The sequence below is a fragment of the Croceitalea sp. MTPC5 genome (assembly GCF_036985505.1).
GTDB lineage: Bacteria > Bacteroidota > Bacteroidia > Flavobacteriales > Flavobacteriaceae > Croceitalea.
In genome coordinates this window covers 114,319-229,661 of record NZ_BTGQ01000003.1, presented here as the reverse complement: position 1 = coordinate 229,661, position 115,343 = coordinate 114,319, and the positions used below count along the sequence as shown (strand labels likewise).

Annotated in this window: 106 protein-coding genes and 1 pseudogene (2 of these 107 only partly in view); 68 read left to right on the top strand and 39 right to left on the bottom strand. The window is 40.0% G+C overall.

Translation table 11 applies throughout. The features are described 5' to 3' along the window. Together AACM45_RS11000 and AACM45_RS10995 are read left to right on the top strand one after the other, a co-directional pair. Nucleotides 1–107, top strand: partial view of a glycosyltransferase gene (locus AACM45_RS11000; RefSeq protein ID WP_339142668.1) — the 3' end only. The gene continues 628 nt to the left of window position 1, outside the view; only the last 107 of its 735 coding nucleotides appear in the window; the start codon falls outside the window, past its left edge; its stop codon occupies nucleotides 105–107. Then, nucleotides 100–1,581 carry an ArnT family glycosyltransferase gene (locus AACM45_RS10995; RefSeq protein WP_339142667.1) on the top strand — a complete coding sequence of 494 codons (1,482 nt, stop codon included), beginning with the start codon at nucleotides 100–102 and terminating at the stop codon, nucleotides 1,579–1,581. The genes AACM45_RS11000 and AACM45_RS10995 overlap by 8 nt, the downstream gene beginning before the upstream one ends. Here AACM45_RS10995 and bioD read toward each other — a convergent pair. The 9 genes from bioD to AACM45_RS10950 form a co-directional block, all read right to left on the bottom strand. Further along, nucleotides 1,567–2,181 (bottom strand): dethiobiotin synthase, encoded by a 615-nt coding sequence (bioD, locus tag AACM45_RS10990; RefSeq protein ID WP_339142665.1) that lies wholly within the window; start codon nucleotides 2,179–2,181, stop codon nucleotides 1,567–1,569. The two genes, AACM45_RS10995 and bioD, sit on opposite strands and share 15 nt — an antisense overlap. Then, the gene (locus AACM45_RS10985; protein WP_339142663.1) at nucleotides 2,181–2,564 is read right to left on the bottom strand and encodes a DUF2007 domain-containing protein; all 384 of its coding nucleotides are present in this window, start codon (nucleotides 2,562–2,564) and stop codon (nucleotides 2,181–2,183) included. The genes bioD and AACM45_RS10985 overlap by 1 nt, the downstream gene beginning before the upstream one ends. Continuing rightward, nucleotides 2,557–3,705: an aminotransferase class I/II-fold pyridoxal phosphate-dependent enzyme gene (locus tag AACM45_RS10980; protein ID WP_339142661.1), complete on the bottom strand. Its 1,149-nt coding sequence runs from the start codon at nucleotides 3,703–3,705 to the stop codon at nucleotides 2,557–2,559. Before AACM45_RS10980 ends, AACM45_RS10985 begins: the two co-directional genes overlap by 8 nt. A gap of 191 nt (nucleotides 3,706–3,896) precedes the next feature. Beyond that, a complete protein-coding gene (locus AACM45_RS10975) occupies nucleotides 3,897–4,175 on the bottom strand; it encodes a F0F1 ATP synthase subunit epsilon (RefSeq protein WP_339142659.1) in 279 nt (92 codons plus the stop codon). Nucleotides 4,176–4,263: 88 nt separating this feature from the next. Further along, the gene (gene atpD / locus AACM45_RS10970; protein ID WP_339142657.1) at nucleotides 4,264–5,772 is read right to left on the bottom strand and encodes a F0F1 ATP synthase subunit beta; all 1,509 of its coding nucleotides are present in this window, start codon (nucleotides 5,770–5,772) and stop codon (nucleotides 4,264–4,266) included. 168 nt (nucleotides 5,773–5,940) lie between these two features. Then, entirely contained in the window at nucleotides 5,941–8,691 is a 2,751-nt protein-coding gene (locus tag AACM45_RS10965; protein ID WP_339142655.1) for a TonB-dependent receptor, read from the bottom strand. A 208-nt stretch (nucleotides 8,692–8,899) separates the two neighbouring features. Next, entirely contained in the window at nucleotides 8,900–10,747 is a 1,848-nt protein-coding gene (gene glmS / locus AACM45_RS10960; RefSeq protein ID WP_339142654.1) for a glutamine--fructose-6-phosphate transaminase (isomerizing), read from the bottom strand. A 128-nt stretch (nucleotides 10,748–10,875) separates the two neighbouring features. Continuing rightward, a complete protein-coding gene (locus AACM45_RS10955; protein ID WP_339142653.1) occupies nucleotides 10,876–12,744 on the bottom strand; it encodes a DUF4270 domain-containing protein in 1,869 nt (622 codons plus the stop codon). A gap of 5 nt (nucleotides 12,745–12,749) precedes the next feature. Beyond that, a complete protein-coding gene (locus tag AACM45_RS10950) occupies nucleotides 12,750–13,559 on the bottom strand; it encodes a glycogen/starch synthase (RefSeq protein ID WP_339142652.1) in 810 nt (269 codons plus the stop codon). Between the two features lie 102 nt (nucleotides 13,560–13,661). Between AACM45_RS10950 and panC the strand changes: the two genes are divergently transcribed. From panC to AACM45_RS10920, 6 genes are all read left to right on the top strand, one after another. Next, complete coding sequence (gene panC, locus AACM45_RS10945) at nucleotides 13,662–14,510, top strand: pantoate--beta-alanine ligase (protein ID WP_339142651.1); 849 nt, start codon at nucleotides 13,662–13,664, stop codon at nucleotides 14,508–14,510. Nucleotides 14,511–14,523: 13 nt separating this feature from the next. Continuing rightward, nucleotides 14,524–14,874, top strand: a complete 351-nt coding sequence (gene panD / locus AACM45_RS10940; RefSeq protein ID WP_339142650.1) for an aspartate 1-decarboxylase — start codon at nucleotides 14,524–14,526, stop codon at nucleotides 14,872–14,874. A gap of 2 nt (nucleotides 14,875–14,876) precedes the next feature. After that, nucleotides 14,877–15,842, top strand: a complete 966-nt coding sequence (locus tag AACM45_RS10935; RefSeq protein WP_339142649.1) for a lysylphosphatidylglycerol synthase transmembrane domain-containing protein — start codon at nucleotides 14,877–14,879, stop codon at nucleotides 15,840–15,842. 25 nt (nucleotides 15,843–15,867) lie between these two features. Next, the gene (locus tag AACM45_RS10930; RefSeq protein WP_339142648.1) at nucleotides 15,868–17,010 is read left to right on the top strand and encodes an alpha/beta hydrolase; all 1,143 of its coding nucleotides are present in this window, start codon (nucleotides 15,868–15,870) and stop codon (nucleotides 17,008–17,010) included. Between the two features lie 89 nt (nucleotides 17,011–17,099). Then, nucleotides 17,100–18,461 carry a DNA repair protein RadA gene (gene radA / locus AACM45_RS10925; protein ID WP_339142647.1) on the top strand — a complete coding sequence of 454 codons (1,362 nt, stop codon included), beginning with the start codon at nucleotides 17,100–17,102 and terminating at the stop codon, nucleotides 18,459–18,461. A gap of 35 nt (nucleotides 18,462–18,496) precedes the next feature. Further along, nucleotides 18,497–20,671: an outer membrane protein assembly factor BamB family protein gene (locus AACM45_RS10920; protein WP_339142646.1), complete on the top strand. Its 2,175-nt coding sequence runs from the start codon at nucleotides 18,497–18,499 to the stop codon at nucleotides 20,669–20,671. Here the strand turns inward: AACM45_RS10920 and AACM45_RS10915 are convergent. Both AACM45_RS10915 and AACM45_RS10910 read right to left on the bottom strand, forming a co-directional pair. Then, nucleotides 20,668–21,708 carry an NADP(H)-dependent aldo-keto reductase gene (locus tag AACM45_RS10915; RefSeq protein WP_339142645.1) on the bottom strand — a complete coding sequence of 347 codons (1,041 nt, stop codon included), beginning with the start codon at nucleotides 21,706–21,708 and terminating at the stop codon, nucleotides 20,668–20,670. The two genes, AACM45_RS10920 and AACM45_RS10915, sit on opposite strands and share 4 nt — an antisense overlap. 66 nt (nucleotides 21,709–21,774) lie before the next feature. Then, nucleotides 21,775–22,536 carry an exodeoxyribonuclease III gene (locus AACM45_RS10910; RefSeq protein WP_339142644.1) on the bottom strand — a complete coding sequence of 254 codons (762 nt, stop codon included), beginning with the start codon at nucleotides 22,534–22,536 and terminating at the stop codon, nucleotides 21,775–21,777. 106 nt (nucleotides 22,537–22,642) lie between these two features. Here AACM45_RS10910 and AACM45_RS10905 point away from each other — a divergent pair, with 106 nt between their 5' ends. The 7 genes from AACM45_RS10905 to AACM45_RS10875 all read left to right on the top strand — a co-directional run bounded on the left by AACM45_RS10905 (nucleotide 22,643) and on the right by AACM45_RS10875 (nucleotide 28,718). Then, a complete protein-coding gene (locus AACM45_RS10905) occupies nucleotides 22,643–23,227 on the top strand; it encodes a DUF3575 domain-containing protein (protein ID WP_339142642.1) in 585 nt (194 codons plus the stop codon). Nucleotides 23,228–23,485: 258 nt separating this feature from the next. Next, the gene (locus AACM45_RS10900; protein ID WP_339142640.1) at nucleotides 23,486–24,034 is read left to right on the top strand and encodes a DUF3575 domain-containing protein; all 549 of its coding nucleotides are present in this window, start codon (nucleotides 23,486–23,488) and stop codon (nucleotides 24,032–24,034) included. 30 nt (nucleotides 24,035–24,064) lie between these two features. Then, the gene (locus AACM45_RS10895) at nucleotides 24,065–26,128 is read left to right on the top strand and encodes a TonB-dependent receptor family protein (protein ID WP_339142638.1); all 2,064 of its coding nucleotides are present in this window, start codon (nucleotides 24,065–24,067) and stop codon (nucleotides 26,126–26,128) included. A gap of 56 nt (nucleotides 26,129–26,184) precedes the next feature. Beyond that, nucleotides 26,185–26,769: a sugar O-acetyltransferase gene (locus tag AACM45_RS10890; RefSeq protein ID WP_339142637.1), complete on the top strand. Its 585-nt coding sequence runs from the start codon at nucleotides 26,185–26,187 to the stop codon at nucleotides 26,767–26,769. A 3-nt stretch (nucleotides 26,770–26,772) separates the two neighbouring features. Continuing rightward, nucleotides 26,773–27,120: a VOC family protein gene (locus AACM45_RS10885; RefSeq protein WP_339142636.1), complete on the top strand. Its 348-nt coding sequence runs from the start codon at nucleotides 26,773–26,775 to the stop codon at nucleotides 27,118–27,120. A 76-nt stretch (nucleotides 27,121–27,196) separates the two neighbouring features. Continuing rightward, nucleotides 27,197–27,775 (top strand): Crp/Fnr family transcriptional regulator, encoded by a 579-nt coding sequence (locus AACM45_RS10880; protein WP_339142634.1) that lies wholly within the window; start codon nucleotides 27,197–27,199, stop codon nucleotides 27,773–27,775. A gap of 148 nt (nucleotides 27,776–27,923) precedes the next feature. After that, a complete protein-coding gene (locus AACM45_RS10875) occupies nucleotides 27,924–28,718 on the top strand; it encodes an SMP-30/gluconolactonase/LRE family protein (RefSeq protein ID WP_339142632.1) in 795 nt (264 codons plus the stop codon). Nucleotides 28,719–28,797: 79 nt separating this feature from the next. Here the strand turns inward: AACM45_RS10875 and AACM45_RS10870 are convergent, their stop codons facing one another. Further along, entirely contained in the window at nucleotides 28,798–29,805 is a 1,008-nt protein-coding gene (locus tag AACM45_RS10870) for a multidrug DMT transporter permease (RefSeq protein WP_339142630.1), read from the bottom strand. 2 nt (nucleotides 29,806–29,807) lie between these two features. Continuing rightward, nucleotides 29,808–30,731 carry a ribokinase gene (gene rbsK, locus AACM45_RS10865; protein WP_339142628.1) on the bottom strand — a complete coding sequence of 308 codons (924 nt, stop codon included), beginning with the start codon at nucleotides 30,729–30,731 and terminating at the stop codon, nucleotides 29,808–29,810. A gap of 111 nt (nucleotides 30,732–30,842) precedes the next feature. On the opposite strand from rbsK, the gene AACM45_RS10860 reads away from it, so the two are divergent. From AACM45_RS10860 to AACM45_RS10845, 4 genes are all read left to right on the top strand, one after another. Next, nucleotides 30,843–31,844, top strand: coding sequence for a LacI family DNA-binding transcriptional regulator (locus tag AACM45_RS10860; protein ID WP_339142626.1), 1,002 nt, complete (start codon nucleotides 30,843–30,845; stop codon nucleotides 31,842–31,844). Continuing rightward, on the top strand, nucleotides 31,841–33,847 hold the full coding sequence (locus AACM45_RS10855) for an FG-GAP repeat domain-containing protein (protein ID WP_339142624.1): 2,007 nt from the start codon (nucleotides 31,841–31,843) through the stop codon (nucleotides 33,845–33,847). Before AACM45_RS10860 ends, AACM45_RS10855 begins: the two co-directional genes overlap by 4 nt. Nucleotides 33,848–33,849: 2 nt before the next feature. Next, nucleotides 33,850–35,070: an FG-GAP repeat domain-containing protein gene (locus AACM45_RS10850; RefSeq protein WP_339142623.1), complete on the top strand. Its 1,221-nt coding sequence runs from the start codon at nucleotides 33,850–33,852 to the stop codon at nucleotides 35,068–35,070. 379 nt (nucleotides 35,071–35,449) lie between these two features. Continuing rightward, the gene (locus AACM45_RS10845) at nucleotides 35,450–36,628 is read left to right on the top strand and encodes a glycoside hydrolase family 26 protein (protein WP_339142622.1); all 1,179 of its coding nucleotides are present in this window, start codon (nucleotides 35,450–35,452) and stop codon (nucleotides 36,626–36,628) included. 142 nt (nucleotides 36,629–36,770) lie between these two features. Here the strand turns inward: AACM45_RS10845 and katG are convergent, their stop codons facing one another. Continuing rightward, nucleotides 36,771–38,966 carry a catalase/peroxidase HPI gene (katG, locus tag AACM45_RS10840; RefSeq protein WP_339142620.1) on the bottom strand — a complete coding sequence of 732 codons (2,196 nt, stop codon included), beginning with the start codon at nucleotides 38,964–38,966 and terminating at the stop codon, nucleotides 36,771–36,773. A 197-nt stretch (nucleotides 38,967–39,163) separates the two neighbouring features. On the opposite strand from katG, the pseudogene AACM45_RS10835 reads away from it, so the two are divergent. From AACM45_RS10835 to AACM45_RS10775, 13 genes and pseudogenes are all read left to right on the top strand, one after another. Then, nucleotides 39,164–39,328, top strand: a pseudogene (locus AACM45_RS10835) (tyrosine-type recombinase/integrase); the annotation flags it as partial. A 90-nt stretch (nucleotides 39,329–39,418) separates the two neighbouring features. Next, nucleotides 39,419–39,961, top strand: coding sequence for a hypothetical protein (locus AACM45_RS10830; protein ID WP_339142619.1), 543 nt, complete (start codon nucleotides 39,419–39,421; stop codon nucleotides 39,959–39,961). 151 nt (nucleotides 39,962–40,112) lie between these two features. Further along, complete coding sequence (locus AACM45_RS10825) at nucleotides 40,113–41,423, top strand: hypothetical protein (RefSeq protein ID WP_339142618.1); 1,311 nt, start codon at nucleotides 40,113–40,115, stop codon at nucleotides 41,421–41,423. 269 nt (nucleotides 41,424–41,692) lie between these two features. Further along, complete coding sequence (locus AACM45_RS10820; protein WP_339142617.1) at nucleotides 41,693–42,823, top strand: alpha/beta hydrolase; 1,131 nt, start codon at nucleotides 41,693–41,695, stop codon at nucleotides 42,821–42,823. Between the two features lie 235 nt (nucleotides 42,824–43,058). Next, entirely contained in the window at nucleotides 43,059–43,508 is a 450-nt protein-coding gene (locus AACM45_RS10815; RefSeq protein ID WP_339142615.1) for a DUF1569 domain-containing protein, read from the top strand. Nucleotides 43,509–43,511: 3 nt separating this feature from the next. Next, a complete protein-coding gene (locus AACM45_RS10810; protein ID WP_339142614.1) occupies nucleotides 43,512–43,907 on the top strand; it encodes a DUF4345 domain-containing protein in 396 nt (131 codons plus the stop codon). Nucleotides 43,908–44,248: 341 nt separating this feature from the next. Further along, nucleotides 44,249–44,638 carry a carboxypeptidase-like regulatory domain-containing protein gene (locus AACM45_RS10805; protein ID WP_339142613.1) on the top strand — a complete coding sequence of 130 codons (390 nt, stop codon included), beginning with the start codon at nucleotides 44,249–44,251 and terminating at the stop codon, nucleotides 44,636–44,638. A 13-nt stretch (nucleotides 44,639–44,651) separates the two neighbouring features. Next, complete coding sequence (locus AACM45_RS10800) at nucleotides 44,652–46,331, top strand: serine hydrolase domain-containing protein (protein ID WP_339142612.1); 1,680 nt, start codon at nucleotides 44,652–44,654, stop codon at nucleotides 46,329–46,331. Nucleotides 46,332–46,485: 154 nt separating this feature from the next. Next, on the top strand, nucleotides 46,486–47,583 hold the full coding sequence (locus tag AACM45_RS10795; RefSeq protein WP_339142611.1) for a serine hydrolase domain-containing protein: 1,098 nt from the start codon (nucleotides 46,486–46,488) through the stop codon (nucleotides 47,581–47,583). A gap of 158 nt (nucleotides 47,584–47,741) precedes the next feature. Further along, on the top strand, nucleotides 47,742–48,614 hold the full coding sequence (locus AACM45_RS10790) for a LytR/AlgR family response regulator transcription factor (RefSeq protein WP_339142610.1): 873 nt from the start codon (nucleotides 47,742–47,744) through the stop codon (nucleotides 48,612–48,614). Between the two features lie 92 nt (nucleotides 48,615–48,706). Then, entirely contained in the window at nucleotides 48,707–49,819 is a 1,113-nt protein-coding gene (locus tag AACM45_RS10785; RefSeq protein ID WP_339142609.1) for an acyltransferase family protein, read from the top strand. 167 nt (nucleotides 49,820–49,986) lie between these two features. After that, on the top strand, nucleotides 49,987–50,607 hold the full coding sequence (locus tag AACM45_RS10780) for a porin family protein (RefSeq protein ID WP_339142608.1): 621 nt from the start codon (nucleotides 49,987–49,989) through the stop codon (nucleotides 50,605–50,607). Nucleotides 50,608–50,725: 118 nt separating this feature from the next. After that, entirely contained in the window at nucleotides 50,726–51,250 is a 525-nt protein-coding gene (locus AACM45_RS10775; RefSeq protein WP_339142607.1) for a DinB family protein, read from the top strand. Between the two features lie 624 nt (nucleotides 51,251–51,874). Here AACM45_RS10775 and AACM45_RS10770 read toward each other — a convergent pair. Then, nucleotides 51,875–53,416 (bottom strand): glycine--tRNA ligase, encoded by a 1,542-nt coding sequence (locus AACM45_RS10770; protein WP_339142606.1) that lies wholly within the window; start codon nucleotides 53,414–53,416, stop codon nucleotides 51,875–51,877. A gap of 37 nt (nucleotides 53,417–53,453) precedes the next feature. Beyond that, nucleotides 53,454–54,350 (bottom strand): hypothetical protein, encoded by an 897-nt coding sequence (locus AACM45_RS10765; protein WP_339142605.1) that lies wholly within the window; start codon nucleotides 54,348–54,350, stop codon nucleotides 53,454–53,456. Between the two features lie 25 nt (nucleotides 54,351–54,375). On the opposite strand from AACM45_RS10765, the gene AACM45_RS10760 reads away from it, so the two are divergent. After that, nucleotides 54,376–55,092: a ComF family protein gene (locus tag AACM45_RS10760; protein WP_339142604.1), complete on the top strand. Its 717-nt coding sequence runs from the start codon at nucleotides 54,376–54,378 to the stop codon at nucleotides 55,090–55,092. 53 nt (nucleotides 55,093–55,145) lie between these two features. Beyond that, nucleotides 55,146–56,765 (top strand): Ig-like domain-containing protein, encoded by a 1,620-nt coding sequence (locus AACM45_RS10755; protein ID WP_339142603.1) that lies wholly within the window; start codon nucleotides 55,146–55,148, stop codon nucleotides 56,763–56,765. On the opposite strand, the gene AACM45_RS10750 is transcribed toward AACM45_RS10755, so the two are convergent. From AACM45_RS10750 to AACM45_RS10740, 3 genes are all read right to left on the bottom strand, one after another. After that, the gene (locus AACM45_RS10750; RefSeq protein ID WP_339142602.1) at nucleotides 56,752–57,525 is read right to left on the bottom strand and encodes an amidohydrolase; all 774 of its coding nucleotides are present in this window, start codon (nucleotides 57,523–57,525) and stop codon (nucleotides 56,752–56,754) included. The genes AACM45_RS10755 and AACM45_RS10750 overlap by 14 nt on opposite strands. A gap of 223 nt (nucleotides 57,526–57,748) precedes the next feature. Further along, entirely contained in the window at nucleotides 57,749–58,372 is a 624-nt protein-coding gene (locus tag AACM45_RS10745; protein WP_339142601.1) for an NUDIX hydrolase, read from the bottom strand. 7 nt (nucleotides 58,373–58,379) lie between these two features. After that, nucleotides 58,380–58,859 carry an ankyrin repeat domain-containing protein gene (locus AACM45_RS10740; protein WP_339142600.1) on the bottom strand — a complete coding sequence of 160 codons (480 nt, stop codon included), beginning with the start codon at nucleotides 58,857–58,859 and terminating at the stop codon, nucleotides 58,380–58,382. Nucleotides 58,860–59,125: 266 nt separating this feature from the next. Here AACM45_RS10740 and AACM45_RS10735 point away from each other — a divergent pair, with 266 nt between their 5' ends. Continuing rightward, entirely contained in the window at nucleotides 59,126–59,503 is a 378-nt protein-coding gene (locus tag AACM45_RS10735) for a SnoaL-like domain-containing protein (RefSeq protein WP_339142599.1), read from the top strand. Nucleotides 59,504–59,556: 53 nt separating this feature from the next. Here AACM45_RS10735 and AACM45_RS10730 read toward each other — a convergent pair whose 3' ends face one another. Genes AACM45_RS10730 through AACM45_RS10720 form a run of 3 tightly spaced genes read right to left on the bottom strand, consistent with a single transcriptional unit; the run spans nucleotide 59,557 to nucleotide 62,909 of the window. Continuing rightward, nucleotides 59,557–60,918 carry a DUF5689 domain-containing protein gene (locus tag AACM45_RS10730; protein WP_339142598.1) on the bottom strand — a complete coding sequence of 454 codons (1,362 nt, stop codon included), beginning with the start codon at nucleotides 60,916–60,918 and terminating at the stop codon, nucleotides 59,557–59,559. Nucleotides 60,919–60,959: 41 nt separating this feature from the next. Beyond that, nucleotides 60,960–61,922 (bottom strand): YheT family hydrolase, encoded by a 963-nt coding sequence (locus tag AACM45_RS10725; protein WP_339142597.1) that lies wholly within the window; start codon nucleotides 61,920–61,922, stop codon nucleotides 60,960–60,962. Between the two features lie 9 nt (nucleotides 61,923–61,931). Further along, nucleotides 61,932–62,909: an NAD(P)H-dependent flavin oxidoreductase gene (locus tag AACM45_RS10720; protein ID WP_339142596.1), complete on the bottom strand. Its 978-nt coding sequence runs from the start codon at nucleotides 62,907–62,909 to the stop codon at nucleotides 61,932–61,934. 195 nt (nucleotides 62,910–63,104) lie between these two features. Here AACM45_RS10720 and AACM45_RS10715 point away from each other — a divergent pair, with 195 nt between their 5' ends. Further along, nucleotides 63,105–63,581: an acyl-CoA thioesterase gene (locus AACM45_RS10715; RefSeq protein WP_339142595.1), complete on the top strand. Its 477-nt coding sequence runs from the start codon at nucleotides 63,105–63,107 to the stop codon at nucleotides 63,579–63,581. 26 nt (nucleotides 63,582–63,607) lie between these two features. On the opposite strand, the gene AACM45_RS10710 is transcribed toward AACM45_RS10715, so the two are convergent. The 6 genes from AACM45_RS10710 to AACM45_RS10685 form a co-directional block, all read right to left on the bottom strand. Then, entirely contained in the window at nucleotides 63,608–64,315 is a 708-nt protein-coding gene (locus AACM45_RS10710; RefSeq protein ID WP_339142593.1) for a DUF6090 family protein, read from the bottom strand. Nucleotides 64,316–64,422: 107 nt separating this feature from the next. Then, nucleotides 64,423–65,316 (bottom strand): DMT family transporter, encoded by an 894-nt coding sequence (locus tag AACM45_RS10705; protein WP_339142592.1) that lies wholly within the window; start codon nucleotides 65,314–65,316, stop codon nucleotides 64,423–64,425. Further along, nucleotides 65,316–65,666, bottom strand: coding sequence for an arsenate reductase family protein (locus AACM45_RS10700; protein ID WP_339142590.1), 351 nt, complete (start codon nucleotides 65,664–65,666; stop codon nucleotides 65,316–65,318). Before AACM45_RS10700 ends, AACM45_RS10705 begins: the two co-directional genes overlap by 1 nt. A gap of 25 nt (nucleotides 65,667–65,691) precedes the next feature. Then, complete coding sequence (locus tag AACM45_RS10695) at nucleotides 65,692–66,294, bottom strand: short chain dehydrogenase (RefSeq protein WP_339142589.1); 603 nt, start codon at nucleotides 66,292–66,294, stop codon at nucleotides 65,692–65,694. Between the two features lie 12 nt (nucleotides 66,295–66,306). After that, nucleotides 66,307–66,999: an aspartate/glutamate racemase family protein gene (locus AACM45_RS10690; protein ID WP_339142587.1), complete on the bottom strand. Its 693-nt coding sequence runs from the start codon at nucleotides 66,997–66,999 to the stop codon at nucleotides 66,307–66,309. 174 nt (nucleotides 67,000–67,173) lie between these two features. Beyond that, nucleotides 67,174–67,476 (bottom strand): ArsR/SmtB family transcription factor, encoded by a 303-nt coding sequence (locus AACM45_RS10685; RefSeq protein WP_339142586.1) that lies wholly within the window; start codon nucleotides 67,474–67,476, stop codon nucleotides 67,174–67,176. A 67-nt stretch (nucleotides 67,477–67,543) separates the two neighbouring features. Between AACM45_RS10685 and AACM45_RS10680 the strand changes: the two genes are divergently transcribed. Next, nucleotides 67,544–68,005, top strand: coding sequence for a DinB family protein (locus AACM45_RS10680; RefSeq protein WP_339142584.1), 462 nt, complete (start codon nucleotides 67,544–67,546; stop codon nucleotides 68,003–68,005). Here AACM45_RS10680 and AACM45_RS10675 read toward each other — a convergent pair. Beyond that, nucleotides 67,995–68,744, bottom strand: a complete 750-nt coding sequence (locus AACM45_RS10675) for a DUF3298 and DUF4163 domain-containing protein (protein WP_339142582.1) — start codon at nucleotides 68,742–68,744, stop codon at nucleotides 67,995–67,997. The genes AACM45_RS10680 and AACM45_RS10675 overlap by 11 nt on opposite strands. Before the next feature lie 83 nt (nucleotides 68,745–68,827). On the opposite strand from AACM45_RS10675, the gene AACM45_RS10670 reads away from it, so the two are divergent. From AACM45_RS10670 to AACM45_RS10655, 4 genes are all read left to right on the top strand, one after another. Then, on the top strand, nucleotides 68,828–69,982 hold the full coding sequence (locus AACM45_RS10670) for a cystathionine gamma-synthase (RefSeq protein ID WP_339142580.1): 1,155 nt from the start codon (nucleotides 68,828–68,830) through the stop codon (nucleotides 69,980–69,982). Between the two features lie 131 nt (nucleotides 69,983–70,113). Further along, entirely contained in the window at nucleotides 70,114–71,457 is a 1,344-nt protein-coding gene (gene gdhA, locus AACM45_RS10665; protein WP_339142578.1) for an NADP-specific glutamate dehydrogenase, read from the top strand. Nucleotides 71,458–71,558: 101 nt separating this feature from the next. Next, a complete protein-coding gene (recO, locus tag AACM45_RS10660) occupies nucleotides 71,559–72,278 on the top strand; it encodes a DNA repair protein RecO (protein ID WP_339142577.1) in 720 nt (239 codons plus the stop codon). Further along, on the top strand, nucleotides 72,262–74,694 hold the full coding sequence (locus AACM45_RS10655; RefSeq protein WP_445227727.1) for a TonB-dependent receptor: 2,433 nt from the start codon (nucleotides 72,262–72,264) through the stop codon (nucleotides 74,692–74,694). The genes recO and AACM45_RS10655 overlap by 17 nt, the downstream gene beginning before the upstream one ends. 55 nt (nucleotides 74,695–74,749) lie before the next feature. Here the strand turns inward: AACM45_RS10655 and AACM45_RS10650 are convergent, their stop codons facing one another. Then, nucleotides 74,750–75,139 carry a hypothetical protein gene (locus AACM45_RS10650; RefSeq protein WP_339142575.1) on the bottom strand — a complete coding sequence of 130 codons (390 nt, stop codon included), beginning with the start codon at nucleotides 75,137–75,139 and terminating at the stop codon, nucleotides 74,750–74,752. Between the two features lie 168 nt (nucleotides 75,140–75,307). Here AACM45_RS10650 and ileS point away from each other — a divergent pair, with 168 nt between their 5' ends. The 4 genes from ileS to AACM45_RS10630 all read left to right on the top strand — a co-directional run bounded on the left by ileS (nucleotide 75,308) and on the right by AACM45_RS10630 (nucleotide 80,406). After that, complete coding sequence (ileS, locus tag AACM45_RS10645; RefSeq protein ID WP_339142574.1) at nucleotides 75,308–78,709, top strand: isoleucine--tRNA ligase; 3,402 nt, start codon at nucleotides 75,308–75,310, stop codon at nucleotides 78,707–78,709. A 3-nt stretch (nucleotides 78,710–78,712) separates the two neighbouring features. Next, nucleotides 78,713–79,096 carry a TraR/DksA family transcriptional regulator gene (locus tag AACM45_RS10640; RefSeq protein ID WP_339142573.1) on the top strand — a complete coding sequence of 128 codons (384 nt, stop codon included), beginning with the start codon at nucleotides 78,713–78,715 and terminating at the stop codon, nucleotides 79,094–79,096. A 92-nt stretch (nucleotides 79,097–79,188) separates the two neighbouring features. Continuing rightward, nucleotides 79,189–79,749, top strand: coding sequence for a DUF4097 family beta strand repeat-containing protein (locus AACM45_RS10635; protein ID WP_339142571.1), 561 nt, complete (start codon nucleotides 79,189–79,191; stop codon nucleotides 79,747–79,749). 33 nt (nucleotides 79,750–79,782) lie between these two features. Next, entirely contained in the window at nucleotides 79,783–80,406 is a 624-nt protein-coding gene (locus AACM45_RS10630; protein ID WP_339142570.1) for a lipoprotein signal peptidase, read from the top strand. Here the strand turns inward: AACM45_RS10630 and AACM45_RS10625 are convergent. Continuing rightward, nucleotides 80,403–80,963, bottom strand: coding sequence for a 5-formyltetrahydrofolate cyclo-ligase (locus tag AACM45_RS10625; RefSeq protein ID WP_339142569.1), 561 nt, complete (start codon nucleotides 80,961–80,963; stop codon nucleotides 80,403–80,405). The genes AACM45_RS10630 and AACM45_RS10625 overlap by 4 nt on opposite strands. A 390-nt stretch (nucleotides 80,964–81,353) precedes the next feature. On the opposite strand from AACM45_RS10625, the gene uvrC reads away from it, so the two are divergent. The 8 genes from uvrC to AACM45_RS10585 all read left to right on the top strand — a co-directional run bounded on the left by uvrC (nucleotide 81,354) and on the right by AACM45_RS10585 (nucleotide 94,356). Next, the gene (uvrC, locus tag AACM45_RS10620; protein WP_339142568.1) at nucleotides 81,354–83,138 is read left to right on the top strand and encodes an excinuclease ABC subunit UvrC; all 1,785 of its coding nucleotides are present in this window, start codon (nucleotides 81,354–81,356) and stop codon (nucleotides 83,136–83,138) included. A 9-nt stretch (nucleotides 83,139–83,147) separates the two neighbouring features. Further along, a complete protein-coding gene (locus AACM45_RS10615) occupies nucleotides 83,148–85,400 on the top strand; it encodes a patatin-like phospholipase family protein (protein ID WP_339142567.1) in 2,253 nt (750 codons plus the stop codon). A 335-nt stretch (nucleotides 85,401–85,735) separates the two neighbouring features. Then, nucleotides 85,736–86,512 carry a DUF3108 domain-containing protein gene (locus AACM45_RS10610; RefSeq protein WP_339142565.1) on the top strand — a complete coding sequence of 259 codons (777 nt, stop codon included), beginning with the start codon at nucleotides 85,736–85,738 and terminating at the stop codon, nucleotides 86,510–86,512. A gap of 7 nt (nucleotides 86,513–86,519) precedes the next feature. Next, the gene (locus tag AACM45_RS10605) at nucleotides 86,520–87,482 is read left to right on the top strand and encodes a tryptophan 2,3-dioxygenase family protein (RefSeq protein ID WP_339142563.1); all 963 of its coding nucleotides are present in this window, start codon (nucleotides 86,520–86,522) and stop codon (nucleotides 87,480–87,482) included. Nucleotides 87,483–87,492: 10 nt separating this feature from the next. Beyond that, nucleotides 87,493–88,770, top strand: coding sequence for a M23 family metallopeptidase (locus AACM45_RS10600; RefSeq protein WP_339142562.1), 1,278 nt, complete (start codon nucleotides 87,493–87,495; stop codon nucleotides 88,768–88,770). Nucleotide 88,771: 1 nt separating this feature from the next. Further along, entirely contained in the window at nucleotides 88,772–90,409 is a 1,638-nt protein-coding gene (gene pgi, locus AACM45_RS10595; protein ID WP_339142561.1) for a glucose-6-phosphate isomerase, read from the top strand. 157 nt (nucleotides 90,410–90,566) lie between these two features. Next, nucleotides 90,567–93,833, top strand: a complete 3,267-nt coding sequence (locus AACM45_RS10590) for a TonB-dependent receptor (RefSeq protein WP_339142560.1) — start codon at nucleotides 90,567–90,569, stop codon at nucleotides 93,831–93,833. An 88-nt stretch (nucleotides 93,834–93,921) separates the two neighbouring features. Continuing rightward, nucleotides 93,922–94,356: a hypothetical protein gene (locus tag AACM45_RS10585; protein WP_339142558.1), complete on the top strand. Its 435-nt coding sequence runs from the start codon at nucleotides 93,922–93,924 to the stop codon at nucleotides 94,354–94,356. A gap of 161 nt (nucleotides 94,357–94,517) precedes the next feature. Here AACM45_RS10585 and AACM45_RS10580 read toward each other — a convergent pair whose 3' ends face one another. Further along, on the bottom strand, nucleotides 94,518–95,582 hold the full coding sequence (locus AACM45_RS10580) for an endonuclease/exonuclease/phosphatase family protein (RefSeq protein WP_445227726.1): 1,065 nt from the start codon (nucleotides 95,580–95,582) through the stop codon (nucleotides 94,518–94,520). Nucleotides 95,583–95,687: 105 nt separating this feature from the next. On the opposite strand from AACM45_RS10580, the gene AACM45_RS10575 reads away from it, so the two are divergent. The 8 genes from AACM45_RS10575 (at nucleotide 95,688) to AACM45_RS10540 (ending at nucleotide 101,431) form a co-directional block, all read left to right on the top strand. Further along, nucleotides 95,688–96,689, top strand: a complete 1,002-nt coding sequence (locus AACM45_RS10575) for a carboxypeptidase-like regulatory domain-containing protein (RefSeq protein ID WP_339142556.1) — start codon at nucleotides 95,688–95,690, stop codon at nucleotides 96,687–96,689. 51 nt (nucleotides 96,690–96,740) lie between these two features. Next, nucleotides 96,741–98,435 (top strand): hypothetical protein, encoded by a 1,695-nt coding sequence (locus AACM45_RS10570; RefSeq protein ID WP_339142554.1) that lies wholly within the window; start codon nucleotides 96,741–96,743, stop codon nucleotides 98,433–98,435. Nucleotides 98,436–98,600: 165 nt separating this feature from the next. Further along, nucleotides 98,601–99,080, top strand: a complete 480-nt coding sequence (locus tag AACM45_RS10565) for a c-type cytochrome (RefSeq protein ID WP_339142553.1) — start codon at nucleotides 98,601–98,603, stop codon at nucleotides 99,078–99,080. A gap of 72 nt (nucleotides 99,081–99,152) precedes the next feature. Next, nucleotides 99,153–99,530, top strand: coding sequence for a nuclear transport factor 2 family protein (locus tag AACM45_RS10560; protein WP_339142552.1), 378 nt, complete (start codon nucleotides 99,153–99,155; stop codon nucleotides 99,528–99,530). Further along, nucleotides 99,531–99,767: a DUF1059 domain-containing protein gene (locus AACM45_RS10555; RefSeq protein WP_339142551.1), complete on the top strand. Its 237-nt coding sequence runs from the start codon at nucleotides 99,531–99,533 to the stop codon at nucleotides 99,765–99,767. 60 nt (nucleotides 99,768–99,827) lie between these two features. Beyond that, nucleotides 99,828–100,487 carry a membrane or secreted protein gene (locus AACM45_RS10550; protein WP_339142550.1) on the top strand — a complete coding sequence of 220 codons (660 nt, stop codon included), beginning with the start codon at nucleotides 99,828–99,830 and terminating at the stop codon, nucleotides 100,485–100,487. A gap of 17 nt (nucleotides 100,488–100,504) precedes the next feature. Continuing rightward, entirely contained in the window at nucleotides 100,505–101,095 is a 591-nt protein-coding gene (locus AACM45_RS10545) for a DinB family protein (RefSeq protein WP_339142548.1), read from the top strand. A 27-nt stretch (nucleotides 101,096–101,122) separates the two neighbouring features. Beyond that, nucleotides 101,123–101,431: a hypothetical protein gene (locus AACM45_RS10540; protein ID WP_339142547.1), complete on the top strand. Its 309-nt coding sequence runs from the start codon at nucleotides 101,123–101,125 to the stop codon at nucleotides 101,429–101,431. A 20-nt stretch (nucleotides 101,432–101,451) separates the two neighbouring features. Here the strand turns inward: AACM45_RS10540 and AACM45_RS10535 are convergent, their stop codons facing one another. Beyond that, on the bottom strand, nucleotides 101,452–103,077 hold the full coding sequence (locus AACM45_RS10535; RefSeq protein ID WP_339142546.1) for a SulP family inorganic anion transporter: 1,626 nt from the start codon (nucleotides 103,075–103,077) through the stop codon (nucleotides 101,452–101,454). Between the two features lie 190 nt (nucleotides 103,078–103,267). Here AACM45_RS10535 and pafA point away from each other — a divergent pair, with 190 nt between their 5' ends. Beyond that, entirely contained in the window at nucleotides 103,268–104,953 is a 1,686-nt protein-coding gene (gene pafA, locus AACM45_RS10530; protein ID WP_339142545.1) for an alkaline phosphatase PafA, read from the top strand. Nucleotide 104,954: 1 nt separating this feature from the next. Here pafA and AACM45_RS10525 read toward each other — a convergent pair whose 3' ends face one another. Continuing rightward, nucleotides 104,955–106,022, bottom strand: a complete 1,068-nt coding sequence (locus AACM45_RS10525; protein WP_339142544.1) for a hypothetical protein — start codon at nucleotides 106,020–106,022, stop codon at nucleotides 104,955–104,957. Nucleotides 106,023–106,201: 179 nt separating this feature from the next. Next, nucleotides 106,202–107,173, bottom strand: a complete 972-nt coding sequence (locus tag AACM45_RS10520) for a phytanoyl-CoA dioxygenase family protein (RefSeq protein WP_339142543.1) — start codon at nucleotides 107,171–107,173, stop codon at nucleotides 106,202–106,204. A gap of 139 nt (nucleotides 107,174–107,312) precedes the next feature. On the opposite strand from AACM45_RS10520, the gene AACM45_RS10515 reads away from it, so the two are divergent. Then, on the top strand, nucleotides 107,313–108,164 hold the full coding sequence (locus tag AACM45_RS10515; RefSeq protein WP_339142542.1) for a helix-turn-helix transcriptional regulator: 852 nt from the start codon (nucleotides 107,313–107,315) through the stop codon (nucleotides 108,162–108,164). A gap of 309 nt (nucleotides 108,165–108,473) precedes the next feature. Here the strand turns inward: AACM45_RS10515 and AACM45_RS10510 are convergent, their stop codons facing one another. Beyond that, nucleotides 108,474–109,388 carry a nicotinic acid mononucleotide adenyltransferase gene (locus AACM45_RS10510; protein ID WP_339142541.1) on the bottom strand — a complete coding sequence of 305 codons (915 nt, stop codon included), beginning with the start codon at nucleotides 109,386–109,388 and terminating at the stop codon, nucleotides 108,474–108,476. Nucleotides 109,389–109,517: 129 nt separating this feature from the next. On the opposite strand from AACM45_RS10510, the gene AACM45_RS10505 reads away from it, so the two are divergent. Beyond that, nucleotides 109,518–110,507, top strand: coding sequence for an NAD(P)H-dependent glycerol-3-phosphate dehydrogenase (locus AACM45_RS10505; RefSeq protein ID WP_339142540.1), 990 nt, complete (start codon nucleotides 109,518–109,520; stop codon nucleotides 110,505–110,507). Here the strand turns inward: AACM45_RS10505 and AACM45_RS10500 are convergent. From AACM45_RS10500 to AACM45_RS10490, 3 genes are all read right to left on the bottom strand, one after another. Continuing rightward, nucleotides 110,504–112,174: a glycerol-3-phosphate dehydrogenase/oxidase gene (locus AACM45_RS10500; protein WP_339142539.1), complete on the bottom strand. Its 1,671-nt coding sequence runs from the start codon at nucleotides 112,172–112,174 to the stop codon at nucleotides 110,504–110,506. The genes AACM45_RS10505 and AACM45_RS10500 overlap by 4 nt on opposite strands. A gap of 71 nt (nucleotides 112,175–112,245) precedes the next feature. After that, entirely contained in the window at nucleotides 112,246–112,548 is a 303-nt protein-coding gene (locus tag AACM45_RS10495) for an antibiotic biosynthesis monooxygenase family protein (protein ID WP_339142538.1), read from the bottom strand. Nucleotides 112,549–112,556: 8 nt separating this feature from the next. Further along, nucleotides 112,557–112,913, bottom strand: coding sequence for a hypothetical protein (locus tag AACM45_RS10490; RefSeq protein WP_339142537.1), 357 nt, complete (start codon nucleotides 112,911–112,913; stop codon nucleotides 112,557–112,559). 125 nt (nucleotides 112,914–113,038) lie between these two features. On the opposite strand from AACM45_RS10490, the gene AACM45_RS10485 reads away from it, so the two are divergent. The 4 genes from AACM45_RS10485 to AACM45_RS10470 form a co-directional block, all read left to right on the top strand. Continuing rightward, nucleotides 113,039–113,542, top strand: coding sequence for a CvpA family protein (locus AACM45_RS10485; protein WP_339142535.1), 504 nt, complete (start codon nucleotides 113,039–113,041; stop codon nucleotides 113,540–113,542). A gap of 291 nt (nucleotides 113,543–113,833) precedes the next feature. Further along, complete coding sequence (locus AACM45_RS10480) at nucleotides 113,834–114,337, top strand: CAP domain-containing protein (RefSeq protein ID WP_339142534.1); 504 nt, start codon at nucleotides 113,834–113,836, stop codon at nucleotides 114,335–114,337. Between the two features lie 131 nt (nucleotides 114,338–114,468). Beyond that, on the top strand, nucleotides 114,469–115,011 hold the full coding sequence (locus tag AACM45_RS10475) for a 3-hydroxyanthranilate 3,4-dioxygenase (RefSeq protein ID WP_339142533.1): 543 nt from the start codon (nucleotides 114,469–114,471) through the stop codon (nucleotides 115,009–115,011). Further along, on the top strand, nucleotides 115,012–115,343 hold the 5' portion of the coding sequence (locus tag AACM45_RS10470; RefSeq protein WP_339142532.1) for a DUF1304 domain-containing protein. Its footprint extends 43 nt past the window's final position; 332 of the gene's 375 nt are visible here — the first part of the coding sequence; its start codon is at nucleotides 115,012–115,014; the stop codon falls past the right edge of the window.

Here is a 115,343-nt window from a genome sequence, read left to right as displayed (position 1 = left end):
AGTGGATCGACCAAGGGGAATCTAAAGTGAAACTAACGTACTTTTTCAAGTTATGGATAGATCTGTATAAAATTTGGAAATCACATAAAAGCACGCTGAATGGGTAAATTGTTCAGAAAAGTTCAAAATCTATCTGACAGTAGTATTTTCGTTCTCGTATTCTTGTACGGACTATTCATTAGGTTGCCTTTTTTCTTTAGGGACTACATTGATCGTGATGAGAGCAGCTTTATCATCATGGGGCAATCGTGGGTAGATGGTCATTTACCTTTTACTACCCTTTGGGATGTAAAGCCCACCCTGAATTTCTTTTTCTTCGCTGTAATCATCAAAATTTTCGGAAAGAGTTTTATTGCCATTCGCGTTGCTGGCGTTTTGCTGGTCAGTATTACCGCATTTTACACCTATAAACTGACCGCTTCACAGACTACAAAACGTATTGGGGCTATTACCGCATTTAGTTGTGTTATTTTGCAAAGTCTTTTTGGAAGCCTTCAAGGCGTAATGTCAGAACACATTGCCATGGCATTTTTGACCCCGGCAATTTGGTTGCTATCACGAAACCATTCTTCCAATCTGTATTGGTTGGTTATAGGGGGGCTTGTTGGTTGTAGTCTAATGGTCAAATTAAATTTGGCCTATGTCGCGTTATTCTTAGGTCTTGCTATTACGTATTTGGCTTACTTTAGGACTAAAAAATTGTTTTCTGTAAGCAAGCCGATGCTATATGGCATTGGTATTTTGAGTATCATCGGGTTGACCTTATTACCATATTATTTAGAAGGACTATTACCGTTATGGTGGAGATCGGTTATAGAGGCGCCCTTGGCTTACGCCGGCGCAAGACAATATTCAACACTTAAACTATTCTTTTACCTATTACCGTTCTTGGCGATTCTTGTCATTGGTGTGAGAAAAGGAGTATTCAAAACAAACAATGCAACAACGATTTATTTAATGGTTGCCACGCTTGGCACCTTAGTGGCTTTTTTAAAGAGTGGCAGGGTAAACGGACACTACCTTATCTTAATTTATCCGCTAATCTTACCCTTAGTTGCACTTTTGGTTTCAAAAAGTCTTAAAGGTTCCATTAAAAGTATCGGTATTATTGTGGCCGCACTATTAGTACTTATTCCCATAGAGTCTTATTTAGAATACTACGCTATTGCCAAACATAAGATTCAAAGGGGCAGTTTTTTCAACGGTGAAGGTATTGCTGTACCAGAATATTTGTCTCAAAAGGGCCTTGAAACGGGTGATGCCTTTTTCGCTGAATTCCATATCGGATATTGGGTATTGGGCATTAATCCCATCACGAAGGCGGCGACCCAACCTAGTAATATTTTAAAAGACGAAATGTTTTTTGCGTATGAGAACCCTAGAAAAACCGGCGAAGAAGAACTTCAACATATTATCGAGGAAATTTCGCCTCGTTATATTATTACGCGCAAAAACCGGCGTGTTTTTGACAAGAAAAAGTACAATGCCAACTTCTACATCAACCTACAGCTCTTAAAAGGGTATCAGCCATTAGATACTATTGATACTGCCGTAATTCACCAAAAACTAGAATTGGAGTAATTTTTCCCTAAAGACTTCCGCATATTTTTTGACTATAGCCGGGGTAAAACATTGTTCTTCATTTATCCTACCCAAAAGGGCGGCCCCCGTTTTTTTTAAAATAATCTGTTCCGTGGTCGGATGTTCGTCGCCACTGAAGATGATTCCGACATTCAAACCTTCTGCCTGTAAGGCATTAATGGTCAAAAGGGAATGGTTGATACTGCCCAGATAGTGTCTTGAAACCACAACGACCTTATATTCCGGTTTGATTAAATCAAATATGGTGTCATTATCGTTAAGTGGTACTAAAAGTCCGCCCGCACCTTCAATCACCAAATGGTTTTCTGTTCTGGGTTCTTGAATTTTATCCAGCTCGATTTTCACCCCATCAATATCAGCTGCTGCATGAGGGCTCATAGGTGTATTGAGGGCATAACTGTTTTCATGGATGACCGATTTTGAATTGGATATTAATTCTTTGACCTTATGACTGTCTGTGTAATCTAAATCCCCAGCTTGTACCGGTTTCCAATAGTCAGCGTTAAGTGCTTCAGTCACAATAGCCGAGGCCATTGTTTTACCGACCTCCGTAGATATTCCCGTAATGAATAGTTTCATTAGTTTGCTTTTGTTATAAACTCACAGTTGGTACAACGGTATTTTTTAGGTTCAAAAAAAGGGAAGAGTTTGTACCAAAGTGTATTTCGCAGGTAAATTACCTCTGATTTTTGAGCTTTACAATTAGGGCATTGCACCAAATTGCCATCATCGTCCAGGGCATAATTCCTTACTTGATCAAATATGAGTCTAGCGCGCTCTTCATCAGAGCGATGTACTTGTAATTTAATACCGCCTAGGGCGTTACTGGCGAAAGGATCAATACCTACTGTATTTTCATCCTTTAAAGTAACCGAAATGCCTTCTGATTCCAACTTGCCCTTGATGATTTGAACGTCGGCCAAAAACTCGAAAGTCCCTATCGTGATAAGATCTTTACCCATTATGATGTTGTTTTAACAATGAAAGCACTTTCTTTATTTCTTCTTTTGTATTATACGCATGTACACAAAATCGCAACCGTTCTTTGCCCTTTGGAACAGTAGGGGATAAAATAGGTCTTACATCAAACCCATTATCCCTTAAAACATTGGAAACATGCCTCACTTTATCATTTTCGGGAATCATTGCAATTTGAATCGCCGATTCATTGGATAAAAATACGTTCCACAGTTCAAATTCATCAAGCTTAGCTTTAAAATACCCAATATTTTCTTGAAGCCTCCTGATTTGCATTTTTCCCTTTTCGGATTGCAAATGATGGAAAGCGGATAAAATAACAGCGATATCATGTGGTGGCAGTGCTGTGGTATAGATAAAACTACGGGCATAATTGATAAGATAGTCCTTTAGATCTGAACTACCCAAAATGGCCGCGCCGTGACAGCCCAAGGCTTTACTAAAGGTAACGATATGGGCAAACACCCTATCTTGCAATTTAAGCTGATGTAAGAGCCCTTTTCCGAAAACCCCGGTCGCATGTGCTTCATCAACAATCAAGAAAAGGCCATTCTGCGAACAATAGGTTGCCAATTCTTCTAAGTCGGGAATATCACCGTCCATAGAGAAAATGGATTCCGTAACTACATAAGACGCTCCTTCAAAACCTTGATTTCTTGAACGGTCAATATGTTGTTTTAAACTGCTTAAATCATTATGCTTGAATTTATAGGCTTTGGCATCACTCATTTTAATACCATCACGAATGCTGGCATGAACAAGCTCATCATAAAAAATGATATCCCCACGTTGGGGAATACTGGAAAAGAAACCGATATTGGCATCATAACCTGAGTTGAAAAGCAAGCCGCTCTCTACCTCAAAAAACGTAACTAAAAGAGCTTCCAGTTCTTCATGCAATGGATGATTTCCTGATAATAACCGGGAACCCGTAGCCCCATTGGCATTTAGTTGACCTACCATTTGATTTTGAGCTGATTTTTCAATCTGCCCTTCTTTTGAAAACCCCAAATAATCGTTGGATGAAAAATCAACCAAATTATTGATCAGACTAAGATTTCGCAAGGTACTGTCCAACCTTCTGGCTTTGAGTTTTTCGGTTAGTTTTTTTGGAAAATACGGCATAACCCAAAAGTACGATCTTTATTGAAATGCCAAGTAGTGATCAGCCACAAACAAACTAGACCTAATCATGTAACGTAAAGATTTATTGAAGCAAGGAATTTAAAAGAATATCCGATTGATATCCTTGTGGCTTTCAAACAAAAAAGCCACTCTAAGAAAGAGTGGCTTTTAATTCTAGAGTACGAACTAATTTAATCAGCAAGTACAATTACTTTATTATCTTTCATTTCAATGGTTCCACTGGTGATGGAAAGCACAGTTTCTCCGTCAGCCCCTTTTGAAAATTTGCCCTGAAAATCTTCGTCGATCTTCATATCACCTTTAATCTTGACATTACCTTCTTGCAGCAATGATAAAATCGGTGCGTGATTCTGAAGCATCTGAAATTCTCCATTGATACCGGGTACGGTAACTGAAGTTACTTCTCCTGCAAATAACGTTGCTTCTGGGGATACGATCTCTAAATACATAGTTTTCAGTTATGAGTTACGTGTTAAGAGTGATAGAGTTTGATTTCATGGAAGACCCTGAACCCCAAATTCTTAACTCTTAACTATTTTACGCTTCCGCTAACATTTTCTCTCCGGCTTCGATAGCCTCTTCTATGGTTCCTTTCAAGTTAAAGGCAGATTCTGGCAAGTGATCTAACTCACCGTCCATAATCATATTAAAACCTTTAATGGTTTCCTTGATATCGACCAATACTCCCGGAATACCCGTAAACTGCTCTGCCACGTGGAAAGGTTGTGACAAGAAGCGTTGTACACGTCTTGCACGACCAACGGCCAGTTTGTCTTCTTCAGAAAGCTCTTCCATACCAAGAATCGCGATAATATCCTGTAACTCTTTGTATCGCTGAAGTAGTTCTTTTACTCGTTGTGCGCAACCATAGTGATCGTTACCCAATATCTCTGGTGTCAAAATCCTTGAGGTAGAATCCAAGGGGTCAACCGCAGGATAGATACCTAACTCCGCAATCTTTCTTGAAAGTACTGTCGTAGCGTCAAGGTGGGCAAACGTTGTCGCCGGTGCTGGATCCGTTAAATCATCCGCAGGTACATAAACCGCTTGAACCGATGTAATGGAACCTCTTTTAGTCGAGGTAATACGCTCTTGCATTGCACCCATCTCGGTTGCCAATGTAGGTTGGTAACCTACAGCTGAAGGCATACGGCCCAATAGTGCCGATACTTCAGAACCTGCTTGTGTAAACCTAAAAATATTATCTACGAAGAAAAGTACGTCTTTACCTTGACCGTCACCTGCACCGTCACGGAAGTACTCGGCAATCGTCAAGCCTGATAGGGCCACACGCGCACGTGCACCTGGGGGTTCGTTCATCTGACCAAAAACGAAAGTCGCTTTCGATTCTTTCATTGCGGTTTTATCAACCTTTGATAAATCCCATCCACCTTCTTCCATGGAGTGTAAAAAGTCATCACCATATTTGATAATACCAGACTCCAACATCTCACGTAGTAAGTCGTTACCCTCCCTGGTACGTTCACCAACACCTGCAAAAACAGATAGACCACCGTGTCCTTTCGCAATGTTGTTGATCAATTCTTGAATCAATACCGTTTTACCAACTCCCGCACCACCGAACAATCCAATTTTACCCCCTTTAGCGTAAGGTTCAATCAAATCAATTACTTTAATACCTGTAAAAAGCACTTCGGTAGAAGTGGATAAATCTTCAAATTTTGGTGCCTCACGGTGAATTGGTAAGCCGTCGTCACCAGATTTCGGCAAGTTTTCCATTCCATCAATCGCATCACCGATTACATTAAAAAGTCGACCGTATACCTCTTCCCCGATTGGCATTTGAATGGCACTACCTGTGGCAGTTGCCTCAACACCCCTACTTAATCCATCGGTAGAATCCATAGAAATGGTTCTAACCGTATTTTCCCCAACATGGGACTGTACTTCTAAAACCAGTTTAGAGCCGTCGGCCTTTGCGATTTCCAATGAATCATAAATCTTTGGTATATCAGCACCTGATTCAAATTCAACATCAATAACCGGTCCGATGATTTGGGCAACTTTACCTGTAACTTTAGCCATTACTTGCTTATTTCGTTTTGTTCGATTTTTATGTTGGAAAACGCTAATTTTTCCGGCTGCAAAGATATGTTTTTCGATTCGTAAATAGAAACTTCTGAAATCTTTTTTTGACAACAAAAAAAGGCGCCCGAATGGGGCGCCCTTATCAAAATATTTGAGCTGGCTTTTTTAAGGGTTAATCGTCCAAGAAACGTAGTATATAGCCCCTATAAGACCTGAACCGACCGCTTGAAAATATTCTTCGTTCAAGATATTCGAACCACCTGCTTTAAAGATAGATTTGATACTGGGTACCGAATAGTTGATTTGGGCATCCAGAACAGTATAGGCAGGTACATCGCCATCGGCAAAAGAAGCTTCCCAAAAGAAACTATCACTCCAACGGTAGTTCACTCCAAATCCGAAATTTTTGAAAAGATCGGTCTTTCCAAAAGAGGCTTTTACCTTATGCTCGGGAGAGTTGAAATTAGTTCTTATACCCTGGGCCCTCAATTCTTCTTCATCCTCAAGTTTAGTATAGGTATAGTTTACACCCAAGTCAAAGCCTACGATTTTTGTATCAACACCTACCGTACCTCCATAAGAAGTAATTTCTTGCGGGGAATTGGTATATACTTGATATACTTCAAAATCACCATTCTGAAGGGCCAATAAAGATAAACCGCCATCACCAGCTTCTCCGTACAAGGGCACAAAGGTCTGTGTTTGCGATATGAAATTATCATAACTGTTATAGTACCCACTTAAATCAATGGTAAATTTGCCTATTTGGCCCCTATACCCTAACTCATAAGCCGTTATCTCTTCTGGTTGCACCAATGGTGTATTGACGGCAGTAGGGTTTCCAGCAACCACCGACGTCAATGAAAAAGCATTTTCATAGGCAGCCCTACCCAATACCTGAACCGAGCTTTGACCCGTAAGGGCTTGGCCGCTGGCACTCAAATCAAAGTTTCTTACATCCCTATCCAAGTTATCAGGAGCCGATCCCACCAAAATCGCATTACCAACATTCAAACCAATAAACAAATCTTGTGTTGTCGGGTTTCTAAAACCCTGTTGTACCGAAACGCGAAGGTTATGGTTTCGTCTTTCGCCCAAGGTTGCGGATAAACCTGCCCTTGGGGAGAAAAAGCCATCAAAAAATTCATTCTTGTCATATCTTCCTGAAGCGGTAAACTTCAATCGATCGTCCATAAATTTTTTCTGAAGCTGTGCATAACCACCATACTCATCATAGGTGATAGGCCCGTCGATATCGGTAAAAATAGTTCCTTGCGAATTCAGTTCATATTCCCTGTACGAACCGCCCACTTGAACATCGGCCCAGTCATTGATCAAGTGCGCCAAATTATAGTTTCCGTTTGCGTGACGAAATTTTGTGTTATCTATAAATTTGGCCCCTGTGGTCAAATCGCCGTCATTGATGACCTGATTGAATGCGCTCTCGAATTGTGATGTTCCCGGAAGAAAACGTCCTGTATCCGCTGCGGCACGCGCGGCTGCATGCGCTTGTTCTTCAGTAGCCAATACGCCCGAACCAACGCCCAATCTAGCCCCAATGAATGTCTGGGCATACTCGGTAAACCAATCTTGATCCGATTTCCATCTTCTGTTTACATTGATACCGGCAAATCGCGTATCGTAAGCGTTACCTGAATTTTCAGAAACAATATAACCTCGAATAAAGAAATTATCGTTCTTTAGTTCCAATTTATGTTGCTGCATGGTAAAGCCATCAACGGAGTATCTGTTAGCACCTTGATAAATAGTGGTACCACGACCAATACGTCCGTTATAAATTAATTCAAGGTCATCACCAAAAGGCCTGTAGTGTACCGCAAAGTCCGTTTTCAAACTTTCTGCTTGGTAGTTTGCCAAATCCCCTTCTTCATAACCGGTTCTCGAAACCACCGCCGTACCCAACGTACCGGATGGAAGCCCAGCTAGGGCATCAAAATTAAGGGGCGTGGAAACCTCATCACCATAAACATTCAATCCATCAAAGGCCGGATTCGTTCTATCTTCACCAGGGCGATTGATATCGGTGAAGTTCGCTGCATGCCAATCTTCACCTCTTAAAAGTGAAATGTTGGCTTTAACGGCAAATTTATCGCTAAAGGCGTGGGCAGCACGTATCCCTACATCATAATAGGTATTGTCCCCTGCAACTTCTTGAGAGGTAATACCTGTTTTGCCGTAAGCACTTAGGCCTTGAAAATCAAATGGACTTTTACTTCGCATAAACAAAATACCGTTAAACGCACCAGCTCCATACAGTGCCGAAGAGGCTCCTGGCAAAATCTCAACACTAAGCACATCAAGCTCAGACATCCCTACCAAGTTTCCTAGCACAAAATTCAAACCGGGAGCGGTATTGTCCATCCCATCGACCAACTGCAAAAATCGTGTATTGGCAAATGTGGCGAAACCCCTGGTGTTTATGGATTGAAAAGTTAAACTATTGGTATTGATATCAACACCCTTCAAGTTTTGTAACCCGCCATAAAATGATTCAGCGGTGGTGTTCTTTATTTCACGCAATCCGAAGCGCTCTACCGAAACAGGGGACTCAAAAATACGTTCTGGGGTGCGCGAAGCGGAAATAACGATTTCATCAAGCAAGGTAGAAGCCTCATTTAGGGTAACCGATAGGTTTTGATTGTTGGAGGTAACCTCGACTACAACCTCAGAAAAACCAATGCTGGTCACTTTTACCTTGAAAGGGGGTACTTCTTGTGTCGTTAAGGTGAAATTACCGTCAAAATCGGCTATTGCCCCCTCAGCCTTACCAATTACCACAACATTTGCCCCGGGTATAGGCTCGCCATTGTCATCAACCACTTTTCCTGTAATCGTTGTTTGGGCCATTGAGGAAACTCCCAACAAAAGGAAAAATGTCAAAATTAAATTTTTCATTAGACTTGAATTTGAGTTAAGTTAGTTTTAAATCAGCGTAAAAATATCGAGCGGAATATACATTTTTTTGAGTTCAAATCAATAAAAATAAAAAGGAATTATGCATGCATAGTACTTTTTGTTTAAAAAAATGAAGTTATAAATAGGGATTTAACAAAAAAGTCGTCTATTTAAGACGACTTTTCTAAAATTCTATAAAATCTAAAGGTTACTCTACAGTAACTGACTTTGCCAAGTTTCTGGGTTGATCCACATTGCAATTTCGCATTAAGGCTATGTGGTATGAGAGCAATTGCAAAGGTATGGTCGTTAATAAAGGTGTCAATGGTTCAGAAGTCTCAGGTACTTCAACGACATGATCCGCCAATTCCTTTACGGTTTCATCACCTTCGGTAACGATGGCAATGATCTTACCACTTCTAGACTTGATCTCTTGAATATTACTCACCACTTTCTCGTAGTGTCCTTTTCGGGTTGCGATGACGACTACCGGCATTTCTTCATCAATCAACGCGATAGGCCCATGTTTCATTTCTGCGGCGGGATAGCCTTCGGCATGTATATAGCTGATTTCCTTCAGTTTCAAAGCACCCTCTAAAGCTACCGGAAAATTATAGCCCCTACCTAAGTACAGACAATTTGACGAGTCTTTATATTCGGCAGCGATTTGTTCTATCAATACATTGGATTCCAATGCTTTTTCAACTTTTTCAGGAATACCTTCCAATTCCGTTAAAAACTCATGGAACTTTGATTCAGAAAAAACGCCCTTTTCTTTGGCAAGCTTCAATGCTATCAACGTAAGCACCGTAATTTGGGTCGTAAATGCTTTCGTGGATGCAACCCCAATTTCAGGACCGGCATGCGTATATGCCCCTGCATGGGTCTCCCTAGCTATTGAAGAACCGACCACATTACATACCCCAAAGACAAAAGCACCTTTTTCTTTGGCCATTTTTATGGCTGCTAAGGTATCGGCAGTTTCACCTGACTGTGAAATGGCAATCAATACATCTTTATCGGTAATAACCGGGTTTCTATACCTAAACTCTGACGCATATTCGACTTCGACGGGAATCCTAGCCAAATCCTCAAAGATATATTCAGCAACCAGACCCGCATGCCATGAAGTACCGCACGCCACTATGATAATTCGGTTTGCATTTAAAAATTTTCCTAAATGCTGGTCGATCCCCGCCATTCTAATTATACCCTTATCGGCCAATAATCGTCCACGATAGGTATCTAATATCGCCCTTGGTTGCTCATAAATCTCTTTAAGCATGAAATGGTCATATCCCCCCTTTTCAATCTCCTCAAGATTTAACTGAAGTTCTAAAATATCAGGATAGGCAATCGCATCGTCTTTGATTTTACGAAGTTTGATTTCTTTTCCAACACGGATTATGGCCATTTCCTCATCTTCTAGATATACCGCATTATTGGTAAATTCAATAAAAGGAGAAGCATCAGAAGCGATAAAATATTCATTCTCACCAATACCTATCGCCAAAGGACTACCCAATTTGGCAACCACGATCTCATCAGGTTTGTTCTTGTCAAAAACAGCGATTGCATACGCTCCTACAACTTGGTTCAGGGCTATTTGAACTGCCTGACCCAATTTTACACCCTCCTTTTTCTTTACTTCTTCGATTAAATTTACAAGCACCTCGGTATCTGTATCAGATCTGAATTCATAACCCCGTTTTAAAAGGGCTTTTTTAATGGACTCATAATTTTCAATGATTCCATTATGGATGATAACCAAATCACCCGAATTTGAATAATGGGGATGCGAATTGACATCATTAGGCACCCCATGCGTGGCCCACCTAGTATGACCTAGGCCCAATTTTCCATTGGTAGAAATGCCTTTTTCTACCTTATTCTTAAGATCTTCTACTTTACCCTTCGTTTTTGCGAGATGGGTTTCCTCCCCATCGAAGAGCACGATCCCCGCACTATCATACCCGCGGTATTCAAGTCTTTGAAGACCTTTTATTATTACGGGATAAGCGTCTCTATGACCAATATATCCGACTATTCCACACATAAATTAACGTATTAGATTGAAGCACAACTTGATAATATTTCGCAAAAATATACTATCACAGTACGAATCGAATCAAATTAATGGATAAACGTAAAAAAAACCTGAATTGTATGTTTATGGCCCAGATATTAATCAATCTCGGTAAAGAAAATCTCCAGTTTCAACTTTTTATCTTCATTTTCTGGAGCCACATTGTTACCGAACAACACCGTACCGGATGGAATAACATTGGAAAGCACGGGTAATTCTTCAACATTTCCCGAATCACCCATGGCATCCAGAACCGCAAAGATTCCGATGTTCGCGGTTAAAGTCAACGCCAGTTTTTCATTCGGTGCATCCCTTAGAATCAAATCATTGATATGCTCTGTAATACGAATGGAGTATTTGATTCCATCCCCATCTTCATCAGTTTGGATAATACCGTCATAATTCAGAAATTGTCCGAGCGGCAATTGGGAAACCGAATTCTCCGTGCCTGTAGAGATAAGGGGTAAATTTGTTTCAGTGTCGTACAAGTATAGTCTTGGTGGTTCTACAAAACCTTCAGGTCCATTTAATTTTTCGGCATCGATATAAAAGGACAGGATCGCCTCATTGATGATCCAGTTATTCGCCCTTATCCCATCGATAATGTCAGCTGCCACATCTTCATCTTCATCAAAAAGGAACAGTTCGGCATATACCCCAGAACCGCCTTTGAGGTAGATTCGTGAGGCGTTCACACCAGTATCCAATTCATCACTTACCTCAGCGGAAAAAGGATCGTCTATAAATGTATTCACGGCGTTCCCGAACGTTGTATTGTTCTGATTTCGCAACAGGTTTAAGACAAATTCCCGTTCTATGGTCTCAACGGAACCCAATTCATCATCAGATATATTCGTATCGATATAGTCTTGAAATTCGTAGTTTAAGGTTATTGTGGCTTGCGAGAGATCTAAGAGCAACATGACATCACCGTTTGCAGGTTGCAATGAAAAGTGAAGTCCTCTCAGAAAATTGGCAAAGTTGGCCTGACTAAGTAATTCCAATGAACCTTCCATATCCAAGAGGTTTTCTTGAAAAAATTGTGGGTCCAACCGCACTCTAATGCCTGGTGGCAACCTTTCGTCTACAACTTCAGATTCATCCGTTTCCGTTTCTGGATCATCTTCCTCAAAAATTACAAATTGTTCATTGCTAATGGTAACCTCACCCTCAAAAAGTGGGGCTCCCTCCACAAAACTTGGAATATTGGTATTGCTAAAGTACTCTTGAGCCTCCTCAAAATTAGCTTCTGGATCTAAATCCCGTAGAAAGAAAGAGGAGCGCTCCACCTTAAAGTTAAAAGGTTGTGATAATGCATTTTCTGAACCGTATATGGAATCAAGCTCAAAAGCAATCGGAAAGGTATTCGGGACAAAATCTTCTTCTGAACCATCTTCATCAGCATTCAAGGGGTCAGAACCTTGATTTCGTTCTTCACTATCCGTAACACCATCACCATCTGAATCACTGTTTGGATCATTGGGGTCCAAATCTTCACTATCAATCACACTATCACCGTCACTATCATTGTTCGTGCTAGGTATCAATTGGTAAGGCATATATAAAATGACCTCTGTAATCGTTTCTTCCTCATCAATGGTGTCTGGATTTTCGTCATTTTCGGCACCATCCTCTTGCGCTTGGGAAAGATTTCCAAAGGTGTTTATAATCGAACCGGTATTCGTATTGACAGGTAATCGTAATTGGCTGGTAATATGTGCTTCCCTTCGACCGTAGACAGGGTCGTTGTAAGTTCCTACTTGATATACTGGAAGCCTATTGGTTTGAACGGCTACCACATTCTTATTGAACGCAAAAACATCAAATTCGGCACGATTGGTCTCGAAAGGTTCCCCGCCAATCACACCATCACCTAAAGTATCGAGTTCTTCTTCGCAACTACCAAGAAATAAAACCAGACCGAACATTCCGGCTATCGCCGGAACCAAACTTTTCTTCAAACCCATTTGGCTTACTTTAAAACTTCCGTATTGTAGAAATCCGAATAAGCTTCCTCTGCTTCTTGAAATGAAACATAAGGTAAAACTGGCTTATCCTGTTTGGAAATGTATTCTGTTAAATCATCAGAAATCGCTTCCGAGGCTAAAATAATCGCATCGGAATAATCTACTGCAACCTTTAACAAATTATTATATTCGGGTGTTTTCAGTGAACTGACTTTAGCATGGTCTATGCCATCAAAGGCTATTTTCTCTTGCATCTTTATATCCAATGCCCCTTCATAGCCTTTTTCATAGACCGAGGTCACGATCTTACTATCGGCGAAAATCGGTTCGTCAGCATAGTACTCCCTTAGATACAAGGGCAAAAGGGAAGCCATCCAACCATGGACGTGGATAATGTCTGGAGACCAATTTAATTTTTTGACCGTTTCGACCACACCCTTGGCAAAAAATATGGCCCGCTCATCATTATCGGCAAAAAGGTTTCCATCTTTATCAAAGAACGTTCCCTTTCTTTTGAAATATTCCTCATTATCAATAAAATAAACTTGTATACGTTCCCTCGGAATCGAAGCGACTTTTATGATCAAGGGCATATCCATATCATTGATGACCAAGTTCATTCCAGATAAACGGATAACTTCATGAAGTTGATGCCTTCGCTCATTGATGTTGCCGTAACGCGGCATAAAAATACGAATCTGACCGCCTTTGCTATTGACCATTCTTGGGGCCTCGTATGACATTAAGGAAACTTGATTCTCTGGAAGGTAGGGTACTAATTCTGAAGATACAAACAATATCTTTTTGCCAGTCATAAACGAAATTTTTGTCTATTCGAAAAAACGTAGCTGCAAAAGTACAAAATTTATGTAGATTACCAGTATTTATGGTATTTTTGCACGCCTTTATCAAAACACATGCATGTATTTACTAGAAAAAACGATTTAAATGCGCTTCTTAAGGGCGAAAAGGTCAAAAGCCTGGCCCTAGGTTTCGTACCCACAATGGGTGCCTTGCATGATGGGCATTTGTCTTTGGTCAAAAAAGCCGTTTCTGAAAATGACCTTGTTGTAGTGAGCATATTTGTAAACCCTACGCAATTTGATAATGAAGAGGACTTTGAGAAGTATCCTGAAAACTTACAGCAAGATATACGCTTTTTAGAGACCGTTTCTGAAGACCTTATGGTGTTTGCCCCTTCAAAGACTGATATTTATGATGACCGTATTGTTTCAAGGTCTTTTGATTTCAATGGTCTTGAAAAGGCCATGGAAGGAGCGTTCAGAACAGGTCACTTCGATGGGGTAGCTACCATAGTATCATTGTTATTGCATATCGTAAATCCGCAAAGGGCGTATTTTGGCGAAAAGGACTTTCAACAATTACAGATCATCAAAAAGCTGGTGGAGCTTGAAGGTATTCCCTGTGAAATTATTGGCTGCCCCATAGTGCGAGAGCAAAATGGATTGGCCAAAAGTTCTCGAAATGAAAGACTCTCTAAATTAGCCCAAGAACGGGCGGGTTTTATCTACCAAACCCTACAAACTGTCAAATCTGAATTTGGCATGAAAAGTGCTAGTACTATAAAGAATTGGGTAATCAACGCGTTCAATGCGAATGAGCTGCTCGAATTGGAATATTTTGAGATAGCTGACATCGAGACCTTGACACCCATGACAAACAAACAGGAAAACATAAAATACAGGGCGTTTATCGCTGCATACGTCGAGGGAATTCGACTAATTGACAATATCGCCCTTAATTAAGTAATTTTGCCCTATGCAAATTGAAGTTGTCAAGTCAAAAATACATCGTGTAAAAGTAACGGGCGCCGATTTAAATTATATTGGCAGTATTACCATTGATGAAGATTTGATGGATGCCGCAAATATCATACGTGGCGAAAAAGTTCAAATCGTGAACAACAACAATGGTGAGCGATTGGAAACATATGCCATACCCGGACCCCGGGGATCGGGCGAGTTGACCTTAAATGGTGCCGCAGCCCGAAAAGTCGCCGTTGGTGACGTTCTGATATTGATCACTTATGCGCAAATGCATATCGAAGAGGCTAAAAAATTCAATCCTGCTTTGGTCTTCCCTGATGAAACAACCAACTTATTGAGGTAGTTTTGGGTGTTTCAATGAAGAAATTTCTTAAAACGATTATTCCAATTGCAATTGGTCTTTTCTTGGTCTGGTATTCGTACAACGCCACTACTGCAGAAGATCGCACGCAAATCATTACGAATATTTCGAATGCTAGCCCTTTTTGGGTTCTGCTATCCGTAGGTATTGGGATTTTGAGCCACATCTCAAGGGCAGTTCGTTGGAATTTTATGCTCAATCCTTTAGGGTACAGGCCCAAATTGAGCAATAATATTTTTATAATACTAATGGCTTACTTTGCGAACTTGGGCATACCAAGATCCGGTGAATTTTTGCGGGCTACCGCCTTGACTACATATGAAGGGGTACCCTTCGAAAAAGGTTTTGGCACGATAGTCACCGAAAGGGTCATTGATCTGATAATGCTATTATTGGTTATTGCCTTGGCCCTTTTTCTCCAAACGGATATTATTTTGGATTTTTTAAGTGAAAAAGGGGTTAGCCTTTTAGGTTCAGCCGTAATTTTAGGAATCGGAATCGTTGGCCTTATCACTTTTGTATTTTTAATCAGAAGATCAAATAGTGGTTTTGGGTTAAAATTGAAGAACTTCTTAAACGGGATGCTAGACGGGGTATCAAGCATCTTAAAAATGAAAAAGAAATGGCATTTTATTTTCCATACCTTTTTTATCTGGGGCTGTTATATTGCCATGTTCTGGGTCATTAAATATACGGTTGCTGCAACAATCGACCTGTCATTCTCGCAGCTTTTGGTCGCTTTTATAGCCGGAGCATTCGCAATGTCAACGACCAATGGTGGTATCGGGGCCTATCCTATTGCGGTTACCGCGGCCTTGTCTTTATTTGCTGTTCCTGAGGTATCAGGAAAAGCCTTCGGATGGATAATGTGGATCTCGCAAACCCTTATGGTGGTTCTTTTTGGGGCAATATCATTTATACTCTTACCGTTATTGAACAGAAATCGATAACAACTGGTTATCAAAATCTTTTCAAATGACCAGACCAATCTTCCTTTTTATTGCCCTATTGAGTATGGGGGTAAATTGCCAAGTCAAACAAGAGATCTTCGAATCATTCAAGCTTCAAGAGCGCCGCGACGTTTCGTATTATTTTCCTGAAAACTATGATGAGGAAAAAAAATATCCCCTTATCGTGGTTTTGGATGCCGAATATCTTTTCGACAATGTTGTTGCCAATGCCAAGTTTTACAGCACCCACAACCGAATGCCCGAAGCCATTATCGTCGGAATACATCAAGATGAAGGTGATTTGCGCTGGGAGGATTGTGATTTTGAGCAAACTACCGGACTACCTACGGAAAAGGGGCAACTGTTTTATGAATTTTTAGGTACCGAGCTGATTCCATACCTTGAAACGAGTTATAGTATCGCACCCTTTAAAATGTTCATCGGCTATGACATTACGGCTAATTTTGGCAACTACTTTCTTTTTAAGAATAAATCGTTGTTCAATGCCTACTTATCCATCTCTCCTGTTCTAGCACCCGAAATGGATGCTCGAGTTCCGGCACGATTATTAGACTTGGATCAAGAGCTATTCTACAATATCGTGCTTGAGAAAGAACCGACCGAAGACCGCCAACGTATACTTCAAATGAATACTGCGATTGCCTCGATCCAAAAAGAGAACCTGCACTATTTCTTTGACCAGTATGATGAACCTGACCACATCTCCATCGCAGCCTATGGTATCAGTAAGTCTTTTGATAACATATTTAAATTATTCAGACCAATCAGCCCAAAAGAATATAAAGAAGAAATACTGACCTCAAACGAACCCGTAATCGCTTATTTAGAGGATAAATACGGTATGATCGAAAAATTACTTGGTTTCAAAAAAGAGGTAGAACTGAACGATATTATGGCCATCTATGCAGGATGCTTGAAAAAAGAGGATTATGAATCCTTAAAGCCTTTGTCCAGTATTTGTAAGAAACAGTTTCCTGAGACTATGATGGGCTTTTACTTTGAAGGGGAATATCTCGAGTTGGTCGGGGAGCCGAAAAAAGCATACAAGGCTTTCGAAAAAGCGTTTCAAATGAATGAAATCGACTTTTTGACAAAAGACATGGCCTTGGATAAAATAGATGCCTTAAAAGCAGACTTTGGGTATTGACATTGCGTAGTACGATCCTTTTAAAATAGGATTCCCCATAAATCTTACCGACCAAATCCACTATCTTTAGCCAAATTCCGATTGGATAGATGGCAAAGACCAAAACCGCTTATTTCTGTCAAAATTGTGGTGCACAATATGCAAAATGGATTGGGCAATGTACCTCTTGCAAACAATGGAACACCGTTGTTGAAGAAGTGGTACAAAAAGAGGAAAAAAAAGCTTGGAAAGCTTCTTCGTCAACCCTGCAAAAAGCTGCCAAACCCTTATTGGTCAGGGATATTGCAAATGACAAGGAAATCAGGTTAAATACCCTTGACCAAGAATTCAATAGGGTCTTAGGTGGCGGATTGGTACCTGGGTCACTAACCTTATTAGGGGGCGAACCCGGAATTGGAAAAAGCACTTTATTGCTTCAAATCGCTTTAAAACTAGCTTATAAAACCCTTTATGTCTCTGGGGAAGAAAGTCAAAAACAGATTAAGATGCGTGCAGATCGCATCCATCCAAATTCAGAGAACTGCTTTATCCTTACCGAAACCAAAACCCAGAACATCTTTCAGCAAATCGTTGCCCTTGAACCTGACCTGGTGGTCATCGATTCCATTCAAACATTGCATTCCGATTATATCGAATCCGCCGCGGGTAGTATTTCCCAAATAAGGGAGTGTACCGCTGAGCTGATCAAGTTCGCCAAAGAGAGTAACACACCTGTCATTCTAGTTGGTCACATCACTAAAGATGGCACGATCGCCGGGCCGAAAATCTTGGAGCATATGGTTGATACCGTGCTTCAATTTGAAGGGGACCGAAATTATGTCTATCGCATTCTACGATCATTAAAAAACAGATTTGGCTCCACGGCAGAATTAGGCATTTATGAAATGCAAGGCAGCGGTCTTCGTGAGGTGAACAATCCTTCTGAAGTATTGATTTCAAAGAATGACCAAGACCTGAGCGGAACGGCAATTGCCGCAACCGTTGAAGGCATGAGACCGCTACTTTTGGAAATTCAGGCCTTGGTCAGTACCGCCGTGTATGGAACACCGCAACGCTCTGCGACAGGTTTCAATGCCAAACGTTTAAATATGCTGTTGGCCGTATTGGAAAAGCGCGCGGGATTCAAACTCGCTGCGAAGGATGTCTTTCTAAATATTACAGGGGGAATTTCTATCGATGATCCTGCCACGGATCTGGCGGTAATCGCCGCAATCTTATCAAGTAACAGTGATATTGCCATTGAAAAAGGGGCATGTTTTGCGGCAGAAGTTGGTCTTGCAGGGGAGATAAGGCCCGTACAGCGAATTGACCAACGAATTTTGGAGGCCGAAAAATTGGGTTTTCAAACCATTTATGTTTCCAAAAACAATAAAATTGGGCTAAAGAAGACCAAAATTCAGGTCAAACTCGCTTCAAAAATCGAACAAGTGGTCGTGGAATTGTTTGGTTAAAAAGTGTTTATCTTTAAAGTACTGATCCAACTATCATGAAAACGTATTTTAAGCTAACCCTTTTGGGGTTATTTCTGGTATTATCTGCATGTGAAGAAAAAAACCTTGAACTAGTTACACAACCTGACTACGATAATTGGAATGACTATCTCGGTGATTCAGGCAGGTCGCATTTTAGCCGACTTACCCAAATCGACACCAATAATGTAAAGTCATTAAAACTGGCATGGAGCTATAATAGCGGGGGTCTTGAAGAAGGGCGAACAACACAGATACAGACCAATCCCATGATTATTGGTTCAACTTTGTATGGTGTGAATGCCACAATGGAACTGTTTGCTGTCGATGGGGCAACCGGATCGGAAATATGGAAATTCAAGCCACCCACAAAAGATAATACCGGTCTTGGGTTGAACCGAGGATTGAGTTTCTGGAACCCAAATTCAGAAATAGAGGAAGGTAGGTTGTTCTTTGCCTCAGGTTTTAAGGTCTATGCAGTATCAATTGAAACAGGCAAATCCATTACAAGTTTCGGCACCAACGGAAGTATTGATTTAAGGGAGGGCCTGGGTAGGGACCCTTCGAAATTAGCGGTTTACGCCAATACCCCTGGTGCAGTGCATGCCAATTTATTGATAATGGGTACCCGTGTTGGTGAAGGACCCGGTTCTTCCCCAGGGCATATTCGTGCTTATAATGTACTTACCGGTGAAATTGAATGGACATTCCATACCATTCCACAACCGGGGGAATTCGGTTATGACACCTGGCCCAAAGAAGGGTATAAAACCGTTGGTGGCGCCAATAGTTGGTCGGGTAATGCCATAGACCATGAAAGGGGCATTGTTTATTTTCCAACAGGTTCGGCTGCTTTTGATTGGTATGGAGGGGACCGACATGGCGAAAATCTTTTTGCCAATTCACTTTTAGCATTGGATGCCAAAACTGGTAAACGCATTTGGCATTACCAATTCGTACATCATGATTTATGGGACAGGGACCTACCGGCACCCCCAAATCTTTTTGAAATGAAACGTGATGGTGAGACCATACCAGCAGTTGCCCAAGTAACCAAAAGCGGTCATGTTTTTGTTTTTAATCGGGTTACTGGTGAGCCCTTGTTCCCTATTGACGAAAAAGCCTATCCCAATTCCAAGCTGGAGGGTGAAAAAGCACATCCAACACAACCTTTACCGACAAAACCTGCACCTTTCGCCAAACAAGTATTGACGAAAGAAGATTTGTATGCCCCAAATCAACCTGCCTTTGTTGATGATTTTATAGACAAAGACCAAAATAAGAATCCACCGACGGTGCTGGATAAATTCAAGCAAATTACCTCTAAAGGTCAGTTCATTCCCATTGACACTACCGGTGTCTTGCTGTACCCTGGTGCCGATGGAGGTGCGGAATGGGGAGGTGCGGCCATGCATCCCGAAAAAGGAATTATGTATGTCAACTCCAATGAGATGGCCTGGATCGTTCGTATGAAAAAAGTCGATTCCAACACCAAAGAAAAATCAAATCATAGTTCCGCACTTACCCAAATACATTGTGCACGATGCCATGGTGGGGAATTGCAGGGTCTCGGCGCCATACCTGAACTACAACATGTAAAAGCACGTTTTTCAGTAGACTCCATTCAAAGTATCATAAAAAATGGGAAAGGTGCCATGCCAGGGATGCCTAATCTATCTGAATCGGAACTAAAGGGAATAGCCAATTATATTTCAGGAATTCAAGAAGAAACCGATCATCGGGCTGAAGTGCCATCGGTAAAAGTACCTTACGCCGTCGCCGGTTTTGGCCGTTTTAAGGACAATAGGGGTTTTCCGGTCATGACGCCACCGTGGGGAACCCTAAATGCCATTGACTTGAATACCGGGGAATATCTTTGGAAAATTCCGTTAGGGCATGAAGAAGCATTAGATGACCCCAACCACCCCGTTTCCGGAATTGAAAATTATGGTGGGCCCGTAATCACCGCCAGCGGAGTACTATTTATCGCAGCCACCAAAGATGAAAAGTTTCGTGCGTTTCATATGCAGACAGGAAATCTATTGTGGGAAACCAATTTACCGGCAGGAGGTTATGCGACGCCTGCCACCTACGAGGTCAATGGCAAGCAATACGTGGTCATTGCCTGTGGCGGTGGTAAAATGGGAACATCTTCTGGGGATGAATATCGGGCCTACGCCCTGCCCGATTAAGGGGCCGGATTTGGAATTTCGTTATGGATTGCCTCGATACCGGTTAAGACCTCATCAGATAGTTCCACATTGATACTATCAATATTTTCCTTGAGCTGTTCCATAGTGGTGGCACCAATGATATTGCTGATAACAAAAGCCCTGGTGTTTACAAATGCCAGTGACATTTGTGCCAATGAAAGTCCATGCTCTTGGGCCAAATCAAAATACTTTTGAGTCGCCGCCATCGAATTTTCACTACTATAGCGATTGTAATTCGGAAAAAGGGTAACCCTCGCCTTACGTGGTTTATGACCTCCTAAATATTTACCGCTCAATACTCCGAAACCAAGTGGGGAATACGGCAATAGCCCTATTTTCTCACGAAGTGAGATTTCTGAAAGTCCGACTTCAAACAATCTATTCAACAAGCTATAAGGGTTTTGGATAGTGACCATTCTTGGCAGGTCTTGATGAACCTTGGCCTCTTCAATAAAACGCATGGTCCCCCAAGGGGTTTCATTCGATAACCCCACATGTCGAATTTTACCTTCTTGAACCAAATCACGCAGCGTCTCCAATACCTGATGGATGTTATCTTCCCAAAAATCGGGCGCATCGGTATTATAACCACGTTGCCCAAAGTAGTTCGTATTTCGTTCGGGCCAATGCAATTGATACAGGTCGATATAATCCGTTTCCAATCTTTTTAAGCTGCCTTCTACTGCCGTGATAATGGAATCTTTGCTAAAACCCGTGGTGCGTATGAACTTTGTAAAGTCAGCGGGACCGGCAATTTTTGATGCTAAAATGATTTTATCCCGATTACCTGTTTTTTTGAACCACTTGCCAATAATTTCCTCAGTTACCGCATACAACTCTTTCTTGGCAGGAACGGGGTATAGCTCTGCAGTATCAAAGAAGTTCACTCCTTGCTCAAAAGCATAATCCATTTGCCCATGCCCTTGTTCTATGGAATTTTGACGCCCCCAAGTCATTGTTCCCAAACAAATTTTACTTACACGAATACTGGTGTTTGGCAATCTAGTATACTTCATTGGTCAAGCTTATTAAAAAAATCAAATTTAAGGTATCTAAAGAGAATCCATCTTAAGACCGTGTTACTAATCCACTTCTAGAAGAATCGGACAGTGATCACTATGCTTTGCCTCTGATAGGATTACCGATCGCTTTAGTCGGTCTTTTAAAGATTCATTAACCATTCCATAATCCAATCGCCAGCCTTTGTTGTTGTTACGGGCATTGGCACGGTAGCTCCACCAGGTATAGTTATGTGGTTCTTTATTCAAATGTCGAAAACTATCTATAAACCCACTTTTTATAAAATTTCCGATCCATTCGCGCTCAACTGGTAAAAATCCAGAAACGTTTTTAAGTCCGACCGGATTATGGATATCAATGGCTTCGTGACAAATATTATAATCTCCGCAAACAATTAAATTTTCGCGTTCTTTGCGCAATCCATCTGCATACTTTTGAAAATCGGCCATGTATTTTAATTTAAATTCAAGCCTGTCCGTATTGGTGCCCGAGGGCAAATACATACTCATAATGGATAGATCTCCAAAATCTGCACGAATATTACGCCCTTCAAAATCCATATAATCGATTCCTGTGCCGTATTCGACATGGTCTGGCTCTTTTTTACAAAGAAGTGCTACGCCACTATATCCTTTCTTTTGGGCGCTGAACCAATAATGGTAATTGTACCCGGCGGCCTCAAATAAAGAGACATCTACCTGCTCTTTCATGGCTTTTATCTCTTGTAAGCAAATTACATCAGGCCCCACTGACTGCAACCATTCCACAAAACCCTTGTTCAAAGCGGCACGAATACCGTTGACATTGTAAGAAGCTATTTTCATGTTTTCTATCTTTAAAAAATGAAATTATAAAATCCAATAGTCTCTAGAGGTGTCCTTTATTCATTTTCTTTATCTTTTCGCAAAAAAAAAAAATTTAACCCTACCCATGAAAAAAATAGTTCTACTTATTCTTTTGGTAATTCCTGGGATAACGATTTTGGCTCAATCCAGTGATCAATCGACAACACTTGATGAGAAAAAGGATGAAATCAGAATCGATGCCATTGGTCTAATCGCATTCAAATACATCGACCTGACTTATGAAAACCTACTCAACGAAGAATCAGGATTGGGCATTAATCTTCAATTTACGTTGGACGGGGATCAATCAGAAAATGTAAATCGAATCCGTCGCTTTTCTTTGACACCCTTTTACCGACAGTATTTTTCAAGAAAGTATGCAAAAGGGTTCTTTGTCGAAGGATTTATGATGTATGCCGCTAATAGGGAATATGATTATGTAGATTTTATACAAGACCCTGTTACAGGTGAATTCATGGATGTTTATGAAAATATCGATTTTAATACCCTGGCCATAGGGGTTTCTGTAGGAGGAAAGTTCGTTACCAAACGAGGTTTTGTTGCCGAGGTCTTTTTAGGAATAGGGAGAAACCTTCTCGAAGTTCCTGAAAACAGTTTTATAAGTGAAATTGAGGTAAGGGGTGGAATAGCCCTCGGATATCGGTTTTAAAAAAAATATTCCATTCGGTTAATTGGGAATAGAAATTACGAAACTGGCAGCGTTGCTGCTTCGATTAGTATTTCAATGATGCCCGGCGACCTACTTATTTGTTTTTTTTGGCCGTCCCCCTCTTATTAGGCGACTTCTTTTTATTGGATGTCATTCTGGAATGGATTAGGGAATTTTTCATTTTGTTATCTTTTTAAAGATAAGCGCAGTATTGGCATCATAGTTGATGCTTCTTTTAACCAATCAAACTTTGAACCAATGAGAAAAAACACGCTTTTGCTTCTTGCTTTCCTATGTTTTTGTTTTGTCAATGCCCAAGATGATGATGCCAACGACGCCCCTGACAAACACGAATTGAAATTAAATGCTACCAACCTGATTATTTTTTCATATTTAGACGGGGCCTATGAATATTTGATCAATGAAGAATCTTCTTTCGGGGTGAACCTTTTGTACAGCCTCTCTGATGATGAGGTCTTGGATGAATACCGAACGTTCTCCATCACCCCCTACTATCGACAATATTTTTCAAAGAAATATGCCAAGGGTTTTTTTATCGAGGGTTTTGGAATGTTGAATTCCGGGGAAGATATTTTTATTGCCACCTTTGATGAAAATGGAGCTATTTCCGGCGATGAGGAGAATTATACCGATTTTGCGTTAGGGATTTCCGTAGGGGGTAAATTCGTTACCCCACGTGGTTTTGTAGTCGATCTATACCTAGGTATCGGGCGAAATCTTTTCAATTCAGACTTTGCCCCAGAACTTGTGGGCAGGGGCGGTGTTACGCTTGGCTATCGTTTTTAATATGTATTTTTGAGCCTATCACTTGTTTAGATGAAACACGTCTTTTGCCTAATGTGCCTCTTCGTGGCCACACTTCCTTTTTTTGCTCAAGAGAACGCCAAAGATTCCGTTACCACATTAGATGAAGTAGTGCTCTTGCAAGAGTTCATCAAAAAGAAAGCGGTAGGCATTACCCCTTCTTCAAGTTTGGGTATTGCTGATTTAGAACAATACAGCCCCATTGATTTTGCATCAGGACTCAATGAGATCTCAGGTCTCTATGTGCTCTCTGGCGCATTGAATACCAACCGTATCACTATACGTGGTGTTGGTGCAAGAACCCCTTTTGGTACCGATAAACTTCGCATGTATTTTAACGGTATACCGGTCACCAATGGTACCGGTGTATCTGCAATTGAGGCCTATGATTTTGAGAATATGGGGCGTATAGAGGTCGTCAAGGGACCAAAAGGTACTTCGCTGGGCGCCAATTTAGGCGGTGTAATACTTTTAAACACTAAACCCCCAGAGGTAGGAAACACGTTTTTAAACAATACCCTTACTTTTGGTTCTTTCAATCTTATAAAAGATAACCTGTCCTTTAGGCATTCTGAAAAAGGGTTCAATCTTAATTTGAGTTATAATTATTTAGAAACGGATGGTTTTCGTCAAAACAATGGTTTTGAACGTGATGGCTTTCTTTTGACCTCATCGGTAAAATTATATCCAAAAGGGAAACTGGACTTTTTGGTGAATTATATTGATTACACCGCAAGTATCCCCAGCTCGATAAACCAAACCGATTTTAGGGAAGACCCCAGAAGGGCCGCGGCAAACTGGTTGGCCGCCCGCGGTTTTGAGGCCAACAAATATACCTTGGCAGGTGTGTCGTACAGCCATTTCTTCAATACTGGATTAAAAACGACCACCAGTGTCTTTTACACGTATTTAGACCACTACGAACCGCGACCTTTCAATATTTTGGATGAATTCACGAATGGTTTTGGTTTTAGGTCGATTTTAGAGGGAACCGTTTTTCAGGGGAATTTCACTATCGGTGCTGAACTTTATAAAGACGAATACAATTGGCGAACTTTTATGAATCAGTTTCGTGATAATGATGGCAATGGTAGTCTACAGGGTGCACAATTAAGCGACAATAAGGAATTTCGATCACAATTGAACCTTTTCGGCACCTACAACTATCGATTGACCCCAAAATTTACCATTCAAGCAGGTTTGGCATTTAACCAAACAACTTTTGATTTCAGGGACCTGTTCAATGCAGGTGTGGAGAACACTTCGGCACAACGGGATTTTGACCCCATACTTTTACCTAGTTTAGGCTTGGATTATCGCTTCAAGAAAGGAAACCTATATGCCAATATCGGACGGGGATTTTCGAACCCCGGATTGGAAGAAACACTGACACCTGACGGGGTTATCAATCCGGAAATTGAGCAAGAAAAAGGAATCAATTATGAAATTGGCGGTCGCTTTTTACTTTTCAACGGCCATCTAAGCCTGAATGCAGCTGCATACCAAATGGACATTACCGATTTATTGGTGGCACAACGTATCGATGAAGATCAATTTATTGGTCGAAATGCCGGCGAGACCAGACACCAAGGCATCGAATTGGACGTAAGGTACCGACAGAAAATCAGCAGTAATTGGTTATTGATACCTCGTTTAAGCTACAGTTACAGCAACCATCGTTTTATCGATTTTGTAGATGGTGAAAACGATTTTTCCGGCAATGCTTTGGCCGGGGTTCCAAGACACCGCATCAATTCTGGTATCGCATTAAGAAACGGGCGAAATTTCGTTTTTAATATCACCCATCAATTTGTAGATGAAATTTTACTGAATGATGCCAACACCTTAAGTAGTGATTCCTTTACTATTTTTAATCTTTCTACGCGATATCAATTTGATCTGTCACAAAAGTTCAAGGTCGGTCTCAATTTTGGTTTGAACAATCTCTTGAACACCAACTATGCACAATCCGTTTTAATCAATGCCGTTGGTTTTGGGGGTGCGGAACCACGCTATTTTTATCCTGGTAATGCACGAAATTATTTTGCTGGTATTCGGGCTGCATATACCTTTTAAATTCATTTTCAGAAAGAGGGGCATTACGTACGAATCATGTATCTTTATTTTTATCAATGGAAAATTTGGTGACAGAGAAAGAAAAAATGCTTCAAGGGCTACCCTATGATTCAAGAGACACTGGGTTACTCCGGCAATATCATAAGGCCAGGGCTTTGCTCAAATCATACAACAATCTTGATTCAAAAGCACTTGAAGAACGCTCGAGAATTTTAGGTGCCTTGTTTGAGCATATTGAAAAAGGAGTTTGGATCGAGGCCCCTTTCTTTTGTGATTACGGTGAACATATCTCAATTGGCGAGAATACCTTCATCAATGCCAATTGCATGTTTATTGACAATAATAAGATCAATATTGGTAAGAACGGATTGATTGCACCTTACGTTCAGATCTATACTGCCCAACATCCCCTTAAAGCAACGGAGCGGATAGTAAAAACAGGGGATGGTACACGATATTTGACATCTACCAAACCCGTTACCATTGGTGATAATGTTTGGATCGGTGGAAATTCGATTATTTGCCCAGGGGTCACTATCGGAGACAACGTCACCATTGGCGCAGGCAGTGTCGTCACCAGAAATATTCCTGATAATGTACTGGCTTTTGGCAACCCCTGTAAAGTTCAAAAACAACTCTAAATTATGGGAAAGACCCCTATAAATTATATTGAATTTAAGTCTACGGACCTTCAAATCACAAAAACATTTTATTCCAGCGTTTTTGGTTGGTCATTTACCGATTATGGGGCAACCTATACCGCATTTACCGACAGCGGGGTCGAGGGTGGTTTTGAATTGACGAATGAGCCTATTACAAATGGGGTTTTGGTAGTATTGCACCATACAGATCTTGAAGTCATTAAAGAGCGGGTAATCGCGGCAGGAGCTACCATCTCAGTAGATATCTTTACATTTCCCGGTGGCAGTCGATTTCAATTTTTGGATCCCTCTGGTAATGAACTGGCCATTTGGTGTGAGTCACGGTCTTGATGCTTCCCTTAAAGATTGAGGCAATATCTTTCCTAATTTAATTTCTTTGAAAAAGGGTTTTTAGTACCTTTCAATCATGCATCCGTTGCACGAACATATCAATCGGCAAATCAAGCTCAGCAATGCGGATTTCGATACCCTTATAGGGTATTTTAAAACAGTACATTTCAATAAAGGAGATCAAATAATCCTCCCACAACAATCAGTAACACATCAGTATTTTGTATTGAAAGGTTGTCTGAGAACCTTTTTGCTTGACGCGAACGGAAAGGAACATACCATTCAGTTTGCCATTGAGAACTGGTGGGTCAGCGATTACATTGCCTATTACAAAAATACCGATGCCGTGTTGACGGTGGAATGTATAGAAGACTGTGCACTTTTAAAGATAGACCAAGCCGATATTCATGTGCTTTTTGACCAAGTACCCCTTGTAGAGCGCTTTTTCAGATTACAATTAGAGAACGCCTTTGTGGCCTTTCAAACAAGAATACTTTCCAATCTACGTGAGACGGCTGAAAAAAGATATCTGCTATTCATCAAGGCTTATCCTGACATTGAGCAAAGGGTCAAAAATTATCAAATCGCTTCTTTTTTGGGCGTCACACCTGAAAGTTTGAGCAGACTTCGAAAGCAAAGCATAGCTTCCAAATAATAGCCTTCAGTCCTTTTCTTATCATAGGTCAATTTCAGCTTAGGAAAGCGCACCTAATTTTGGCCATTATTTAATAGAAAAAAAAATGAAAAAAATCGGTTTATTTAGTTTAGTACTATTCCTGTCCTTCTTTTCAAACGCTCAAAAGATGGAAAAAATATGGGAAACATCGGGTTTGGAGGTTCCTGAATCCATAGTACATTACCAGGGTCATTATTACGTCTCGAACGTGGCGGGGCAACCAGCCGAAAAAAATGGTTTGGGCTATATCTCTAAAATTTCGGAAAACGGTGAGATCGTTGTCCAAAAATGGGCTGTTGGTTTTAATGCTCCGAAAGGATTGGGTATTCATGGTTCGGAAATGTTCGTAGCCGATGTAGACGTGGTTGCCATTGTAGATATGAATACCGGTAAAATCAAGAAAAAACTGCATGCAGAAAGCGCTACTTTTCTAAATGACATTGAAATTTCAAGCAGTGGAGATGTATATGTTACGGACACTTTTGGTGGTAACGCCATTTATAAAGTAAGTGAAGGGACAATTTCATTACTACTTAAAAGTGAAGGATTGAATTACCCTAACGGATTGTTATTGGAGGGTGACAACCTTTATGTTTCGACTTGGGGCGTCGTCACCAACCCTGAAACTTTTGAAACCGAGGTTCCCGGAAAATTAGTACGGGTCGATTTAAAAACAAAAGAATTAAAAGACATTTCGACGTCTTTTGGTAATCTCGATGGTCTGGCCAGGTTTGGGGATTCCTTTTTAGTTTCTGACTGGATTGCCGGGGGTCTGCTTGCTATCGATACACAGGGCAATGTAAATGAGTTGTTGGATCTAGCACCTGGATCTGCCGATATTTTTTACGAAGAGGGGAGTAACCTTGTTCTGGTTCCTGAGATGATCGAAGGTAAGTTAAGTGCCTATAAAATCAAAGATTGAGAAAACCCCATAGGTTTAACGGAGGCATGAACCAATAGGTTCATGCCTCCGTGTTTTATTACATTGATTAAAACCAAGGTCAAACGAGCAGTCTTGAATACACGATACAGGCCAAGCCCGCTATAAATAGTAAAAACATCAATGCGATAAGGGTATTGGTTCCCTTGGGTGCATTTTTAAACTCCTTCCAAACAAAAACGCCCCAAGCTGCCGCAACCATAGTGGCCCCTTGACCTAAGCCGTACGAGATGGCAAAGCCCGCTTTTTCTGAGGCTATCATGCTTAAGGCCATCCCAATTCCCCAAATAATTCCACCTAAAATACCAATAGCGTGTAGTTTAGGCGTGCCCAAACTAATATAATCGGCATAGATTACCCGTTTGCCTTGAATAGGTCGATACATGAACCAACTGTTCCATAAAAAGTTGGAAATAAAGATTCCGATGGAAAAAATAAATACTGCGCTATATGGTGTAAAGAGACCAGCTTCAGGATTTATAAAATCGGTGGAGACCGAAGCAGCCACAAATCGAAAAAAGAATCCCATTAATATTCCTCCAGCAACCGATAACAACAACCCTTTTGCTACGGAAGTATTTTTTTGATTGGGCAATCGGCGGTAAATGATCGCATCTAAAACGATGGCCACTACAACCAAGGCAACCCCTAAAAATAATAACAATGGATCTCCAACAGGGTTGGCAACGTAATTGACCACGACCCCCAACACCAATGCGATTCCGATGCCGACGGGAAACGCAACGGCCATACCGGCTATCGAAATGGCAGCTACAATCAACAGGTTGGCAATATTGAATACTACACCTCCTATAAATGCCGAAACGTAGGCATTTTGACTTCCTTGACTAAGATCGTCCATAAAACCACGTCCAAACTCCCCATTACTGCCTAAGGTCAGCCCAAAAATCAAGGTCAAGAGTACTATTCCAATAACATAGTCCCAATAAAAAAGGGGAAAGGTCCATGACTTTGAAGCGAGTTTTTGGGTGTTGGCCCAAGAGCCCCAACACAACATGGTTATAATGCAAAGCACGACGGCCAACGCATAGGTAGCTGGTATAAACATGATTATTCGGTTTTAGTTGGTATTTCGATATCCTTTCTTGAAGGGGCCGAGGTTTGTGCCCCTAAAATTCCGACAGCATACGCAGCGGCCTTATTGGCAAATTCGACGGCGGACTTCAGGTCTTTTCCCTCAGATAGTGCAACCACCAGTGCGCCATTGAAGGTATCTCCAGCGGCGGTGGTGTCTACCACCTTGACTTTCTGCGAAGGTACAAGTTCGGCCAGCTCATCAGAAAGTACAAAGGCTCCCTGGCTACCCATGGTAATGATGACGATACCCACCCCTTTTTGCCTTAAAATGGTTGCAGCTGTCATTGCAGAGGTTTCATCAACGACTTTTACCCCACTTAATAATTCTGCCTCGATTTCGTTCGGTGTCAGCATGTGCAATGAGGCCAATAAGGTATCAGAAAGCGGCTGCGCAGGTGCCGGATTCAAAATCAACTTCAATTGATTTTCCCGGGCGAATTCCCCCAAATATTCAACAGTGGCCAATGGTGTCTCTAATTGGGTCAAAATAAAAGCGCTGTTCTTTAATGCCTCTTTTGCAGGTTGCAGATGGTTTTTGCCCAACGTATTATTGGCCCCCAAAGCGACCGAAATGGAATTCTCCCCTTTTTCATCGACCATGATAAGGGCCACCCCAGAAGCTTCTTTTTCATCTTGGGTTATAAACCTAGTATCGATACCGTGTTTTTCAAAACCCTTGATCGCTTGTTTTCCGAAAAGGTCATTACCGACCCGCGAGATGAAAATGACATCACCTTGCAACCGCGCCGCGGCCACGGCCTGATTTGCGCCTTTTCCTCCAGGGTTCATGGTGAACTTTCCTCCTAGAACCGTTTCCCCAGGAAGTGGCAAATGATTGGATTTCAATACCATATCCGTATTGCTACTTCCAACGACCACAATTTTTTGCTGTTCCATTTTACTAATTGCGAATAAACATATAGATTTGCACAATCGATTGCGCAATTTAAGGATTAAAATCCCATCCACCAAGTTTCCAAAAAATAGGCGCGTACAACACCATCGGCAATGACCATAAAAGAACTCGCCCAAGAATTGGAGATGTCAACCACAACGGTTTCCCGTGTGCTTACCGGGCAAGGGAAAAAATATCGTATCAGCGAGAAAACTGCCCAAAGAGTACGTGAGGTGGCCAGCAAGGTGGATTTTGCCCCTAACCAAATCGCACGAAACCTTCGTTTGCAGAAGACCAACACCATTGGTTTGATTATTCCCAACATTAGCAATCCCTTCTTTGCGAACTTGGCAAGAACCGTGGAAGAAGGGCTGCGCAAACGTGGAAAAATGGTTTTGCTTTGCGATACCAAAGATGATACTACGCTAGAAAAAGAGGCTATAGAACTGTTGTTGGCTCGAAAAGTTGATGGCCTCTTGATAGCGCCTATCGGAGAGAAATGGGAGCATTTAAAAAATAACGTAGACATTCCGCTGGTATTGATCGACCGTTATTTTGAGAATAACGACTTTGCTTATGTAACGACCGACAACTACCAAGGGGCTTATGATGCCACTTCGTTTCTTATCGCTAAAGGACATCAAAACATTGCATGTATTCAAGGTCTAATCAATACTTCCCCGAATAAAAACAGGATACGGGGTGTTATACAGGCATTGGACGACCATGACATTTCCCATCAAGAGCTATCCATTTTAGGAACGAATTATAGTGCGGAAAATGGTTACGAATCGACCCAATTGTTACTTCAAAAAGCAATACGGCCTACGGCCATCTTTGCCTTGAACAACCAAATTGCACTAGGCGCCATGAAAGCCATCAATGAGGCCCGATTGAACATTCCCGAAGACATTTCATTGATCTCTTTCGACGAACAATACTATTTTGAACTCTTGTCCCCCCCGCTTTCCTCAGTGAAACAACCTATGGAAGGTATTGGTAAAACGGCCGTAGCTACCTTGTTCGACCTTTTGGAAGGGAAAAAAGTAACCAGTAGCAAACTCATACCTAGCCTTATTGAAAGGGCGTCGGTCAAAAACATTTCCAAGTCATGAGAAAGTCCATACTATTCTTCACTTGGTTTTTCGTAGCGGGTTCTCTTGCCGCTCAAGAATTTACCTATACCCCGCTGGACAGTACGAAACAAAAATGGGGCGATTGGAACGAACCGGAGTGGCTACGCTATTTTGGTCTGGATGCCGGTGATGTAAATAACGATGGACTATTGGACATCGTTTCAGGAAGGTACATTTACCATCAACCACAACAAGGTGTTACAGAACCCTGGGTTCGGACCGTACTTGATGACAATAGTGATGGTATCTTTATTATGGATGTTGATGGGGATGCCTATGCGGACATTATTGCACAGGCCCTGCCCAACATCTATTGGTACGAAGCCATAAATCTTGCCGGAACAAGGTATACGCGAAAGAAAATCGCCGAAGTACCGGCTACCTCACATGTGAACAGTCAAGGCTTTGAAAAAGCCCAGATTGTCCCAGGTGGAAAGGAAGAACTCTTAATCGCCGGCAATGGTAACGTATACCTTATCACCATACCTGAAAATACCGATGGTAACGGTTTATGGCCTACCGATTTGATTGGGGCCAATACCTCTGATGAAGGTATCGGCGTTGGGGACGTTGATGGGGATGGGGACCTGGACATTGCTTGCGGCAGACGGCCAGAGGGCGAAGGCGAACCCAAGATTTTGGTCTGGTTTGAAAATGAGGAAAAGCATGATGCCCCGTGGAAGGCCCATGAAATCGGTACGACCGAACATCCAATCGATCGCGTGAAAACGGGGGATTTAGATGGTGATGGCAGCCTTGAGATCATTATAGCGGAAGAACGTTATCCAGGACTCAAACCCGATAGCAATATCATCTGGTTTACCCGAGGCCAGGATACCGAAAATCCATGGTCGGCACATACCCTGACCACCCAATATTCAAGTAATAACCTAGACCTTTTGGATATGGATACCGATGGGGATTTAGACATTCTAACCGCAGAACATAAGGGTGGACTATTGGAACTGCAGCTCTGGTCGAATGACGGAACCGCTTCCTTTTCAAAAACCGTTTTGGATACCGGAAAGGAAAACCACTTGGGTGCGAAAACCTTTGATATCGATAATGATGGGGATTTGGACATTATCGGCGCAGCATGGGATAATTACCGATGGATGCACCTTTGGACCAATCAAGCCCACACTCCAAAAAAAAGCGCACCACAACCACGATCAACCGAGGTCAAGCCTAAAGACAGCATTGTTACCCAATACCAAGGCAAAGACCATTTTGTCATCAAGACCAAAAATATAACTTACTACTACGATATCGTCGGGGGTGGCTTTTCGAGAATGATCGACACCTATGGCAACGACTGGATTGCCTTTAAACAACTTACTTCCGATTATCCCCAAGGTGCCGCCGGAACCTTTCGGGGGCTACCCAATTTAGTCTATCAAGGTGACGACAACGGTGCGGGCCACCCAGGTTTTGACCGATGCCATTCATGGTTTGAAAACGGAATACTCTATTCTGAATCGAAAAACAAAAAATGGAAATGGCGGTGGACGTTTCACGATGATCATGCTGAATTGGAGGTTTTAAAAGCCGACCCATCACGCAACTATTGGTTTTTATATGAAGGCACCCCGGGTGGAAAATTCAATCCCAGTTCGTATTACTACGGTTCCAATGTCCATAAAAAAAGCCTCGACACCCCTGATTTTTATAATGGAAAAGCCAGATTTCAACCCTTGCAATGGGTTTATGTAGGGGCACAAAATCTTGACGTCACCTTTTACATGCTACACAAAACCGATACGCCACAAAAAGGACTCATTTCTTATTTGGGCAATAGTGATGCTGGCGTCGATAGCAAAGATGGTATGACCGTTTTTGGTTTTGGTCGTGGCGAAGCGACCGACCCATTGCTTTCAGGACAACAAAAATTCATTATAGGCCTCTATCCTAAAGAAATCAAAGACGAAAAACAACATCATATTTTTTCTGATTTTTTGACCACACGTTTTATCCATAAATGACTATGAAGACACCACGACTATATCTCGTTATATTAGGCCTTATTTCAATGGGCTTAAGCTGTAAGGAACAAAAGAAAGAATCTTCAATACCAAATGCCACGGCACCCAAGGTACTTGCATTTGAGCAAACCACGATTGCCGATTCCCTAACGTTTTTATGGGCCCATGCCCCAGTTGACCTCACTGGTGATGGCATTGCCGATCTACTTTTTATAGATAACAATGGCTTCGGTGGAAAACTAGGGTATTACAAAGGGCAAAAAGAGCAGGGCCTGTGGACAAAAGTCCTTATTGATATACCTGAGGAACTCGCCATGGGTGATATTGAAGCCGCCGATATGGATAATGACGGGGATCTTGATATCGTAGCCGCAAAACACAGTGGGGAATGGGAGGCTGCCAATGAACCCTCATCGGTTTTTTGGTTCGAAAACCCCAGTTGGGAAGAACACTTTATTGGTGAAGCACCAAATTTCATTAAGGATCTAAGTATTTCCGATTTCAACAATGATGGCAGTATGGACATTGCCACCTTATGTTTTGAAACCAACAGTTTACGTATTTTTCAACAAAATTCTGCTGATGATTGGGTAATGGTGCAAGAATATGCGGATTATGGCAACCTCCATGAAGGTATGCATGTCGGGGATGTCGATGGTGACGGCTTTACGGATATCGTCGCTGGGGCACATTTGTTTTATAGTCCTGGAACGGATTTAAGCACTACTTGGAAAACCGATACAATAGATGGAAAATGGAATGACCAAACAGGGGATTGGTCAAGAAACGGCACCAAGATCTTCTTAAGGGATTTAGATGGCGATGAAAAAAGCGAAGTATTCATAAGTCATTCCGAACGTGCAGGTTTTCCGCTTTCCCGTTATACAAATAAAAATGGTGTATGGAACGAACAGGTGCTTGCCGATAGTATTGTTGCCTGTCATACGCTTCAGGTCTTCGATTTTGACTTGGATGGGGATTATGACGTATTGGCCGGGGTCAATAAATCACGGGCGCAGGGCCTCGAATATGACACCTTTCCGGTCACGATTTTTCTGGCCAATGAAAATCATTCGCAGTGGAAGCCTTTACTACTTTCTGAAGAAGGTATCTATAACGGTCAGGTAGTGGATTATGACAACGACGGGGATTTGGATATCTTCAGGTATCAGACCCACGACGCTACGACCTATCAGTTATTGAAAAACACCCTAAATAATTGATTATTAGCGTAAAAAATTACTTGTTTTCCAGTCTTTGATTTGGTTTTTCCAATGGAATTGTTTCTTAGATGGCGATGTGAACGGGACGGGGTCCTTTAAGATTGGAAAATTCCAAATCATGAAATACGTTTTTAAGGCATTTCCATGGGTTTCATTCACCATGGATATACAACGAAATAGGTTCATCACTACGGGAAATCGAATAGTATATTCAGAACATCTTGAGAAATAGTAAATTCGTTCATCGGGTTATGGCACAAAAATTACTTGAATCGATGTAACCGGTAAAAAAGAAATTAAAACGTGGTGCCTTAAGTTTCGTGACATCTTATGCGCTCAAATGAACCATACCAAATGCTAAAAACAGCTGCCCATGCTAATGGAAACCCTAAATATCGGAAATCACGGTCTGAACAGTTCAGCAAAGCGATATCGTTGTCGTGCGAAGATCGGAAAATGCGTAGCACTTATTTTGATAAGCATTTTTGTGATGAGCTGTAAAAGTACATTACTGACAAATAGCACCACCGTAAACGTTACCGACCCCAATGCAGATGAAAGTGCCAAACACTTGATGCTTCGTATTAGGGAAATTCCGAAAAGTGGCTATGCTTTTGGGCATCAAGATGCGACCGCCTATGGTATGGGATGGAAAAATGATGGAACACGTTATAAAAGTGATGTGGCCGAGGTCTCTGGTGATTTCCCGGCCGTTTATGGTTTTGAAATTGGCCATATCGAATTAGGGCATCGACAAAATTTAGATTCCGTCGATTTTAATCTGATGACGAGGCTTATTCAAAAAGCCCATAAATCAGGGGGTATCATCAGTATAAGTTGGCACCCTGACAACCCGGTCACCAATAAATCGGCATGGGACCCATCTCCTGCAGTGGCAGAAATTTTAGAAGGTGGGTTGATGCATCCTAAGTACCAGGCATGGGTGGCGAAGGTAGCCGACTTTATGCATGGCCTTAAGACACAAACTGGAAAACCCATCCCTATCGTATTTCGCCCCTTTCACGAAATGAACGGTTCTTGGTTTTGGTGGGGACGAAAAAGTTGTACCCCGAAAGAGTTCCAGTTGCTTTGGCGACAAACCTATGAACTCTTGACCAATACCTATAACGTTCACAACCTTTTGTATTGCTATTCTACAGACGTTGTGAAAAATGAAAAGGAATACCTTAAGTTCTATCCAGGGGATGACTATGTGGATATTTTGGGAATAGACCTCTATCATAAAAATTCTACCGAAAGATATATCGAGCTATTGAAGGATAACCTTTCCCTTCTGTCAAAAATCGGCAAGTTTAAAAACAAGCCTTTCGCCATGACCGAAGGTGGGCTAAATATGGTTCCGGTTGAAGACTGGTGGACCAATGTGCTGGACAAAAGTGTTGCGAATACCGGTATTGCCTGGGCCCTTTTTTGGCGAAATGCCTGGCCAAATCACTATTTCGGCCCTTTTAAAGGACAAAAAAGCAGTGCCGATTTCAAAAAATTCAAGGGCTTGAGCCATGTGCTTTTTTTGGAGGACGTTAAGAAAATACGCTAGTGACAACAATTCAGATTTGATCAATGGGATAATTTCCCGTAAGAAGATAATGAATAGTAATGGTTACCGTCCTTATTAAATAAAAAGGCACCCTGAACGATATCAAGATGCCTTCTATTTTATTGCAATTTCGAACTTATTCTTATTTCACATCAAAACGGTCAAGGTTCATCACTTTGGTCCAAGCGGCAACAAAGTCAGCGACGAACTTATCTTGGGCGTCATCCGCTCCATAGACCTCGGCGATTGCCCGTAGTTCGGTATTTGAGCCAAAAATTAAATCCGCACGGGTTCCTGTGAATTCGACCTTCCCTGTTATTCTATGACTTCCCTCAAAATACCTGTCGTCATTGGATGTGGCCTTCCAGGTATAGGTCATATCCAAGAGGTTTGCAAAGAAATCGTTGGTCAGGTTACCGACGTTACCAGTGAAAACACCATAGGCAGAACCGTCATAATTGGCCCCTAAAACACGGAGTCCGCCGACCAAAACAGTCATTTCTGGCACTGTCAATGTCAACAGGTTCGCACGGTCTATCAATAAATCCTCAGCAGCAACTTGTAGGCCAGATTTTATATAATTCCTAAATCCGTCGGCCAAAGGTTCCAGATAGCTGAAAGAATCCACATCGGTCTGTTCTTGACTCGCATCACCACGACCTTGCGTAAAAGGTACCTCAACGGAATGACCTGCATTTTTAGCTGCTTCCTCAACACCGACGTTACCTGCCAAGACAATTAAGTCGGCCATGGAGACTTCGCCATTAAACCCGTTCTGAATATCCTCAAGAACCGTTAAGACCTTGTTCAGTTCCGCTGGATTATTGACTTCCCAATTACGTTGTGGTTCTAGTCGAATACGACCACCATTGGCACCACCTCGTTTATCAGAACCCCTATAGGTAGAGGCTGAGGCCCACGCCGTACTTACCATCTGTGAAATGGTCAGACCTGAAGCGGCAATCCTATTTTTCAATGTGGCGATATCATCATCACTCAAGTGATAGGTCACTTTAGGGATGGGGTCTTGCCATAACAACTCTTCACTGGGTACTTCTGGACCTAAATACCGGTCAACAGGCCCCATATCACGATGTGTCAATTTATACCATGCTCGGGCAAAGGCATCTTCAAAAGCCTTATGATCTTCGTGAAAACGTCTTGAGATCTCTAAATACGCTGGATCTGTTTTTAAAGCAATATCCGCTGTGGTCATCATAAGGGCTTGGGTACCGTTTCCGCCTGCGGCCGGCGCCATTTTAGCTTTTGATTCGGCAGTTGGCGTCCATTGATGGGCACCCGCCGGGCTTTTTGTCAATTCCCAGTCGTAGTTCAATAAAACATCAAAGTAATCGGCATCCCATTGTGTTGGGTTCGGTGTCCAGGCACCTTCAATACCGCTCGTAATGGTATCTTCTAAAACTCCGCTTTTGTAAGTATTCTTCCATCCTGTACTCATCTCTTCAATAGATGCCCCATGTGGTTCTGCCCCAACATATTGATTGGGGTCAGCGGCGCCATGCGCCTTACCGAAGGTATGGCCCCCAGCGACAAGCGCTACGGTTTCCTCATCGTTCATGGCCATACGGCCAAAAGTCTCCCGTACGTCTTTTGCAGAGCCCATCGGATCGGGGTTACCGTTTGGTCCTTCAGGGTTCACGTAGATCCAACCCATCATTACCGCACCAAGGTGGCCTTCCAATTCCCCATCTTCATAGCGTTCTTCATTGGCGCCCCATTCGGTTTCGCTACCCCAATACACATCTTGTTCGGGTTCCCAAATGTCTTCCCTACCCCCGGCAAAACCAAAGGTTGGAAAACCCATCGATTCTAAGGCACAGTTTCCGGCCAAGATCATTAAATCCGCCCACGAAATCTTATTCCCGTATTTCTTTTTGATTGGCCAAAGTAATAAACGGGCCTTATCTAAATTTCCGTTGTCAGGCCAACTATTGATAGGTGCGAATCGTTGGTTACCTCCGCCGGCACCCCCACGACCATCACCAACGCGATAGGTACCTGCACTATGCCAGGCCATACGGATCATAAAACCCCCATAATGGCCATAATCGGCAGGCCACCAATCTTGCGAATCGGTCATTAAATCAGTCACCTCTTTTTTAAGGGTCGCAAAATCAAGGCTATTAAAGGCCGCGGCATAATCAAAATCCTCACCCATGGGGTTCGAGGCTGGGGCATGTTGCCTTAGAATATTCAATTTTAGTTCATTGGGCCACCAATCACGGTTTTTTACGCCCTGACCAGCGGTTTTTTTTGTTGTACCGGCAAAAAATGGGCATTTACTGATATCCCCATTTCCGTTGTGTGGATCACTCATAATTATGTTGATTTTTGTTTTATTTGTTTTAGTCTCCTAAAAGTAATGTACTTGTCTTTAAAAATGCAAAGCCATTAATTTTTTTGCGTTATGAGGCTATTACGAATGCTTATGACCCCCGAGTAGAAGTATTGTTTTTGATTATCTTAGTTCTGTATATCAGAGCTATATAGCCCATTCATCATTTATACACGATCTTAAGACATGGTCATGCGACACATTTATTGGAAAATGGCACAGATTTAAGGTTTATTCAAGAACTTTTGGGTCACAATAGTCCTAAAACAACCATGATATACACCCATGTCAGTACTACGAGTCTAGATAAAATAAAAAACCCTTTTGATGATTTTGAGCTTTAAAATAAACAACAACCCTTTTCATCGGTTTTATTCCTATTTTAGGTGTATATAGATGTATTTTACATCTATATAAACAAGTTGGCAATAATTATGAATTCTAATCAATTTCAGATAATCATTATTTTACTTACCGGACTATTTCTTTCCGGTGTGCACGCGCAGGATGAAAAGCCCGAATATGACTTCGATATGGATGCGGTTTCTGCAAAATTGGAGTCTGATTTGGTAAGGCAGAAAGTGGACACCATATTACAAGCATACTATTTCTTCGACAATGGTCGTGGTGAGAAAGCGACGGACATACACTTTTGGACCAAAGACGGAAAAAGTTTTGTAAAGGCCATCGGATTTGGGAAAAAGGAAAAAGCCAAGGTATTTGAAACAAAAAATTGTCCAGAGTTTATGGACATACTGGACTTTTACTTTAACAACATAAAAGAAATTATTGGTTCAGAACCAAAACCATCAATGATTGTGAGTCATAATTATGGATTTTATGTTTTGCTGAAAATAAATGGAACGGAATTCAAAACTTATTTACGTAATGAAAGCTGGATGGAAAACGACCATCCAAGGGCGGAATGGATTCAAATGATCGCTGGAATTGCAACCCCTTATATCGAAAATAAATAACTATTGCCAACACGGTGTATAATTAATTGCGGGCGGATTTCCCAAAATGGAAATCCTTGCAATTAACTATCTTCGGTACAGGCGGACATTTTCCGTTGGAAAAGTCCGCAACTAATCATACACATGACCGTTGGCAGTAATATTGAAAACTATGAAAACACATATTAAATCAATTTTAATTATTATAGTCGTAGCAATATTTTTCACATTCATTTATGCTTTTCCTATATCAAGCTTACAACGAAACCATAAAGGCATTAGCGATAATGAAATCTATTTGATTTTAATATTGATTTTCTTCATTACTATTCTTACTACATATATTATTTACATAACCGTTTTAAAATTTAGAGATAAAAAAGAAATAAATGTTAAGGCAGAAGAGATTGTTAAGATAAAGAAAAATGAAATCAAACAATTCTTAAATGAACTGTTTAATTCAAAAGATTATTACACATACATATCGACTTCTTTACCTACAGGAAAAAATGATTCCAATTATGGAATAGATTACATTCCTTTTATGTTGGATAATTTAAGATTGCAGAAAAAAGATTTTAAATCGACTTCCAACATCTTTTTGAGTGTGACTATTTTTTTAGCATTAATATTCTCAGCAATATTGATTTATTATGGAAATATACTTATTAAAGACGATTCCATTGGACTTAATAAATCAATGGAAATAGTAAATACTCAAATGCCAATTTTAGTTAATAATTTGAAAGAATTAAAAGATAAGGAGTCAATTGCATTAGAATCAGAAATTATTAGTAAGATTAATTTACTAAATAATAATGCATCTGATTTAAGAAATGATTTTAGAGAAAAAGGCTACGAAATTGAAAACATAATAAATTTAGAGCGTCCTAAAACAATATATGACATTCCAACTAGATTTCCAGAAATAGATGCCTATTTGGAAAAAAGTGACAGTATTGTAAAGTTAATAGCTGATGAAAAAGAGAAAAAAGCCATTTCTGATATTATTACACAAATTAGAAATAATAAATTAAGTTTAGTAAATGAAAGAACTGAAATTGACCAGCTAATATCAAATTATAATAAATTAATAGCTCAGCTTAATATAGAAATTAGTGATATTAAATCAGATTTTAATACTTTAAAAGAGAAGAATTCTTTGGCAGAATTCTTTAAAAGGCTTTCCATTGGATTAATAATCGCGACATTCTTTTTAGCAATCTTAAAATTTTCTGCCAACTTATATAGAGAAAACTATATTCAAATGACTCAAACTCAAAGTTTAGAACTTGAAATTAGAAAATTATATATTGCTTTTAAAAACATTGACAACGAAGAATCAAGAAAAATAGTCTTAAATTCTTTATTAGATTTTAGAAAAAGTGCAACAGTCTTAGGTAATAAAACAATAAATTCTAAGTCTTTAGATTTAAATAATTTAATTAGTCAATTAATTGCTGCTTTAGAAAAAAAAGTATAAAAAATACTACTGCCAACAACGTGTATAAAAGATAGCTAATAAGTGCTTAACCGAAGGTTTTATGCTTATTTGTGAAAATCGCCAAATTTTTAATTTTGGCTCTTAGAAAATGATAAATTGAAAAAAATATAAAAAAATCCGGCTCTGTATTAATCCGAAAAGTAAGCGTCTTTTGCACGCTACATTGCATACACAAAACCGTTAGCATTAATTGCAAAGATTATCTTAAAAATTAGTTTGTACTGAACTAAAACAACGAAATTTAAAGAATGAAGACTATTAAAAACGCACTCAGTACATGTAATACCTTGGCTTTATTATTGTTATTTCCTATACTGGGAAATTCACAGGTTATTTCCAAAGCACCTGAAGATTTGATTGTTATCGGTAATGAATCAATCAATTTTCAATCGAATATTACTAATAGTGAGTACAAATTGTACATTAATCTCCCAGAAAGTTATGATATTGCTTCAAAGAAAACGTATCCTGTATATTATGCATTAGATGGTAACCGTACCTTTGATGTTACAACACGCATTTACAATGGTATTTGGGATGATGGTTTTGTTCCCGAAATGATAATCGTCGGTATTACCTATAGTGGTTCAAAAACCAACCCAAATTTGAACAGGTCTAGAGATTTAACCCCTACCAATATAGATAGGATAGCATCTTCTGGTGGTGCTTCCAATTTTTTAAAAGTATTAGCTGATGAAATAATCCCATTCATAGACAGTCACTACAGGTCGGATAGAGTCAATCGAACGCTAGCAGGCACATCATTTGCAGGATTATTCGCATATTATACACTTTTCACGAAACCCACTTTATTTAAGAACTACATTATTAACAATCCTACTTTTTGGTGGGACAATGATTATTCATACAAACTGGAAGATGAATTTTATAAAAACAACAAAACCTTAAATGCCAAAGTAATCTTTTTAAGTGGAGAGTTCGATGCCGTGGAAAAAGTCGAACAAATGGTTGAACAAATAAAAGGACATAACTACGATAATTTAACCTTAGATTTTCGAATGGTTGAAAACATGGGGCATTTGGGAGGTGAAGCTGAAGCCATTAACCAAGGTATGAGCTTTGTTTACAGAAGACCAACTATCAATATACCAGAAGACGAGTTAAAAGAATACTGCGGGACATATAAAGATGGTGATTATATTCGTGAGATTGTTATTACGGATGGCGAACTAAGCTTAAAACGTAAACAGGCGTCTAGTGGTGCGAATATTAAGGCGATTACAAAAAACGTATTTGCAATCCATGGAAGATATTTTGATTTTCGTTTTAATAGAAATAAAAAGGGGGAAGTTATTGGTTTTTCTAGTCAGTTAGATGCTGATCCCTCCCGAGTTATGACTGCTATAAAAATCGATTAAGTGTTGAAATAACTAATGCTAAAATTGGCCATAATCCATTGCTAATTAGTTAATGCAAGGAACTTTTCTTAACTTCAAACAGACTAAAATCAAACCGGAACAGATGCTACATGCTCCTTTTGGCTCACTGGAAAATCGCAGCATCCGCCACAGAACGTTCGCTTAGTCACCAAATCGCAACGAGATCATAGCCGGGGCCGTTGCCTGCAAGCCAAAAATTGAATCTACAAAAATCATGAATAACTTATATAATCAATCCGATGTAAACGGAATTATAGAAAGGTTAGAAAAACTCACTCCAAATGCAGAAAGAAAGTGGGGAAAAATGAATATAGCTCAAATGTTAGCTCACCTAAATGCTTTTCTTGAAACTGCATTGAATATCAATTTTCAAGAAAGAATGTTCATAGGAATAATTCTAGGCAGGTTTTTTAAAGGACGATATGTAAGTAAAAAACAATTTTCTAAAAATTCACCAACAGGGAAAAACTATATTTTTACTGGTGAAAAAGACTTTGAAAAGGAAAAAAACAAAGCTCTGTCACTTATAAAGATGTTTTATGAAAATGGACCTGAACAATGCACAAAACAACCTCACCCATTCTTCGGTAATTTAACACCAAATGAATGGGCAATTGCGCAATGGAAACATTTCGACCATCATTTAAGACAATTTGATTCTTAACGAATGAATAACAATTTAAAGTGGATTTTTAAAAGTTTACATCTTATCATTTCCTTATCAATAGTAGTTCCTACAGCAATAGTTTATGGTTCGCCTTCAGTATTGCCCGAACATTTAGATATTCAAGTAAATACGATTGACCTTTCAAATATGTTGAAAGCTATTATGTGTTTATATCTGGGAATCTCGCTCATATGGACTTTAGGAATCTGGAAAACAAAATATTGGAAAATTGCTACTCAACTGAATGTCTTATTTATGCTGACTCTGGCAACGGGACGAGCGTTGAGTATGATAATTGATGGATTCCCAACTGGTGGTTATATTTTTGGAATAATTGCTGAACTGCTACTTGGACTATTTTCCTTGTATCAGTTAAAAAAACACGCAATGGAATAGATTAATTCTCCAAAAAAAGCCAGCAGGTAACACAGCCTAAACGTAATGCGGGCTTCAGGGCAATACTGAGAGGTCTGTGTATATTTATAAAGTCGCTAAATCTTTGGCCCCGACGCTTCGGGGTAGCTTTGGAATAAAAAAGAAAAAGCAAAGCAATAAGCTTTAGCTACGTGCACAGACGGAAACGAAAAGTTTCATTACTTCCGCCCTACGCTAAGCCGAGACCGTTGTATGCAATTAAAAACATTACTGCAAAGCAACCATTCCTTAATTTTTTGTGTCTCTAGATGTATAAGATCATTCCGCATTTGATTAAAATAAGAGATATCCAATTAATATTTATGAATAAAATTAAAAATACATTTTTAATCTGCTTACTGTCTTTTGGAGTTTTCACATCCGTTTTTGGACAATTGACCATTAAAGGACATGTAATATCTCAAAATAATAAAGAACCGTTAGCTTTCGTGAATATTGGTGTTCTGAATTCTTCTTTTGGGACAATTTCAAATGGCGATGGCAGCTTCTCGATTAAAATACCAGCTTCTCATTTAAAAGAAAATTTATTATTTTCTGCTATTGGTTATGAAAAAAAATCTTTAGCAATAAATTCCTTTGCAAATAATAAAGAAAACGCTATTTATTTGATTGAGAAAGAAATTGCACTTGATGAAGTAGTAATTTCTGCTTCTACAAGAAAAATAAAAACACAATTGGCTTGGAAACCGTAAGAGGAATTTATTTGTGCAAGGCCAAACATATGTAGATTCGGTATCTGCTGGTGGAGCTATGGCTTTGTTAATTGAAAAGAAAGATGATGTTGATTTAAACTTCATTGACAAAGCACGATTATTTATTGCTAAAAATACGGAACCCCAATTTAAAGTACGCGTTAGATTTCTTGAAGTGGATAAATCGAATAACAATTTACCCGGAGACGATCTCTTTAATGAAAGTATTGTAGTTACATCAGATAAAAAAAGAGGCTGGTTAACTTTTGATTTATCATCCTATAATTATAAAATAAATGAGGAATCTTTCTTCTTGGTTTTTGAATGGATTTTAGAAGATAAAGATCGCCTCAAACTATTTAATGGGTTTGCTGAATATTGGAAATTAAATCCTAATAAAATAAAAAGAGATTCTGTACTAATTGATGGAAAAAAGGTATTTACGGAAGAAATTTCAGGTGTGGGAAAAACACCAATAATATTATTTGGAGATACCAGAACCATGGCTGATCGAAAAAATTACTATTGTTATGCGCGTAGTAGTAGTTTTGCTGAATGGGAAAGGACACCTGATATTCTTTCCGCCAAAATCTTGATGAGTAATAAATCTCCAATAAATTCAAATTCATCAGACGAACATAGGATGATATCAAATAACGAAGACGATAATCAAGAAGAAACACTAGAGTCTAAAATTGCAAAATGGGGTAATGCCTTTATAGAAAATTATAACATTCCTGGGATGCAACTTTCTGTAAGCTCAAAAAACAAGACCATTTTTTCAGAAGGTTTTGGCTATTCTGATGTTGAAAATGAAAAGAAAGTAAATCCGCAAACACGTTTTAGAATTGCAAGTGTGACTAAACCAATTACAGCCACTGCAATGATTAAATTAGCTTCTGAAGGGAAATTAGATTTGGATGCTGATGTGAGAACGTATGTCTCTTCTTTTCCTGAAAAAAAATATATGCTAACTACGCGACAATTGGCAGGGCATTTAGGTGGAATCCGTGATTATTTTGAAATCAGCATCGATGAAGTGATTAAAAATCCGCATTTCGAAAATGCAACCGAAGCCATTAACGTATTCAAAAATGATACGTTAATGGCTAAACCAGGCAATCAATATTTATACACTTCTTTTGGATATAATTTACTCGGAGCTGCTATTGAAGGAGCATCGGGACAAACGTATTTAGAGTATATGCAAGATAATCTCTGGAAGCCGCTTTTAATGTCCAATACCTATGGAGATATTGCAGATAGTACGATGATAAATAAAACTAAGTTTTACTATCCAAACGAATCAGAAGCAGAACCTTATGATTTAAGTTATGCCCACGCATCAGGAGGCTTAATCTCTACAACCGAAGATTTATTGAAATTTGGCAATGAACTCATATACGGGCACTATTTTGACAATAATTTCAAAAAGAAATTATTTGAAACACAATATACTACTGATAAAACTCCAACAAACTATGGACTGGGTTGGTATATAGCAAAAGATATAAATGGTTGGAGAATTTGGTATCACGTAGGGCAAGGGCCTTCTTCAGGCGCTGTTTTAATACTATATCCAGACGAAGGTATTGTCATATCCCTTCTTGCTAATATGCCAATCTTAGTCGATTCTGATGATGGTCTACCGATGGAAGTGCAAAAACTTGGAGAGTTAATTTATCAAAAATAGAAAACAGCATGTATAATCAATTGCTTGGTTCTCGCCTACTTGAAAATTCCTTCGGAATTTTTTCTGGCAAGTTCTTGTTTATTAAATTAGTTACTGAACCACGTAACTAACAATGCACCAAACGTTGTGTGCAATTACCAAAAATCGAAAAACATTGATAAGAAACATTCAGAAAACAATACTTTTTGGATTTGTAACTTTTTTAATAGTCAGTTGCAATCGAAATAAATCAATCGAGAACAAAAGCCCAGAGGAAATTGTCGAACATTTTGCTACCGAGTTTTTAGATGATGACAGAATTCATTCCGTTTCAATTGCACTCTACAATAACGGAAAAGAAACTACATTTCATTTTGGCGAACAAAATCCAAACAAGAAAAACCCACCAACCGACTCTACGCTTTATGAACTGGCCTCTGTAACCAAGACCTTTACCGGAACAATGGTTGCAAAGGCGGTTCTTGATGGTAAAATATCGCTTGACCATGATATTCGTAACTATTTGCCACAGGAATATCCCAATTTTGAATACGAAGGAGAAAAAATAACAATTAAAGATATCATAACTCATACAGGCGGTTTTCCAAATTTTCCACCTGATGATGAAAACAAGAAAGCATTTTGGAATGGATTGCATCAGGTAGAAATAAATTCTAAACCCGGAACGGAATTCCAATACTCAAATACTGCACCTGAAATAACTGCATATATCCTTGAAAAAACTTATGGAGTTCCATATCAAAAACTGATTGAGCAATATATTTTAGAACCAAACGAAATGACAAACACCAAATTTGTCCTCAATGCAAACGACAAAATTTTGTTGATACAAGGCTACAATGGAGAGAAGCAACCACAAGAGCATTTTCAAAACAATCTTTGGGGCGGAATTGCTGGCATTCATTCAAACACAAAGGATTTAATCAAGTATATCAAATACCATTTGAACGAATCAATACCAGAAGTTCAAGAATCCCATAAAAACTTTTTCAAGACCCAATACGGTTTTGATATCGGATATCATTGGAATATTGTTGAAATTGAGAACGAAGTATGTTATCGTCATCACGGTGGAATTTGGGGAATGCAGAATTGGCTTATGGTTTTCCCAGAAACTAACATTGGAATTGCTGTATTATCAAATGCCAGTTTCGGAGGTAACGCACTATCAAAAGGAATAGATGATAGGCTTGAAGAACTCGCTTTAAACATTAAAAAAGAAATAACTGCACACAACAATGGCTATGAGTAATTGCTTGTTCTCGCCTACTTCTGAATCCCGAAGCGTCGGGACTCGCAGATTTTCAGTTAGGTGCATACTTGCAGAGTTAAGTACTAAACCACGCAACTACTCATAGCCCAACCGTTGGCGGTAATTGAAAAACTACCGAGATTGACTTTGAACAGTAAATGAAAATTGAAACCTACATAAGACAACCTTACCCTTTCTATTACGAGGAATTGAAAAAAGTGTTTTTCATTCTTTGTTATATTTCAATAGTTAGTTTTCTTTTTACTTATCTCTTTAAACCCTTTATTGTAAATGTTGCTGAACACAAAATAAATAGTCTTTGGATTGTTGTTTTGCATTCGGTAATTCCGGTACCAATTGCTTTCGTTTATGCTTATTTTCTAAAAAAATCCGTTAAAAAAATTGAAAATTGGACTTTAGGAAAAGAGTTTTTGCATTTGGCTATAATACTTTTTCTTATAGGTCTTGCTAGTTTCCTAATTAGGGATTTTATTTACACTAATCCTGATAATTGGTCTTTTAGATATTTCTGGGAAGAAATTCGGAATACTTTTCTAGTTGGAAGTTTACTTTTGATAATCATCTTACCCCTTAACTTAGAGCGCCTAATTTATAAACACTCAACTGTTTTAAAAAGAATACCAATTAATCAGCAAAATTTAAAAGAAGTCGATACAGTTGCTCAAATTCAAACACCAATCGTAGAAGAAAATTTTGAGCTGCATATACAAACTTTTCTTTTTGCAAAAGTGGATGGAAATTATCTCGAAATATTTCACACTACTTCAAACGGATTTGAAAAACACTTAAAAAGACTAACCTTAAAAGAATTTGATAAGCAACTAAGTTCTTTCCCTTTCATTCTGAAGGTGCATCGCTCATACATTGTAAATCTAAAGGCTATTACATCCATTTCGGGAAACGCCCAGGGCTATGCGCTAAATTTGAAAGAATATAACCAAGGTACTGTTCCTGTTTCTCGGTCTAAAATTCAAGACTTTAATCGATTTTATTCAAATATAAGTAAATAGCAAGCTTGCATTTCGGCACTCTGTTTTGTCAATTGTCACTTGACCATAAATCACATTGATTTTGTTTTTATAATTGCCAAAAAACAAAATTAGTGGATACTACAACAAGAAGATATGATTTGGACTGGCTAAGAGTCATAGCTATTTTGGCAGTCTATTGCCACCATATAGGTATGCCTTTTAATGGCGATGGTTTTCATATTATGAATTCCGAATCCAGTAAAGTACTGGACGACATTATGGTCTATTTTGAACAATTTAGACTACCCTTACTTTTTTTAATATCGGGTACTGGAACAGTGCTCGCATTTTCAAAGCGTAATTGGCAACAATTTTTTAAAGAAAGAACGGGCAGACTTATAATTCCGTTAATTTTTGGCGTCCTATTTATTGTGCCACCTCAAACCTATTATCAATATATTAATGAATTTAGTTCCTATTGGCAGATATATAAAGATGGACGATTTGAAACAAATCACCTATGGTTTATAGAGAATTTATATGTCATTTCAATTCTTGCAATCCCATTAATAATTTTTCTTAAGTCTAAAAAATCCCAAAGTTTTAAGAATTGGTTTGTAAAAATGAGTTCATATAAAGTCGGTTTATTATTAGGAGGTTTTCCATTAATAATTTTCACTATGCTACTTAAAAGATATTATCCAACAGGATCTTCTTCCTTAACAAACTTTTCCGAGACTTTTTTCTACACTTATTTTTTTATAACTGGTATTCTGTTTGCAAGCTCTCAATTATTTTGGGACAATCTAAAAAAGTTTAGACGTTTTCATTTAATCGTTTTTATAATCAGTTCATTTTCATTTTACGGTTACTACTTCATACCAAATAATATAGTAGAACCATATGTAAGCATTTCAATCCGTTGGGATATTTGGTATGGCTTGTGCTGTTTGTTGGGTTGGAGTTTTGTGTTGACACTGTTGGGCTATGGCCAAATTTATTTAAATAGGCCAAGTCCATGGCTAAAAAAAATGAATGAGGCTATCTACCCATTCTACATTTTACACCAAACCGTAATTGTAGTTTTCGCCTATTTCATCATTCAAATGAACTTCGATATTCCAATTAAAATAACACTACTTTTAACTAGCTCATTTATTGTAATTGTACTTATATATCGTTTAATAATTTATCCTTTTAGAATCACAAGAGTGCTTTTTGGAATGAAAAGAAAATCTGAATAAACAACTACCGCCAAAATTGTATGAAAATAATAGCCGTTTTAGTGCTTTGTCGAAACCGTTTTTTATTTTTAGATTCTGTGTCTAACCGAAAAGTTAGTGCGTAAAAATCCGCTACAGTATCATAGTCGAGACCGTTTGTAACCATTTATCAAATTCAAACAATCCCAATGAAAAAAAGACCTATCCTAATTTTAATACTAATCCTATCTGTAAGAAGTATAATTGCGCAAACAACTAACAATGTTGAATTTGGGTTAAAAATTGGAGCAAATTACACAGTGCCAAAAATGGTGGATTTGAAAAGTATGGAATTCAATAACCAACTTGGTCTGGATTTAGGATTATTTTCAGATTTCATGTTTAATAATCGTATTGGTCTAAAACTAGAATTATTGTATACATCCCAGAATATTAATATGGAATCTTACGGATTTAATGATGGAAATGGAGGGAGGACTGAAACCGCAGAACTCAATCAAGAAGTAAAAGATGAATATTTGACCCTACCTATTCTATTTAAATTAAAGTTGATCAATAGGTTGGATTTTTCGTTGGGACCTCAACTTGGGTTATTAATTTCAAACAATGAAAGATTTTTAGTTAATGATGGTATAATCTTTTTTCAAAATGAACAACTTGATCACTTTAGTATTTCAGGAGACCTTGATTTATCCTTCCATGCAACTGACAGACTTAATTTGAGCATTCGATATTTTTTAGGGTTAAACAAAGTAAATAGTCTTCGTAATAATGGCCTTCAGTTCCATTTAGGTTATGCCATATTATGAATGAAAACTGGTGCCAACAAAGAACTGAGGTAAACAACAAGTTCTTACCATGGTAACTTAAACAAATAATTTTCATCAGACGGCCATGATTTTGTTGTAGTCAATTAGAAACGTAAGCATGAACTTCGAATTAAGTAAATCATTGGAAATTTTAGCGAGAACCCCTCAAGTTTTAGATGCTTTACTGAACGGTTTATCTAAGGAATGGATTGAAAATAACGAAGGTGAAAATACTTGGAGTCCATTTGATATTGTGGGGCATTTAATTTTTGGTGAGAAAACAGACTGGATGGTAAGAATAAAAACGATTTTAAGCGAATCTGAAAACAGACTTTTTGAACCATTTGACAGATTTGCCCAACTGACCGAAAACCAAGAAAAGACAATTAGTGAACTAATACATGAATTTAAGGAATTAAGAAAGAGGAACCTGAACGAATTGAATACCCTAAATATTACAAGTAACGATTTGAATCGAACTGGAATCCACCCGGAATTCGGAGAAGTGAATCTAAAGCAACTTATTTCAACTTGGGCCGTTCACGATTTAGGTCATTTAGCGCAAATATCACGGGTTATGGCGAAACAATACAAAAACGAAGTTGGACCTTGGATCGACTATTTAGGGGTTCTAAAAAAATAACCCATTATATCACCGCAATATGTGGATAGTCAGGGTAATTTAAAAAGGTTGGGCATATCTACAAAGACCATCAAAACAAGGTTTTGGCTTTATGCCTAGGGCAATGATAAGTGATTGAACGGCCAGTGCAGACGAGGAGTTTATCCTAGCCATGCGAGAATTACCATATGTCACAATCGTTGGTGACAATACCGATGGTATGCTCTCTAATCAATATGGTTTTAGACTACCTAATAAATGAGAGGTGACGCTATCACACCAACAATATTTTTCACCTGATATGGTGAATTATGAGGGTGTTGGAATCCACCCTCTGACCATAAGTTGGTAAACCGGCCTGAAGAAATACGTAATGGTACGGACCCATTGATTGTGAAAGCTATCGCGTTGTTAGAGGAAAAAATAAAAGCCAGCAAAACGCCTAGATGAAAAGCGGGCCTTTTTAGGTCAATTTTTGAACAAAGTGCATTATTAGGCAATCCATTTACATAATCCAATACCGAGATAAGGTGCTGCCCCTAATCATGTAAAATCAAAAAAAGGAACATCAGAATTTGCGCACACTTTGAAGCACAATAACATACAACAATGTGCAAATCGTTCCGCTACTTTTAGTATCGAAATTTAAATACGCTTTAACCACTCGCGCATGTCCACTTCTTTAGCGATGATACCCTTTAGCTCAGTAATCGCAACACGTTGTTGTTCCATAGTATCGCGATGCCGAATCGTCACCGTTTCATCTTCTAAGGTTTGATGGTCGACTGTAATGCAAAAAGGTGTGCCGACGGCATCTTGTCGACGGTAGCGACGCCCTACCGCGTCTTTTTCATCATAGGCAATGTTGAAGTCCCATTTTAAATCGTCAACTAATTTCTTCGCCACCTCTGGTAATCCATCGCGTTTTAACAAGGGCAAAATTGCTGCTTTTGTAGGGGCCAATACCGCCGGTAATTTCAAAACGGTTCGCGTGGTATTATTTTCGAGTTCTTCTTCTTGTAATGAATTACTGAAAACGGCCAAAAACATGCGATCTAAACCAATGGATGTTTCTAGAACATAGGGTACATAGCTCTTGTTCTCTTCTGGATCAAAATACTGTAGTTTTTTACCCGAATGTGCTTCGTGTTGGCTCAAATCAAAATCGGTTCTGGAATGGATTCCTTCCAATTCTTTAAATCCGAATGGAAATTTAAATTCAATATCCGCAGCAGCGTCAGCGTAATGTGCCAACTTTTCATGATCATGAAAACGGTAATTGTCCGCGCCCATACCCAATGATAAGTGCCAATTCATACGCTTCTCTTTCCATTTAGCATACCATTCTTGTTGGGTACCTGGCTTGATGAAGTATTGCATCTCCATCTGTTCGAACTCACGCATCCTGAAAATAAATTGTCTTGCCACGATTTCATTGCGGAATGCTTTTCCGGTCTGGGCGATTCCGAACGGAATCTTCATCCGTCCTGTTTTTTGAACATTCAAGAAGTTTACAAAAATACCTTGCGCCGTTTCTGGGCGTAGGTATAGGTCCATGGCAGAATCAGCCGAAGCACCGAGTTTGGTGCCGAACATCAAGTTGAACTGTTTTACCTCGGTCCAGTTTTTAGAACCTGAAAGCGGACAGGCAATTTCCAATTCCTCGATTAAGGCTTTAACATCGGCCAAATCTTCATTTTCCAATGATTTCCCTAATCGCTTTAGAATACCATCGGCCTTTTTTTGGTAGTCAACGACACGATTATTGGTTTCTAAGAACTGTGCTTTATCAAAACTGTCGCCAAAACGTTTGGCCGCCTTGGCTACTTCCTTATCGATTTTCGCTTCTATTTTCGCTACATAATCTTCTACCAAGACATCGGCACGATATCTTTTTTTAGAATCTTTATTATCTATCAAAGGATCATTAAAGGCATCAACATGACCTGAGGCTTTCCAAGTAGTGGGGTGCATGAAAATAGCAGCATCCAAGCCAACTATATTATCATTGAGCTGTACCATGGCCTGCCACCAATATTCGCGAATATTCTTTTTGAGCTCAACCCCATTCTGGGCATAATCATATACCGCGCTCAAACCATCATAAATCTCACTACTTTGAAACACATAACCGTATTCTTTGGCATGTGAGATTACCTTTTTGAAAATATCTTCTTGCTTTGCCATTGCGCAAAAATAGTATAATGGCCAAAAAGAGTGAAGTTTATTTTAACTGAAATTCGGTTGAGGACAGTAGTCGTTCGTCTTCAAAAACATTTAGGGTGTATATCCCTTCGGTTAACGAGCCTTCTGGTACGGTTATCGCATCGCAAACACTTAATTCTTTGCCCAAATAGACCACCTCGACCCGTTTACTATAGGTATTACCACTAACGGCAACGACATTGGCGTTGTCTTCAATAACCTTCATATCAGGATTCAAAAACTGAAGATAGATGACCTTTACATCACCTTCTTCATTCGGGTTACCTAAAATAGTGACGCAACCCCTTAGTTTTTCAATGGTCGAAGCCTTATTGGTTTTTAACGGTCTACCCGCCCGTAATCGAAAACCACTACCCTCGGCACCTTCCATTTTGAGATAGCTTTTGACCTTTAGTTCACGGGCCAGCTCTTTGGTTTTTTGTCGTGCCAACGCTTCGGCTTGTTGCAAAGAACTGGTTTTACCCCTTAATTCGTCAATTTCACGACGGGTACGTTCGTACCGCTCGGTCAACACCCCGTTGTTATAGCGTAAAAAGTTGTTCTTTAATTTCAGGCTGTCATACCTCGCTTCCAACACCCGAAGTGCCTTCTGGTTTTCTCGAAGTTTCGTGATATTAAAATTGAGTTGGCCAACGGAGTCCAATAGGTTTTGTATCTGATCTTGAGAAGATCGCAGATCGATTTCATTGATTTCGTTTTCACCTGATAAACGATCTACCTCCGCCTTCATCAAGGTCATTTCTTTGACCAGAAGTTTTTTTTCATCCTCAAGATAACTCAACTCATTCCGTGATTGGGCATAACTGTAATAAAAAGCTATGAGCATAGCAATTATCACCGCTACCAATGCCGCTAGAATTATTTTATAGTTGAAAGTGGTATCTTGAGATTCCATTTAAGCTAAATAGGTAGGTCTAGGTATGTTTGGTTATAGGGTTTCAAAGATAATAAACGATATTAACTCAATACTATTGCCGCACTGTTGTTTTGGATGTAATGCACCATTAATCAGTGGAGAACACCTACTTTGTACCGTTTGTCGACACGATTTGCCGATTACCGATTACAATTTTGGCCAAGAGAACGAAATTGACCGTGTTTTCTATGGCCGCGCCCACATCGTCAAAGCAAATTCCTTCCTTTTTTTCTCAAAAACCGGCATCGTAAAAAACCTTTTGCACCACTTGAAATACAAAAACCAAGAAATCGTTGGGGATTTTATTGGTAACTGGTATGGGGAAACCATAGTTGCCAATGGGTATCTGAACCATATCGATATTGTGGTACCCGTTCCATTACATCCCAAAAAATTAAAGAAAAGAGGATACAATCAGGTCGACGCCTTTGCAAGGCAACTTGCCAAACACCTGCAGGCAGAATTTAAGGCCAATGCCCTATTAAAAACGGCGAACACGAAAACACAGACCAAGAAAACAAGGTTGAACCGATGGCAAAACAAAAAAAATCTTTATGAGGTCGATAATGGCAAATCGCTGACCCATAAAAAAGTGCTTTTGGTAGACGATATTATCACTACGGGTGCAACAATCGAAGCCTGCTGTAATGCATTGAATAGGGTTGATGGAATAGAAATCTACGTGGCCACAATGGCCTTTGTACCCAAACTAATGAATTAACTTTAAAGGTTTTTGAATATGTTGTTTCTTTGTTTAGAATCTACTACGGACTTATGGCATTGTTAAAAAAGCTTTTATGCTTCTTATTTCTGTTGCTTTTCATTTTTGCCTTCTGGCAATGTGCTAGAAGGGGAAATCCCTCTGGTGGACCAAAAGATGTTACACCACCGGTACTGCTTCGAACAGATCCCGAAAACCTCAGCATTAATTTCGATAGTAAGAGTATCCGGCTTTATTTCGATGAATACATTAAACTTCAAGATGTTCAGAACCAATTGATCATTTCGCCCCCATTAAAATATACCCCAGAGATAAAACCGTTGGGCGGCGCCAGTAAATTTATCGAGATCACTTTTAAGGATACCCTTCGTGAGAACACCACATACACCATAAATTTCGGACAAAGCATCGTAGACCATAACGAGGGTAATCCGAACAGCTTTCTGAGCTACGTTTTTTCAACGGGGGATTATATTGATTCATTGTCCCTATCGGGTGCCGTCAAAGATGCTTTCAATAGAAATGCGGACACTTTTGTGAGCGTAATGCTTTATGAGATAGATAGTGCTTACAATGATTCGACCATTTACAAGTACCCCCCTAACTACATTGCCAATACCTCAGATAGTTTGCCCTTGTTCACGTTGAACAATCTAAAGGCAGGAAAGTATATTTTAACGGGCATTACGGATAAAGGAAAAAACAACGTGTTTGACCAACGATCCGATAAAATTGGATTTTTGACCGACACCATCACCCTACCCACCGATTCGGTCTACCTTTTGAACCTTTTTATGGAAGAGCCCGATTATAGTATTTCAGTACCCAGTTACGTCGCAAAGAATAGGATTCTTTTTGGGTATAATGGTGATGAAAATGACTTCAATATCGAAACGTTGACCCAACTGCCCGATTCCGTTAAGACCCTAATCAATAAAGATCGTGAACGGGACACTATTAACTATTGGTTGACACCGACAGATATTGATTCCATTATGTTCACGGTTACCAATGATACCTTGAAACTGGTCGATACCTTTACGGTCAAAACCAGAAAACTTCCATTGGACACCCTTCGTTTAGACGCCCCCAAGCGAGGTAAGATAGGTTTCAATGATAAATTTGAAATTCTGGCCACGACCCCATTGGTACAACTTGATACGGCACAAATCGGGATTTTGGATAAAGATTCCCTTCAAATGCCTTTCAGCGTATCGCTGGACACCGTAAAAAATAAAGTGGATTTCGATTTTGAAATCATTGATAATCAAGACTATCACATTTCACTCTTGCCCGGTGCCATACAAGATTTTTTCGGGGAACAAAATGACACCCTTCAGTACAAGCTGAGTACTGGTAGCTATGCCGATTATGGGGACTTGACATTGAACTTGGAAGGAAAGGTGAAATATCCGCTCATTGTGGAATTAATTTCAGAGAAAGGTGAAAAAATACGTGAAATCTATGCTACGGAGCCAACAGTTTTTGAATTCAATCATTTAGAGCCAAAACGGTACGGTTTCCGCATTATTTTCGATGAAAATGGAAATGGAAAATGGGATCCTGGCAGCTACTTGAAAAAACGACAACCAGAGGTCGTAAAATATTACCCTGACTTGATTGATGTTAGGGCATTTTCCATTTACAATGAAACATTTATTATAACAAATTAAACGAATCTTGATCCTCTAAAAATTTGAGCTTGTTTCGGTAAGTTTTAATATGCGTCTTGGATAAGGTAGCGTACAAGACTTCTTCCTTTGTAGAAAAAACCAATTTTTCACCCAAAACATCGTAAACTGCAGAATGGCCAACATATTCATGACCTGAAGGATCCAATCCTATTCGGTTTACCCCGATACAATACGCCATATTCTCGATTGCCCTTGCCTTAAGTAAGGCATCCCAAGCATTGACCCTGGGTTTGGGCCAATTGGCCACGTATACTAAAACATCATAGTTTTCGACGTTTCTGGCCCAAACCGGAAATCGCAGGTCGTAACAAATAAGGGGGCAAATCTTAAACCCTTTAAAGTCAAGAATCAATTTATGGTCCCCTGCCCGATATACCTCATGTTCGCCGGCCAAGGTAAAGGTGTGGCGTTTGTCATACGTTTCATAATTTCCATCAGGATACACAAAGAACAACCGATTGTAATACCTATCCGTTTCATGAAAGATCATACTGCCCGTAATTGCAATTTGCTTTCGTTGTGCCCAGGATCTCATCCATTGTAATGTTTTGGGCGCTTGGGCTTTATCAATGTTTTCAGGATGCATGGTAAATGCGGTTGAGAACATCTCTGGCAATATAACCAAATCCACACCTTCTTGAATTTCTTGGATTTTGGTATCGAATAATTTTCGGTTACCCTCGGGGTTTTCCCAAAGCAAGTGGGATTGCACTAGTGCTATGTGTAAATTATCGCTCATGATGTTGTCATTTGAAAATGGAAAATACCTTTTCTGCCATGATTTTATTAAAATCCCCATTGTACCCTAAGGGGTCTATTCGGGGCAATTGATAAACGCTCATTTTTCGGTTTGGGTTTCAACTGTCTACCAGGCTGGTAAAAGGGTGCTCAACCTGACATTTCCTTACCGAAACATTTTGACTGATTACGGACTTTCCGAATATTTATGACCAACGTATTTCTCAGTCAACATAAACCTCGTTCTTACCCTCTTCTACCAATTGATACAAATGGTGCAACTGGCTCTTTAAAATGCGATCTTCAGAAAGTTCTGGCAAATCGTCCAGAGAAAAATAGGCCGCACCTTTCATGTCAAAGCCCGGTTGTAATTCACCTCCCGTGGCTTTACAGAAAAACATCAATTTATAGATGTAATAGGGCTCGGCGGGGTGTTCATGTCGCTGTTTATCGTAAATAGCCAACAAGCGGATTACCTCAACATCGATTCCCGTTTCTTCCTTGATTTCTTTAATGACCACTTCTTTTGGCGTAATGCCAATATCGGCCCAACCCCCAGGTATCGTCCATTTATTATCCACACTCTCTTTTGCCATCAATATTTGATGCTGCCCATTCAGTACAAATCCCCTTACATCGACCTTAGGGGTAGGATAATCCGTTTGTGGTAAAAAGAAACTGTTGAGTTTGGCTACGGGCTCGTCAGTGACATGGGCCATTAGCTTTAGGCCGATTTCCCTTAATTCCCCATAACGTTCCAAATCGTAGGGACTTTCGGCGTAGACCAGCCCTGTATCGGCGATTGCCTTTATTCTTTTGACCAGTTCAAGCAGTTGTTTTGGTTGCATAAAACCTTCAATTGGTTTTCTGTAATAAAGTCATCATTTCTGAAGCCTCTTGCATTTTGGCATGATCCAAGGCCGTATGGCCCCGGGCATCCTTAATGGAGGTATCCGCACCATGTTCCAAAAGCAGTTTGGCAATTTCAATTCTATTGAATGTGGCCGCATAGATTAAACAGGTTCCCCCCATAGCATTGCTAACATTCACATTGGCACCTGCTTTAATCAAGCTTTTGGCAATTTCAGTGTATCCCTTAAAACACACACCCATAAGTGCCGTATTGCCAGAGCTATCTTTCGTATCGATTGTTGCCCCATTATCCATCAAGTGGTCCGCGATGTGTTCATGCCCGTAGTAGGTAGCCAAAATCAATGGGGTAGAACCACGTTCGTCAGTAACATTGTTCAGATGGGGGTACTTTTTGAGCAATTGCCGCACCTTTTCAAGATCACCTGTTCGTATGGCGTTAAAAAAAGATTCCTTGTTCGTCATAATCGTATTAGAGCTTTTGAAGGTATAAAAAAACGTTCATTTTTCCTTACCAAAAAATAGGGCTTCCCTATTGTAAACCGAGTAGGTGATGAAAGTATATAATAAGGTGTTTTCGCCAATTTTCCACCATTCGGTCGGTTTAAAGTGGTTTTTGGGAAATAACGACAAGTTAACGGGAAATACCTGTAAACTTTTACAGGTTAACCCACAGTACTTTTGAACCAAAGAAAATCAAACAATTATTCACACAATAAAAACAACTTATCATGGAAGTATTGGAAAATCAAGAACAGACTATTTTAAACAACGCAAACGACGTATTGGAATTATTGGCTAAAGGTCAATTTTTAGAAGCGATGGATGGATACCTAGCAGACGACGTACAACTTATTGAAGGTAATGCCGCACCAAAAGTGGGCAAAGCCTTCAACATTGAAAAAGAAAAAGAGCTATTGGCCACGGTTACCGCTTTTCACGGCTATGAGTTGAAAAACGGTCCTGCGGTAAAAGGCAACACCTCTTTCTACGAAGCGGTCATGAAATTTGACACCAATGATGGCCAAAGCCATACTTTCGAACAGGTAGTGCGAACTACTTGGAACGATGAGGGAAAAATCATCGAAGAAAGATATTATCACGTATAAATTCACATCTTTAAGCAGCAAGAAGGGAACATCTGTTCAGATGTTCCCTTTTTTTAGTTTCGCTCTTTTGGGGAGAAATCCTCAGGCGCGTTTTGGGGTTGGTTTATGGTACCTGCATCACCTGAATCGTTAAAAATGATCCATTCAGAAAAGGTATAGTTCGCATTTGCTTGTATAATGGTGCTGTTTCGCACCGCCCTACCATCTTCAAATTCATGGTTGGTACCCGTACCATCTTCACCAATGACCCCGAAAGTATCGATCACTACACCGAATGGGTCCACCAATTCTAAATTGTCATCCCCGTTTGAGTCTGCAGGGCTATTGGTACCCACTGCTAAATCTGGTGCAAAGCCGTAGACAATTTCAAATTCATCCGCATTTGGTGAAATTACCAAAGTTGACCCCGCATCCATAGTGTTGCCGGTGAGATCTAGGGTTGAACTTACTGTGGTATTGGCATTGGTATACCTTCTTATAGACCATCCGTTTAAATCCAATGCCGTTTCAGAAGCGTTGAATAGCTCTACAAAACGTGCCCCGGAATTGTTGTTGGGATCGGCCAATTCGGAAAAGAAAATCTGTTCTGATGTAAATTCAGTGACAACCTCAACACATCGTTCATTAGAAAAATCAATATCCGTCAATTCGCGTATCGCCAAAAAGAAATCTTCATTTTCACGAAGTAATACACCCGTTATACTTCCATTTCCGTTAGGAAGCAACTCTTGCTGAAAATTAGAGAAACCGCTGTTCAATAAGATAAGTTCGTTATCAAAACAATCGACCAAGGTGCGCTGGGTCTCCTCACGTTCGATTGCAAAAGGCAAGGTACGTTCTTCATCAATGATTTCAAGGTTTTCAAAACGTACAAGCGTATTGGTGAGGTTAGGCTCTAGACTGGTTATGGAAACGTTGGTTGGTATTATAGCTTCCACAGTATCGCAAGCCAGAAAAATATGCTCTGGTATTTTTGATGCCGGTAATCGACCTACGGAAACCGTTCCAAAACCTGCAAAGGTTCCGCCCAATTTAAAAACGGCTTTACTTTGGCCTAAATAAAGGCCTTTGAGCCTTATCAAAACTTTACTGCCCGGTTCAAATAGCAAATACGACTGTCTGATATCGAGCTCTATCTGAAAGCCTTGGGTAGGATTGTCAACTTCATCTTGAAAATGTAGGACACTAAAAAAATTTCCTGCCCTATCAGAAGAGACCACGTAACCCTCAATGACCAAATCATCTTGAATTTGAAGCAATTCACCTTGGTAAAGTGCCTTAACCTCGGCAAAAGTGGCATTTGCCTGTAGATTTTCGACACAACTTTCTTGAGGCACGTCAAACTCACTTGAGTTTACACATGATACACAAAAGCAAATAATTGCCGATAAGGTCAAGTAAAATCTACGTAACATGGTTTGTCGATGGTATCTTGTAAATGTAAGAAATGTATTTACTACTGCGTAAGTGAGTTAAAAAACTCGACCGCACGTTCTTCTGCATAGCTGCTCGTTGCACCCCAAAATCCAACATGCCCCCCAAAATCCGGGGTTTCCAAATAAATGGCATCATTGGTCCTTGCAGCTTCATAAGGGTAGCATTCTACCCCCAAGAATGAATCATTTTTTGCATTCAAGATTAAACTTGGTGTCTCGATATCTAGCAAAAATTGGTTGCTACTACATTTGTCATAATAATCAAACGCGTCTATAAAGCCATGGGCACGACTGGTATAAATGTCATCAAAATCTTTTAGCGTTGCGATTGATTCTATTTCGGCTACTGAAATACGATTGGGGAATAGCTGTTGCTTTTGCCGCAACTTGGCCAATAAGTGTTTTTTGAACCTTGCCGAGTATAACACGTTTTTGGAGTTCAACAATTCATCACAGGCACTTTTTAAACTACATGGAACCGATACGCCTACCGCGGCCTTTAGTTGTTTGGGAACTTGATTTCCCTCCCCCAAATACTTTAAAACCAGATTGCCGCCCAAGCTAAAACCCATCAAATAGATTTCTTGGTACTCTTCGGAATTTAAAATATGGTGGATAACTTCAATCAAATCTTCAGTGGCTCCAGAATGGTACGAACGATATAGCGTATTGGGTTCTCCACTACAACTCCTAAAATTGACCGCACAAGCATCATAGCCATGTTGATTGAATTTTTTGGCACTGCCCACGATGTAGTGCCGTTGCGCATCACCCTCTAGGCCATGCAACAGCACAACGAGTTTCGAAGTGGGTGCATTGCTTTTACTCCAGTCCAAATCAAGAAAATCGCCGTCTGATAGGTTCACCCGTTCGCGGTGTTGGACCAGACCTTTTACTTTTCTGAATACCCCAGCGTAAATGGTTGCAAAATGTCCGTTTCTAAAAGGAAAAGGTGGTCTATAATTTGAAGGAACCAACGGCATTTACAGCGACTAATCTTTTGGAAACCGCTCTAAAAGCTTGGTTTGTTCTTCAATTGCCGCTTTAAACCCAACTTTCAACTGTCGGACCAATGCTGCCACTGGAAGCGTCTTTTCAATGGTAGTAACCCCTTGACCGGCCGACCAGATGGTTTTCCACGCCTTTGCTTCCGTATCCAGTTCTTTTCCAAAGTCGATTTTGGTATTCTTTTTAAGATCTTCTTCAGTAAGTCCCGCGGCTTTTAGGCTCGCTGCCAAAAAATTGGCATGAACACCAGAGATAGCCGCTGTATAGGTAACATCGCTAGCGCCCGCTGCAATGATCATATCTTTATATTCTTGCGGGGCCTTACTTTCCTCCGCATTGATAAAACGCGTACCCATATAGGCCAGGTCGGCACCCATCTGCATCGCGGATGCAATATCGCGACCCATCGAAATACATCCTGATAAGATCACCGTTTTGTCAAAGAATTTTTTCACTTCGGCCACAAGACTCATGGGATTGATGGTACCTGCATGGCCCCCAGCGCCCGCAGCAACCAGAATGAGACCGTCAACGCCAGCACCTGCAGCTTTCTCGGCATGTCTTTTTTTAATCACATCGTGAAAGACCAGACCACCATAACTATGTACTGCATCGATTACCTGTGATACTGCGCCCAATGATGTAATCACCAAGGGCACCCTGTGTTTAACGCAGAGTTTTACATCGGCTTCCAACCTCGGATTGGTGGGGTGTACAATTAGGTTCACCCCGAAAGGAGCCGCTTTTTTGCCGGTTTCATCTTCCCATTTTTGGAGCTCGGTCTTAATTTCGAGCAGCCATTCTTCGAAACCTTCGCTAGTACGTTGGTTCAATGCCGGAAAAGTGCCAACAATACCGTTCTTACAACATTCTATGACCAGTTTTGGACCAGAAATTAAAAACATGGGGGCAGCGATAGCGGGCAAAGAGAGGGAATCGATAAAAGGTGCTTTTTGGCTCATCGTAATAAATTAAATTGGTGATAAAATCGCCTTTTTCTGGTAGGCGTTCTTCAAATCTATGTTATTTTTGGCAACTCTTATGCGTGCATAGGAAAAGAATTCAGTGTTCAAGAAAACTGGTTGAGTAAAACAGGGTGTATAGACTACTTCGTAGTTCACCCTATAAATAAGCTATTCGTTAAAATATAGAAGGATATGTTTTTAAAAGAATTCGATATTCGTTGGAGTGATCTCGATGCCAATAGACACTTGGCAAATTCTGCCTACATCAACTTTATGAGCCATACCCGAATGGCCTATCTAGGGCAAATGGGGTTTAACCAAAAAACAATGGCGCAATACAATATCGGCCCTGTAGTATTTTATGAACATATGTATTACTTCAAAGAGGTTTTTCCAGGAAAACCGGTTCAGGTATCATTGGGGTTCAAGGGAATGAGCGAAGATGGCATGTTATTCGAATTTCAACATGATTTTTATGATGCCCAAGGGGTAAATTTCGCCCGTTGTGAAATGATGGGCGGATGGATGGATTTAGAAGCACGCAAACTTACCGCTTTGCCGAAAGACTTTTTAGACGCTTTTGACCATATGGAAAAAACCGATGATTTTAAGATTTTGACCAAGGCAGATACACGGAAATTTGTGCGAAAACCTGAAAATTTGGTTTAAATCCCGTTTTTGTTGAATTAATATAGTTATTCCAATTCCTTCTTAATGGCAGCTATATTCGAATCAGCTTCTTCGATTAAGGAACTTAAGTTGTAAATTGATGTTTTTGAGGTCATTTCTTGCCATAAGTGGTAAGCTTCCAGCTGCAAGATTATCCGTGAATAATTTTCAGCGATTTTTAATTGTTCCATTAGTTCTGGCTGCTTTTGAATTCTAGCTAGCAACGACGGATTCGCACCATTGGAAGTGGCATTATTTAACATTTTAATCATTTCCTTACTATTTAGGGTATTGGCATCGATTAAATTATTTTGGTTTCCAAGATAGGTGGTTAGGCTGGTATTAATGTTTTGAGGAAGAATACCTATATCTCCGGTGTTTATAAGTGTTTTAATTGTGTTAGTTTCAAATATAACGGGCTGGGAGGAATATTGAAGGCTCCCTAAATTTTCAATAGTCTTTTGGGTATTTAGTTGACGGTTATTAAAGGTCTCTTTGTATTTCTCGTATTGCTTCAAAACCGCTTCAAAGGCGATAATTAAATTCTTTGCATATACTTTATCAGTATTTAAATCAGCTATCAGTTGATGATAATAATTCTCCCTTTCGTCGTTCAATTTTCGACGTTCGTTCCAATTGTTTATTTGCAGCGCGATCAAAATTCCAATGACCAATAGCATTATTTCCCCCGAAGCATAAATTAAATATTTACGCAACTTGTTTTTGGCAAGCATTTTTTGTCTAAACCTCTTAAAAAAACTTGTCATTTCTAAGTGATAATTTAAATTGACCCTCTTTTTACAAGTAGTACTAAAGTACTCAGAAAAACCCTTGAATTTCTTTAAGGCTTTGCCTTGACCTTTTTACTTGCCAAGTACACCCCGACCAATACTAGCACGGTTGCCCCAATTTTAACTATGGTAAGTGCATCTTTACCCGTTAGCAATGCGAAAACGATACCGAATAATGGCTGTACATAAATAAATGCCCCTATGGTTGAAGCCTTGAGCTCGGTCATGGCAAAAATGTTAAAGAGATAGGTACAGAACGTGGTTCCAATGACCACAAAAGCAACTACCCCATAGGCCCACAAAGGCATGGTCGTCCATTCAATCATCAAAAAATCGTTAAAAGTAATGGGGAAGTTGATAACGACCGCAATGGTAAATAGCCATTTCATCAAGGTAAACGGATGGTATTTACCTACTAATTTTTTAGCCACGATCAGATAAGAGCCATAAGCCGTTGCATTCAAAATAAATAAGGCATTGCCAAAGGGAATGTTCGGGGCATCTTGCCGCAGTTCCGCACCAAACAACACCAAGGATACCGCCCCGATAAAGCCTAAAGCGATACCTAATCCTTTATTCAGGGTAATGCGCTCTTTTAAAAAGAACGCTGACAACACCACTACGATTATAGGGCTAATGGTGACCAATACCGCACTGTTGATAGGCGTTGATAATTCTAAGCCTTTAAAAAAAGAAAGCATATTGATGACCATGCCCAAAAGGGCCGCCAAAACCAGTCTACCCCAATCTTTTCCCTCGATTTTTTCTTTTGGTCCTAAAAAGGATATTCCCCAAAACAGCAGGGCGGCACCAACTACCCTGACAAAAATAAACCCAAAAGGGGTAATGTAGGTAGGCATCACCCCTTTGGCAATGGTGTGATTGATGCCATATATGGTAGTGGCCGCTATTGCGGCCAACAAGGCCAAGGTACGTTTGCTCATTAATGCAATGCTGCTTTAGCCCCCTCGACCTGTTTTTTGGCGTTGCCAATAAAGATCTGATCATCTACGACTACTACCGGACGTTTTAAAAAGGTATAATGTTCTAAAATTAGGTTTTTATAGTCGTCTTCGCCCAATTCTTGGTTGTTCAAGCCGCGTTGGCGAAAAAGCATCGCCCGTCTACTAAAGAGTGATTCATAGCTATCGGTCAATGCCCGCATGGCTTCCAATTCCTCAGGGGTAACCCCTTTTGATTTGATTTCTCGAAGTTCTATCCCGTCCAAAGGTTCGAGTTCTTTCAAGATTTTTTGACAGGTCTTACAGGTTTCCAAATGGAATATTTTTTTCATGTTCTGTAAATTAGTTGTGTATATTTTACTCGTAAATCCTAATTATTTTTCCCTTGTCCCTACCCAATACGCTTCGCTCATAGCCTTTGACTACTTTTTTCATTGAGACCGGATTGTGCCCTGTAAAATAGTCTTTATACTTTTCATAAGCCGCTTCCACCATTCCCGCAGAAACCACATTAATCCGGCATGTATTTCCAATCTCAAGCACCACGGCTTTTACAAAGCTATGAATTGCACCGTTCACCATGGCAGCACTTGCAGTTTTAATTACGGGGTCATCTGCCAAGATTCCTGTGGTCAGGGTAATGGAACCATTAGCACTCAAATAGTGTTGCCCGATACGGACCAGGTTTACCTGACCCATCAGTTTGCTCTTAAAACCAATGTAATAATCTTCTTCTGAAAGCCTGTCGAAGCTTTCCCATTTTGCCTCACCAGCGGCACAAATGATGGCATCGACTTTTCCTATTTTATCAAATAAGGCCTGTATAGACTTACTATTGGCAATATCGACACGTATGTCCCCTTTTGTTCTGCCTGCTACGAGCACTTTATGGTCTTGTTCAAAATGATCTGCCAGTGATTTGCCAATGGTTCCGTAACCCCCGATTATCAAGATTTTCATACTAGGCCATTTTTAGTTTAGGGCAAAATCCAATGCCATTTTTGAATGTAACAAGGTAGTATCGAACGTTGGAATTTCAACCGCATCATCCGGAATCAATATCGGAAGCTCCGTACAACCCAAGATAACACCTTGAGCGCCTTCAGCCTCAAGTTCACCGATGATTTCGAGACACTTTGTTTTGGCCATTTCGGTGAATTTTCCTTTCACCAGTTCATTATAAATAATGTCTTGCAGCGATTTTCTATCCTCCAATTTAGGAAGCAACACCTCTAAACCATACTTCTCGTTTAAGATTTTGGTGTAGAAATCCTTTTCCATGGTAAATTGGGTTCCTAAAAGGGCTACTTTTTGTACCCCCTCTTCTTGTATCGCCCTACCTGCGGCTTCAGCGATGTGTAAAAATGGAATCGAAATTGCTTGCTCTATTTTATCACTGACCAAATGAATCGTATTAGTGCATAAAACAACCACATCCGCTCCCGCTTTTTCCAATTTGGCAGCTTCGGTCGCCATAAGCATTCCAATGGCATTCCAATTGCCTTCAAACGAATATTGTTCAATTTCAGAGAAATCGACAGAGCTCATTATGATTTTTGCTGAATGCGAGCCCCCCAATTCTCGTTGTACCAACCTATTCAAATATTCATAATATACTTTTGAGGATTCCCAACTCATACCTCCTATTAATCCTATGGTTTTCATTTTTTCCTATTTTGTTTTTGACATTTCTTCGGCACCCACAATCCTTTGCCTTAAAAGCCAATTCAAAAAAACCCTCAAAGGATTTTTATTATTTGGCCTGGCCTGTGCTTCATGGCAAAAAGTAGTTGTATTCATTTTTAGATTTCGCTATTTATAGATATGTTAGACAAAAAATTAGAGCTGTTCCTTTAATTCCTTCAAATAAGCCTGTATCACTTCTTCATTTCTTTTATAGTAGGTCCATTTACCATGTCTGGTAGGAATCACCAATTTTGCATTCTGCATCGAATTCAAATAGGTGGAAATCGTTGATTGTGATAACCCCGCTTTATCTTGAATAAAACCAACGCACACCCCATCATCAAAATGATCGATATCTTGATGGGGAGGAAAATTCTCCTCCGGATTTTTCAACCATTTCAAAATAGCTACCCGTGTTTGGTTTGATAGAATCTTACTTATTTCGACTATATTCACGTTACAAATATATAATATATTTACATATCTAGAAAATTAGATATGTTTTAATCCTAAATTCTTTTTCTTGGAAAATTTGTTCCCCATCATTGCACAAAACCGTAAAGCACTGCAACACTTTCTAGCACAAAAAACCAAAGACGAATTACATAAAATTCCAAAAGGGTTCAATAACAATATCTGGTGGAATATTGCCCACATTGTGGTTACGGAACAAAAATTGGTCTATGGCTTGAGTGGTCTTGCCCTCAACATTCCACAAGAATTGGTCGAGAAATACCAAAAAGGGACTTCACCAAAGGGCGAACCGAGTGACAAAGAACTAAAAACGATCGCTGAAATGCTCACATCCCTCCCTCAAAAAACAAGGTTGGATTATGAAGCCGGTAAATTCAATTCGTTTAAAAATTACATGACCTCCGCAAAGGTAGAACTGCGAACCGTGGAAGATGCCATTGCCTTCAATACCTTTCATGAGGGATTGCATTTAGGCACCATTATGGCATTGGCCAAAGCAATTACGGTTTAACCCGATAGGATTCTTTCAAAAAAGGGTTCGCTTCTGTAAATGATATCGTAACCACTAAGGGACCATCGGCATATGATGCTGCCTCATATTGATTGTAGTGCAATTCGATTCCTTCAGCAGTAAATCCGAAGTTTTCCGGCAAATGGAACGTATCATTATCGAACATGAATCCGGTAGCATTGATATTGACATCAGTGGCAACTTCATACGCCTCCCTAAATTTTGATTCAGCCAATTGTTGAAATCCGTCTAAATTCCCGAACAGCTCACCGGGTTCGATTTCCAGACCTTTTTTTCTATCAAAGCTCAAAAAAATCTTGTAGAAATAACCATGTGCCCCTCCAGTATAGGTGTAGTTTTCAAGGGCTATGGTTACCAAATCACTATTTTCAAAAGTAATGGCGCCCGAAACCTTAGCTTCCCATGGTTCCGCTACACCACCAAACTCGGCCAACATTTTTTGGTAGCTTCCATCGAAAGAGGCCATTGCTCCTTCAACCGATGTTACCTCGAGCGTTTCATCAAACTTTAGGGCATATATGATTTCTTCATCAATGACCGAGTTAATGGTTCTTGAGATTTTAAGATCATCAAGCGCGTAGGGCACCTCAATACGTATAACGGCACAGGTGCTGCAATCGCGACCTTTTAAACTGCTTTGCTCGTATGTAAGTTTTGTATCCGTTTTACAACCAAAGAGCAAAATTGATAGTAAGGGCACTAGTTTAAGTATTTTCATGGGCACCTAAAATAAAGGCCAAAAATAAGCTTTCATTGATTACTCAAAAACTTAACGATACCTTTGAAACATAATTTGACATCATGAGTAAAAAAGATTTAAAATTCAATAGCAAGACAATACACGGTGGTCAGCAACCAGATGCCGCCTATGGCGCCGTAATGCCTCCCATTTATCAAACCTCAACCTATGCGCAGAGTACCCCAGGAGGCCATCAGGGATTTGAATATTCGCGAAGTGCCAACCCTACACGTACCGCCCTTGAAAATTCATTGGCGAGCATCGAAAATGGAACTTATGGTCTTGCATTTGCCAGTGGACTTGCGGCCATAGATGCCGTTATAAAGCTGTTAAGCCCCGGTGACGAAGTTGTTTCAACCAATGATCTGTACGGCGGCAGTTACCGTTTGTTCAAGCAAGTATTTGAAAAATTCGGAATTAAATTTCATTTTATCGGAATGCAATCCATTGCCGACATTGAGGCAAAAATCAACTCCAACACTAAATTGATTTGGGTGGAGACACCGACCAACCCAATGATGAACGTGATTGATATTAAAGCGGTTTCGGCCTTGTCTAAAAAACATAATTTGCTGCTAGCGGTCGATAACACCTTTGCCACGCCGTATTTGCAACGCCCGTTGGATTTGGGAGCAGATATCGTCATGCATTCCGCAACAAAATATCTTGGTGGCCATAGTGATGTTGTTGTCGGTGCCTTGGTTGTCAAGGATAAGGAGTTGGCCGATAAACTTTATTTTATTCAAAACGCCAGCGGCGCTGTTTGCGGACCAATGGATAGTTTTTTGACACTTCGTGGAATCAAGACCTTGCATGTTCGTATGCAACGACATTCTGAAAATGGCAAACAGGTCGCAGCATATTTGGCCAATCACCCTAAAATCGGAAAAGTATATTGGCCAGGTTTCGAAAATCATCCAAATCATGAGATTGCAAAAGCGCAAATGGATGATTTTGGTGGAATGATTTCCTTCGTGCCCAATGGCAGTAGTTATGATGATGCCATTAAAATAGTAGAGCGATTACAAGTATTCACCTTGGCGGAATCATTGGGTGGCGTAGAAAGTTTAGCAGGTCATCCTGCAAGTATGACCCATGCCAGTATTCCAAAAGAAGAAAGGGAAAAAAGCGGGGTTGTTGATGCTTTGATTCGGTTGAGCGTGGGCATTGAGGATGCTGATGACTTGGTTGCCGATTTGGAGCAGGCAATCGGATAAATCTTTTTTTAAATATTTCTAAAAAATAGGGTCTGCAATTGTACAAATAGCATAATTTTGCCGTTATATTCCTAATTCAATAAAATAGGTCTTTTTATAGGTTAAAAGATTAACAAATTAGCAATCCGTTTATGGAAGAAAAAATCAAAGCATTCATGGATGAGGTCACGGCCAGAAATGGTCATGAGCCTGAATTTATCCAAGCTGTACAAGAAGTCGCCGAAACTGTGATCCCGTACATTGCGAAGCATGAAATTTACAACGGCAAGAATATCTTACTGCGCATGGTCGAACCTGAACGTTTGCTTTCGTTCAGGGTAGCATGGGTTGACGATGAGGGGGAAATTCACGTAAACCGTGGTTACCGTATTCAAATGAATTCCGCTATTGGTCCATATAAGGGTGGTCTTCGTTTTCATCCTACGGTGAATGCTAGCGTACTAAAATTCTTGGCCTTTGAACAAGTCTTCAAAAATAGTTTGACCACGTTACCTATGGGTGGCGGTAAAGGGGGATCCGATTTTGACCCCAAAGGAAAATCAGATGACGAGGTAATGCGTTTTTGCCATGCCTTTATGACCGAGCTATGTCGTCATATTGGGCCAAACACCGATGTGCCGGCTGGTGATATTGGCGTGGGTGCCCGCGAAATAGGCTTCCTTTTCGGTATGTATAAGAAATTGAGGAATGAGTTTACCGGGGTATTGACGGGTAAAGGGCTATCATGGGGTGGCTCAAAAATAAGACCTGAGGCAACTGGTTACGGAACCGTCTATTTTGCCCAAAGCATGTTGGAAACCAAAAGTGATGGTTTCAACGGAAAAACCGTGGTGATTTCGGGTTCAGGTAATGTCGCGCAGTATGCAGCGGAAAAGGTCATCGCCTTAGGTGGCAAAGTAGTTACACTATCTGATTCTGGCGGATATATCTATGATAAGGATGGTATCGACAGCGATAAACTGGCCTTTGTCATGGATTTAAAGAACAATCGACGCGGTAGGATCTCTGAATATACGGCCCAATATCCTTCGGCCGAATACCATAAAGGGAAAACCCCCTGGGATATTCAATGCGATGTGGCCCTGCCATGTGCAACGCAAAATGAGTTGGACGGCAATGATGCAAAAACCTTGATCAAAAATGGATGTATCTGTGTCGCAGAAGGTGCGAACATGCCCTCTACCCCTGAAGCTATCCATGCCTTTCACGATGCAAAAATCCTTTTTGCCCCTGGCAAGGCTTCGAATGCAGGTGGTGTAGCTACCTCTGGTTTAGAAATGTCCCAAAATTCATTGCGGATCAGTTGGACCCGCGAAGAAGTTGATGAAAGACTTCAAGGAATCATGAAGGATATTCACGACTCTTGTATCGAATACGGTAAAGAGGGGAATGGTTACTGCAACTATGTAAAGGGCGCCAACATTGCCGGTTTTGTTAAAGTAGCCGATGCGATGCTAGCCCAAGGGGTCATCTGAACATAGTTTTCAATAGCACCCTAAGCAGTGAACGGTTTTAAGTTTAGTCTAAAGAAGACTACTTTTACCGTTCACTGTTTTTTTTAAGCGTTTACGAAAACATGCAGGTCACCACCAAAGCCATTGTGCTATCTTCTCTTAAATATGGGGACACCAGCCTTATTGTTAAGGCACTTACTGCCTCTGACGGCATAAAATCGTATTTGCTAAAGGGGGTATTGGCCTCAAAAAAAGGAAAACTAAAAGCGGCCTATTTTTTTCCCTTGATGCAATTGGAAATTACCGCGGTCCATAAAAACAAAGGGACCTTGGAAAATATTCGAGAGGCAAAGGTCATTCATCCCTATACAACATTACATACCAATATCATTAAGAACAGTCTTGTACTGTTTATAGCGGAAATGTTGGGCAATAGTATTCAAGAACAACAGCAAGACGAACAGCTCTATCATTATATCGAAGGTGCCCTCAGTTGGTTGGACAAGAACAACCAAATTACCAATTTTCATTTGCTCTTCTTACTGAACTTGACCAAACACCTGGGTTTCTATCCGGATGAAAATCATACTTCAAAAGACTATTTCGATTTGCTTGAGGGAGAGTTTGTGGCACGACCTAACCTGAACCCCCTAATTACCAATGAAAATATTTCACCCTTTAAAGCGCTATTGGGCATAAATTTTGATACACTATCATCGATAAGAATCGCGAAGGCCGACCGAGAATCACTGTTGAAATCTGTAATTCTGTATTTTGAATTACATTTGCACGGATTCAGAAAACCCAAGTCCTTGGCAGTTTTAAATGCAGTGTTTGATTAGTATGCGCAATGTAGTAATCCTATTCTTTTTTTTGTGCTTTTCCTATTTTGCATACACGCAACAGGTTATTGTTTTGGATATTGATTCAGGCAGTCCCATTGTGAATGTAGCGATATTCAATGCAGACAAATCAAAAACCTCGGTAACTGATTTCGACGGCCGCTTCGATATTTCAATTTTCAGACCGAACGAGCGCTTAAGCATCAAGCACATTAGCTATGAAACCTTCAAGACCACGAAGGCACAACTGGCTAGAAAGGGTAATACCGTTTATTTGAGTTTAAAACCCTCTGAACTGGATGAGGTGGTCTTATCGGTATCAAAATGGGAACAGCAGCGCAAAGACATTCCACAAAAGATAGCTACCATAGATGCGAAAAGCATTGTGTTCACCAATCCGCAGACCTCAGCAGACCTACTTCAAAACAGCGGTAAGGTTTTCGTTCAAAAAAGTCAATTGGGCGGTGGTAGCCCTTTAATCCGGGGGTTTTCAACAAATAGATTGTTACTATCCGTTGATGGTGTTCGTATGAACAACGCCATATTTAGGGGCGGTAATGTTCAAAATATCATATCCATCGATCCTTTTACCATTAAAAATACCGAAGTGATCTTTGGCCCCGGATCGGTAATCTACGGCAGTGATGCCATAGGTGGCGTTATGAACTTCTTTACAAAGACCCCTAGGTTTTCGTATACCGACAGCCTCACCATTTCCGGCAATACGAGTTACCGTTTCGCGTCTGCAAATACCGAAAATACGATTCATGCCGATGTCAATGTGGGGCATACCACATGGGCCTCATTTACCAGTTTTACCTATAATAGTTTTGATGACTTAAGAATGGGCGAACATGGTCGTGACTCTTACCTAAGGGATAACTTTGTAGTTCGTGAAAATGGTCAAGATGTGCTTGTTACGAACGAAAACCCCAAGCTACAGGTAGGTTCGGGTTATGACCAAGTGAATTTTTTACAAAAAGTAAGATATCGCCCTAATGCCAATTGGAACTATGATTTAGGACTTTACTACTCTGAAACCTCTGACTATGGAAGGTATGACCGATTGATACGCCCGAATAATGCTGGTGATGGCCTGCGGTCGGCCGAATGGTTCTATGGCCCCCAAAAATGGTTTATGGGCAACCTACAGGTAACTAAACAGGGAAAAGGAAAATTTTATGATGCCGTAAAATTGACCACGGCCTATCAATTTTTCGAAGAAAGTAGAAACACACGGAATTTTCAAAATACCATTCGCAATACGACTACCGAAACAGTAGATGCACTCTCTTTAAATCTTGATTTTGAAAATAAAAAAATTGGGGATCTACAGTTGTACTATGGTGCGGAGTATGTTTTCAATAAAGTGGGTTCCATTGGTCAAAACCGCAATATTGAGACCAATGAAGTGACGGGGGCCGTATCACGGCACCCTGATGATTCTACTTGGCAGACTTTTGCAGGCTACGTCAATGGAAGTTACCAGCTTAAGCCAAATTTGACCCTACTTTCTGGAATGCGGTATAGTCAAGTTTGGGTCGATGCACAGTTCGATAACACATTTTTCCCGTTCCCTTTCGATGAGGCCGATTTGATTACTGGGGCTTTGACGGGTAGCTTGGGTATGAGTTGGTTCCCCAAAGCTGATTTACAGCTGACCTTGAATGGTTCCACTGGTTTTAGGGCCCCGAATATTGATGATATCGGAAAGGTTTTTGATTCAGAGCCCGGCTCGGTCGTAGTGCCAAATCCGGAGTTAGATCCCGAATATGCCTATAATATTGATTTCGGAATCCAAAAAAACTTCAATGACAAACTCGTCTTAAAAGGGGCCACTTTTTATACCTATCTGGTAGATGCCCTCGTACGTAGGGATTTTTTGTTTGATGGACAATCTGAAATTGAATTCAATGGGGAACTAAGCAATGTACAGGCTATTCAGAATGCCGCTAAAGCTTATGTCTACGGATTTGAGTTCGGGGTAGAGGCGTTTATGACCGAGAACATCTTATTTCTCGGTAATCTAACCATTACGGAAGGGACGGAAGAAGATGACAATGGGGTTGATTCCGCCGCCCGTCACGTGGCACCAACATTTGCCGATGCACATCTTATTTGGAAGAATCAAAAATTTAAAGCCGATTTCTTTTTGAACTATAACGGTGAAATCCCATTTGATGATTTGGCACTTTCTGAACGAAGTAAAGAATTTATCTATGCCAGTGACGAAAACGGAAATCCCTTTTCCCCTTCATGGTACACTTTAAACTTTAGATCGCAATACCATATTTCAAATGCATTAAGAACCAATTTCAGTCTAGAGAACATTACCGATCAGCGGTATCGAACCTACTCTTCAGGTATTGCCGCACCCGGAATCAATTTGATTTTGGGTTTAGGGTATTCATTTTAAAAAAAAAGCCCCGATCATTGAAGACCAGGGCTTATGATTTTAATACGAATATCGGTTAATGATCATCGGTGGCTTCCTCTACCTCTTTTGCTGCTTTGTTTGCAGCATCTTTAACCTCTTCACCTGCTTTGTTTACCGCATTTTTGGCATCCTCACCCATTTTTTCGGCTCCTGTTTTGATATTTTCACCTGCCTTTTTGATACTATCCATGGCTTTCTCGCCAGCCTCTTTCATATCCTCGCCGGCTTCCTTTGCCTTATCCATGGCTTCCGCCCCGGCCTTTTTTAGATCATCACCAGCTTCTTTAAGATTTTCACCTGCCTCATCAAGGGCATTTTCGGTTGCTTCAGCGGCATCTTCAGCCTTTTTTGTGGCTTCTTTACAAGAAACCAATACTGATGTTGTCATTGTCAAGGCCAAAAAAGCCAATACTACTTTTTTCATTTTTAAGGTTTTAAGTGTTTATAATCGCTATAGCTACGTTAAAAAATAGGTTTTAGACGTATCTCATGAATAGTAAGACACCTCTAAAGTGTTTTAGGTCACTGAATACCATTAAATTCCATCTAAATTTTTATTTTTGCAAACTTGTAAATCCAGAAGGAAAGCTTTATGAAGTTTGCAGAATATAAAGGATTGGACCTACCGAAGATTGCCGATGAAATCTTGGCCTATTGGAAGGAAAACAACATCTTCGAAAAGAGCGTGGACACCCGCGAAGGCAAGCCGAATTATGTCTTTTACGAAGGTCCCCCATCTGCAAATGGTATGCCGGGTATCCATCATGTGATGGCACGTACCATAAAGGATATTTTCCCCAGGTATAAAACCATGAAAGGTTTTCAGGTAAATCGAAAAGCAGGTTGGGACACCCATGGCCTGCCCATCGAGCTTGGTGTGGAGAAAGCGTTGGGCATTACCAAAGAAGATATTGGTACGAAAATAAGTGTTGAAGCATATAATGCCGCCTGTAAAAAAGCGGTCATGCGTTATACCGATGTCTGGAACGATATGACCGAAAAAGTGGGGTATTGGGTCGATATGGAAGATCCCTACATCACGTTCAAACCTAAATACATGGAATCGGTTTGGTGGCTTTTAAAACAAATCCATAATAAAGGGCTTATCTATAAAGGGTATACCATTCAACCCTACTCCCCTAAAGCGGGTACCGGATTAAGCTCACATGAACTGAACCAACCCGGAACCTATCAAGATGTAACCGATACCACCGTAACAGCGCAGTTTAAAGCTAAAAAAGAAACGTTGCCAGATGCCCTAAAGGGTATTGAGGGAGACTTATGTTTTTTAGCCTGGACGACCACACCCTGGACCTTACCTTCGAATACGGCATTGACAGTCGGCCCCAAGATTGATTATGTGCTGGTAAAGACCTTTAACCAATATACCTTTGAGCCCATCAACGTCGTCTTGGCAAAAGCCTTGGTCTCAAAACAATTTTCAGGGAAATATTTTGAAGCTGAAAGCCAAGAAGATTTTACGAACTTCAAAGAAGGGGATAAGAAGATTCCTTACAAGGTAATTACCCAAGCCAAAGGTTCCGATTTGGTGGGAATTCGATACGAGCAATTAATCGACTATGTTCAACCCTATCAAAACGCCGAAAACGCATTTCGCGTAATCGCCGGTGATTTTGTGACCACTGAAGATGGTACCGGTATTGTTCACACTGCCCCGACTTTTGGGGCCGATGATGCCCTCGTTGCAAAACAGGCGAAACCCGAAGTACCACCGATGTTGGTTTTAGATGAAAACGACAACCCCGTTCCCCTGGTGGATTTACAGGGTAGGTTCAGACCAGAACTAAAAGAGTTTGGTGGCAAGTATGTCAAAAACGAATATTATGATGATGGCGATGCCCCAGAGCGTTCCATTGATGTAGAATTGGCGATTAAACTAAAAGAAGAAAATAAGGCATTTAAGGTTGAGAAATACCTGCACAGTTATCCGAACTGTTGGCGTACCGATAAGCCTATTCTATACTATCCATTGGATTCGTGGTTTATTAAAGTCACTGACATTAAAGACCGCATGTTCGAACTAAACGAAACCATTAATTGGAAACCGAAATCCACTGGGGAAGGGCGTTTTGGCAACTGGTTGGCCAATGCCAATGATTGGAACCTTTCCCGTTCTCGTTACTGGGGTATTCCGCTTCCCATATGGCGTACCGAAGATGGCTCAGAAGAAATTATGATCGGCTCTGTGGAAGAGCTGAAAAAAGAAATGGCAAAAGCGGTTTCCGCAGGAATACTTGAGAAGGATATTTTCGAAGATTTCGTGGTGGGTGATATGAGCGAGGCCAACTATGACAAAATCGACCTGCATAAAAATATTGTAGACCAGATTACATTGGTGTCGGCATCAGGCAAACCCATGAAGCGGGAATCCGACCTCATCGATGTTTGGTTTGATAGTGGGTCCATGCCTTATGCACAATGGCATTATCCCTTTGAAAACAAAAACTTCATAGACAATAACGAAACGTTTCCGGCTGATTTTATCGCAGAGGGTGTTGATCAAACGAGAGGCTGGTTCTATACCCTGCATGCCATTGGTACCATGGTCTTTGATTCGGTAGCCTATCAAAATGTGGTTTCAAACGGTCTTGTATTGGACAAAGAGGGCAAGAAAATGTCAAAACGTTTGGGTAACGCGGTAGACCCTTTTGTTACACTGCCAGAGCATGGGGCAGACGCCATAAGGTGGTACATGATCTCAAATGCCAACCCATGGGACAATCTGAAGTTTGACCTAGATGGTGTCATTGAGGTAAAGCGTAAGTTTTTTGGCACCTTGTACAATACCTATTCGTTCTTTTCATTGTACGCGAACATCGATGGCTTTTCATATGCCGAGGCTACCATCAAAATAGATGAAAGACCCGAACTTGACCAATGGATACTATCTGAGCTCCATAGCGTTATTAGAAGGGTTGATGAAGCTTATAATGATTACGAGCCCACAAAAGCGGCAAGGCTTATTGCTGATTTTGTTCAAGAAAACCTCAGCAATTGGTATGTGAGATTAAGTAGAAGGCGCTTTTGGAAAGGAGACTATCAGCACGATAAAATTGCCGCTTACCAAACCTTGTTCACCTGTTTACAGACGGTCGCAAAGCTAGCCGCACCAATTGCGCCATTTTTTATGGACAGGCTTTATAAAGATCTTGATGCGGTAACCAAAAAAGAAGGTTTTGAAAGTGTTCATTTGGCTGAATTCCCAAGGTTTGATCAAACCATGGTAGATGACGGCCTCGAGCGCAAAATGCAAACCGCGCAAAAAATTTCCTCGTTGGTACTTTCCATTAGACAAAAGGAAAAAATCAAGGTCCGCCAGCCCTTACACAAAATAATGATTCCGGTGCTAAACCAAGGGCAACGTAACGAGATTGAGGCAGTAACCGATTTAATCAGATCAGAGGTAAACGTTAAAACCATAGAACTAATGGATGACGCCTCAGAAATCCTTGTCAAACAAATCAAGCCTAATTTTAAGGTTCTAGGCCCAAAATTTGGCAAAGAGATGAAGCTGGTCGCCAATGCAATCAATACTTTGGAACAAGGTGATATCCAAAAAATCGAGCAAGAAGGCGAATTATCGGTGCAATTAGAAAATAAAAGTATTATTTTACAGTTGTCAGATGTAGAAATCACCTCGCAGGATATCGAGGGGTGGTTAGTAGCAAGTTCTGGACCTTTGACCGTTGCATTGGATATTACCATTGACGAGAATCTTAAAAATGAGGGTATCGCCAGGGAACTTGTCAATCGAATTCAAAACCTGCGAAAAGAATCCGGTTTTGAAGTGACCGATAAGATTGACCTCAGTATTCTAAAAGATGGGCATATTGAAAAGGCCATCGCCAAGAATGAACAGTATTTAAAAAGTGAAACGCTAACCGCAGAATTGAAATATGAAGATCATCTAGAAAAGGGTACTGAAGTTGCCTTTGATGACGTGAACACTAAATTGTTTATCCAAAAACATTAAAAAATGGCAGAAGATTTAAAAATTAGATATTCAGACAAAGACCTTGGGGAGTTCAAGACTTTGATTGAAGAAAAAATCGAAAAAGCGCAAAGTCACTTAGAATTATTGAAAAGTGCCTATATGAACGATGGCAATAATGGTACCGATGATACCTCACCTACTTTTAAAGCATTTGAAGAAGGCTCTGAGACCATGAGCAAAGAAGCCAATACCCAATTGGCCATTCGTCAAGAAAAATTTATCCGTGATTTAAAAAACGCCCTTTTACGTATTGAAAACAAGACTTATGGTATATGTCGCGTTACCGGAAAACTTATCAATAAAGAACGCTTGAAACTAGTACCGCATGCCACCTTGAGCATTGAGGCAAAAAATATGCAAAAATAATAAAACGCCTTAGGGCGTTTTTTTTGTAAATGAAGGTTTTCGGTTCTTTTTTGGTCCTTTTCTTTTTCTCAAGTCTCGTATTGGGTCAAAAGGTGGTTCGAAAAATTCTGACAAATCCAGATACACGGTTTATCCAGGTTGATACTAAAAACTGCTATGAAGTAAAATTCCATACTGCTGATAGTCAAGAATTGCGCGTCAAGGCCTCTATTGAAGGTGAATATGCCAAAGATTTAGTAGTTAGGATAGAAGAAGACGGACAAAATGTTTTCGTAAGCACCGATTTTTTGCCCAATTTTATCGCTCCGAATGACAAATTAAGTGCGCACAAGGTAATTTCCATTAGATTGGATATCATCATCCCTGAATATGGTAATGTCACTATTTATGGCACGAATACCCATGTTACGGGTTCTGGAAAGTACCGCAACCTAAAAGTTACTTTGGCCGAGGGTGACTGTATTTTACAAGATGTTTCCAAGACCATCGAAGTCAAGACCCAAAAAGGTAATATTCATGTGATAACCCAAGCAGGAATGATCGATGCCAGAAGTGCTTATGGAATGGTGGAAATAGCGGACCTACCAAAAGGTAATTTTAGTTATTCGCTGAAGTCCATTGAAGGCAATATCGTTGTAAGTAATCCAAAATAATATAGCTACTTTTGCCCAATTCGTATGTAAGAAATGAATTTAAAAAGATCCCTTATTTTAATCAGTATAATTTTACTTATTGATCAGCTCAGTAAAATTTATATCAAAACACATTTTCTATACCAAGAGTCCATAGAGGTATTCAGTTGGTTCAAAATACTTTTCATTGAAAATGAAGGAGCTGCTTGGGGAACCAAGCTAAGTGATATTCTACCCATTTCAGATTCTGCCGGTAAATTGATTTTAACCATCTTTCGCCTTTTTGCCATTTGTGGTATCGGTTATTGGTTGTATGACATTATTCAAAAGAAGTCCCCGAAGGTTTTGATTTTAGCGGTCTCTTTAATTTTTGCTGGTGCTTTGGGCAATATCATAGACTCTATTTTCTACGGGGTAATCTTTAATAACAGTTACAATGAAGTAGCCACTTTATTTTCAGAAGAACCCTACGGTAAGCTATTTTATGGAAAGGTGGTGGACATGCTATATTTTCCTATCATTAAAAATGCCACATGGCCTTCTTGGTTTCCAATAATCGGAGGGAACAATTTTTCTTTTTTCGACCCAATTTTCAATATTGCGGATACTGCAATCAGCACTGGGGTAGGTATCTTAATCTTTTTCAATAAAAAGGCCTTCGCCAAAGTAGGGCATTAGAATTTATACACTTTTTCTGGGGTGACACAATAATCTAGCGGAACATCGTATTCGTTGATGTCATTAATCTTTGATTCGGCTTCAAAAAAGGACAATCCTATTTTAATTACGCTTGATTTACATTTTTTCAAAAAGGTATCATAGTATCCTTTGCCATAGCCAACGCGATTTCCCATTTTATCGAATGCCAATAGGGGTATAAAAACAACGTCCATTTTAGGTTCATCAATCCTGATCCCATCAACTGGCTCAGGAATATTCAATGTGTTGGATATTAAAATCGTGCTATCCGTCAATAGGTAATTTTGAAGTAGGCCGTTAGCAATCATCTTTGGAACAACGATATTTTTGTCTTTCCCTTGAAGTACCGTAAGTATGGAAGTAGTATCGACTTCTTTATTTGAAATAATGGATAAGAAAATATGGTAAAAAGAAAAATTCCATATAGGCAAAGCAAGCAACCTATTGGCTATTTCTAAACTATGACTTTCAATTAAACTGGAATCAAGTAGGTCTCTCTTTTTCCGGTATGCTAATCTAAGTTCTTCTTTCGTCATCTACGGAAGTAGATAGGTAAAATTGGGTAGGTCTTTGGGGAACAAAAACTACTCTCTAGTCGATGCGGCAAAATAAATTTTGAAGAATAACATCAAAATCAAGTACATGCCCAATACAATTAAATAATTTTCCATTTGTTAACCTTAATTTGAACTAAAAATAGCAATTTTTTTTCTAAATGTCCTATGAAATGCATTTTTTTATCGTTGAAATGCACAATTTTTATAAAAAATTTAACGAAACCAAATATGGGTGACAATTCAATTGCGGAAAAACCTTAGAACAATTAAGGTAATTGTTGGTTTAGAACATTTAGTAGTGTCAAAACCGGCAATGTTTAAAAAACATAGTAATTTCACCTTTAATAAATACGCTTTCGTCAAATACTCATGCCAGTACCTATAGAAGTCCAATTGAGCGCTTTACCGACCAACCCCGGGGTATACCAATTTTATGATGGCAATGATAAGATATTATATGTCGGCAAGGCTAAAAACCTAAAAAAACGTGTCTCATCTTATTTTACAAAAAAACATGAGTATGGCAAGACCAGGGTAATGGTCAAAAAAGTCAATCTTATCAGGCATATTGTCGTAGCCACTGAATCTGATGCGCTGTTACTCGAAAACAGTCTCATCAAAAAACATCAACCCCGGTATAATGTCTTGTTGAGGGATGATAAGACATACCCTTGGATCTGTATTAAAAATGAGCGTTTTCCAAGAATTTTTCCTACGAGAAAAGTAATCAAGGATGGGTCGGAGTACTTTGGGCCTTATACCAGTATGAAAACCGTCAAAACGCTGCTTGATCTTATCAGAAGTGTCTATCCGCTCAGAACCTGTAATTACGATCTGTCGCATGAAAAAATAAGTGCCGGCAAGTACAAGCGTTGCCTCGAATTTCATTTAGGCAATTGCAAAGGGCCCTGCGAGGGACTACAATCGGCCGATGCCTACCACAAGCAAATCGATGATATACGTGACATCATCAAAGGAAATTTCAAGAGTTCATTACAGTACTTCAAACATCAAATGAAAGCGCTTGCCGCTGAGATGGAATTTGAAAAAGCGCAACGCATCAAAGAAAAAATCGAAGTGCTTGAAAGTTATCAGGTGAAATCGACTATTGTAAATCCAAAAATCAGCGATGTCGATGTTTTTTCCATTTTTTCCGACGAATCATATGGCTATGTCAATTATTTGCAAGTTTCGCATGGTTCCATTATCAGGTCGCACACTTTAGAGGTTAAGAAAAAGCTCGACGAGAACGATGCGGAATTGCTACAGCTGGCCATAGTTGAGATCAGACAACGTTTTAAGTCCGTATCAAAAGAAATTTACCTCCCTTTCCATGTAGAACTTGATGAGAACTTGAAAATCACACTCCCTAAACTTGGCGATAAAAGAAAGTTACTCGATTTGTCAATTCGAAATGCCAAGTTCTATCGACAAGACCGATTCAAACAAATAAAGATCACCGATCCCGATCGCCATACGAAAAGGGTGATGGCCCAAATGAAAAGTGATTTGAGGCTTTCTGAAGAACCGGTACATATCGAATGTTTTGACAACTCGAATATTCAAGGGAGCAATCCTGTTGCGGCATGTGTTGTGTTTAAAAATGGAAAACCTTCAAAAAAAGAGTACCGTCACTTCAATATTAAAACAGTGACCGGGCCAGATGATTTCGCATCTATGGAAGAGGTGGTTTTTCGAAGGTACAAACGCCTATTGAACGAAGGCGAATCGTTGCCGCAACTCATTGTAATCGACGGTGGTAAGGGGCAGTTGTCCTCTGCCTTAAAAAGTTTGGATATTTTAGGCTTGCGAAGAAAAATAGCGATAATCGGTATTGCCAAACGACTAGAGGAAATTTATTTCCCCGATGATCCCATACCTTTATACTTGGATAAAAAATCAGAGACCTTAAAGATCATTCAGCAGCTACGCAATGAGGCCCACCGCTTTGGCATCACGTTTCACCGAAACAAAAGAAGTGCCGCGGCCATAAACTCAGAACTCGAAGGTATTGAGGGCATAGGCGAAAAAACCGCTGAACAACTCTTGAAAGAATTCAAGAGTGTGAAACGTATACGAGAGGCATCAATTGATACCTTGGCAAAATCCATTGGTATGGCAAAAGCAAAAAAAGTCTTTGAGTCATTTCATTGATATCAGTCTATGTCAAAGAAAATAATAGTTCTAGTAGTATTCGGCCTGCTCAACTTTGTTCGGGCTCAAGACGGGCCTAAGATCGGTCTAGTGCTAAGTGGTGGTGGTGCCAAAGGGTTGGCCCATATTGGCGTATTGAAGGTTATTGAAGAAGCAGGCATCAAAATCGACTATATCGGTGGCACCAGTATGGGAGCAATCGTTGGGGCCCTCTATGCATCAGGATATTCGGCCAAAGAACTTGACTCCATCTTCAAGACTACCGATTTTCCAAACCTGATACAAGATAATGTGCCCAGAAGCGCCAAAACGTTTTACGAAAAAGATGATTCAGAAAGATATGCACTCAGTCTTCCCTTTGACAATTTCAAGGTAAGCTTTCCTCAAGGTATCTCGGGCGGACAAAACATTTATAGTGAGTTTGTCAGACTACTCTACCATGTAAAAGATGTACAAGACTTTAATAGGCTTCCCATTCCATTTTTATGTATTGCCACTAATGTAGAGACCGGTGAACCTATTTTACTCAACAAAGGCTATTTGCCAGAAGCTATTATGGCAAGCGGCACGTTTCCCTCACTATTCGAACCTTCAGAAGTAGATGGCAAAATACTGATAGATGGGGGCGTGGTCAATAACTACCCCATCAATGAGGTCAAAGCACTTGGGGCAGATATCATTATCGGCGTGGATGTTCAAGATGCCCTTGCAAATAGGGAATCGTTGTCGTCGGCCACTGAAATACTGCTACAAATAAACAACTACCGTACCGTAAATGATATGGTCAAAAAAAGGAAGCAGACCAATCTTTATATCAAACCGAATATTGAGGATTTTTCAGTCATAGACTTTGAAAAAGGGCCTGAAATCATTGAAAGTGGCGAGCGTGCGGCCAGGGAAAACTGGGATGCACTTGTGGCGCTTGCCCAACAGCAACCTGAACGTAACGATACTAAAAGAACGGCCAGTGTGCAAGACAGTTTGACCATAAACCGATTGGTCATCATCGGTAATGAGACCTACACTAGGGGCTATATAAAAGGTAAGCTTCGCTTTAATCTTGCCGAAAAAATTTCTTTCTCGAACCTTCGCCAAGGTATTAGCAATTTATCGGCAACAGGAAACTTCAAGGCCATTCGATATAAACTGGTTTCGAACGGCCTGGGCACTGATCTTATCTTAAACCTTAAAGAAAAACCCACCAAAATGTTTATCAAGATGGGGGCCCATTACGATGATCTATACAAGAGTTCCGCATTGATAAACCTTACGCGAAAAAACCTTTTCATGAAAGACGACGTAGCTTCTTTTGACCTTATCGTAGGTGACAACATACGTTACAACTTGCAATATTACATCGATAAGGGGTTTTATTGGAGTTTTGGTATCAATTCAACATTTAACGAATTCAATGAAGAAATTGATTTTGACCTCATCCGGGATAATTTTGATGTGCTTGATGATCCCAATATCGGCGAGATCAATCTTGACGTGACCGACTTTACCAATCAAATCTACTTGCAAACCGTTTTGCGTGAAGAATTTGCTTTTAGTTTAGGCTTAGAACACAAATTATTGCGATACAGTACCCGAACTTTAAATAATACCGTCATTCAAGAAGACGCTATGTCATTTCAACCTACTTCGAATGAACGCACTTTTTTTGAGGATAGCCATTACTTGAGTACCTATGGTCGACTAACCTTTGATACCTATAATGATAAATATTTTCCAACCAAAGGGTTGTTCTTCGATGGGGATTTTCACTTCTATTTACTCTCATCCGATTTCAATGAAAACTTCAGGGAGTTTTCAATAGCCAAGGGACGACTCGGCACGGCGATTACGATTGTCCCAAATTTAGCGATCAATCTAGAGACCGAGGGAGGGTTCAAGCTGGGATCTTCTTCAGTCACCTCATTTGATTTCGTATTGGGTGGGTTTGGTGGTGTAACCATTAACAACTTCATGCCATTTTTTGGCTATGATTTTTTGAGTTTGCCCGGTAATAGTTACGTAAAGGCCTATTCACGATTGGATTATGAATTGGCCCCAAAGAACCATTTATTATTTACCGCAAATGTAGCCAACGTAGCTGATGATCTTTTTAGAACCGGAGATTGGTTCACCGCACCTGATTTTTCAGGCTTTGGGGTAGGCTATGGCCTGGAGTCGTTTTTAGGTCCGGTACAGGTGTATTATTCTTGGACCCCACAACTCAATGATAGCCAAGTATTCTTTAGCGTTGGCTATTGGTTCTAGGCTTTTGAAATCAGTTGTTTTTAGACAATTTATCTTAACAAAAAACTAAATAGTACTAAGAAATTCCAAATATTGATTGCCCCAAGTTAAAGTTGGTTAAAAACGGCTATACAACAAAAAGGGCACCCTATCTTTGTATAACAAGAGGGGTGGTTCCCTCTTAACTTTAAGTATTGGTTTTTCATAATTTAAAGTTTGGTTGGTTATTTAGGAAAAGCCCCGATGTGAACATTGGGGCTTTTTTTGTGCAATACTTTGGAATAACTTTTGTTTAAGTAACTGTAAATTCAAGTTGGAATGCGTTGTTTTTAATAATTTTACATTGTTCACGCTTTATGAAAAAGAATTTTACCATACTGTTCAGCCTGTTTGTTCTTGTCGCTATGGCCCAGAACAACAATGCCTATAAATCAGGTGAATGGTTAAAGTTCCGAATTCACTACGGAATCTTTAACGCAAGTTTTGCCACCTTAAAGTTAGAATCAAAAAAACTGGATACCATACCTGTTTACCATGTCGTTGGAAAAGGAAGTACAACGGGTTTGGCCCGCCTATTTTTCAAGGTCGATGATACCTATGAAAGCTATTTTGGACGCTACGATAACAAACCACATAAATTTATACGAAAAATCGATGAGGGCGGATATACCAAAGACATGGAAATCAACTTTGATTACACAGAGAAAAAAGCCCTTTTAATTGATAAGAAGAACAAAAAAGAATTTGATTTTAAAATAGACAACAAGGTACAAGACCTCATATCAGCAGCGTATTACCTAAGAAATCAATATACGATCGATGACCTTACAGTTGGCGAAAGTATTAAGATGAATATGCTTTATGACGATGATGGGGTATATCAGTTCAAACTCAAATTTTTGGGCAAAGAAGTCGTCAGAACAAAGTATGGCAAAGTAGAATGCCTAAAATTCAGGCCATATGTACAATCGGGTCGCGTCTTTAAAGAGCAAGAAAGCTTAACTTTGTGGGTATCGAATGATTTGAACAAGATACCGATTCGAATAAAAGCTGATTTGGCAGTAGGCTCTATAAAGGCTGATTTAGATGGCTACAATGGACTTAAAAATCAGTTCAAAATAATTATGGATTGATTGACCGATGAATAAAGATGAGCGAATTGAGTCCCAAATCAACAAGCTTGAAGAAAAATTTAAAAATTCTGGACAAGACCTAAGCTCTTATTTAGATGGATTGCTCTATCAGCGTTACTTGACCTATTGGGATTATATACATCTAGACACCCTTCTGAGTATCCAAGTGCCGCGCACGTACTTCCCTGATGAGGAGATTTTTATCATGTATCACCAAATCACCGAGCTATATTTTAAGCTCATATTACATGAACAAAAGCAATTGGTTGATGACAAATCACAAGATTTAGACTTCTTTATCGAAAGGGCCAATCGTATCAATAACTATTTTAAAGCATTGACCTCTTCGTTTAGCATAATGATAAATGGTATGCAGCGAGAACAATTTTTAAGGTATCGCATGTCATTGCTGCCCGCCAGTGGATTTCAATCGGTACAATACCGTATGATCGAAATCTATGCGACACCCTTAGAAAATTTGATCCACTACCAAGAAAGGGAAAAATTCTCAGAAAAAAATTCGAACGAAGAACTATACGAGCATATCTATTGGAAAAAAGGAGCTACCGATATCGACACAGGGGAAAAAACATTGACTTTAAAGCAATTTGAGTATCGATACACCCCTAGATTGATACGCATTGCCAATCAAGTAAAAGGCAATACGATCTATCATAAATATCTAGCACTGCCAAAGTCACATCGTGAAGACAAAACCCTTATAGAGGCACTTAAAAACCTTGATCTAAATGCCAATGTGAACTGGCCGTTAATGCATATGGGTTCTGCCTATCGTTATCTGTCAAGGGATAAGGTTGCAGTTGACGCGACAGGTGGAACCAACTGGAAGGCGTATTTACCACCAAGTTTCCAGAAAATAATATTTTTTCCAACTTTGTACTCTGAAAACGAATTGAATACTTGGGGCAAAGAGTGGGTCGAACACATCTTTAATCCTGATAATAAATAAAAACGAATTCATGCAAAAAATTTGGGGCATATTTTTAGCATTGGCAATCTTAAGTTCATGTGCAGAGAACCAAAAAAAAGATACGAAGGCCGTAGCACAGATCGCCATTGAAAAACCGATTGAAAAAAAATATGGTTTTGATATTGAAAAATTCAAGATAGTACATGATACTATTAAAAATGGTGATAGCTTCGGAAAGTTGATGCTCGAAAACCACGTTGACTACCCTAAAATCGTAAAAATTGCAGAAGAGTTCAAAGATACCTTCGATGTGAAGCGAATCAAGGTCGGCAAACCCTACGTAATCTTAAAATCTAAAGATACCCTCGAAAAAGCGCAAGTATTTATTTATGAAAACGACAGAGTGAATTACACCGTCGTAGATTTAAGGGATTCAGTGAGAGCCTATAAAAGCAAGAAAGAAGTGAGCTATGTGCAACGAGAAGTTGGAGGGGTTATCGAAAGTAGCCTTTCACAGTCTTTGGATACCCTAGGGGTTGACTATGCCGTCACTATTAACCTGTCAGAGATTTATGCATGGACCGTAGATTTTTTCAAACTTGAAAAAGGAGACAAGTTCAAGATCATCTATAAAGAAAGGTACATCAATGATACGATTTATGCCGGCTCAGAACCTATTGAGGCAGCATATTTTGAACATAAGGGTGTTCCCATTTATGCCTTTCCATATACGACCGATAGCTTAAAGCAAATTTTAGACTATTATGATGACGAGGCCAAAAATTTAAGAAGTACTTTCTTAAGGGCCCCGATCAAGTTCGGTAGTTACCGCCTCTCATCAAGATATAACCTTAGAAGGCGTATTGCCTACTACGGCTACAAGGTAAGACCACATCGCGGTACGGACTATGCAGCACCTGTAGGCACTCCGATTATCGCCACTGCGGATGGTACGGTCACAGAATCGACTAGAAGGGGCGGTAATGGAAAATATGTGAAAATTAGGCATAACGGTACCTACAGCACACAATACCTTCACATGAAAAAACAAAAAGTGAAAAAGGGGGAATTTGTACGCCAAGGAGATGTTATTGGCTGGGTCGGAATGACGGGTAACACGGGTGGCCCCCACGTTTGTTACCGCTTTTGGAAAAATGGGGCCCAAGTAGACCCCTTGCGTGAAAAATTACCCACCGCAGAACCTATTGCAGACTCATTGAAAATAAAGTATTTAGATCATATAGCCCCTATAAAGACACAACTTGACTGTATTCAATATAAAGTTTTTGAAAAAGAAGAAGATAATCTGTTAACCTTGAACGAGTAACATGGCCCTACCTAAAATTGATCCAACAACCACAGCTGCATGGAAAAAGCTTGTGACCCATTTTGAAAAGAGTAAAAATGAGCACTTAAAAACACTTTTTGAAAACGATTCGGATAGGGCCAAGAAGTTTACGGTTCAGTGGAACGATTTCTATGTTGATTTTTCAAAGAACCGTATTTCCAAGGAAACACTTGATCTGTTATTTGGTTTAGCCGATGAAGTAAAGTTGAAAGAGGCGATTTCTGCCTATTATGGCGGTGAATTGATAAATGAAACGGAAAACCGTGCCGTTTTACATACCGCACTGCGCGCCAAAAAAGGAGATACCGTACTCGTTGACGGAAAAAACGTGATGGAAGAGGTATTTCAGGTAAAAGAACATATCAAGACCTTCACGGAAGGAATCATATCTGGAAGCAAAAAAGGCTTCACGGGCAAAGCGTTTACCGACGTTGTAAATATCGGCATAGGTGGATCGGATTTGGGTCCGGTAATGGTCGTTGAAGCCTTGAAATTTTATAAGAATCACCTTAAGACCCATTTTGTAAGTAATGTTGATGGGGATCATGTGAATGAGGTTTTAAAAGAGCTCAATCCCGAGACCACCCTTTTTGTAGTGGTCTCTAAGACCTTTACCACCCAAGAGACATTGAGCAATGCGACCACTATTAAAAAGTGGTTCTTGAAATATGCATCAGAGAGCGATATTGCAGCCCACTTTGCAGCCGTTTCCACAAATACCGAAAAAATCGCCGAGTTTGGTATTGCAGCCGAAAATGTTTTCCCGATGTGGGATTGGGTCGGAGGTCGTTTTTCACTCTGGAGCGCGGTAGGTTTATCAATTGCATTAGCAGTTGGGTATGAAAACTTTGACAACCTTTTGGATGGGGCAAATGAAATGGATGTACATTTCAAGACCGCTGATTTCCCAGAGAATATTCCAGTTGTGCTGGCCTTAATCAGTGTTTGGTACAACAATTTCTATGGTGCCGAGACTGAGGCGATAATCCCCTACACTCAATATCTTAATAGGTTTTCTGCCTATCTGCAACAAGGTATTATGGAAAGTAATGGCAAAAGTATGGATAGGGCCGGCCATAGGGCTTCTTACCAAACTGGCACGATAATCTGGGGAGAACCAGGCACCAATTCACAGCATGCATTCTTTCAACTTATCCATCAAGGCACCAAGTTGATTCCGACGGATTTTATCGGATTCAAAAATTCGTTACACGGTGACACGGACCATCATAATAAGTTGATGGCCAATTTCTTTGCCCAAACCGAGGCATTGATGAACGGCAAGACAGCCCAACAAGTTTCAGACGAGCTGAAGTCTACTGACATGACACAGCAAGAAATCGAAGCACTACTTCCATTCAAGATATTCGAAGGAAATAAACCTACCAACACCATCTTAATACAGCAATTGACCCCAAAAAGCCTCGGGGCCCTTATTGCTATGTACGAACATAAGATTTTTGTGCAAGGTGTCGTTTGGAATATCTTCAGCTACGATCAGTGGGGTGTTGAGTTGGGCAAGCAACTTGCCAAAAACGTACTTCAAGACATTGAAAATTCCGAAATTGGCAATCATGATTCCTCTACATTGAACCTTTTACATTTTTTTAAGAGTTGATACACCTTTAATTAATCTTTAAAACAATTATATTCTTTTCATTTTCAATTATTTGAACAAATTCTAAAAAGTTATCGTTGGCATATTCTTAACATTATGTTAACCTACGAATAGTAGTAAAACAAGACTTTTGCGAAACAATTCAAACACTTAGAAAATGAAAAGAATCTACCTAATTGCTATTGCATTATTAGTCTCTGCAATGGCTTTTTCACAAGGTGTTACCACATCGGCCATCGGCGGTAAGGTAACAGACAACACTGGGGAGCCCCTTCTCGGTGCAAGTATTGTGGCCGTTCACGTGCCTTCTGGAACATCTTATGGCGCAGCAACTGATTTTGATGGGTTTTACAGAATATCAGGGATGCGTACCGGTGGTCCATATACGGTGACCATTTCTTATGTTGGTTTTAATGATGACATAAGAGAGGGGGTTTACTTAAATCTAGGTTCCACCAATAGAATCAACGTGCAAATGGTTGAATCGGCTACCGCTCTTGATGAGGTAGTTGTAACGGCAGTCTCTAATGGTGTTTTCGGTTCCAATAAAACAGGTACCGAAACCAATATCTCACAACGTCAAGTAGCCACTACTCCAGCGGCTTCGCGATCTCTAGCGGATTTTGTACGTTTAACGCCCCAAGCACAGCTTAATGAAGGTGATGACGGATTTTCAATTTCGTTGGCAGGTCAGAACAACCGATATAACGCTATCTATATTGATGGTGCGGTAAACAATGACGTTTTCGGTTTGGCCGGATCGGGTACCAATGGGGGCCAGACTGGTGTGAACCCCTTATCTGTGGATGCAATTGAAACTTTTCAGATAAATATTGCTCCTTTTGACGTAAAACAATCTGGTTTCTCCGGTGGTTCGATCAATGCGGTGACCCGTTCTGGATCAAATGAGTTTGAAGGTTCGGCATATTACTTCACACGTAATGAGAACTTGGTCGGTAGAACGCCTGGCGCGCTTCTTAACGAAGGTGACGAACGTGAGCGGGTAAGTGAGTTTTCTGCTGATACTTACGGTGTGCGATTAGGTGGGCCGCTTATTGAAGATAAATTATTCTTCTTTGTAAACTATGAGCGTAACGAGACTGAGATACCCCAACCATTTATCTTCAGTAATTATACAGGGCGTTCTTCAGAAGCCGATTTGGCAGGACTGAGTAGTTTCTTACAAAATAGCTTTGGGTACAACCCAGGTATCTTTGATGATAATACGCGTTCATTAGAAAGTAACACGTTTGTTGCAAAGGTCGATTGGAATATCAATGAGAATAATAATCTGTCCCTAAGACATAGCTATGTTGGTGCCGAAAATCTTGAGGCACGAAATTCAGGTAATAGAAATATCGGCTTCCTTAACGGATCTGAATTCTTCGAATCAACCACGAATTCCACGGCTTTAGAACTAAACTCTCGATTTGGCAATAAGTTCAGTAACAATTTAGTAATCGGTTATACAACGGTTCGAGATGATAGAGATCCTTCTGGTGATCCGTTCCCTACGGTTCAGATACAAGATGGTGACGGAACCATTAATTTTGGTTCAGAACCATTTTCAACTGCCAACTTATTGGAAACCGACTATTTGACCATAACGAATAATTTTGAGATTTATGCCGGTCGCCACACAGTGACCGTGGGCGCAAACCTTGAATTTGCTACCGTTAAAAACCTCTTCTTCGCATTTAACTTTGGTTCATATGTTTTTGAAGACCAATTTGATGACGATGGTAATTTATTATCTACGGGGCTAAACCAATTCTTGACCAATCAAGTGGCCAATGAGTATAGCCATGGATATTCTTTGATAGGTGATGGAACAGTTGGTGATGAGTCTAACGGTTCTGCTGATTTCAACACTTTTCAAGCTGGTTTCTATGTACAGGATGATTTTCAGATTACCGATGATTTCAAGGTAAGTTACGGGGCACGTATTGATATTCCAAGATGGGAAGATGGTACGGTCAATGATGACTTTAATATGCGTACGATCCCATTATTGGAGGCCGAAGGGAAAAACCTTCAAGGCGCCCTTGTAGGGCAAGGTGTTGGTACTGCCATGTTTGCCCCAAGGTTAGGTTTTAACTGGGATGTGAACGGTGAAAGATCGACCCAAATACGTGGTGGTCTCGGTGTATTCACCTCTAGACTTCCTTTGGTATGGCCAGGCGGAACTTACAACAATAATGGTGTTACCGGTGGTTTTACATTTGATGCAACATTCTTTGGCCCTGATGCCGGACAATTATTCGAACCTGACGTAAATAACCAATTCAAGTCAGTTGCGCCGGGTACTGGCGGTTTAGGTGGTAATATCGATTTAATTGCCGAAGATTTTAAACTACCACAAGTAGTAAAATACAATATTGCGGTAGATCAAAAACTACCATGGTGGGGCTTGATTGCGTCTGCTGATTTCTTATACACCGATGTCATTACCGATGTATTCTACGAAAACTTGAATCTTCGTGGTCCTGTAGGTTTTTATGAAGGTGCGGATAACCGTCCATTCTATGACAGGGGAGACGAAATCGATGATACCTATGGTAGAATCATCCTAGCCTCAAATACTGGTGGTGGTAATTCGACTAACGCTACATTTACCATTAGAAAACCATTTGACAATGGGTTTGCGGGATCAGTTTCCTATACGTATGGGGAATCAAATAAGATTTTTGACGGTACGTCTTCCCAAAACAGTTCACAATGGAGGAATATCTTGACCGTTAACGGTAAAAATTCGAATCTTCCTGTGACACGTTCTGATTTTGCTTTGGGTAATCGTATTATCGCCGATGCATCGTATCAAATACGATGGAACGATAACATCAAATCTACGATAGCCTTATTCTATCAAGGTTTTCAAGGTAGCCCGTACAGCTTTAGCTATAGGGAAGGTAGGGATCTATTGAACGATGATTCTCGAGACAATGCATTGATTTATATTCCTAGGAATGCTTCGGAAATACAATTTTCTGGTGATGCAGCTGAACAAGCCGCACAATGGGAGCAGTTGGACACCTTCATTAATAGTGTGGAACACCTGAGGGAAAATAGGGGTGGTTATGCTGAGCGCAATGCCACTAGAGGACCTTGGAGCCATATTGTTGATTTGAAATTCTTACAAGACTTTTCCATTAACATGGGTAACAAAAAGCACACCCTTCAATTGACTGCTGATATCTTTAACTTCACCAATCTTTTGAACAACGATTGGGGTAGGTTACAAACTGTAGGTAGCGAGGTAAGCCCCCTAACTACGGTTAGTTCAGGTAGCGGCACTCCAGTGTTCAGCATCAATCAAGGTGTAATGGATGAGAACGGAAATCCAAATTTCATCGAATTTGACGATGAGGGAATTCAGTCTTCAAGATGGCAAGCACAACTGGGCATTCGTTATATCTTTAACTAAAAGCCCTATCACTTTACATTTAAAACCCCGCAATCGCGGGGTTTTTTATTTGCAAAAATCAGTACATTTAGACTTCTAAACCAAACCCATGGAAATTGTTAAGAATCTACACTCTTATTTCGCTTATGTTGTTTTGTTAATACTAGTTTTAGCGGTGGTCAATGCCTTCTCAGGCTGGTTCGGCAAAAAAGAATTCCGATTTGAAAAAGATTTACGCGTAAGCCTATTTGCATTGATTTTAAGCCATATCCAATTGGTAATCGGCCTGATTCTGTTCTTTATTTCGGCCAATGGCCTTAATGCAATCCGAACTTTGGGTATGGGTGGTTTAAATCCTGCTTCAAGGTTACTTGCTGTAGAGCATCCCTTTATCAACATACTTGCAATAGCCCTTATCACCATCGGCTGGTCGCGTCATAAGAAAAAGGCAGATGATACCGCAAAATTCAAAAGTATTGCTATTTTTTACGGATTAGGGCTTTTGTTTATTCTAAGCAGAATTCCGTGGGGGCAGTGGTTATAGCCCCCTCTGACTCCCCCAAAAGGGGAGAATTCATCAAAAACTACTAATAGGTCAAGAGTTTTGGAATACTTTCGCTTTGCCAAAAATTACTATTACTTTATTTTGGGAAGTCATCTTAAAATTTCTGATTGTCTTCTATTTGAATCCAATAAAATAGTGTATTAATCCCCTCCTTTGGAGGGGCTAGGGGAGGCCTTTTTGATTAAATAAAGGTAAATGGGAAAGTGATCCGCATAACCACCCTGATACGAAGTACCTACATAAGTGCGAAACGGATAACCCTTATACTTTCCAGTTTGTGTTTTCAAATACTCAGGATTATAAATACCAGCTTTCCAAAACACATATTTTGATTTTGCCTTGTGAAGTAGGTTTGGGGTAAAAAAGAATTGATCGAATAAATTCCATTTATCCCGATACGCAAGGGTACCGCTTCCTTTCTTGAACTTCTTTTCCATTGGGTTAAAAAGCCTCGTGCTATCTACAGTACTCCTTTTTCCGGTTGTTTTCAAAACTTTCTTGAAACTCTCATCGATAGGATCATCATTAAAATCACCCATACTGATGATCTTGGCGTTAGGGTCTAAATACCGAACGGAATCAATAATCTTCTTATTCAATTGCGCTGCCTTTATCCGATAAGGTCTACTTCTGGCCTCACCCCCACTTCTTGAAGGCCAATGATTCACCATAAAATAGAACTGCTCCCCGTCCAACAAGCCACCGACTACCAATTGATCCCGCGAATAATCACGGTATCCTTCAGTGTCAAATAACAAAAGACGGTGACTTCTAAAGGAAGTAGGTAAAAAAGCCTCCTTTTTATAGAGTAAGGCCACATCGATACCCCTTTCATCAGGTGAATCAAAATGGATAATTCCATAATCTTTATCCATTAAATATTTATGGGCTATCAAATCTTGAATTACCGTCTTGTTCTCAACCTCGCAAAGGCCAATAATATCAGGGGAGGTTGATACCTTTTCAACCCCTATTTCTGAAAGCACCTTGGAAATATGGCCAATCTTTGTGCCATACCTTTCTTTTGACCATTTATAACCCCCTTCAGGTGTACGCTCATTATCAAAAATCAGGGTGTCATTTATGGTGTCGAAAAGATTTTCAACGTTATAAAAGGCCACGGTCCTAATTTTAAATGTCTTTTTATCTTGGGTAAAACCTAACGTAAGGATGAAAAAGAAGCATAAGTATAAGACTTTTCGCAATTTTAAGTAAGCTTATCTATTTTTAGATAATTTAAGTTTTTTCTTCTAAAAAAAGATTTTTTTTCTTCAATTTTATGTAACATTGATAAATACACCAACCTTTAAATGCGTTTGTTTTTTCTTGCAGGGTTTTCCCTTTGTGTTTCATTGCTTGCAGTAGCACAGCAAACCAAAACAATAAAGGGTACCATTCTGGCCGAACAGACCGGACTTCCCCTGGCATCATGTCAAATTACAATTGAAGGTACCGCATATACGGCATCATCCGACACTTCAGGTCGATTTCAACTTAACATCGAACACAAAGATGGTTTTATCCTACTTATTTCACGATTGGACTATATCCCAAAAAGATTACCCATTGCCTTTGAGACAAATACAACTATAGCGCTTGGCAATATCTTTCTTAAAAAAGATATCACCCTTGAAAAAACCGATAATCTCATCACATTGACCGAGGCAGATCTTTCTGATGACAGTGAAACCATTTCCTCTTCAATAGGTCTTCTACAGGCAACACGTGACGTTTTTTTAAGTAGGGCCGCTTTCGACTTTGGGCAAGCCTTTTTCAGGGTTAGGGGTTACGACGCCCAAAACGGAAACGTATTATTGAATGGGATCGTAATGAACAAATTTCTGAATGGCAGACCGCAGTGGAACAACTGGGGTGGCCTAAATGATGTGATTAGAAACCAAGAATTTACAAATGGGTTGGCGGCATCAGCATATACCTTTGGGGGTATCTTGGGCAATACCAATATCAATCTTCGCCCCTCTGGTATGCGTCCGGGCATACGCTTATCAAGTTCTGTCTCAAATCGAACGTATACCGGGCGATTTATGGCCACCTATAGTTCTGGCCTGTCAAATAATGGGATCTCTTATACCCTTTCCGCCTCAAGAAGATTGGCTGGGCAGGGCCATATTCAAGGCACTTTATACGACGCCTATTCACTTTTTGGTGGTTTGGAATATCAGTTCAACACCAAACACAGTATTGGGCTTACCGCAATTCTAGCAAAAAATCGAAGGGGGCGTTCCGCTGCCATTACCGAAGAGGTATTCAATCTCGTCGGCAGCCAATACAACCCCTATTGGGGAAAATAAGATGGCCGGATTCGAAACTCAAGGGAACGGAACATTTTTGAACCCATCTTATTGTTAAACCATTACGTTACAACTCAAGATTTTAAATTAACAACGGGGTTGGCCTATCAGGGTGGAGCCCGAACGCGAAGTAGGTTAGGCTACTACAATGCTCCTAATCCCGATCCTACATATTACAGGTACCTGCCGAGTTTTTATATCAACAACCCGATAGGGGCCGACTTTACAAATGCCTCCCTTGCCAGGGATGGTTTCTTAAACAACCCGCAACTAAACTGGTCAAATATATCCACTGCCAATTCCAACACCCAAAATGGTGGTAGGGCTGCCTACGTGCTGTACGATGATGTAATTGACGACACACAATTTTCGTTTAGCAGTGTTGGAAACCTTAAAATCAATAATTGGCTGAATATCGATTTTGGGGCAGCATACCGTAATATATCTTCAGTGAATTATGCTAAAATCAAAGACTTGATAGGTGCTGATTTTCATGAAGACATAGACCCCTTCTCCAATACACAGAACGATATCAATAGCACAACCAATAAAACTTCAGGAGCCACCTTTAACTATGATTATGATATGGACGCATCCAACCTCAATGGTTTTGGGCAATTGACCGGTACTTTCGATAATTGGAGTGGTTTTGTATCAGCCAGTTTGTCCAATACTGTGTATCAACGAAACGGAATGTTTCAAAACGAACGTTTTCTGAATACTTCATTGGGCCTTAGCGAAGAAATTAAATTTTCAGATTATGGCCTTAAGGGTGGTACTACCTATAAAATTACAGGAAGGCACTGGCTCAAAGCCCATGGCATTCTTTCAAGTAGGGCGCCTGTTTTGCAAAACGTATTCATCAATCCTAGGGAAAATAATGAGGTAGTACCCAAAATACAAAGTGAAATGATTTCTTCATTTGATCTCAACTATTTCATTCGTCTTCCAGATTTAACTGGGAGAATCACAGGTTTCTATACTCGGTTTCAAAACACCACTGATATCAATTTCTTTTTTGTGGATTCTGGTGTCGGTTCTGATTTTGTGCAAGAGGTCCTTACCGATTTGGATAAACTGCATAAGGGTATCGAACTTGGACTTGAATATCAAGCTTCATCAACGGTCAAACTATCAGCGGTCGCAAACCTCGGAGATTATGAATATGCAAGTAATCCACTGGTCACGATTAATTTTGATACGGCGGGGGCCGAAGAAGATTTGATTGATCCAGAGGGAAATATTGAATTGGGAAAAGCCAATATTAAAGGGCTTAAACTTGCACAAGGACCCCAACTCGCTTTTGCCCTGGGTATCGAACACAGAAACCCAAAGTATTGGTGGGTCGGTGCTACAGCAAATTATTTGGCGAATAACTACGCCAACATCTCTACAATAACCAGAACACAAAGTTTTTTCTTAAATCCCGATACAGGAACATCTTTTCCAGAAGCAACCCAAGAGAACGTTGGTAAATTGCTTGCACAATCAAAATTGGATGACTTTTATTTGTTGAACTTGGTAGGTGGTAAATCTTGGTTAAAGAATGGAACCTATATCAGTGTATTTGCAAGTATCAATAATGCGTTCGATACGGTATTTAGAACGGGGGGCTTTGAGCAAAGTAGAAACGGAAATTTTGGGCAATTACAACAAGACAGCTTAAGGGACAACCCTTCTTTTGCCCCAAAATTCTGGTATGGCTTTGGCCGAACCTACTTTTTAAACTTTGCCATCAGTTTTTGATTTGGCAGTTACAATTTCAAAGTAGTGGACATTTTGTGGCGGAGTCAAATCCACAAATCCAAAAAAACAGGTTAGGTTTTGTACTACGGTCTTCTATCGAAATTACATTGAAGTATGTTAATTGCGTTACTTTTAATTATATTAGGGGTTCAATCCAATAATACAATGAAAAAACTCATCCTATTTGTTGCGCTTGGTGCTTTTGTGGTAAGCTGCGGCGGAAAAAAAGAAGAAAAGAAAGATGGTTTTGAAGTTAGCAGAACCAAAACAGAAGAAAAAAAGGACGTCGCCAGTGAAGGAGTACCGGTTGATTTGGACAACAAAGGTGTCGGCCCTATTAAAAATGTGACTTTTGGGGCAGAAATTGACTCCGAAATGGCTGCTCGTGGCGAAGCCAAGTTCAATGCTATTTGTGTCGCCTGTCATATGGCAGAACAACGTATGATTGGCCCGGCTATGGCAGGGGTTTATGAAAGAAGAAGCCCAGAATGGGTCATGAACATGATTTTGAATCCTGACGGAATGTTAAAGGAGGATCCCATCGCGAAAGCCCTTCTAAAAGAGTATAACAATGCCATTATGCTCAACCAAAACCTAACGGAAGATGAAGCCCGTGATGTAGCAGAGTATTTGAGAACACTATAGTTTTATATTCTCATTTTAAATGCTGTTGTTCATCTCTTTTTCGAACAACAGCATTTTTAATTTATGGCAAGCATGAATTTAGAGATCAATAAAGAAAATGCCATTGCGTTTTATAGAACTGCATATTCAGGAAATCCAAGAGCCGCCATTGAAACCTATGTAGGTTCAGAATATATTCAACATAACCCTGATGTAGCAGATGGCACTGAAAGATTTATAGCTTATTTTGAACGTATGCAAAACGAGTATCCCAATAAGTCCATTGAATTTGTGAGATGTATTGCCGAAGGCAATTTAGTAGCCTTACATACCCATCAAACCTGGCCAGATAATGATCAATATGTTACGATGGATTTTTTCAGATTCGATTCAAACGGAAAAATTTGTGAGCATTGGGATGCCATCCAACAAATACCTAATAACCCTGCTAATCTAAATACCATGTATTAAATGAAAACAATGACCTGCAACCAATTAGGCGGCGCATGCGAAAAAGAGTTCCATGCAGCTACTTTCGAAGAAATTGCCGAATTAAGCAAAAAACATGGTATGGAAATGTTTCAAAAAGGCGATACGGCCCATCTGGCCGCCATGGAAAAAATGAAGGCCCTTATGAACCGACCCAATGCCATGCAACACTGGTTTGAAGAAAAACGTGCCGCTTTTGAAGCCTTGCCACACTATTAAAGTTAAAAGATGTTACGAGCAATACTACTAGTCGCATTCTTTCTAGTCATCAACCAAAACATGGCACAATCCTTAATAGGCGCTTGGGAAGCCACTATGGAACACAATGGAAAAACCCTAAGAAATGTTGTTATCATCTCAGAACAACATCAAGTGGCTACCTTCTATGATACTGAAACAGGTGCTTTTGTAGGCGCCAATGGCGGCGACTGGTCTTTAAATGGTTCAAGACTAACGGAAACCGTGGAATTTGATAGTGAAAATCCAGAACGGGTCGGAACAAAAAGTTCTTTTGAAATTGAATTATCTAATACAGAACTAAGGATAAAAGATTCTCCCTTGGTTTGGAAACGTATTGATGATGGGACCCCAGGTGCATTGTCTGGAGCCTGGTTAATGTCTGGACGCAAGCGGGAGGGGCAGTTTCAAACTAGGGCTACCGATCGACCAAGAAAGACCATGAAACTGTTGTCAGGAACCCGTTTTCAATGGATTGCCTACAATACCGAAACGAAACAATTTAAGGGTACTGGTGGGGGAACGTATACCACCATCAATGGAAAATATACCGAAAATATTGAATTTTTCTCTCGAGACAATTCTAGGGTTGGCGCTAGTCTACAATTTGATTTTGAGTTAAAAGATGGTGATTGGCACCATTCTGGTTTCAGTAGTAAGGGTACCCCCCTATATGAAGTTTGGAGCCGTCGCAGAAACTAAATCCCATACCCTATCCCATGAAGACCTTTTTGTGTGTATCCCTATTCCTTTTCATGATGACCAATCAAGCTCAAGACATGCAACTACCTTACCATCAAATACCCGATTACCCCGAAGATTATAGCTCTGGTAATATTGTTGGTAGAATCATAGATGGCTTGGGCTATCGTTATTATTGGGCTACAGAAGGCCTGACAGCAGAAGATTTAAACTATAGGCCCTCAGAAGAGGGAAGATCAATTTTGGAGACCCTTCAACATATCTACGGCATGTCTGAAATGATTTTGGAATCTCCTCAAGGCAAACCCAGTATACGGCCTAAAGACTTCTCCATATTCCCTTTTGAGGAACTCCGCCAAAAGACCTTAGAAAACCTTCAAAACGCCAGTAACCTAATCAAAGGAAAAAATGCCAATGAGATTTCTAGATTTAAAGTGACCTTTCAACGCGGCGAAAAACGGACCGCATTCCCCTATTGGAATATGCTGAATGGAATGCTTTCCGATTGTATTTATCATACGGGCCAACTCGTAGTTCTACGACGTGCAAATGGCAATCCCCAAAATCCAAAAGTGAATGTTTTCACTGGAAAAACTAGGATAAACTAGCAATTCATTGCTAACCTCGTAACAAAAATGTTCTTTTTACTACCCATAAAGAAAAGGAATATGGGGTATGGGGCACAAGCAAATAATATTATAAAAGCAAATAGAGCTTTACTAAAGAAGAAAAGGACCTTCAAAGAAATCAGACACCTTTATGTTGGTTATGCGGCAGAAAAAGAATTGGAATTCAAAAAACTTACTGAATTCGAAAAAAAGAAAATCAAGGATAAAATCAGGGTTCAGGCAAAAAGGGATCGCTTACATCAATTCAATATTTCGCTTATTTCACTGTTCATATTGGTCCTAATCATTTTTGGAGCGTATTTCTTGCTAAGATAAATTGCTACCTATTAGCGATACTAGAATCCCCAAACCTTAAAAGGGTTGTCTTTCTCCTCATCCTTTTTCTTGACCCTGTCCGTGACCACTTTATAGGTTGGGTCTTCCAAGACATTGACCTCAATGATATCCTCCGCATTACGTAGTAATTTGATACAATCCTTACTCAAATATCTTAAATGCACCTTTTTTCCTGCTTTTTTATAGCGTTCCGTAATCTTGTTCAAAGCCTCTATACCCGACATATCTGCCACGCGACTTTCTTTAAAACTGATTATGATCTCATCTGGATCGTTTTGAACATCGAATTTTTCACCGAATAATGTTGTTGAACCAAAAAACAAGGGGCCATAAATCTCGTAGTGCTTCACACCCTTTTCATCAGTATACTTTCTTGCCCGAATACGTTTCGCATTTTCCCAAGAATACGCAAGGGCAGAAATGATTACCCCTAATAAAACCGCAACGGCCAAATTATGGGTTATCGCAGTAATCAACGTCACCAAGACCATAACAATGACATCTGAATTGGGCATCTTTCGAAATGCCTTGAAGCTCGCCCATTCAAAAGTTCCAATGGCCACCATAAACATTAATCCGACCAATGCTGCCATCGGTAGGCGTTCAATTAAATTACTGCCGAACATGATAAAGACCAATAGCATTACGGCTGCGGTAATACCAGAAAGTCTAGCTCTTGCGCCAGAAGAGGTGTTGATCAAACTTTGCCCTATCATGGCACAACCACCCATACCGGATAAAAAGCCGGATAGGATATTCGCCGTACCCTGCGCAACGCATTCTTTATTGCCGCTACCTCTAGTCTCGGTAATTTCATCAATGATATTCAAGGTCAAAAGACTTTCAATAAGCCCTACCCCCGCCACAATGCCCGCATACGGAATTATAATTGTAAAGGTTTGCCAAGTAAATGGTATTTGCGGAATGGATAATGGCGGAAACCCTCCTTTAATACTTTCCCCTTCTTTCATGGTATCTGCAACCGTCATGGTGTCAATACCAAAGCCCAAAACCAGGGCTGAGACTGCGATAATGGCCAATAAGGAAGAAGGAACTGCTTTTGTCAATTTCGGAAAACCCCAAATTATCAGCATCGTCAACAACGTGAGTCCTAACATGGTGTATAATGCAGTACCTGAAAGCAGCTCATCTGTTCCCTTTTCATAAAAATTGGGAAACTGCGCCATGAAAATTATAATTGCCAATCCGTTTACGAAACCAAACATGACAGGATGCGGAACCAACCTAATAAACTTGCCCAATCGCAGCACTCCGGCTAAAATCTGTAACACTCCGGCAATAATTACCGTGGCGAAAACATAGTTCAATATCGTAGTAGGTTCAATACCGGGAAAATTGCGCTTTAACTCTAGGATCAAGCCAACAAATATTACGGCAACGGCCCCGGTTGCTCCAGAAATCATTCCAGGTCGCCCCCCGAGAATTGAAGTTACCAAGGCAAGTATAAAAGCGGCATACAAGCCGGTCAATGGTGAAAAACCGGGAATCAAAGCAAAAGCGATTGCCTCAGGAACCAAGGCAAGGGCTACGGTAAGCCCTGAAAGAATCTCAGTCTTGTAATCCACTTTTTGGTTAAAATCGAATAAATTGAAATATTTCTTCATCACGTTTGTTTTGAAGCGGGCAAAAGTAGTGTTTATATCCTTTTTCACCCAAGGTTTAGTCGGTTAACCCTTTTACAACCAACAATTCAACCTGCGAAGGGACCTTCTGGTCTATTTAAAAGTGCTTGGCATTAATGTTTTCTATCTTCGAACGACTTAGGCTAATGTAGCGTCCATCAAAACAAAGAAAATGTACTTATTAAAAAATATCTTGGCCATACTGGTGTTATCGATTGGTTATGTCAACTATACGCTTTCGCAAAACACCTCTAAACCTAAGCTTGTTTTAGGAATCGTGATAGATCAAATGGCATTCAACAATCTCTATAAATATGAATCGCGCTACGGTGAAGGTGGATTCAAAAGATTGCTTAAAGAGGGTTATAACTTTAAAAATACGCACGTCAACTACGTGCCCTCAGAAACGGCACCCGGGCATGCCGCCATTTATACGGGCACCACGCCCGCTTATCATGGTATTATAGGTAATAGCTGGTTTGACCGGGTCTCTAACGTTGTTATCGGCAACGTTGCCGATACAGCGTCACTGTTGATTGGCCCCAAGACAAAGAATATACCAGCAGCCTCACCCAAAAACCTAATGACAAATTCAATTGCCGATGAGTTACGGATAGCTAGTAATTTCAAATCAAAGGTAATCAGCATATCCCTAAAGGATAGAGGTGCAATATTACCAGCAGGTAAATCGGCAAATGCGGCATATTGGCACGACTGGCGGGCTACTTCGGGACATTTTGTGACCAGCTCACATTATATGAAAGCGCTACCAAAATGGGTCAAAAACTTCAATAAATTAGAGCGATCTGACGCTTTCTTAGATCAAACTTGGAATACCCTATATCCTATTGAAACATATACCTCAAGTACTGCTGATAGTACTGTTTATGAACCAGCCATTGGTGGAAAACCCGCACCAACTTTTCCCTATGAGTTTAAGTCCATTAGAGAAAACTATAGGGGGCAAGGAACCGAGTACCAGTTACTTTGGGCATCACCTTGGGGAAATACCCTCTTGACGGAGTTTGCCATTGAAGCGCTGAAAAATGAAGCGTTGGGTGCCGATGAACATCCAGATCTTTTAAATGTAAGTTACTCGGTACCGGATGTCATCGGACATACTTTTGGTCCCCAATCCGTTGAAATGGAGGATATTTATTTACGACTGGACAAAGATCTCGCGATACTGTTCGATTCGTTGGATATGCTCATAGGAAATGACGACTACGTCGTTTTCTTGACCGCTGATCATGGCGCCATTTCAAATGCGGCTTTTTTAGCAGACAATAAGATTGAAACGGGCGTTGCCCGTATCGATAAATACAAGGTTTCATTACACCAATACCTCGGAAAGAAATATGGAAAAAACAATTGGATACAATATTTTGAGGGTAACAACATATACCTCAATAAAGCCAAAATCAATGAAAACAACCTTTCATTTAGGGATGTTCAAGATGATGTGGTTGACTTTATGGTAGCACAAGAAGGGGTTTTTAGCGCACTAAGTGCGCATGATCTACAAACCCAAAACTACGAAGATGGCCATCGTCAAATTGTTCAAAACGGATACTATTCGAAAAGATCCGGAGACATCGTATTGACCTTTGATTTTGGTGTTGTTCAAAATATAAACCCACGTATCAAGATCGCAAACGTTAAGGGAACGGTACATGGATCTGCGTATTCCTATGACACGCATATTCCGTTACTTTTTATGGGTAAGGGCATCCCTAAAGGGGAATCGATTGATAAAACGCATATTACGGATATCGCCCCTACACTCGCCATGCTTCTGAACGTGCAAATACCAAGTGTATTTCAAGGTCACCCTTTGGGTGCGCTTTTTGAAGAATAAATCACTTTTTTCGGGACCGATTGACAATGCGGTATTTGAAACTTGCCTCGCTAGCAAGAATCCCATAAAAACCTTCAATATAGTGAATGGCTTCTTCAAAATTCCTTTTGTGCTCGAAAAGCGGTTCCAATTTTTTGACCTCGGTCAACACTAATGATTTCTTTTGCAAAAACTCATTCCTTACCTTATAAAGCAGCTTTTCATCCCTTTTAAAGCCCCTGTAAATCCTTTCGGTAGTCTCTTTAATCGGCAAAGCTTCACCCTGAATCTCAGAAACTGTTGAATAGCTTGTATTCACTAATCCTGACATATCAAAATCATAGGGTACGGGTATGGTGCCAATATCGTTGAACAAGAGTTTTGAGTTGTGCATAAACCCGGTTGAAAAATCAGTATTGCCAATCATGAATTGAAACAGCGCTTGGTAAAGGCTATGGTAATCGTCTTGCCCGAGCGGATGTACATTGCGTTTTAAAACATTACCCCCTGCGCGTGCTGCAACACGTTTTATATCTTCAATAAAAAAGGCTTTAAGTTGGCGTTTTTTTATTTTTTTACGTGTTTTTTCTGAAAGTTCTATATCAAGCAACCTTGTTTTAAAATGATAGGGCGATAAGGTCTCATAAATTTTATACGCCATATATTCTTTAATGATATTATCGTTGCCATCTTTTTGAAGCAAACAGGGCAATACCAATTTTAACTCCTTGTTCTTAGTGAAGAGTGTCCCTTTTGAAGTCTTCTTTTTAATCCTGAATTTGAGTGGGGCAAAATAGCAATTCGTCCTTCTGTAATTGCCCCGTGCCATAAATCTAACGTTTAGGCTATCCCATGAGCCATTTTCAGTGGCGTAGGCCAAGAAAGTCTCCAAATAGGTGGTATCGTTGGTTTCTTTTTTGACCTTTTTGTTGGAATAGGTCATTTTCACCGATAAAATAGCTTCAGATCGGAACAGTTTTGTGACCTTTTCGGCACTTTTTACATCCTTACTCTTTGCCTGTGCGGAAGAATACTCGGTATGAAAGAACGTGAGCAAAAAAGTAACCGTCCAAAAAGCTTGCCTCGTCATGAAGTGATGGTTTTACAGTTCTGAAGGTACTAAATACTGGCCTAGTATGTTTTACCGATCAATCACTTAATATTACCAAAAAGTCATTATTCCCATTGTTTCCCGTGAATAACGTATTTGATGATACCGCATTAAAGGTAGGAATCCATCTAGTATTTCAAACTGATTACGCAGCCCTATCACCACTCTTTCAATCCTAGCAACTTTTCACCAAGTTCACTAAGTTCGGCAGTACTATATTTATCACGCTCCCAATTTCGGGGATCGCCCGGAAATGCATAGCCTTCTGGGGCTACCCTGTTTTTCCAGGAATTTATTCGCCATTCACGAAGCTTTTCATTGTCTTCTTCAGCGGGCATCATAGAAATGTATTGGGCGATACGTACTTTGCCATTGGATTTGTTAGGCCGGATTCCATGGGGCTCTGTGCTATTGAAGATCAAAAGATCCCCTGCTTCCATCTTGACTTTTACGATTTTATCTTCCAAACCTTCTAAGTCTGGTTGAAAATGGTCACGATCTTCGGGTTGGGTCAACTTCCAGGTATCGTAATTTCTATAGAGCCAGGGGATACATTGAAATCCACCCATATTCTCGTCGGTTTGATCGGCCAGGGCCAGAACCCCTTGCACATTTTGCGGACGTGTCTCCGGATCATAGTCCCAATGGATAAATCCTTTTTTATTTTCCCCCGGACGCTGTGGGAAGTTTAAATTGGCCCGATCAATGGTTACCCAAAGTTTCTCAGTACCCCAGACATCCACAAAAGCATCGTAAACTTTTTGGGTCTGTCGATTGTTCCATAAGTGTTGATGATTATAAACCTCAACCATACCGGTACCCGTCAATTCTTTCATTTTCATTTCTGCACGTGGTGGAGCATACCAAGTGCTCGGGTCATTGGGATTTTTTTCGTCAAATTCCCACAAAAATTCAGCGGTTACCCTAGCTTGCTCCTGCGGTATGGCGTTCTTAACAACAATATATCCATTATGTATCCAAGAGTTCCAATCCTCTTCAGAGAGTACCCGAAGTGGCTTACCGTTAGAACGATCATTTAGTCTTTGAGTACTACTGGTTGCCGTAGATGGATTTCCGGGGATTTCTTCATGTGCTGTATTGGCCATTTCGAGTTTTATATCCTTTTGCATAATAGTATCTATTTTTAGTTGCTTTAAATTCTTTCTTCAAAACTACTAGTCTTGAATAGGTGTCACCACCTTGATATTGATCAAAATTTGAACTATATTGATATTTTGTATGGTTCAAAATTGCATTAATGATAATTTAATGAAAATTCAACTCGAAAACATTCAGCCTGATGAGAAAAGTTCGTTTCGGTTATTGCATAATCCGAAGCTGAACGATTTGTTTTTCTGGCATTTTCATCCGGAGTACGAACTTGTTTATATTGAAGGGGCCAGTGGAACGAGACATGTCGGAAAACATATTTCAACCTATGCGTATAGTGACTTGGTATTGATCGGTTCGAACATTCCGCATTTAAACTTTGATTACGGCATCAAAACAACCTATAGAAAAGAAGTTCTACATATTAGTGAGCCTTTCAAGGAACAAATATTCAAACAGGTTCAAGAACTTTCCAGTGTATATCGATTATTTGAAATAGCGCAATATGGGATTGCATTTAGTGGGTCGACCAAAAAACTGGTAGGGGAACAAATGAAAAAATTACATCAACTAAGTGCTTTCGAACAGTTTATTGCGGTTGTCAAAATTTTGAGTACCCTTGCCCTTAGCAATGAGTTTGAACTTTTGCATAAACAACCCGTGCATAACCGACTTGCCAAAAAACAACTCCCGCGTCTACAGAAAGTATATTCCTTTATTGATGAAAACTATACCGAAAAGATAAAGATTCAAGATGTTGCCAAAACCATCAACCTTAGCAAAGAAGCTTTTTGTCGCTATTTCAAAAAAAATACCGGCAATACCTTTACCAGTTTTTTGAACCAATACCGCATTACCCAAGCCAAACGTTTGTTACTCTTAGGGAAAAATGTAAGTGAAGCTTGTTATGAATGTGGGTTTGAAAGTCTCTCTTATTTCAATAGAACGTTTAAAAAGGTAAGTGGAGAGAATCCGTCTCAATTTAAGTCGAATCACTTCTTAAGAAAATAGCCAAGTACGCTTACCATAAGCCCGGCCTTTAACAGGGTGACCGTAAAATATGTAAGGTTCTTCTTTTGAATGGTCTTCATTTTAATCAAGGGTTAGTTCGATTATACAAATTAAAGATTTGCATAACGATTTCCAGAACAGCACTAACAGACCCTCCGCCTACGCTCAGGGTTAGTTCGATTGCGCAAATCAAAGATTTGCTATCTCACTAAAAAGAAACGCCCTGAGTAAGAAGATACTTCAGGGCGATTCCTAACTAAATAACCAACCAAAAAACTTATTCTAATAGTCGAATACTATTTTTAAACCTTACACTTTGCGCTTTCGCGTTACGTTCATTTTTTTATTATTGATTTTTGTTCGCTTTCTACTTACTTTATTTTCAGATTTAAGATATTGAACAAAGCCACGACCACCGAACTCATAAACCGTTTCACTCGCCACATGATATAGTTCTATGGTCTCATCATCAATTACATATAATTCAAAATAATCATTGCCTAAAAAATCATAGTCCAATGTCAATGTCTTAAGCGTTTCATCGTTGGTGTCAAAAACCTCGTATCCACCTTCATAATCCCACCGTAAATTTGCTAAAGCTGTACCTGGTTTGTCTATGGAAGACCTGAAAAAATTGTTACCTGAAAAAAACTGAAGGTAATTCTGTTCATCAAATTCGTTTAAAATACCTGACTGACTTGTAAAGGTTTTTTCCCATACATCGTATTCTTGTAACAGGTAATTGATATTCTCATAGAAAACACGGTCATAATCAAAGTTCCCCCGTTGATATCCGTTCAAGAAATAGGATGTTCCAGATCTAGCATCATATAATTCTATGGTACTGTTGTTTACGGCAAATACTTCTAAAGACCACAAGCCGTCTAAATCATGATCCACATCAACTACCCCATTACGTGTACCATAGTTACCAATTGCAATGCCCAATCCATTGCCCGTTCCACCGATACCCACAATATTATTATTGGCGAATAAAATGCCATTATTAAATGATACGGTAAAAGCCCTTTGTAAAAAAGGAACCTCGCCATTACCATCAGTTGCATTGATATCAATATACCACAGATCATGAGATTGTAAAACCTGATCGGTATTAAAGGCTGATTCTACGATAAAATCATCTTCAATGATAACTTCGGTATAACAAGAGCTTACGAGAAGTAGTATTCCTAATAGTCCGAATAGTGATTTTTTAGATTTCATATCTTAAGTTTTATGGTTCACTTGATTCAACCAATCACCGTGCCAAAATATTTAACCATTTGATTTTAAAATAGTTATAAGGTATTCCATTTTGCATAACTTTACCATATCAACTTAAACCAAAAGCCGTTGAAATTTGCTGTTTTAGGAGGAGGTAGCTGGGCAACTGCCCTAGTCAAAATGTTGACCGAAAATCTAGATACCGTTCACTGGTATATGCGAAATGAGTCGGCGAAAGCACATATTCTCAAAGAAGGGAACAACCCGAACTATCTAAGTTCCGTTGATCTAAAAACGGAATCATTGTTTTTGACCACCGATATCAATAAAGCCGTTGCAGGCTCCAATTTTTTAATCTTTGCCATTCCATCAGCGTTCTTAGAAACTGAATTACAAAAACTTACGGCCAGCCTCAAAGATAAGATCCTATTTTCGGCGATTAAGGGGATTGTACCGGAAACCGGACTTATCGTCGGAGAGCACTTCCACGAAAGGTATGAGGTGCCTTTTGAGAACATTGGTGTCATCACGGGGCCCTGCCATGCCGAAGAAGTTGCCCTAGAGCGATTGTCATATTTAACCATAGCATGTGCCGATGAATATAAAGCCAGGTTGTTAGCCGACCACTTGAACAGTCATTATATTAAAACCAAAATCTCAGATGATATCATTGGGACGGAATATGCCGCCATGCTCAAAAACATTTATGCAATTGCCGCTGGCATTGCACATGGTTTAGGTTATGGGGATAACTTTCAAAGTGTGCTGATGAGCAATGCCATTCGTGAAATGAAACGATTTATTGGCAAAGTGCACAAAATGAAACGAAACATCAATAATTCAGCATATTTAGGTGATTTATTGGTAACCGGTTACTCGACCTTCAGTCGTAACCGCATGTTCGGAAATATGATTGGAAAAGGCTATACCGTAAAAAGCGCCATGATGGAAATGAACATGGTAGCCGAAGGGTATTATGCTACAAAAAGCGCGCATCTGCTTATGGGGAAATTGGAGAAAAAATCAAAAACACCAATTATCAATACCGTCTACGCCATTTTGTATCAGGGTAAAAACGCAAAAAAAGCCTTCAAGAAATTGACCGAAGAACTGGATTAAGCCCGTTCCCGTTCCAATGAAAAGTTGGAATGGATCTCAAGCTCATGGTTCATTTTCTCCTTAAATTCCAAAAGTTTGGCATCATCATAACCAAAGGTTGTCTTGAAATCATCAAGAAGCGGTTCTAAATAGGTTCTGATACTATCTATATCAAAGTACAACCGACCTGTTCTTCTGATGAAAAAATCCATAGGATTCAAGACCATTTCATAATCAATTCCGAATTTGAGTTCTGCACGGATCATTTTCAAGTGGGCATCCCCTTCTTGAAATTCTTGGTAAGACTGTAAAATCAGCTCGGTCTGTTTACCATAATTTGTAACCAAAAACCATGCATCGTACTGCGTAAAACCATCTTCTTTAATGCGCTCATAAACCTCAGCAATATATTTTTTGACGTGTTTGAACTTTTTAAAATCACTACCGCATAAGGGGATTTTATCCGTGCTGCATGGGGCAACTTTTAGTCCTTCTTCCTCCATTTGCTTGGTAATACGATTGACCACGCGTTCCGCCATCTTACGATATCCCGTCAATTTTCCACCGGCGATACTAATTAGACCAGTGTCTGATGTAAAGATCTCATCTTTTCTTGAAAGCTCAGAAGCAGACTTCCCTTCTTCATGAATCAGTGGTCTAACCCCCGCCCATGAAGAAATGATATCTTCCATTTCTAGATTGATTTCAGGAAACATGTTGTTCACCGCAGAAATCAAATAAATGGCATCGGCCAAATCTGTGCGTATGTCGTCTTTATCTAAATTATAATTGGTATCGGTGGTACCTACGTAGGTAATTTTACCACGCGGAATGGCAAACATCATTCGTCCATCAGGAATATCAAAGTATACCGATTGTTTCACGGGAAGTTTGTCAAACGGAAAAACCAGATGGACCCCCTTGGTCAAGTGCAATCGCTTACCTTTTTTAGAATTGTTCGTACTACGGAGTTCGTCAACCCATGGGCCCGCAGCACTAATTACATATTTCGATTTTATTTCAAATTCTTCATTTTGGGCAACATCTTTCACCTTCACACCCGAGACGATATTGTTTTCATAAAGAAAATCAGTGACCTCGGCATAGTTCAAAGCCAGGGAACCATACGCCAAACTCGTTTTTAGGTTTTCTATGGTCAATCGGGCGTCATCTGTGCGGTACTCGGCATAATAACCCGCACCGTTCAATATTTTCTTGGGTAATAAGGGTTCTAGTTTTAAAGCTTCTTTTTTATCAAGCATTTGACGTTTATCATCGCCAGTTACTTGAGCTAAAATATCGTAGACCTTTAACCCGATACTAGTCAGCCACTTGCCATATGACCCATTTTCGATCAATGGCAAAAGCATTTTTTCAGGTAATACCAAATGTGGCGCCAACTTGTGAACAATAGCTCTTTCAGAACCTACTTCTTTCACCAGCCAAAAATCAAACTGTTTAAGGTAGCGTAATCCGCCATGGATCAGTTTGGTTGATTTACTGCTGGTACCAGAGGCAAAATCACCCTTTTCGAGCAATGCCACTTTTAATCCCCTAGCGGCGGCATCCAAAGCAATTCCAGCACCCGTAATTCCGCCACCAATGACCACGAGATCGAATGTAGTTTCCTTCAATTGCGCAATGGTTTTAAATCTATCGGTATTTGAAAAGCGTACGGGTTCTTTCATTATATCTAGCAATTTTTATGAAAAGACTGTAAAAATACGAAATCAAAACCCCTTGACAAATTTAGGTAGGGTTATGGTTTAGTGAACTCATATTCGCGCTCTACCGTACAAATGCGGATTTTGTACCACGAATACCAATTTTCCATTCCTTTTTTCTGGGCAACTTGATGCTCGACATTGGCTTTCCATTTCGATATGGCCTCTAAGCTTTCCCAATAACTGATTGAAATACCCAATCCGTCACGCGCGCTTTCAAAATCTAAAAACCCATCTTGTTCTCGGGCCAATTGTTCCATAGCAATGGCCATTTCTCCGTAACCATTATCACTTGGGGTTCTGGTATTCGTAAAAATCACCGCGTAGTATGGTTTCATATGACCTGTCAGCTAATAAATTCTTTTTCTAAAAAATAGCCCACTATCGCCTCTTTCATTAAAACGGTCTGTTCGCCAGCTTTCAAGGGTGGCAGTTCTTCTTTGACCTTATAATGGGGCCAACCCTCATCATCAAAGAAATCAAACTCATAAAAGCCGTAGGGTTCCAACAATCTGCAAATCGCAATATGCATCAGATTCACCTTTTCATCTTTCTTATAGCTTCGTTGGTGTTGACCCAACTCTTGAACTCCAACCAAATAAATAATGGCATCAAGCTCTAAGGGGTCTCCATCAGAGAACTTTGACGAGAGTTTCCCCACCAATAATTGCCAACGCTCTTTTAATTGTACATCTCGTGCCATAGCCACTGAAAGGATTTTCTTCGGGTCTAACTTAAATACAAAAATAGTTCAATTAACTTACAACCAGCTTTGATTAGGCTTGCAATAGAGCCATGCAAAGAACTATATTTGTCTAAATTGACACCATGGGCTTTCTGGACGTTATTTTGGGAATACTATTACTTTGGGGTTTATACAAAGGATTAAAAAATGGGCTTTTTGTTGAACTTGCTTCCTTAATTGCCCTAATAGCAGGAATCTATGGCTCCATTCATTTTTCATTTGTTGCCGCTGATTACCTTCATCAAAATATGGATTGGAATGACCGCTATATTAAAATTGCTTCATTTTTGATAACATTCATTGCCATCGTTTTACTGGTTCATTTAGCTGGAAAGTTTTTGACCAAAATTGCCGATTTTGCAATGCTCGGGCTGTTGAACAAGTTAGCCGGGGCCGTTTTTGGCACTTTAAAGGTGGCCATAATATTGGGTGCTTTGCTTATCTTCTTTGAAAGGGCGACCTCTTCATTTAATTTTATCAATGAGGCCACCAAGCAAGACTCGATTTTATATACCCCAATTCGCGATACGGGTGCCCTTGTTTTTAGTATGGTCTTTAAAAATGAGGATTCCGATTCAGAAGAATAGGTTGGCCTGATCCATTAATCGATTCGTTTCGACCATTCATCTACGGTTCTTTTCAACTATTTCTTTTAATGACATCAACGATAGGTTAAATGGGCAAAGACCATTTCAAATACTTTGTTCATCGATAAAAAACGGTCTTCCCTTTATCGAGAACATAACATTATACTTGATTCTGCAGCTTATCGAATAAATCAGGTTGCTCAAAGATAATTTAGCGCCCCAACAAGGTCTAGTACTACTTTAGCAAAGCACCGGTCAAAAGGCTATGATTTTAATTGAGTACACAGTAAGATGAAATTTTATTCCCCTGCGTTGATTATCCTTTGTTGTTTTGCTGCATCATGCAGTTCAAATTCGGTGCAAGATGAAGAGGCCCTATTCGAAAATGAGGAGACGACCATTGAAGAGAAGAACTTAGTTATAACCGCAGCAGAAACAGAGTTGTTCAGTCAAGTAAATGATTATCGGGTAGAAAATGGTCTGAAAGAATTGGCCTTTAGCCCAGAAACCTATAAATATGCCGAAGAACATACCCAATTTATGATTGGGGAAAATAGCGTGAGCCATGATAATTTTAATGACCGGGCCTCACAAATTGCCGCGGAAACCGGGGCGACCCAAGTTGCGGAAAATGTGGCGAAAGACTATACAGAGGTTACCTTGGCGCTAGAAGGTTGGTTGCAGAGCGATGTGCATAAAAGCACCATTGAAGGAGATTACACCCATACTGCCATAGCGATTAGGGAAAATTCAAAAGGCAAGTTATTCTATACACAGATTTTTTTAAAGAAGTAAAATTTTAGATTCGGATTTTATATTAAGTGTTTTAATAAGTTTAATTGGTTTTAACTTGACCCGTAGCAATTGCTACGGGTCTTTTTAGTTCTATTTGGATACTGTAGGTTTTTTGTAACTTTCAAAAAAAAATGCCTGTTACAGCGCCCTTTAATTTGAATAAATGGATTGAGGATAATAGAGCTACCCTCAAACCCCCAGTGGGCAATAAGAATCTTTATAAGGAGGCCGGTGACTATATCGTAATGGTTGTAGCCGGACCCAATGCCCGCAAAGATTACCACTACAACGAGACCGAAGAACTTTTTTATCAGTTGGAAGGTAACATAGAAATACATATTCAAGAAAATGGGGAAAAAAAGACGATGAAGTTAGGTGCGGGTGATATGTATCTGCATCCGGCAAAAATTCCCCATTCCCCAGTTCGACATGAAGGTTCCATAGGTCTGGTCATTGAACGCAAAAGAGCTGAAATGAACGTTGATGATGGATTATTATGGTTTTGCGACAACTGCAATCATAAACTTTATGAGGCCTACTTTACCCTTCATGATATTGAAAAGGACTTTTTGGGTCATTTCAAACATTTTTATGGTTCTAAAGAGCTGCGTACCTGCAATAATTGTGGCACCGTGATGCCCATAGATGAACGATTTATCACAAAAGACGATTAAATGTTACTTACCGCAAAGATAATTATCGCAATTGTGGCCATCTTACACGGCTATTTTCTCTGGCTTGAAATGTTTGCTTGGACCACAAGGGCTAGAAAGGTATTCCGAAATTTCCCTAGTGACTTGTTCGAACCTACGAAATCGATGGCCGCGAATCAGGGGCTATATAATGGTTTTCTAGCCGCCGGGCTAATTTGGTCCCTTCTAATTAAAGATACTGTATGGCAGGTCAATGTGGGCCTGTTCTTTTTAGGTTGTGTGATAATTGCGGGAATTTACGGTGCTTTTAGCGTATCTAGAAAGATATTCATGGTACAGGCAATACCCGCACT

Excerpts from the sequence above, each read along its gene's own strand:
- radA (WP_339142647.1), top strand. The coding sequence starts at position 17,100 with ATGGCAAAGACCAAAACCGCTTATTTCTGTCAAAATTGTGGTGCACAA.
- AACM45_RS10745 (WP_339142601.1), bottom strand. The coding sequence starts at position 58,372 with ATGCAACCAAAACAACTGCTTGAACTGGTCAAAAGAATAAAGGCAATC.
- AACM45_RS10535 (WP_339142546.1), bottom strand. The coding sequence starts at position 103,077 with ATGAAGAAATATTTCAATTTATTCGATTTTAACCAAAAAGTGGATTAC.
- gdhA (WP_339142578.1), top strand. The coding sequence starts at position 70,114 with ATGGAAGAAAAAATCAAAGCATTCATGGATGAGGTCACGGCCAGAAAT.
- AACM45_RS10765 (WP_339142605.1), bottom strand. The coding sequence starts at position 54,350 with ATGGAATCTCAAGATACCACTTTCAACTATAAAATAATTCTAGCGGCA.
- AACM45_RS10500 (WP_339142539.1), bottom strand. The coding sequence starts at position 112,174 with ATGAAAGAACCCGTACGCTTTTCAAATACCGATAGATTTAAAACCATT.
- AACM45_RS10585 (WP_339142558.1), top strand. The coding sequence starts at position 93,922 with ATGGAAATTGTTAAGAATCTACACTCTTATTTCGCTTATGTTGTTTTG.
- AACM45_RS10650 (WP_339142575.1), bottom strand. The coding sequence starts at position 75,139 with ATGAAAAAAGTAGTATTGGCTTTTTTGGCCTTGACAATGACAACATCA.
- AACM45_RS10870 (WP_339142630.1), bottom strand. The coding sequence starts at position 29,805 with ATGTTTATACCAGCTACCTATGCGTTGGCCGTCGTGCTTTGCATTATA.
- AACM45_RS10600 (WP_339142562.1), top strand. The coding sequence starts at position 87,493 with ATGCAAAAAATTTGGGGCATATTTTTAGCATTGGCAATCTTAAGTTCA.
- panC (WP_339142651.1), top strand. The coding sequence starts at position 13,662 with ATGCATGTATTTACTAGAAAAAACGATTTAAATGCGCTTCTTAAGGGC.
- pgi (WP_339142561.1), top strand. The coding sequence starts at position 88,772 with ATGGCCCTACCTAAAATTGATCCAACAACCACAGCTGCATGGAAAAAG.
- AACM45_RS10550 (WP_339142550.1), top strand. The coding sequence starts at position 99,828 with ATGGCACAATCCTTAATAGGCGCTTGGGAAGCCACTATGGAACACAAT.
- glmS (WP_339142654.1), bottom strand. The coding sequence starts at position 10,747 with ATGTGTGGAATAGTCGGATATATTGGTCATAGAGACGCTTATCCCGTA.
- AACM45_RS10560 (WP_339142552.1), top strand. The coding sequence starts at position 99,153 with ATGAATTTAGAGATCAATAAAGAAAATGCCATTGCGTTTTATAGAACT.
- AACM45_RS10750 (WP_339142602.1), bottom strand. The coding sequence starts at position 57,525 with ATGAGCGATAATTTACACATAGCACTAGTGCAATCCCACTTGCTTTGG.
- AACM45_RS10525 (WP_339142544.1), bottom strand. The coding sequence starts at position 106,022 with ATGACGAGGCAAGCTTTTTGGACGGTTACTTTTTTGCTCACGTTCTTT.
- AACM45_RS10565 (WP_339142553.1), top strand. The coding sequence starts at position 98,601 with ATGAAAAAACTCATCCTATTTGTTGCGCTTGGTGCTTTTGTGGTAAGC.
- AACM45_RS10610 (WP_339142565.1), top strand. The coding sequence starts at position 85,736 with ATGAAAAAGAATTTTACCATACTGTTCAGCCTGTTTGTTCTTGTCGCT.
- AACM45_RS10735 (WP_339142599.1), top strand. The coding sequence starts at position 59,126 with ATGGAAGTATTGGAAAATCAAGAACAGACTATTTTAAACAACGCAAAC.
- AACM45_RS10880 (WP_339142634.1), top strand. The coding sequence starts at position 27,197 with ATGCATCCGTTGCACGAACATATCAATCGGCAAATCAAGCTCAGCAAT.
- AACM45_RS10640 (WP_339142573.1), top strand. The coding sequence starts at position 78,713 with ATGGCAGAAGATTTAAAAATTAGATATTCAGACAAAGACCTTGGGGAG.
- AACM45_RS10575 (WP_339142556.1), top strand. The coding sequence starts at position 95,688 with ATGCGTTTGTTTTTTCTTGCAGGGTTTTCCCTTTGTGTTTCATTGCTT.
- AACM45_RS10715 (WP_339142595.1), top strand. The coding sequence starts at position 63,105 with ATGTTTTTAAAAGAATTCGATATTCGTTGGAGTGATCTCGATGCCAAT.
- AACM45_RS10950 (WP_339142652.1), bottom strand. The coding sequence starts at position 13,559 with ATGACTGGCAAAAAGATATTGTTTGTATCTTCAGAATTAGTACCCTAC.
- AACM45_RS10860 (WP_339142626.1), top strand. The coding sequence starts at position 30,843 with ATGACCATAAAAGAACTCGCCCAAGAATTGGAGATGTCAACCACAACG.
- AACM45_RS10705 (WP_339142592.1), bottom strand. The coding sequence starts at position 65,316 with ATGAGCAAACGTACCTTGGCCTTGTTGGCCGCAATAGCGGCCACTACC.
- AACM45_RS10780 (WP_339142608.1), top strand. The coding sequence starts at position 49,987 with ATGAAAAAAAGACCTATCCTAATTTTAATACTAATCCTATCTGTAAGA.
- AACM45_RS10965 (WP_339142655.1), bottom strand. The coding sequence starts at position 8,691 with ATGAAAAATTTAATTTTGACATTTTTCCTTTTGTTGGGAGTTTCCTCA.
- AACM45_RS10805 (WP_339142613.1), top strand. The coding sequence starts at position 44,249 with ATGAATAAAATTAAAAATACATTTTTAATCTGCTTACTGTCTTTTGGA.
- bioD (WP_339142665.1), bottom strand. The coding sequence starts at position 2,181 with ATGAAACTATTCATTACGGGAATATCTACGGAGGTCGGTAAAACAATG.
- AACM45_RS10615 (WP_339142567.1), top strand. The coding sequence starts at position 83,148 with ATGTCAAAGAAAATAATAGTTCTAGTAGTATTCGGCCTGCTCAACTTT.
- panD (WP_339142650.1), top strand. The coding sequence starts at position 14,524 with ATGCAAATTGAAGTTGTCAAGTCAAAAATACATCGTGTAAAAGTAACG.
- AACM45_RS10605 (WP_339142563.1), top strand. The coding sequence starts at position 86,520 with ATGAATAAAGATGAGCGAATTGAGTCCCAAATCAACAAGCTTGAAGAA.
- uvrC (WP_339142568.1), top strand. The coding sequence starts at position 81,354 with ATGCCAGTACCTATAGAAGTCCAATTGAGCGCTTTACCGACCAACCCC.
- AACM45_RS10760 (WP_339142604.1), top strand. The coding sequence starts at position 54,376 with ATGTTTGGTTATAGGGTTTCAAAGATAATAAACGATATTAACTCAATA.
- AACM45_RS10630 (WP_339142570.1), top strand. The coding sequence starts at position 79,783 with ATGAATTTAAAAAGATCCCTTATTTTAATCAGTATAATTTTACTTATT.
- AACM45_RS10770 (WP_339142606.1), bottom strand. The coding sequence starts at position 53,416 with ATGGCAAAGCAAGAAGATATTTTCAAAAAGGTAATCTCACATGCCAAA.
- AACM45_RS10915 (WP_339142645.1), bottom strand. The coding sequence starts at position 21,708 with ATGAAGTATACTAGATTGCCAAACACCAGTATTCGTGTAAGTAAAATT.
- AACM45_RS10495 (WP_339142538.1), bottom strand. The coding sequence starts at position 112,548 with ATGAAACCATACTACGCGGTGATTTTTACGAATACCAGAACCCCAAGT.
- AACM45_RS10695 (WP_339142589.1), bottom strand. The coding sequence starts at position 66,294 with ATGAAAATCTTGATAATCGGGGGTTACGGAACCATTGGCAAATCACTG.
- AACM45_RS10590 (WP_339142560.1), top strand. The coding sequence starts at position 90,567 with ATGAAAAGAATCTACCTAATTGCTATTGCATTATTAGTCTCTGCAATG.
- AACM45_RS10825 (WP_339142618.1), top strand. The coding sequence starts at position 40,113 with ATGAAAACACATATTAAATCAATTTTAATTATTATAGTCGTAGCAATA.
- AACM45_RS10775 (WP_339142607.1), top strand. The coding sequence starts at position 50,726 with ATGAACTTCGAATTAAGTAAATCATTGGAAATTTTAGCGAGAACCCCT.
- AACM45_RS10815 (WP_339142615.1), top strand. The coding sequence starts at position 43,059 with ATGAATAACTTATATAATCAATCCGATGTAAACGGAATTATAGAAAGG.
- AACM45_RS10490 (WP_339142537.1), bottom strand. The coding sequence starts at position 112,913 with ATGGCACGAGATGTACAATTAAAAGAGCGTTGGCAATTATTGGTGGGG.
- AACM45_RS10510 (WP_339142541.1), bottom strand. The coding sequence starts at position 109,388 with ATGAAATCTAAAAAATCACTATTCGGACTATTAGGAATACTACTTCTC.
- AACM45_RS10725 (WP_339142597.1), bottom strand. The coding sequence starts at position 61,922 with ATGCCGTTGGTTCCTTCAAATTATAGACCACCTTTTCCTTTTAGAAAC.
- rbsK (WP_339142628.1), bottom strand. The coding sequence starts at position 30,731 with ATGGAACAGCAAAAAATTGTGGTCGTTGGAAGTAGCAATACGGATATG.
- AACM45_RS10895 (WP_339142638.1), top strand. The coding sequence starts at position 24,065 with ATGAAACACGTCTTTTGCCTAATGTGCCTCTTCGTGGCCACACTTCCT.
- AACM45_RS10740 (WP_339142600.1), bottom strand. The coding sequence starts at position 58,859 with ATGACGAACAAGGAATCTTTTTTTAACGCCATACGAACAGGTGATCTT.
- atpD (WP_339142657.1), bottom strand. The coding sequence starts at position 5,772 with ATGGCTAAAGTTACAGGTAAAGTTGCCCAAATCATCGGACCGGTTATT.
- AACM45_RS10790 (WP_339142610.1), top strand. The coding sequence starts at position 47,742 with ATGAAAATTGAAACCTACATAAGACAACCTTACCCTTTCTATTACGAG.
- AACM45_RS10540 (WP_339142547.1), top strand. The coding sequence starts at position 101,123 with ATGTTCTTTTTACTACCCATAAAGAAAAGGAATATGGGGTATGGGGCA.
- AACM45_RS10555 (WP_339142551.1), top strand. The coding sequence starts at position 99,531 with ATGAAAACAATGACCTGCAACCAATTAGGCGGCGCATGCGAAAAAGAG.
- AACM45_RS10845 (WP_339142622.1), top strand. The coding sequence starts at position 35,450 with ATGGAAACCCTAAATATCGGAAATCACGGTCTGAACAGTTCAGCAAAG.
- AACM45_RS10670 (WP_339142580.1), top strand. The coding sequence starts at position 68,828 with ATGAGTAAAAAAGATTTAAAATTCAATAGCAAGACAATACACGGTGGT.
- pafA (WP_339142545.1), top strand. The coding sequence starts at position 103,268 with ATGTACTTATTAAAAAATATCTTGGCCATACTGGTGTTATCGATTGGT.
- AACM45_RS10955 (WP_339142653.1), bottom strand. The coding sequence starts at position 12,744 with ATGGGTTTGAAGAAAAGTTTGGTTCCGGCGATAGCCGGAATGTTCGGT.
- AACM45_RS10995 (WP_339142667.1), top strand. The coding sequence starts at position 100 with ATGGGTAAATTGTTCAGAAAAGTTCAAAATCTATCTGACAGTAGTATT.
- AACM45_RS10885 (WP_339142636.1), top strand. The coding sequence starts at position 26,773 with ATGGGAAAGACCCCTATAAATTATATTGAATTTAAGTCTACGGACCTT.
- AACM45_RS10910 (WP_339142644.1), bottom strand. The coding sequence starts at position 22,536 with ATGAAAATAGCTTCTTACAATGTCAACGGTATTCGTGCCGCTTTGAAC.
- AACM45_RS10820 (WP_339142617.1), top strand. The coding sequence starts at position 41,693 with ATGAAGACTATTAAAAACGCACTCAGTACATGTAATACCTTGGCTTTA.
- recO (WP_339142577.1), top strand. The coding sequence starts at position 71,559 with ATGCAGGTCACCACCAAAGCCATTGTGCTATCTTCTCTTAAATATGGG.
- AACM45_RS10900 (WP_339142640.1), top strand. The coding sequence starts at position 23,486 with ATGAGAAAAAACACGCTTTTGCTTCTTGCTTTCCTATGTTTTTGTTTT.
- katG (WP_339142620.1), bottom strand. The coding sequence starts at position 38,966 with ATGAGTGATCCACACAACGGAAATGGGGATATCAGTAAATGCCCATTT.
- AACM45_RS10720 (WP_339142596.1), bottom strand. The coding sequence starts at position 62,909 with ATGAGCCAAAAAGCACCTTTTATCGATTCCCTCTCTTTGCCCGCTATC.
- AACM45_RS10890 (WP_339142637.1), top strand. The coding sequence starts at position 26,185 with ATGGAAAATTTGGTGACAGAGAAAGAAAAAATGCTTCAAGGGCTACCC.
- AACM45_RS10930 (WP_339142648.1), top strand. The coding sequence starts at position 15,868 with ATGACCAGACCAATCTTCCTTTTTATTGCCCTATTGAGTATGGGGGTA.
- AACM45_RS10975 (WP_339142659.1), bottom strand. The coding sequence starts at position 4,175 with ATGTATTTAGAGATCGTATCCCCAGAAGCAACGTTATTTGCAGGAGAA.
- AACM45_RS10700 (WP_339142590.1), bottom strand. The coding sequence starts at position 65,666 with ATGAAAAAAATATTCCATTTGGAAACCTGTAAGACCTGTCAAAAAATC.
- AACM45_RS10545 (WP_339142548.1), top strand. The coding sequence starts at position 100,505 with ATGAAGACCTTTTTGTGTGTATCCCTATTCCTTTTCATGATGACCAAT.
- AACM45_RS10755 (WP_339142603.1), top strand. The coding sequence starts at position 55,146 with ATGGCATTGTTAAAAAAGCTTTTATGCTTCTTATTTCTGTTGCTTTTC.
- AACM45_RS10830 (WP_339142619.1), top strand. The coding sequence starts at position 39,419 with ATGAATTCTAATCAATTTCAGATAATCATTATTTTACTTACCGGACTA.
- AACM45_RS10905 (WP_339142642.1), top strand. The coding sequence starts at position 22,643 with ATGAAAAAAATAGTTCTACTTATTCTTTTGGTAATTCCTGGGATAACG.
- AACM45_RS10985 (WP_339142663.1), bottom strand. The coding sequence starts at position 2,564 with ATGGGTAAAGATCTTATCACGATAGGGACTTTCGAGTTTTTGGCCGAC.
- AACM45_RS10855 (WP_339142624.1), top strand. The coding sequence starts at position 31,841 with ATGAGAAAGTCCATACTATTCTTCACTTGGTTTTTCGTAGCGGGTTCT.
- AACM45_RS10515 (WP_339142542.1), top strand. The coding sequence starts at position 107,313 with ATGAAAATTCAACTCGAAAACATTCAGCCTGATGAGAAAAGTTCGTTT.
- AACM45_RS10920 (WP_339142646.1), top strand. The coding sequence starts at position 18,497 with ATGAAAACGTATTTTAAGCTAACCCTTTTGGGGTTATTTCTGGTATTA.
- AACM45_RS10475 (WP_339142533.1), top strand. The coding sequence starts at position 114,469 with ATGCCTGTTACAGCGCCCTTTAATTTGAATAAATGGATTGAGGATAAT.
- AACM45_RS10810 (WP_339142614.1), top strand. The coding sequence starts at position 43,512 with ATGAATAACAATTTAAAGTGGATTTTTAAAAGTTTACATCTTATCATT.
- AACM45_RS10980 (WP_339142661.1), bottom strand. The coding sequence starts at position 3,705 with ATGCCGTATTTTCCAAAAAAACTAACCGAAAAACTCAAAGCCAGAAGG.
- AACM45_RS10730 (WP_339142598.1), bottom strand. The coding sequence starts at position 60,918 with ATGTTACGTAGATTTTACTTGACCTTATCGGCAATTATTTGCTTTTGT.
- ileS (WP_339142574.1), top strand. The coding sequence starts at position 75,308 with ATGAAGTTTGCAGAATATAAAGGATTGGACCTACCGAAGATTGCCGAT.
- AACM45_RS10850 (WP_339142623.1), top strand. The coding sequence starts at position 33,850 with ATGAAGACACCACGACTATATCTCGTTATATTAGGCCTTATTTCAATG.
- AACM45_RS10625 (WP_339142569.1), bottom strand. The coding sequence starts at position 80,963 with ATGACGAAAGAAGAACTTAGATTAGCATACCGGAAAAAGAGAGACCTA.
- AACM45_RS10875 (WP_339142632.1), top strand. The coding sequence starts at position 27,924 with ATGGAAAAAATATGGGAAACATCGGGTTTGGAGGTTCCTGAATCCATA.
- AACM45_RS10480 (WP_339142534.1), top strand. The coding sequence starts at position 113,834 with ATGAAATTTTATTCCCCTGCGTTGATTATCCTTTGTTGTTTTGCTGCA.
- AACM45_RS10710 (WP_339142593.1), bottom strand. The coding sequence starts at position 64,315 with ATGCTTGCCAAAAACAAGTTGCGTAAATATTTAATTTATGCTTCGGGG.
- AACM45_RS10690 (WP_339142587.1), bottom strand. The coding sequence starts at position 66,999 with ATGAAAACCATAGGATTAATAGGAGGTATGAGTTGGGAATCCTCAAAA.
- AACM45_RS10655 (WP_445227727.1), top strand. The coding sequence starts at position 72,262 with ATGCAGTGTTTGATTAGTATGCGCAATGTAGTAATCCTATTCTTTTTT.
- AACM45_RS10485 (WP_339142535.1), top strand. The coding sequence starts at position 113,039 with ATGGGCTTTCTGGACGTTATTTTGGGAATACTATTACTTTGGGGTTTA.
- AACM45_RS10675 (WP_339142582.1), bottom strand. The coding sequence starts at position 68,744 with ATGAAAATACTTAAACTAGTGCCCTTACTATCAATTTTGCTCTTTGGT.
- AACM45_RS10520 (WP_339142543.1), bottom strand. The coding sequence starts at position 107,173 with ATGCAAAAGGATATAAAACTCGAAATGGCCAATACAGCACATGAAGAA.